Source organism: Prochlorococcus sp. MIT 1341 (assembly GCF_034092415.1).
Taxonomy (GTDB): domain Bacteria; phylum Cyanobacteriota; class Cyanobacteriia; order PCC-6307; family Cyanobiaceae; genus AG-363-P08.
This window is the reverse complement of the sequence record NZ_CP139304.1, coordinates 687,134-785,000: the sequence shown is the minus strand read 5'-3', so window position 1 is coordinate 785,000 and position 97,867 is coordinate 687,134. Positions and strand designations below refer to the sequence as shown.

Genomic DNA, 97,867 nt, shown 5'->3' with positions numbered 1-97,867 from the left:
CAAAGAAGTTACTAATACCGCTAAATGGATAACCAAGGCAACTGAAGCTAGTTCTGCAGTGAGGGCATTTCAGCAAGTAGAACTTAACCTTGAGAAGGCTATGCAGGAGGCGCAGCGCTTAGATTCACTAGGCCTTCTTGCAGATGCATTAGGCCAAGCTCAATCTTTAGAGTCTTCCGTATTGAAATTCCATACAGCATGGCGAAAATTAGGAGGTATTTCTGAAAGACTTTGGGTAGAGAGTGGAAGTAGTACTCCATACTTAAGAGATGTTCTTGGGGCTTTGCAATCTCTTAGCGGTGCAACTATGAGGGTTTCATTAGGAGAGATTTCTGGAGGGAAAAGATTACGTATTCAGTTAATTGAAGAGGCTCCAGATCAGCTGGAACCTCCATATATCGAATGACTAGCTGCATCTAGCAATTAAATAAGAGCTAGTTATCTTGATAACGCTATCAGTAGCGCGTAGTGGACTCACTTATAGAAAGCTTGCGCCACTACTATGGCTGGTCTGACTTTAAGCTAGGGCAGAGATCAGTTATAGAGGCAGTTCTTGAGGGGAAAGATGCTCTTGCAGTCCTTCCCACTGGAGGAGGTAAATCACTTTGTTATCAGTTCCCAGCCTTAGTACGCCAGGGATTGGTAGTAGTCGTATCCCCTTTGGTTGCGCTTATGGAGGATCAGGTTTTTCAACTTAGACGTAGAAATGTTGAAGCGGTTTGCCTTCATGGAGGGCTGGATTCATCTGAACTTGCAAAAGCTAGAAATGATGTTCGAAAGGGGAATATTCGGCTTCTTTATTTAGCTCCTGAAAGGTTGAATGGGGTTTTAATTAAGAATTTATTGATAGACATTTATAATTCCGGAAAATTAGTTGCAATAGCAATTGATGAGGCTCACTGTATAAGTGCCTGGGGGCATGATTTTCGACCTGAATATAGAAGGCTTGGGCAGATTCGTTATTTATTACCAGGTGTTCCAGTTGTTGCTTTGAGTGCAACAGCTTCTCCAAAGGTTCGTGCTGATATTATTCGACTTTTGAATCTGTCTAGACCATTAGTTGAGGTTTGCTCAGCAAAGAGAAATAACCTTAAATATATAATGAAGAGAAGACCAAAGGACCCAATCCCTAATGTTATTGCCGAGATTCATAATTCTCGTGGAGCTAAATTAATTTACGTTCGTACCAGGAGATCAGTAGAAACTTTGACAAGGAAGTTGCAGGCTGATGGAGTTAATGCAATTCCATACCATGCGGGATTGACGATGTCTTTAAGAAAGGAAGCTTTATCAAGCTTTCTAGAACAACAAAAACCTATTTTAGTCGCGACAGTTGCTTTTGGGATGGGAGTTGACCGTAGAGATGTTGGGTTGGTAATGCATTTGAATCTTCCTTCTTCGGCCGAGTCGTATTTGCAGGAGTCGGGAAGGGCTGGCCGAGATGGCAAACCAGCAAGTTGCCATCTTTTGTTTTCTCCGGGAGATCGTAAGAGGCTTTCCTGGGTTATCAATTCTTTAGGACCTTTTGAATCAGATTCTCTTGGTGGAGGTTTAGAGAATATGAGGGTTCAAATAGCTCAGCAGCAGTTGAGGCGAATGGAGGCCTTGGCTGAAGGAGGAACTTGTCGACAGCAAGCACTTTTGCAACTTATTGGCGAAGTTTCAGGGCCTTGCGGAAATTGTGACCGATGCTTATCCCCTCCACCGCGTCATGATTGTTCGGAACAGGCCATACAGATGCTTTCTGAATTAAAAGACTCTGAATGGATGCAATTCAGTAAGTTACTGAACAATCTTTCTTCAAAAGTGGGAACCGGAGAAAATTGGGGGTGGCTTGCAAGAAGACTTGTTGAAGAGAACTTGGTTAGCGAAAGTAATGATGGGTCACAGATGGTTCATATAAGTAATGTGGGTCTATGTTTTCTTCAAAGCCCATGGACTTTAGATTATGCACATGATGGATTAATGGTTAGCTAAGCTCTTCTTTTGTGCAGGCATAAATCTCTGACTAAATCTTTTTCAAATTTGTCTAATGGAGAAAACCAGTTTTTCCAATTACCATCTTTTCCAGTTGAGTTTAATTTTTTAAATTCACAATTTACTGCAATATAAAGAGATTTTCCTTGAGAATTCATCGTTGGGGTTACATAGCTTCCTTTCATAGACTTCCATTCCTTCCAGTTAACCTTAAGTGGTCCATACTTACGCCATGTTCTATTCATTGATGACCTTTTCACTGCTCTAGAATACTTATTTGGGGATTTATGTTTGTTCTTTAAGGCAAGATTGTCAACTTTTTGCTTGTTTTTGTAATTTAATCGAAGTTTAGTCCCAGGAATGATTGTATTTGGGTCACTGATGTTATTAATTGCAATAAGAGTTTCAATTGGGATATTATAGGTTCCTGAGATGCTAGATAATGTTTCACCATTAGTGACTCTATGAACCCCCCTAAAAGTAGCTTCCTCAATTTTTAGGGACTCTTTTTGAGGATGTATGATGCTTGCATTGTATGGCAGCTTTAATTCTTGGCCAGGGTATAAGAAGTTTTCATCTTTTAAATTATTTACTCTTAGTATGGTATCTGGGGTTAATTGATAAGACCTGGCTATTCCAATTAAGCTTTCCCCTTCTTTAACTTTATGAGTTGATTTGGTTGATGTATTTGATGAATTGTAAGAAATAGCTAGCTTTTGCCCAATATATAAATAGTCTGAATTTTCTAGATTATTGTTTTTAATCAATCGCTCTGGACTGACTTTATATTTGCTTGCAATCATCCCTATAGTTTCTCCTTCCTTAACAAAATGATTTGTTTGATAGGAAGTATTTGTTTGGTTTTGGATTCGATTTGCCTGTTTTGGCAGGGTTAATTGTTGACCTGACCAAATTTGATTAGCATTCCTCAAATTATTTTCTTGCATAAGTCTTTTTAGGGGAACTCTGTGCCTTTCAGCAATCTCAGAAAGAGTCTCTCCAGAGCGAACAGTGATTGTTTCTCCAAACGCAGGGGCTAGGGGAAACGCCAATACGGCTAAGGCAATAAAAGTAGATCCACGCATACATAGGTGCCATCTCTTGGCAAACCATAAGACCCTTCTAGGTTTTTGCCAGTCCTTCTTGAAATCTTTTAGGGGTTCTCATCTCAAAATTAGCGAGTTAGCCAAGAAGGTTTTTTAAAACTTTAGGATCAAGATTATATGGAGGGTATCTCAATTTGATATCAAACCAGAATGGTCTTTTTAAAATTGATTTTTCATTGGAAAAGGTTTTGAACCCCGCGTAGCCATGGTACCTACCCATGCCACTAGCTCCAACGCCTCCAAAGGGGAGATCCGGTATCCCCGCTTGCATTACAACGTCGTTAAAGCAAATACTACCCGAGCTTGTCTTTTCAATTAAATGTTGTTGGTCTGATTTTGATCCGCCAAATAAGTAAATAGCTAAAGGACGAGGTTGTTTTTGAATTAAGCCAATAGCAGAATTTAGGTTTTGAGTGCTGAGCACAGGCAGTAATGGCCCAAACAATTCTTCTTCTAGAAGGGGATCGCTTTGTTCGTCCACTTCTATGATTGTTGGCTCGATTTGTCTCTGGGCTTGGCTGAATCTTCCACCATGATGAATTTGTCCTTTTGAACGAGCATCTTCTAACAGTTTTGTGAGTCTTTCGAAGTGGTGGCCGTTGATTATTTTTGCTAGGTGAGGGGACTGTATGGGATTTTCCCCGTAAAGAGATATTTGGGCATTTTTAAGTTCATTTAGAAGGGAAAACCTGAGTTTTTCTTCCACAAGAATATGATTAGGCGCAATGCAAGTTTGCCCTGCATTTAGTCCTTTACCCCATATTAAACGTCTTGCAGTTGCAGCAAGGTCGGCACCTTTTAGAACTATTGCAGGACTTTTACCCCCTAGTTCTAAAGTAATTGGGGTAAGGTTTTTCGATGCAGCTTCCATTACTTTTTTCCCAATAACACTTCCACCTGTAAAGAAGATATGGTCGAAGTCTCTTTGAACTAATTCAGAAGCAATTTCTCCATCCCCAGTAACTACTTCAACGACATCCTTAGGAAAGAGGTGATTGATTAACCTCTGAATTAATAATGAGGTTTGAGGTGCATTCTCTGAAGGCTTTAATACAGCTGTATTCCCAGCGGCTAAGGCACTTACAAGAGGTTGGATGATTAATGAGAATGGATAGTTCCAAGGCCCAATTATCAACACACAACCTAATGGTTCAGGTTCTGTCCAGGCCTCTCCAGGCTTAAGGGAGAACGGCACTCCAATAGGTTGAGGTCGCATCCACTGTCGTAGTTGTTCTTGTGCGAGTTTGAGCTCTTGATTGACCGCGATTATTTCAAAAAGCGCTTCTGTCGGCGGTTTTTTTAAATCTGCTGAAAGAGCCTGAATTATTTCATTTTCATGTTCGTTGATGAGTTTTGATATTCGTTTTAGCTGTACACGCCTCCATTTTTCAGGTCTTGTTATGCCCTTGATTACAGGCTCTCGAAGTTCTTTGATTTGTAAGTACTTTTGGTTCAAGGGATGACGATAGGGTCAGGTTTGTGTAGCAGTGGATCAAGAACTTCAATTCTAGGCAGAGGAATGCTTAAGAAAGATCCTTGGTGGCAAGGTACGGTTATTTATCAGTTGATACCTAGGAGTTTTTCGGATGGAAATGGTGATGGTATTGGTGATTTAAAAGGGCTAACAAGCAGACTGAGCTATTTGCGTTGGTTGGGAATTGAGGCCATTTGGTTGACGCCTTTTTATCCTTCACCCTTAGAAGACGGTGGATATGACATTACTGATTTTAAGAGTGTTCATCCTGAGCTGGGTGACTTGGCGTCATTTCATAGGTTTTTAACTGTTGCTCATGACTATGGGATCAAGGTGATTATTGATCTTGTCCTTAATCACACAAGTCATCTTCACCCTTGGTTTCAGCGTGCCCGATGGGCACCTAAAGGTAGTCAAGAGAGAGATGCATATGTTTGGAGCGATGATCAGAACCGTTATTCTGATGCCCCAGTCTTATTTAGGAAATTCGAGGCATCTAATTGGGAATGGGATGAGGTAGCAAAGCAGTATTACTTTCATCGTTTTCTGCGAAATCAACCAGATCTCAATTACGAGAACCTTTGGGTTCAACAGCAAATGCTAGATGTGATCGATTTTTGGGTAGAACGTGGTGTTGATGGATTTCGATTAGATGCTGTTCCCTTTTTGTTTGAGGAAGAGGGTAGTAGATGTGAGGGATTGCCTAAAACACATGCGTTTTTAAGGTTGGTTCGCGAAAGAGTTGATTCTTATAACCGCGACATTTTGCTCCTAGCAGAGGCAATTCAACCAGTGAATGAGGCCTCTAAATACTTGGAAGAGAAAGAGCTACATGGAGCTTTTAATTTTGTGCTTACTGCACATCTTTTCGCAGCAGTTGCCAGCGGAAATTGTGACCAGTTGCGTCTTTGCCTAAAAGCCTCTCAGGAGGCTGTCCCTGGGTTTCGATGGGCCTTGCCTCTACGTAACCATGATGAGCTATGGCTAGGTGATGGCCACTTGATACCTAAAGAACTTATAAAAACAATTCGAACTGGGCTTCATCAAGGTCACGGACATTGGCTTAATTGGGGGATAAATCGTCGACTCGCCCCTCTTTTGAATGGTGATTTAAGAGCTAATCGATTGTTGCATGCACTTTTGTATAGCCTGCCAGGAATGCCATGTATTTACTATGGAGACGAGTTGGGAATGGGTGATTGGCCGGGACTTCGTGATCGGGACCCTAATCGAACTCCAATGGCATGGAGCTCATCAAGGAATGGAGGCTTCTCTTCAGCACCAGATCCATTATTAGTTCTTCCTCCAATTACTTCTCCTGGCTATGACTATAGGGTTGTTAATGTTGAGGTTCAGAAACAACTTCCTGGATCCTTGTTGAATTGGCATCGGCGAATGCTTACTTGTCGTCGGTTATTGCCAGCGCTTAGGTTTGGAGACTTTAATCTTCTTGAGAGTAGTCATCCAAGTGTAATTGTCTACACCAGAACTAATCATGCAATGACAGTACTCGTTGCCGCTAATCTTTCCGCTGCTGGAGCTTCCTTGCGATTAGATCTCTCTAGATGGAAAGGTGCGAGGACCAGAGAAGTTCTATGGGGGTGTGAATATCCAACTGCAGCCCAAGATTGGTTCGTTTATCTGCCTTCTTATGGTTTTAGTTGGTGGCTTATTGGCGAAGTAGAGTCTTCCCGGCAAACACCTAATAATGGGAGTGGTTCAGATTTGTAGCCTGATTGGATTATCTTCAAGTGTGAGTTTTTCGGTTGGTAGACCTCTAGACCTGAGAGCCTTTACCGCATGCGAAGAAAGGTTTTTAGCTTCTTTTATGTCTATCATTGCCACCCTGCATCGACGGGCAAGCATGTCAGTAGGTGTTTGAGCATATTCATTTTCGATCCAATGCTTGAACTCGGCTTTGCAGATAGGAATTAAGTTGCTAAGAGGTTGTCTGTCCTTTTCAGGAGTATTTTCAATCATCGGTAGTGCTTCTAGTCCGTAATTTGAGAGAAGATGTGTTGTTTGTTTGTCTTGTAATTTGTTGTTAGGCAGTAATAGCTTGAGCTTTTCTTTATGTTCATATAATAGCTTTATAGTCAGAGAAGGATTATTGGTTGAACCAATTATTGGGATTTGTTTGCGCTTAGGCAATTCATGGGACATCACCTCTTCGACTGCTTTTAAAGTGTCCAGAGCAATAGGGCGACAGGTTGTCCATTTGCCTCCCATAGCGCTGATTAGTCCGCATGGAAGAATTTCAATTTCGTGTTCACGGACAACACGACTTGTTTGTACTCTTTCCTTAAGAGGCTTTAGCAGAGGCCTCCCTCCTGACCATTCACTTGTTATATGATGTTTTTTTGTTTTTGGGAACCAGGAGCGAATGTAATTAATCAAGTAGTTTTTTTCTTGCTCTGAGGGTTGACATACTTCATTAAAATGGCAAGGCTTATCTGTTGTGCCGACTAAAGTCCTTCCGTGAAATGGCAGGGCGAAAACTACTCTTCCATCATTGGTTTTGGGGATAATTAGTCCAATATTTTGTGGACATAAGTTTTCTGCAGTTACTAGATGAACTCCTCGGCTAGTAAGCATGCGCTGTTCAACACTGCTATTGGCTATTTGGCGTAGTCTGTCTGAATAAATTCCAGTGGCATTCACTATTGCCTTAGCATTCCACCGATTCTGTTGACCATTGGAATCTTCACTGATAGCAGCACAAAGTTTTCCATTCGCATTTTTTTCAAACTCTATAACTTGGCAGCGAGTCTTGATAAATGCACCTGCTCTTTTTGCTGTGAGGGCAAGTAAAAGGTTTAAGCGAGCATCGTCAAATTGCCCATCACTATAGGCAACCCCACCGTTTAAATCTTCTCTCAAGAATGGTAAGGCTATCTTTAATTGTTTTTTAGAGAGTATTCGACTATGTGCTATAGATCTTTCGCCTGCGAGAGCATCATAAATTCCCAGACCTATTTGGTAATAACCTTTTTGGAATAGGCTTTCAGTGGGGAGAACAAGGTCTATTCGTCGTGTTAGGAAAGGCACTTGCTTTAGCCAATATTCACGTTCAAGTAGTGCTTCGCGAACAAGCTTGAGTTGTGCAAGATCAAAAGTTTTGAAGGCTAATTCGAGATACCGAACCCCTCCATGAAGAAGTTTAGTGCTACGACAACTTGTACCTCCACCTATATCACCACTATCTAACAGGGCAACTTTTAAACCACGGCAACTTGCTTCGTAAGCTAGACAAGAACCAGTTGCACCAGCACCGATGACAAGTAAATCAAAATTTTGGGTGTTATGCGTCATGCCATTTGAGACTCCTTAGGACTGCTTCATCCCATTTTGATCGCCATAAATCGCGTGCCGAAGCCTCAATTGTTGGGGTGAAAAGTTTTGACCCTTCAATTCTTTGTGATTCAAGATCTTTTAGATCTTGAATCAGACCTGCCTGTACTCCAGCTAATAGGGCAGCTCCTTTAGCAGTGCTTTCGAGATTTTTAGGGCGCCTGATACTGAGACCAGTGCTATTGGCTTGAGCTTGAAGAAGAAGATTGGACTTTGCAGCACCTCCGTCTACGGCTAATTCTCCTAGCGATTTTCCCAAGGCTTTTTGAGAAAGCTCTACCAATGTTGCAACAGACAAGGCAATCCCTTCTAGTGCAGCTCGAGCTATATGTCCTTTTTGACTGTCACGGGTCAGTCCTATGAGAAGCCCACGTGCATTTGGATCCCAATGAGGTGTTCCCCATCCTGTGAATGCAGGTACAAGCATTACTCCGGCAGCATCAGTGACTTTTTCTGCGAGTTGATTGATCTCATCTGCGGTCTCAATAATTTCTAGTCCATCTCTTAACCATTGCACAACTGTTCCAGCATTGAAGAGGCTTCCCTCTAGGCAATAAGTTGCGATACCTTTTTCGTCTGTCCAGCCAAGAGTACTTAATAGTCCCAAATTCGAACGTTTGATTTCATTCCCAGTATTTACCACTAAAAAGGCCCCTGTTCCATAAGTGCATTTAGCTGTTCCAACATCTAGGCATAGTTGACCAAGTGTGGCGGCTTGTTGATCTCCAAGGAGTGCATTTATGGGAACGCCTCCAAAGGGATGTTCTTTAGCGATGACTCCGAATTCTCCTCGACATGGCACTAGCTCTGGCAAGGCATTCATCTTTATTCCAATGGTGTCGCAAAAAGGTTCAACCCAAGTTCTATGCTCCAAATCCATTAAGAGCGTGCGACTGGCGTTACTCATGTCAGAGCAGTGCTTCTCTCCTAAAGTCAGGTTCCAAACAAGCCAACTCTCTACTGTCCCAAAGCAAAGATCTTCTTGAGCATTGGCTTTACTAGCTTCATCGTGATTGGTTAACAACCAGTTGATTTTGCTCGCACTGAAATATGGGTCGAGTAAAAGCCCAGTACGTCTCTTCCATTCGGCTTCTAACCCTTCTTGTTTCCAGAATGCGCAGGTATTGGTTGTGCGTCCGTCCTGCCATACCAGTGCAGGGCCGCAGGGCTCGCTATTACTTCTCCTCCAAATAATTGTTGTCTCTCTTTGATTCGTAATGCCACAACTTACAACTGCATTGACTTGCTTAGTGCTGAGTTGTTTTGCCAAGCTCTTCATAGCTTCTAATTGACTTTCCCAGATACCCAGAGGGTCTTGTTCTACCCAGCCATCTTGTGGATAATGGATCGATAGAGGAGCGCTGGCGCTTGCAATGAGTTCACCTGTGCAAGTGAAAACAGCTGCTCTGGAACTACTGGTTCCTTGATCTAGTGCGAGCAGAAGAGGTTGATTTGCCATGTATTTTCTCTTTCTTAATTCCTAGCGGTTAATAGGATTTGTGCAAACGTAAAACGAGAAGAAGTATTTACTTAGTCACTTATTTCTTGTCTTCAGGCTTGTTCCTTTTAAAATTGGAGTGTTTTGTTAATGAGATGCTAAGTGTGAATTGTAATAGCTTTAAGGCTAAATCTTTCCACTTCAAGACGAAAAGTCCTTATAATCCTAACCCCATCGTTTAATCTAGTGAATAGTATTTTTACGGGCTCTTCGTGCATAATCTGATGAACTTATTATAAGATGAACATTTAAGACCTCCTTCCCTAGCTTCTTGAATTACCGTCTCAATTACTTTCTCAGTCTCTGAACCTTTTATTGGTACTAATTTTCCACCTTTGCTTTCAAGATTAGTGCTCTGAGGTAATAGAATATAATCGAATCTTTCAACAGGAGAATAATCGCCTGTTTCAATTATTTTTAATATTTCTCTATTTGCAAGATGTGCCGCGTAGGTCTTATTTGTTAGAACACTGTTTTTACTCGATATCCCCTGTTTGGCTTCTTGGAATGCAATCGCTTCGCTGTAAAGAGGAAAATACCTAGTGCTAAAATAACCTATCCTTGAATAGCCGATGAAGGCTAATAGTGAAGTTATAATTGTAATATAATAGATTCTATTTGAGACAGATCTTGAAATATCTTTCCAGCTATTAATTGTCTCTATGCACCCTGCTATTAGAAAAGGAACTATTATTATTGAATAATGATGGTTCAGTTCTCTCTGAATACCCTCTGAGGAAATTATATTAGTAAAATAGACCGGAAAAGTCGCTAAAATTGCAGGTATAGACCTTTTACTGATTAAAGCTAAAAATGGTAGTATTAATCCTAGTGTATATAATAAGATCGATTCGGGAGAGGCTTCAGTGAAGATTTGCCAAGGCCTAGTGACTAGTGTGAATACTATTTCTTGTATGTTGTTACCAAGATACCCAAGCCTAAGTTTTATATAATCTCCACCAATGGCAGAGTAGTTTGATGAAACTATCCACCAAATAGAAGATATAGTTAGGGTTGTGATAGCCCTTTTACTTTGGCCTTTTGCGAGACTATATATAGCCAGTCCAACACCAAACAAGACTTGAGCTTTTTTGGCTGAAAGTGAGATCAGTAAGGATGTGTAATATAACCAATTTCTTCGTTTACTGGTCTCTGAAATTGCTAACAGCATTAAAGGGGCTGTTAGTATTTCTGGATGGAAGTCGCCTAGGTTGACTAGAAAGATATATGGAGAAAGCGTAATGGCGATTATTAGAGCGAGTAATAGTTTTCGGTTGTTGTTTGATTTTGCTGTTTCATTTGCTGCTATAGCGGGTAATATTCCGAGAGAGAAAGATTGAAGGGCTAATAATGTATATGTACTCGGTAAGGCCTTGTATATAAGACCAATTGGAATTAATAACAAAGAGAAATGATCTTGTAGAGGAGTTATACCTCGAAAACTACTGGAAACATTGAATTTACCATTTGCGATTAGCCAGCTGAATTGCTCAAATGTGCCAATGTCAGAAACTTGTGTGCCTAAAAGAAAGTGCTGTAAACTTGCTAAAAATAAGAGGATTGCGCTGAATATTAAGGAGAATGCAAATAAAGGAGAAGTCATGGATTTTGTACTAATAGGAGTAAAGGTCGCTGATAGTCAGGTGGAAATGCCCTTTTCGATATTTGGGGCTTCATATACTTCATGGTATTTGGGGTATGCTCCATTTTTATTTGAGGTGACTTTAAACCCTTTGTTCCATAGCGATTAGGTTATGCCTTAGTAGTGTTCTCCCTGTTATAAAAGCTTTACTTTCAGTCAGTGTTTGTAAGTGAAAATTTCGTTCAAGGATCAAAGTTCTAGAGATGCCTGAACATGAGCTCAAAGAAAAGTCGCTTGAATTTGTACCCATCTATTGCAACAAAGCTAAGGTGTAAATTACTGTAAGAAGTATCTATCTTAAAGAAGCAGGCATTATTGGTGTCAGCTTTGATTGTTGCTTTCACTCTGCCCTGTTATAAAAGCCCAGTTATTGTGAAAGCAATAATCAAGGGTTTTTATATCGCTCTTTAACCAAATAAAGTTCCTGCATAGTTGTGGATCAAGTCAAGTCAAATCATGATGAAGGACCAGGGATCAATACTCGATCGATTCATCATGGAGAAAGTTTTGCTTCTGAGACAGGCACAGTAATGCCACCTATTTTCCCTAGTGCAACATTTGCCCATGGGAACCTTCATGGATTTGATTACACCCGTTCTGGTAACCCAAACTTTCGAATTTTGGAATCTGTTTTGTCTTCGGTAGAAAGCTGCAAATACGTAACAGTACTTGCCTCTGGAGTAAGTGCAATTACAGCAATTGTCTCAACTTTAGAAAAGGGTGATTTGGTGCTTTGTGAAGAGAACCTTTATGGATGTACTGTACGTTTATTCGAGGAAGTTTTTAGACGTTTTGATATTAAGACCGTGTGGGTAGATTTTACAGACGAAAAAAATTTTTCTAAGATTATTGATTTAAAGCCAAAAATGATATGGTTGGAAAGTCCTACTAATCCAATGCTCAAAGTAATCGATATTGCTGCAATATGTGATTATGCCATTAAAGTAAAAGCCCCAGTAGTTGTAGACAATACATTTGCAACACCTCTTTTCCAGCGCCCTCTAGAGCTTGGTGCAACACTTTCATTGTGTAGTACAACTAAATACATTAATGGTCATTCTGATGCTCTAGGTGGGGCTATTTGTAGTGAGGATGCTACATGGAAGAAGAAGTTGGATTTTGCGCAAAAGGCACTTGGACTTCAACCTTCCCCGTTTGATTGTTGGTTGATTACGCGAGGGATTAAAACAATGCCTCTTCGCGTTGAACGTCAAAGTAAAAATGCCTTTGCGATTGCCCAGCAGTTGTTAAATCATCCAGGTATTGAATGGGTTCGATATCCGTTTCTTTCTAGTCACCCTCAATATGAAATTGCTCTCAAACAAATGAAGGCTGGAGGGTCAATTATTACTCTTAAAATAAATGCAACCCAAAATCAGACTTATGAAATTTGCAAAAGTTTGAATTATTTCACTATGGCAGAGAGTCTTGGTGGGATCGAAAGCCTTGTATGTCATCCAGCCTCAATGACGCATGCATATATTGATAGGGACACCAAGCTTAAGCTTGGTATTGATGATGGGCTAATACGTCTATCTATTGGATGTGAAGACCTCAAGGACCTTACTGATGACTTGATGCAAGCTCTTGAGACTTTGAAAAAGTGACTCCTCGCGATCTTCTTAAAGAGCCATGCTGGGAAGGTACTGATTTAGGTGAAGCGCTACCTGATAGCCCCCATGCAGTTTCTGTGGCACTACCAAGATGGCAAGATGTAATTGATTATGAAGAAAAGAATAGTGATTGCCTTAACTCCTTAAAGGCGATATACCCACGATTTGGCTTTAATCCATTAGTAGCGGAATTAGCAACTAATGCCTTGCGTTTGCAAGACCCTGTTTATATCAATGCTTGGCCTTATCCCACAAAAGAGATAGCTACTCTTGCAAAATTCCATTGCAAAAATAGTCAACCATTTGGTAAATGCGAAGTAAGAGAAGTCCTTGGTCTGCAATGTCTACTTACCGATTCTGATTCGGCAATCCCTGCAAAGGCTTTTTGGCAACACTCCGGTTTAGGAGCATCTTCTCGTGAAGCCGCCATTGCTCTTGGTAAGGAGCCTGAACCTGTGATCAAGATTGTGGCTGATGCAAGATTTACTTTGAAATCTCGATTAGCAGAGATTTATCAATGTGAAAGAGACCTGATTTATCTCCATCCATCAGGGATGGCGGCCTTCTATGCAGCTCTTTTTGCAGTTAATGAATTATTCCCTGATAAACCAACTCTTCAACTTGGCTTCCCCTATGTAGATGTTTTGAAACTTCCTTCAGTAGTTTTCAAAGGAAGCACACTTTTACTTAGAACAGATCGAGAAGCTTTAATTGCAGAACTGGAAAAGAAAAAGCCTTCGGCGCTTGTTGTAGAACTACCAAGTAACCCCATGCTGCAATGCATAGATCTACCTCTAGTAGCCGATATAGCTCATGAAAGAGGTGTTCTAATTATTGCGGATGACACAATTGGCTCTGCATTAAATATTGATGCACTTCCCTATGCAGATTTGATTTTTAGTTCATTAACTAAGAGTTTTGCGGGAAGAGGGGACATACTTGCTGGTTCATTGGTAGTTAGTCCTAAATCTCGATGGAGGAGGGTGCTATCTGAAAAACTTTCTAAACCTTTATCAGTCCTTGGTGCATCTGATTCTATTGAGCTTGAAATAGCAAGTAGAGATGTTGCTGTCCGTTTGCCAAAGCTTAATAAGGCTTGTGCTCAGCTGGCGGATCGCTTATCTAGTCATCCTGCGGTGGCGAGAGTTCTTCATCCTGGGACATGTCTTAACTTCAAAAAGCTAATGCGAGAAGGTTCTGGATATGGTTGCCTGCTTTCATTTGAACTAATTGGGGGCCTTCCAAAAGCAAGGAAATTTTATGATTCTATTAGAGTTTGCAAAGGACCAAGTCTTGGGACGAATTTCACATTGGTCTGTCCATATGTTTTGCTTGCTCATTACGGCGAATTGAGTTGGGCTGAAGAATGTGGAGTCCCCTCGCATTTGATTCGGGTATCAGTTGGCTTGGAAGATTCAGACATACTTTGGGAAAAATTTAAAGTTGCGCTTGAGAATTAAGACATCCATTACATCAAGATCATGCAGAAGCTATAAATTCAAGCTAACTATTAAATCAATTCTTTATTGAAACATGTCACGCATTTACGAAGACAACAGCCTGGCGATTGGGAACACGCCATTAGTCAAGCTCCATTCGGTTACTGAGAACTGCAAGGCAACAGTTCTTGCCAAGATAGAAGGTCGAAATCCTGCCTATAGCGTTAAGTGCAGAATTGGTGCAAACATGATTTGGGATGCAGAAAAACGAGGTGTTCTGACAAAAGAAAAAACTATCGTTGAACCTACTTCAGGTAACACAGGTATTGCACTTGCTTTTACCGCTGCAGCTCGTGGCTACAAGTTGATTCTTACTATGCCGGAATCAATGTCCATAGAGCGGCGCAGAGTTATGGCTGTTCTTGGCGCGGAGATTATCCTCACTGAGGCCGCTAAGGGAATGCCTGGAGCAATTGCTCGAGCAAAGGAAATCGCTGAGAGTGATTCCGATAAGTATTTCATGCCTGGACAGTTCGAGAATCCTGCTAATCCAGACATTCACTTCAAAACAACCGGACCAGAGATCTGGAATGACTGTGACGGACAAATTGATGTTCTAGTTGCTGGTGTAGGCACAGGGGGGACGATTACTGGCGTCTCACGCTATATCAAGCAACAGCAAGGTAAATCGATTCTTTCAGTTGCAGTAGAGCCTTCTCATAGTCCTGTGATCACACAAACTCTAAATGGAGAAGAGATCAAACCTGGACCTCATAAAATCCAAGGTATAGGAGCAGGGTTTATTCCCAAGAATTTGGATCTTTCTGTTGTAGACAAGGTTGAGCAGGTGTCCAATGAAGAGTCGGTAGCTATGGCACTACGCTTGGCACAGGAAGAAGGCCTTTTGGTTGGTATCTCTTGTGGAGCAGCTGCTGTTGCTGCAATTAGATTGGCAGAAAAGGCGGAGTATGAAGGGAAAACAATTGTTGTTATTCTCCCGGACATGGCAGAACGTTATCTTTCATCAATCTTATTTGAGACTGTTCCTACTGGGATTATTCAGGAGCCTACTGCGGCTTAGTTTCTAGGCTTCGCTTCTAGAAGCACGGCTTCAGGAGGGATCCACATTGCATCCCCATAAGAGAAAAATCGGTATTGGTGCTCAATGGCTTCTTCATAGAGTGCTAATAGACGTTCACGGCCGATTAACGCACTTACGAGAAAAAGAAGTGAACTTTTAGGTAAATGAAAATTGGTTAACAGCCCATCTACTACTGAGAACCTGTAACCAGGTTTAATTACTAAATTCACAGGCCCTCTAAATTCTCGCAGCCTGCCGTCACCTGCGGACGCTGCTCCTTCGAGCGCTCTTACGCTTGTAGTGCCAACGGCAATAACTCTTCCATTAGTAATACGGCATTCTGCGACAGCTTCTACTGCATCCTTTTTGACTTCAATCCATTCACTATGTAATTGAAGGTTAGAGAGGTCTTCTGCGTCGACCGGTCTAAACGTGCCTAACCCAACGTGCAAGGTGATTGTCGTCTTTTTGATCCCTTTTTTAGCAAGAGCCTTTAGCAGCTCATCACTTAAGTGAAGACCTGCTGTTGGTGCTGCTACTGCTCCAGGGTGAGCTGCGTATCTTGTTTGGTATCGAGCTTCATCGTTCTTATCATGGCTTGCGATATACGGTGGCAAAGGTACTTCTCCATATCGCTCCAACAAAACTTCTATGCTCTTTGCATCTGAATAGCAAATGGGAAATTCAATAATTTTGCCCCCAGAGCTGGAGTCGTTACTTATAACTTTCAGGGGAAGAGGCTCCTGTTCAAGAGCTTCTAACCAGATGGTTTCGTTTGGGCGTAGTTTTTTAGCAGGTCTTGCTAGGCACAACCATTGTCCTTGCCCCTTAGGCTCAAGGACTAGTAGTTCTGCTAATCCACCATTTAGGCGTCGAACCTTTAACCTAGCCTTTAATACACGAGTGTCATTCAAGACAATTAAATCATTAGGTTTTAATTCATTTAGCCAATCCCAAACTTTTGCATGTTTAGTACCCGTAGTGCCAAAGTTTTTATCTCCCACTATCAAAAGCCCAGCTGCATGTCGTGGCTCAACAGGTCTTTGTGCTATGCGTTCAGAAGGAAGCACATAGTTATAGGAACTAAGCAAGAAATCTTTTCTATCTGCCACGCGTAAATTTAAAAACTATACGGATCGCTAAACAAAAAGTGTAAAGCTCCAATTAAGCGAGTATTGATTCTGTTCGATTTTCAATTAAATCGGCAAGATCTTTAAGGAAAGCTGCTCCATCCGCTCCATAAATCACCCGGTGATCAGCAGTCAAATTTACTTGCATCTGACGTTTTACTGAAATTGATCCATTTTTATTTGCCACAACAACTGCTCTAGAGGCTGCAACTGCAAGAATCGCTCCTGTACCAGGAGGCAAAATTGCATCAAAACGATCCACTCCAAACATTCCTAGGTTGGATAAAGTAAAGGTTCCGCTTGAATATTCCTCAGGCTGAAGCTGTTTAGCTCTAGATCTTTTTACTAAATCCGACCATTGTTTGGACAACTCGATCAAGTTTGTTTTATCAACATTTTGTAGAACAGGTGTAATCAATCCGCCGTCTTCCATCGCTACTGCCACTGCGACATTTATTTGATCTGGGTATGACATCCCTTCTTCATTCTTTGCAGCATTTACTTGAGGATGTCTTGCAAGGGTTAATCCAATTGCTTTAGCCAATAGGGCAGTCATTGTAACCCCATTGGGTTTGACTTCCTTATAAAGGGTATCTAAGGAATCAGTAGAAATTGTATAACCAACGTGAAAACATGGGGTGGCTAAACTTGCTTCCATATTGCGATTTACTGCCTGCTGCAGCGTGTTAAAAGCAACTACTTGCCCTGGTGTTCCAAAGCTTTTCCCTTTTAAAGAGTTAGAGGAAGGACTGCTTTCTTTAGGAGAATTGCTTTTAGTTATTCGATCTTCTGGAAGTGTTGCAGGGGCATTGCTTTCTGCCACCCATGGGACGCTAATTGGCTGTCCAGTCGCTCTTTGAACATCTTCTACTTGAATACGACCATGAGGTCCGCTCCCATGGATGGTTGAAAGGTCAACGCCTTTTTGGGAGGCCAGCTTTTTAGCCCGAGGTGAAGCTACTATCCTTCCAGTGTTTTTTACTTGAGGTACTTGTCTAGGAAGAGTTTTGGATTGATCTTCAAGTTTTTCATTTTCGTCAATAGCAGTTTGCGAATCTGAAGTTGATTCAGATTTAGGAGTAGAGACTGGAGTTGCTTTTGGTTGTGGAGAGTCTGAGATGGATGGTTGAGGTGCTTTCCCTTGGACAGAAGCAATCTCATCCTCGCTTTCGACAATTAATCCGATGGTTTCACCCACAGGGGCAGTACTGCCTGCGGGCATCAAAACTGCGGCAAGATAGCCTTCTTGAAAGGATTCAACATCCATATCGGCTTTGTCTGATTCAACTACCAAGACAGATTCACCTCGTCCAACTTTTTCTCCAGGTTTCTTAAGCCATTCAACGATTTTGCCTTCCGTCATAGTTGAGCTAAGAGCAGGCATGAAGATGTCGTGAGTTGCCATAGTTCGTTGATTTGATGCCCGTTCTTTAGAGAAAGGATTTCACCTTTGCCTCAGTCCATGTAAGCAGATGAGCAGAAGAGTAAAGCCCTATTAACACAATTTTAGTTCTATCGGCAGCACAAACAAATTTCTTTTTGAAGTATGCGTTGATTACGGTATAGGGATTGTTCAGTTTTCATCAATAGATTCCACTACACCATCACGAACGGTTATGGAGACTTGCATTTTTTTTACTAGGTTTTCTCCAACTGTTAGTTCGCACAGACTCTCTATCTGACCTTGTTCAACAATTTGCTCCATCTCCAATTCACGAATTTGAACCTGTTGTTGCAGCAAATTTCTTTTTTGTTCTTCAATTTCTGACCTCTTTGCAGCAACTTGTTGCTGAATTTGTCCAACTTGTTCTTGAACCCGTGGGTCTAAAGGGTTTGCACTTTGATTACGGACTTCATTGATAAATTGCTGACCTTCTTGCTCTAATTGCGCCAGCTGTTGATCAGAGGCTGAAATGGCATTGCTCAGTTCTTTTTCGGCTTCTTCTTTCCAGGATGGTGTCACTACCGCTTTGACGGTAATTGACCGTTTAATAGTCAGGACGTGCCCCTCAGTCATGAAAAAATTGAATAAAAGTTTAACTTCTTAGTAAGAAGAGTAACTTGCGCAAAATAGCTCATCGGCTATAAATCGCCTTTATTTCCAGTTGATCCCTTTCAGAAATCCTTTCACGACGTTGTTTAAGAGTCTGTGTTAGGAGGCCATTCTCGATAGTAAAAGGTTCAACAAAAGCCAACCCGACAAGTCTTTCTTCTACCCTTGCTCCCCTTCGATTAGCTAAAAGAAGATTTAGATCCCCTCGAAGGGATTTGAGAAGAGCTTTCTCTGATGCAGTGCCAGGAAAATCATTAGGTAATGCAATGCCTTTTTGAGTTGCCCATAGTTTAATTTCTTCAAGATTAGGAACAATTAAAGCCCCAAGAAGACGTTCGTCTTGTCCAACAAGCATTACTTGCTCAACAAGGGGACTGCTCAATAGGGTCTCTTCAAGTGGCCCAGGTTCAATATTTTCTCCATTACTAAGGACGATTGTGTCCTTAGCTCGACCCGTTATAACTATTGATCCATCAGGTAAAAGCATCCCAAGATCGCCTGTGTTAAACCACCCGTCCTTATCAAGTACCTTCTTTGTTGCGTCTGGCTTCCCGAGATAACCATTCATTACTTGTGGTCCTTTTACCAATACAAGGCCTCGTTCTCGAAACTTCAAAGGGGTTTTATTTTCGGGGTTAACGATTTTGAATTGAGTACCTGGAAGTGGCAGCCCAGAACTACCTCGAATATTTCGCCAAGGCCTACGGCAACTCACAACAGGACTTGTTTCTGTAAGCCCATACCCAACAAGCATTTCGACTCCCAATGATTCAAAAAAAGAATCAACATGTGGAGCTATTGCACCGCCTCCATTGATAGGGAACCGTAATCTTCCTCCACACAACTGTGCTAAAACTTTGGGCCAAATCATTCCTGATGCAAATCTATGGAAGGGCCAACGAAAGGAGCATTCGCAAAAAGCAAACAGTCTTTTTAGGGGATTGACTGGCTGTAAAAGCAAATTACGCGTTGTTCTCCATGATTTTGTGTGCGCTTTGCTGTTGGTTAAGGCTGTTTTGAGAACCAATTGTCTTAGCTTAGGCATTTTTTTTACTGCATCATCAAACCCCATTTGCACGGCTTCCCAGAGACGGGGAACCGTAACCATCACTATTGGTTTAATTTTTACCAAGTCATTCTTAAGGTGTTTAATAGTTGTATAAGTCTGTGTACAACCACAGGAAAAAAAATAATATTCTGCACTCCTTTCATATGCGTGCCAGATAGGCAACACACTGAGTACAGGAGCACCTGGTAAAGGATGGGCTATGCAAGCTAGAGATTTGATTTGATGAATAAGGTTTGAGTGCTTGAGAGGTACCCCTTTAGGTTGACCTGTCGTCCCAGAGGTATAGAGGATTGTTGCCATAGTCGAATTTGACGAATCCATGCCTCTCTGATTGGTTATTTCTATAGCTTTCTTCCCTTTTCCGCTTTCTAAAAAATCACCCCACCCCATTATTCCAAGTTCCGCTTCGCCTTCTAATTGAAGGACAAATTTAAGTTTACTTTTTTGTTCTTTAGTTAGTGCAAGCTGCTTCCATAATTCTGCGCTTTGTACTATCAGACCACTTGACCCTGAGTCTTCGAGGATATAGCGAAGCTCTTCCAATGGAGCGGAAGCTCCTCGTACCGCATTTGCTGCATCTAGTCGCATTAATGCTTGATCAGCAATTAACCATCGAGGACTGTTTTCTGCAAAAAGGGCTATGACGTCCCCTTTTTTGGTCCCTAACCCATAAAAAGCTGAGGCTGCAAATCCTATTGTTTCGGCGAGCTCAAAGTAGGAAAAATTTTCTGGATGAGCAGCATGTGGTGCATCTACTGCAACTAAGTCGCAATAGCGAGCTGCTAACCAAGGCCAAATTTGGTCTACTCGGCCAATGCTCTCAAAATGAGTACGACTAGAGAGAGCTTTTTTCTCTTTCCAATGCCTCTTCCAACTCGATTTTGCCAATTTAGATTCCTTTGCTTGCATTAAGACCCTATGCAGACCTCTTAATAATTTCATCTTTAAAAACGTTTCTTTCCATATGGTCTAAAAATAAGAAGAAAATTCTTCTGAGCTTTCTAAAGACTCCATTTTCTTCCAGTCCAAGTGAAAGTGCTTTTTAAAGGATTGCATCAAAAGAGGTTTAACTTCTTCAACGGTTATCCCAGGAATCCAATCATTTATTTTGCCCATGGGATGGTTTACCAGGCCACATGGCACAACCGCTCTAAATGCCTCCATGTCGCAATTGACATTAAGTGCTAGTCCATGTTGAGTTACCCAACGACGGCAACTAACTCCTATCGATGCGACCTTTCGATCTTCTATCCATACCCCTGTCAAGCCTTTGCGCCTCTTCCCCACCAAGCCCATATTTGTAAGCACGTTAATTAAGACTGCCTCGAGTTTACGCAAGTACCAATGCAAATCAGTTTGATATTTTCTTAGGTCTAAAACGGGATATGCAACTAATTGTCCAGGCATATGACAAGTTACTTCGCCACCACGATTTATTTTGTAGAGAGGCCATTGTGAAGTTAGTGGGTCGAAAAGCAAATTTTTTTCAGTGGACCCTTTACCCATTGTGTAACAAAGTGGATGCTCCAATAGCCAAATTGCCTGGGCTGTTTTTTTAGCTTCAAATAAGTGTTTTTGCCAGTTCTGCTGCCATTTTAGAGCTGTTTCGTAATCGACAAATTTCTTCGGCTTAAAAAGAAAAGTCGGAATAAGGTTTGCTGATTCTGTTCTTGTTCCTAACTTGCTTTTATCTATAGGCACCGGAGGGATGCCATGAAGCTGCTGATCCATGGTCGAAATCTCGAAATAACTCCTGCCATTCGTGAGTACACCCAGGCAAAACTAGAAAAAGCCTGTCACCATTTTGGAGGAATGGTACAAGAAGCAGACATTCATTTGTCAGTGGCCCGTAATCCAAGGGTGCCACAACAAACAGCAGAAGTAACTGTTTTTGCTAATGGCATTGTGATTAGAGCCCAAGAACGAAGTGAAAGCCTTTATGCAAGCATTGATCTTGTGGCTAGCAAGTTGTGTCGCCAATTGAGAAGATATAAAGATCGAAATACTGATCACCACCACAGCCCTGGGCACAATGCCTCAGAAACCCCTACAACAGAGGCTGTATTAAGTGAAACTATGGTAGAAGGTTCTCTTTTAGAAGGTAAGAAAGTCAATCTCCCCCAACCAGGTATTCGTAGAAAATACTTTGCTATGTTGCCAATGACTGTTGAAGAGGCTAGACATCAGCTTGACCTGATTGACCATGACTTTTATCTTTTTCGTGAAGAGGGTAGTGGTGAATTGCAGGTGATTTATAAACGTAATCATGGTGGATATGGTCTTATAGAGGCTCGCGAATAAGTTGAACATCTATGCAAGAAAAGATCACTGAACTTGCTAGATCGGATTTGGCGCCCCTACTGAATCAGGCGGTGTTAAATCCACACCTTGAGGAAGATATTTTTAATCAAATTTGTGATGCTTCAAAACACCTTGGCTTTGGAGGATTGTGCACGAGTCTCAATAGGCTGCCTCTCGCCCGAGAAAGACTTGGGAAGACTTGTGAGACGAAGCTCATTACTGTGATTTCATTTCCTTTTGGCGATATTCCTAAGTTATTAAAGCTAGCTCAAGCTGAATGGGCGATAGAACATGGGGCTGAAGAATTAGAAGTGGTTCCAAATTTTGACTTCCTTAATAAGGGAGATACTAATAGTTTTGGGGAAGAGCTTTTTGAAATTTGCTCTTTAGGTTTGCCAGTACGAACAATTTTGGATATGCAAAACTTATCGCCTCCCAATCTCAAAATTGCTGTTCAAGCTTCCCTTGAAGCAGGGGTGATTGGTTTTCAAACTGGTAATGGATTTGGACGTATTGTGACATTAGAAGATATTAAAAATTTGGTAAATATTACAGGTCAGTGTTCTCAAATAAAGGCAGTAGGAGGTATGCATACGCTCGAGAAAACCCTTGAGGTTCTTCATGCAGGTGCAACTCTTGTAGGGACAAGTAAAGGTCCTGAGATTATGCAGTTTCTGCGTAATAAATAGTGTGACCCTAGATAAAAAGATTCAAGGCCTTGTCTTAAAGATTGGACCACTTGGCGAACATGATCGCCTCGCGACAATTTTGAGTGATCAAGAAGGTTTGACAAGACTTGCTGTCCCAGGGGCAAGGCGACCAAAAAGCAGACTTGCGGCAGCTACACCATTAACCTATTTAGATCTTTTCGTTAATGCACCTAAAGGACTTGCAAGAGTTAAGCACCTAAAAGTTCTACATAGTTTTAATGGGGTTGGTCAAAAGTTAGAGACACTCGCTGCGGCACAGGCTTTAGCTGAACTCTGCCTAAGTCTCGTCACGGTAAATGACCCTATTCCTGGTTTGTTAAGTACCGTTTTAATGCATCTTGAACGTTTAGAAGCTTTTGGGAAGGGAAAAGAATCTGATCAATGCTTAATTATTGCAAGTGTTACCCAGGGGTGTATACACCTTTTTTCCCTTGGTGGCTACGCTATGCCATTGCAAAAGTGCTGCCGCAGTGGCGATTTTTTGAATCCACCATTGGGTGACTGGACATGGGAATGTAGTCTCATCCCTAATGAAGGTTTTGCTATTGGAGCTCATGAAAACTCAGCTTTTAGGCTTAATCCATCTGAGTTGGCTCTTTTGCAAAGGCTAGTCAGAGCTGAACTCCCTATGGGTAAAAATGGACGTCTTATGGGACCGAAGCATGTCTGGCTGAGATTGTTGGGAGTTGTCGAATGTTGGATCAAAAGTCATTTGTCAACGGAAATTCGTTCTCTTGCGATGTTGCGAGAGGCAATTATCAACTAATTAAATATTCGTTATGGGCGATCATGGTTGGGGGTAAAAAATCTTGAGTGGTCTAAACCTCAATAATCCTGAACCCGCACTCCCTACAGGTAAGAACCCTGAGGGAAATAGAGGCTTGCAGGCTGTTCTTAAATTAGATGGGTTTCGAAGGCTTTGGATTGGCCAAATTTTTTCTCAGCTTGCAGATAAGTTCTACATAGTTTTGATGGTTTATTTGATCGCCCAATACTGGGTGACTACTTCTCCTCAGACAAATGATGCACTTGCAGAAGTCGCAGCTGTTATACGCATGGATTTGCAAACCCGTGCCCAAATGATCACATTGTTGGCAACTGGGATTTATGTCGCAAATACTCTCCCGGCAATGATTTTAGGCACAGTTGCTGGTGTTTGGGCTGATCGTTGGCCAAAAAGAAGAGTAATGGTTGCCTCAAATGGAATGCGAGCACTGTTAGTCATTTTTGCACCATTTTGTCTCCTTCCTGGCCCACATTTTTTAGGCCTTAGTTGGGGTTATTGGACTCTGTTAGTAATGACTTTTTTTGAATCGGTACTTACACAGTTTTTTGCTCCTGCTGAGCAGGCAACTATTCCTTTATTGGTTCCTCAGAAACATTTATTAGCTGCAAACTCCCTTTATCAGGCAACGAGTATGGGAGCAACCATTGTCGGCTTTGCTTTAGGGGACCCAATTTTGCGTCTACTAAATCAGGTCTTCTTGAAAATTGGGATTTCTGGAGGCGAATTTATACTTCTACCGTTTTGCTATGGAATTGCTGCAATTAGTATCAGTACTATCAAATTAAAAGAGTCTGCTCGTTCAGCAGGCAAAGAAAAATTGTGGGATGAAGTTGGAGAAGGCCTTCAAATCCTTAGGAAAAAAACCACAATCAGAAATGCGATGCTGCACCTTGTATTGCTTTATAGCTTATTAGCTGCTTTATATGTATTAGCCATAAGCTTGGCTTCTTTTATCCCAGAACTTGGCCCAACACGTTTTGGAACTTTATTAGCCATTAGTGCGATTGGGATGGCGGCTGGAGCATTGGTAATTGCCCAAGTAGGTCATTCTTTTGATCGTCGAAAACTTTCTGCAACCGGGTTAGGAACAATTACATTTAGTCTTATTCTTCTTGGCCAGCTTAAAGGATTACTTTCCTCAACCTTGCTTTTATGTGGTGTTCTGGGTGTGGGTGCAGCACTGGTTGCTATCCCTGCACAAACTACCCTGCAGGAAGATACTCCAGAAGCTCAGCGCGGTAAGGTTTTTGGCTTGCAAAATAATTTAATCAATATTTCATTGAGTCTTCCTTTAGTACTTGCTGGGGCCATGGTTAGTCGATATGGATTAACTCCTGTTCTTTGGTTGTTGGCAATGCTTGCACTTGTCTCAGCATTCCTTGAACTTCCATGGAGGCAACGTTGTTAATTTAAATTGGGACTTAGTTGAAGGACAGCAGGTGGCGCATATCGCCTGGCTGGGAAAAAAAACTCCATTTTGTGGAAATGTTACCTATGGGCTCAGCACGATTGAAGCCCTTAGGCAGCGTGGGCATCAAACCAGCTTTATTCATTTTGACAATCCCAAAAGCCCTGGCATTAGTGAAACATCATTGCTTGCAAATGATCCAGATGTAAGCCTTCCATATTTAGTTAAGTCTCAGGTTTATACAATTCCTTCACCAGGTGCTCAAAGAGAATTAAGAGAATCCCTTGAACGCCTACAGCCGGACCTTGTACACGCGAGCCTGACTCTTTCTCCTCTTGACTTCAGACTTCCGGAACTATGTCAGCAGCTTGGAGTCCCTTTGGTAGCAACTTTTCATCCACCTTTTGATGCAGGTATACGAAACCTTACCGCGGGTACTCAACAACTCACATACCAGCTTTATGCACCAGCACTAGCTCGGTATGACAGAGTCATTGTCTTTTCGGAACTACAAGCAGATCTGCTTGCAAGACTTGGTGTTAGAGAACACAGGCTTTCTGTTATCCCAAATGGTGTAGATCCAGAATTGTGGACACCAGCAGGGCCTCAGCGAACTAGTCCAATGAGAAGAGAAGTTAGGGAGAAGTTAGGGAGGGAAAGGGTTTTTCTGTATATGGGACGAATTGCTACTGAAAAGAATGTTGAAGCACTTTTGCGGGCATGGCGATTGGTTGAGCCTAAAGGTTGCCGACTCGTAGTTGTAGGTGATGGACCTCTTCGTCCAACTCTTGAGAGCAATTCAGCTTTAACAAGCTTTTGTGATGTTCTTTGGTGGGGTTATGAATCTGATTTAGATACCAAAGTGGCCCTATTGCAATGTGCAGAAGTTTTCATTTTGCCGAGTTTAGTTGAAGGTCTTTCTCTTGCTTTGCTTGAGGCTATGGCAACAGGTACGGCTTGTGTGGCAACTAATGCAGGGGCTGATGGTGAAGTCCTTGATGGTGGTGCTGGGATAGTGTTGAGCACTCAAGGGGTAACGACTCAATTAAGAACATTGCTCCCGGTACTAAGGGATCAACCTGTTTTGACTTCTGAATTAGGTCGAAGAGCTAGAGGGAGAGTTCTTGAGAGGTATACCCTAACCAGAAATATTGATGCATTAGAAGGCCTCTATGGTGAATTGCTTGGTGCTACACCTCTAGTTGCTTAGAGCAGACAACTCTTTGCTTCTTTCAGTTGCAGCTATCACTGCCTCGATAAGAGCAGATCTAAGGCCAGCTTTTTCTAATTCTCTCAATGCCGCGATTGTTGTTCCAGCAGGCGATGTAACCATATCTTTCAATTGACCTGGATGAAGATCTTTTTGGTTAAGGAGTTCAGCGGTACCACCAATGGTTCTATGTGCTAAGTAGCTTGCTAAATCTCTTGGTAATCCTGCTGCCACGGCTCCATCAGCAAGGGCCTCGGAAATTAAAGCTATATAAGCAGGACCTGATGAAGTGAGAGCAAGGAAGGCATCAAGTTGAGATTCAGGGAGCTCTAAAACTTCACTTACGGGGCTAAAAAGCTCTTTGGTTAAAAGACGTTCTTTAGTAGTGACGCCTTTACCCCAAGATATTCCAGTCAAACCAGCCCCTACAAATGCTGGTGTATTGGGAACAGCGCGTACACATAATTGATTGGGAAATGACTTTTGAAGCTTTTTAAGAGAGACACCAGCAAGTACAGAAATTAATAAGGTATTTGGGTTTAGCAATTGGTTCAGTGAAGTAGAAGTAATAACTTCATTTAATTGTTGAGGTTTAACTGCTAATAGAACAATTGATGATTTCCAAACTTCTTTCGCATTTTGATCTTCAGAAGTAAATACTTTAAAACCTTTAGGAAATTGATCATTTATACGTTTAATACTTGCAGCACTTTTAACAACAGCACAAATATTTCCAATTGGAATACTTTCACTCTTAATCAGTGGCAAAAGAAGAGCCTGAGCCATTCGACCCAGGCCTACTACACCTAATGAGGAATCCACGAGACTCTTTGATTAAATACTCGCAACTTTTGCTTCTCCCCATGCAGGTGGTGGAGCTGCGGAGGATTCGGTGGGTACAGTCTCAGACTCTCTTGTAACTGTCGTGGGAGATGAGACGTCATCATGAGTTGAATTGGTGACATTTACACAGCTTGGGGCAAATAGAAAGATGCTTTCTCCAACGCGCTCTTGATGCCCATCAATAGCAAATGTTCCGCCTGCTACAAAATCTACTGCTCTTTGTGCCTGATCTGGCTCCATCATTGTGAGGTTAAGAATTACGGTTTTACGTTCTCTCAGTGCTTGGATTGCTCGAGGCATTTCATCAAAGCTCCTCGGCTCCATCAAATTCACTTCCGAGGTTGCTGAGGAAATTCCTGGCATCCCTACAACTTTTGAGCCTGAAAAGCCAAAAGGAGATGGGTCTGTTAATGGAGCAAGCTCCCCACCGAATGAAGGGGGTCGACCTTGATCTTCGTCATAGTGATCGCTTCCTTCGTAATCCAAATCATCAAAGTCGTTATCTAAATAGTCGTCACCAGCGACGACGGAACGAAGACGAGAAATAAACGACACCTTAAAGATCCTCTGAGGCTGACAGTGAAAGTGTGGCTAATTGCCGCAATTAGGAGAGCTTCTAAAAAAGAAACTGCTATACCTAACCCCTAATAGCGTTCCAAAGAGACTCGGGCAAGACTTAAAGAGCTCATTAATGACAGATTGGAATTTTTAATAATTATTTTGGACGGTAACCAAACACACTAGAACCAAGTCGTAGCCATGTAGCTCCTGCTTTTAGAGCCTCTTCCCAATCTGAACTCATACCCATCGAACATTCTTTTAAATCAAGTTGATTTGCTAAGGATCGACATTGGCCGAATAGATTTCTTCTCTCTTCCTTACCAAAATTGATAGGTGCCATGGTCATAAGACCAGTTGTTTTTATGTTTGAGAGACTGTGAATCATTGGAATCACCCTTTGGAGGTTTTCCGGATTGAAACCTCCTTTAGTGGGATCTTTGGCAAGTTTAACCTGAAGCATAATCTGAATAGTTCTGTTTTCTTCAACCGCTATTCTTGAGATTCTTTCGGCGAGTAATTGGCTATCTACAGAGTGAATAAAATCGAAATTTTGCACTACTCCTCTTACCTTATTTGATTGTAAGCGCCCAATAAAATGCCATTTAATCTGTTTTAGATCTCCTAGAGCATTGAACTTGAGGAGAGCCTCTTGTAAACGACTTTCCCCAAAATCAATCTGCCCCAATTCTGCAAGGTAGCGGATTTTTTCTGAGGGATGCCCTTTGCTTACTGCAAGCAAATTAACTCCGTCTGGGAGTTGTTTGCGTAATTGTTCCCAATTCTCCAGGAGCATATCAACTTAATTATATAAAGGTCTGATGGAAGAGTTCTTGCCAAGTATCAAATTCGGAGGGTTTATCACGTTTACACCTAGATAAATTCATCTCTGCATAATGCCTGGCATCCTGATAAGGGATGACTTCAAAATCAGACCCTCTTGGCTGAAGCGTTACCAAGAAGAACATCTTCTGGGCATACAAAGTTGCATAAACATCCCTTCCTTCCCCAGCAGGTGAAACGAGATAAAGCATCCCAAAGTTGGGATGGTTTAAATATCGCTCAGCTGTCACTATTAAAAAGACTGAATTCAAAAAGCACCGTACTTCCTCCTTAAGAACAAAACCAGAAAAAGCAATATCCCTGAACTAATATTTAGCCACCGGTAAGATTTTCTCAGCAGTTGTTCTGGTCTGAATTGCTCTGGAGAAAGCCAATAACCGCCTCGCACTAAAAGCGCATCGGCACCTTGCTCCGCTCTTAAAAGGATATTAGCAATAAGTCTTTCTCCTACTGAAAGAAGAAGTCCTACGGAAGCCTTGAACCCAAGCTCTTTGAGATTAACTGCTCGAATTGCTAAAGATCGCAGGAGGTTTTGTAATTCTTCCTGAACCAAAGGGAGAAACCGAAGTGCTAAAAGTAACTGGAAACTTATGCGATCAACCGGTGCCCTTATATATGCGAGGGGGGACATGAACCAGCTCAAAGCCCATACGAGTTCTTCTGGAGGAGTGGTTAGCAACATTAGGTTTACGCTGTGAACGACAGTGAAAATCAAAGTTGCAGTGTTCACTCCCAACTCTGCGGATCTGCGGACAACAATTAAAGGTCCTATAACAATTGCACCAACTCTCAAAGGCCCTATGTTTAAAAGCTCCCAAGAAGGACCGATTAATTTCAAGCCATCTAACTCTTCGGGATAACGTGCATTTAGTAAAGGTGATTGATCGCCGGTTGGTAAAAACATTGATAACCCTCCAAAGATTAGTGCTAGTAGAATTAGTAAAGACAGAGATCTGCTCCAAACTCTTCTAGGGATAGAACTGATGAAAGTTAGAACAAAAAGAGCTATAACTAGCGAAACTCGCCAAGAGGGTCCTGCAAGGACTGGAGTTAATAGAAACATTAATACCCAAGCAAATTTCAATCGTGGGTCTAATAATCTCAACCACCCTGAACTGCCTGCTGCATACTGCCCAATTGGAACTTGTCTTAACCAGTCCATAGATCTAGTCTGATTGGTTCTTTTGGCGGGCTAAATCTTTTTCGATCTGTCTTTGTTGCTTTCCCCGCCAGAATAATTTCAAAGGGGTACCTTCAAACCCAAGGCCTTCACGTATTTGGCGCTCGACATATCTTCGGTAGGTTTCACCAAATAATTTTGGGTCATTAACAAATAATGAGAAGGTTGGCGGTTGAGTTGCAACCTGAGTCCCATAATAAAGTTTTCCTTGCCTACCTCCTCGAGTTGTCGGTGGATTACGCCAACTTAAAGCTTCTTTCAGAACTTCATTGACAACAGAAGTACTAACACGTCTTCGGTGTTGTTCTACGGCTAGGGTTGCCAGTGAAAAAATGCTACCTACTCTTTGACCAGTGAGGGCAGAGGTAAAAAGCATTGTTGCCCAATCGAGAAAATATAGTTTTGCACGTAGTTCTTTCTCAAATGATGTCATGGTATGACTATCTTTTTCAACTGCATCCCATTTGTTGACAACGACAACGCAAGAACGTCCATATTCTTCTATTCTGCCTGCTAGGCGTTGATCTTGTTCCGTTACACCATCTAAGGCATCAATAACAAGAATACAAATATCACTTCGTTCAATTGCTTTGAATGTTCTATTGATTCCAAAGAATTCAGGGCCATAGCTAACACTTTTGCGCCGTCTTATCCCCGCAGTATCAATCAGTCGCCATAATTGTCCTTCTTTTTCTAAACTTGTATCTATTGTGTCCCTCGTGGTGCCTCTTGTTGGGCTGACTATGGCTCTAGGTGCACCACATATTGCATTTAATAAGCTTGATTTTCCTACATTGGGTCTGCCAATAATTGCAATTTGAATAGGTTCTTTCTCACTGACTTCTAGTTCTTTGGGGGGAAAGAGAGTTAAAACTTGATCCAGCAAATCTCCTGTTCCAGCCCCGTGAATTGCTGAAATCGGGAAGGGTTCTCCTAGCCCAAGGCGCCAAAATTCTGCAGCCATAGCAAGACCTTGTTCAGGAGACTCACACTTGTTTACCCCTAAAAGTATTTTGCATGGCTGAATTCGCAACCACTCAGCAATGGCCTCATCTGAGGCTGTAATTCCTTGTTGCCCATCGACGATTAGTAGTGCGACAGAAGCTTCGGCAAGTGCCAAATTTGCTTGCTCGCGAATTTCTGGAAGAAACTCACTGTCATCATTGAAGACCAGTCCTCCAGTATCAATCACCTTGAATTCACGATCTTTCCAAAACCCATCTTGGTATGTACGGTCCCTGGTAACACCTGGCTCATCATGAACTATGGCTTCACGACTACGGCAAAGGCGATTAACGAGAGTCGACTTTCCTACGTTAGGCCGACCGATTATGGCTAAAACTGGCCTCCCCACTTAATTATTCCCCTTAAACATTTTCACCCTACATAGACAATTAAGATTAACCAATTTCGTGATGTTTTTTTATCTTAATTGCAATTAAGCAATAGATGGATCACCAGGATGGCCTTCAAGAGGATTTTCAGGAACAGGTAAAAGAGCTGGTATTGGACCGACATCGGCTAGCTCTTTCCCTAAAGAAACCGTCCAAGCAATTAACCAATTGACAGCTGTTGCTCTTCTGGTTCGCCTTGGGTAGAGCTCTCCAATTTGATAACCATTAAACTTCAACTTTTCTTTTAAGAGTTGCTTGTATGGGCTGGGAATAGATCTTGTTAATTGAATAGATGCTTTTCTTTGCGAAATTAATTCAGGTGCTTCAGGAAAAGCTAATGACCAATCCTGAGGAGTAAAAGAACTGGGTTTCCAGATGCCCGATGATATATCTACAGGAACATAACCAAGCCTTTCCCAAACGAGTTCTACAACGAAGCGATCAGTGATTTGATCATCAAGAATGTTTTTCAAAAGACTATAGCTTAAGGGCCAGAAAGGCCTTTTATTCTGCTGGAGTGCTTTTGGAAAGGTTAGATTTGCCATCCCAAGAGGTTATGTATCTAGCACAAGAATTTTATGGAAAAAGATTTACATTATATAACCCTCAAAGGTCAAGGGTCTTCAAGAATTATTAGATCTAGGGTTTTGCAATCTCCTCTTTCAGGAGTAAGTGATTGTGTTTTTAGAGCCTTAGTAAGGCAGTGGGCTCCAGATGCTTTGTTGTTTACTGAAATGGTAAATGCAAAGGGTCTGGAATTAGGTCATGGTCTTTGCAAGGTAGAACTACTCGAGGAGGAAGAAGGACCTGTAGGCGTACAACTTTTTGATTACAGGCCATCAGCCATGGTCGAAGCGGCTAGGAAGGCGGAAGAATTAGGTGCATTTTTGGTTGATATAAATATGGGTTGCCCAGTCAAGAAGGTTGCTAGAAAAGGTGGAGGCAGTGGACTTTTAAAGGATCCTGACCTTGCTGCAAGAATCGTTAAAGAAGTTTCTGATGCAATAAGCATTCCTGTAACGGTGAAAACACGACTGGGCTGGAATCATTATTTATATGACCCAATTGGTTTTTCTATTCGAATGCAAGAAGCTGGTGCAAAACTGTTGACAATGCATGGAAGGACAAGGGCGCAGGGTTTTTCGGGCAAGGCAGATTGGGGCGCAATCGCAGAGGTTAAGCAAGTATTAGATATACCAGTGATTGCAAATGGGGATATCAATACGCCAGAAGACGCTAAGGAATGCCTTGCTTTGACTGGAGCAGATGGTGTGATGATTGGGCGGGCAAGCTTGGGTTCCCCATGGTTAGTAGGCCAAATTGATGCTTTTTTAAAAGGAAGACCTTGTATACAAACACCACAAAAACAAGAAAGGCTTAGCCTTCTTAGACAACATCTATTAGGGCTCTTAAGGATTAAAGGAGAGCATGGTTTGCTTGTTGCCCGTAAGCATATTAATTGGACATGTGTTGATTTCCCTGGGGCCAATAATCTCCGCAGAGCATTAATTAGTACCAAAACATCTATAGAAGCTTTGAATCTGTTAGATAAACATCTTGAGTTGCATGAAAATTCAAGTTTTAAAAGGTCTAGGGCATGATTTCAGGCCATGATTGACGAATTATAAGCAAAGAAAAGTAGGGCCTTGGAGATTCTTCTACATGAATTGCTGAGGTGACTTTTTCATCAGTGAATCCAATTCTTTCTGCAAATAATGTTTTGTTTAACAAACCTTTCTTGTTAAGTAACGGTCTGACCCAGGCCCAACGATGTCCTAATTTGATGATAACCAAAACTCTTCTTTTGGAGGCAGCTTCGTCCAAAAGGGCCTCAAGAGTTTCTGAATCTTCAGGTGCAGGAACAACCAAGAGCTGATCATTTTGCAGGGCTAGTGGGTAAGCACCAAGTGCTGCTGCGGCCGATATAGATGTCACTCCAGGAATTAATCTTATTGGACAGCCCGAGTGAGAGGATTGTAGGCATTTCAGGAGATAGGAACTACTAGCAAAAAGAGATACATCACCTTCACAAAGAAAAACTACTTGCTCCCCTCTCTCTACCAAACTTGCGAGCTTTTCAGCTGCTATTCCCCAAGCCTTTAGAAGGGGTTCTGGCTCAGATACCATAGGAAACTTAAGAGGAAGTTTCACTTGGGTGTCCGAAAACCAATCGGAGGCTATGTTTGCTGCAATACCATCAACATTCCCTTCAGATACGGGATAAGCGATTATTGTTGAAGCTTTGATTGCTTGAATTGAAGCAATAGTTAAAAGGGATGGATCACCTGGTCCAACCCCAACAAAAGTAAGGCCAATAAATGACAAAACTCAAAAAGCAGTCAATTAAAATTTTAGTTCCGAATCTTTCTTGTAGATAATTTATTCACCAGAATCTAACCTTTTCGTTGGTTTTAGATTTGGATGAGGAGAGTTGATTTAGTCTTAGAATTACGGATTTTGCGCATAGCTTTTAAATCAATTATGAAAAGGATATAGGATATTCAAAGCAGCTAAACTCAACTATGCATTCGGGGTTGATGATGCAATTTGGACAGGATTGAAGCTTCAATTAATGCAAGTTCATTTATACGACACTCAACCTTTTTCTGTTCAAAGCGCTCATTGGCTAGTACCCAATAAAGAGAAAAATGACGAGCTTCGCTAACCATTAACTCAGCATATAAATTGCGTAGTTCCATGTCTGGGCTATTAGTTGCTAACAATTGCATCCTCTCATGGCTGCGAGCTTCGATTAGTCCTGCTACTAGGAAGCTATCAAGCATCCTTTGAGGCTCAACTTTCGTAATCTCTTTGGAGAGAAGTGTTCCATACGGAGGCGCTGGAAGAGGCTCTAGATAACGCCCTTTCATTTTGATCAAAGCAAGAACTTTCTCAAAATGATCCAGCTCTTCTTTGACTAAAGGAGTTAGAGCCTCGGCAAGGCCAGGCTCGCATAAGTACCTGAACATAAGCTGAAGTGCTGCTCCTGCAGCTTTCCTTTCGCAATGGGCATGATCGATAAGGACTTCAAGAGGGTTATTTATAGCCTGTGAAAGCCAATCATTACTACTTGGAGCAGCTAACCATTTAATTGCAGGGAGATCACGCTCAAAAGTAATTGTTGATGGCATGACTATTCAATGTTTTTTTTTAAATGGGAAACAAGGCCATCCATGGCCAAGTGGTAACTCATTAGGCCAAAACCACTGACAATTCCTAATGCTCGATCTGCAAGAAAAGACTTTTCTCTAAAGATTTCTCTTGAATAGGTATTGCTTAAATGCAACTCAACGTAAGGAATATTCACCGCCAATAGAGCATCTCTTATCGCAATAGAGGTGTGTGTATAAGCCCCTGCGTTAATAAGTATCCCATCGACTTGCTCAATGGCCTGATGTATTCGATCAACTAAAGCGCCCTCACAGTTACTTTGAAAGCAATCAAGCTGAATATTTTCTTGTTTTGCCTTCATACAAAGCTTTTCTTCAATCTCTTCAAGGCTGAAAGAACCATACATCTCGGGCTCGCGTGTTCCAAGAAGATTGAGATTCGGGCCGTTAATTAGCAATAAGCGCATGCCCAAGAAATTATGATAACTACCTGGATCCTATCGATCCCGACAAGTGCCCTTCAAGAGTAATCTTTGAATAGGGGCATTAAACTGATAAGGTCTGCATGTGGTTCGGGTCGGTGCCCGAGTGGTTAATGGGGGCGGACTGTAAATCCGCTGGCTCTGCCTACGTTGGTTCAAATCCAACCCGGCCCACCTTCCACAAGCCCTTGTAGCTCAGCGGTAGAGCACTCCCTTGGTAAGGGAGAGGTCCCGGGTTCAAGTCCCGGCGAGGGCATGAGCCCAGACCTCAACCAAAGGAAAGAATCTCAGGCACCAAAGGTTCTAAAAGGCTGAAAGTGGACGTCCACTTTTTAGTCCATTTTGATCTCCTGATCACTCTTGCTTGATGCATCTAACCTGATGCAATTCAAGAGAAATGGCAACGATTAGAAGGAGCGGCAAAGGCTGGCAAGCACTCATTCGAAGGAAGCAATATCAAGGTCCAAAAGCCAAAACATTTGTCTCAAAAAGCCAAGCTTTGTTATGGGCAAATGCTTTTGAAGGTTCTCTACAAAAACCAGCGGAGTTAGATCAACTACCGCCAGAAACTCTCAAAGAAGCGATTGATCTGTTCATTGATGGGCCGCTGCAAGAACATCGCAGTGGTCATAATGAGTAATATCCCATAAGAGCCATGGTCAATAGCTGGATCGGAGGACAAGTTGAAGAGATGGTTGCTCTGATTAATTAACAGGAAATACCAGAAACTAATCAATGTTGTAAGTACTGTGCTTATTCAGAGCAGTATGCAAGGGTTGTGCATCTAGATAGAAATAGTGGAAGTCAACCAGTTCAAAGAAGATTATTTTTCTAATGGTTCTTCTTTAAGCACCTTCTCTTGAACACTCAGTGACTCACTAAAACCTGAAGCAAGTATTCCTGTAGGGATTGCTATTGCACCAATACCCATAAGAGAAGTTGCCGATGCAATTGTTTTCCCAAGTGCCGTAATAGGAATTGAGTCGCCATATCCCACAGCACATACGGTTGTAATTGACCACCATAGACATCTGGGAATTGACCCTAATAACTCTGGTTGAATAGATGATTCGGCAAGATACATAAAGGTGCTACTAATTAGTAAGAGCAAAATCGTATAAAAGGTTGAAATTTGTAGTTCCTGACTCTTTGATCGAAGGGCATAGTTGAAGTGAAATATACTTTGTTTAAATTTCTCACTTCTTCCAATCTTCAATATTCGAAGGAGGCGGATGACTCTTAAAATCTTTAATTCAGCGCGAACACCAATAAAGGAAGGAACGATTGCAATGATATCTATAATTGCCATTGGCGAAACCATGTAACGCAAAATACCTTTCAATCCTTTGCCATATTTATCTTCAAGAGGTGCTACCCATAAGCGAAAGATATATTCAATACAAAATAAACCACCAATTATCCAATCCAATAGGTCTATTTGATCACCAAATCTATAATCTATTGAATTCTCAGTAACTATGACTGCAAAAAAGATCGAAATAAAAATAGTAACTCCACATATTTTATTGAACAAAGAAGTTCTACCATCTGGAGTCTTGTTAATTATCTGTTCATAGATTCTCAGACGGAGGTCATTCATCACTTACTAAAGACTGAACAAGGATTCCTTTAAGTTAGGTAGATATTGCTGGGTTTTCTTTTGATTGCTTGGTGACCAGCACTAAGGCAATTCTCTTGAGTGTCATGCTCAGTACTTTTGAGTAGACACAAAAAAACCTGCTCAAAGGCAGGTCCTCTTGGAGATCTAGAGCAAGTGTTTCCTTGTTTCCACTGCTGGAGGATCTCATCTCCTCACTTTTTAATATTATTAGAAGATCTGGAAAGAGACAGAAGAGCAGTGAAGTTAGTCAACTGGCACATGTGGCAATTGACCTCATCAGGGCATCAAGCAAGGCACATAAAAAAGGTGCCCTCATCGAGTAGCACCCATGTCGACAAACTTGTGTGAGGAGTGTCGTACTTCTGTTCTACTCCTCCAGTAAACCCTTAGTCAAAAACAATCGTAATTTTGCTTGTTAGGGCATAAGGACTTTTTGTTTTCATTCAGTTCCATGATGTGTAAAAAGATATAAGCGATTTGTCCCCAAACAGTCGTTAGAAGAAAGAGTGATGCCGGTTGGGTCACTCTTTTTTTGTGCCAAAACAGGTTTTTATAACAGTTGAATTCTGAATACAGAGGATTAGAATTAGATGAGGAGTTAAAATACGATTTTTCTAAAAAATAAGTGCTTGACTCAAATGGCGGGATCGAAATACCCCGCCATTTTTAATGTCTTACTGAAATCCAAGAAATCCTCTAAAAAGGAAGGAATCAAAGTTCTATCCCATGTCTCTGATCCCTCGGTGGGAATACATGACTGACGACACAAAAGCAATGACTAAGCGGATTGTGCTTTCTGTATTAGTTCTTCTGCTTTCCCTTTGGGTCATAAGGGCACTAATCCTTTGGGTAATCGTTGCTTTATTGGGTTACTGGGTATTTAAGTGGTTGTCGAAAAGCAATTGACATCATTAGAGCGACTAGCTCGTATGGGAACCGAAGACAATTAATTCCACAATTGTTTTGCCTACCAGACCCACAAATATTCCTTCTGCAAATAGCAACCATGCAATCGTGGAGTTATTCAGACCCAACTTCCTATAACGATCCAGGGTTGAGTTATGCATTTGTCGGATGGTGGCAAGCATTATTTACTGCGCTTGCTTTGGTTCTTCCATACGATCCATCCCACAACACCAGAGATCAACACTGCATCTACTACCAAGTGCCAGGCAAAGAAATCCATAGTTATAACACTGGGTTCTGAGCAACTACCTTTGCCGTTGGATTACACATAAGAGCAGGCTTTTTTGCAGCGTCAAATATGGAGGCAACCACAACCTCCTTAAAAGTCTGACTGCCTTGATAGAGAGTGCCTTCGACCTTCATTGGTTTTGATTCTTGGTGAAGATCCTTGTAATCACAATATTCATCACCACAAAGAAAATCACCAATCGATCTTGACCTTTTAAGTGCTGACTTTATATAGGAAGAAAACTTAGAGGTACCCTGTCAATATATCGCCGTTCAACAGTGGACGAAATCCAACTAAAAGCGGAAGTCCACTCATGTCATTTGGGGTACAGGAGAACCTATTACCAGCAAGACAAGAAGCAAAACGTCTTGAGCTTCACTTCACTTCAATAATGTGGAGGTTGTGACTCTTCAGGCGGAAAGTAAGCACGATCTTCTTCATGGGGATCTTGTCCCCTGAGGTGTTCCTCCGCTTCGTCATAGGAGTCGTCATCAACGTTTCTATTTGAATCAGTCATTCATCTTCCTCTTTTTGCTTAAACCAACCCTGTTCTTTACTTCCTCTGATTAGAGAGGTGATCAAGGCACCTGCGAAGAATGCTCCAATGCACCCCATGATCAACAGCAGAGGGGAAGGAGAATTACCTCCAGCGACTTGGCTTAGCGGGTCAAGTGCATCCATCTGACTTATTAGAAGAAAGAAAATAAATAATTACTTGTAAAGAAAATATTCTGTTGGCAGCTTATTGGTTGAAGATTTTATAGCAGGGGCGCCTAAAGAGTTTTGCATTGTATACCCGCCATAAATAAAATGACGACCTATTTTTGAACGACTCATTTTGCTAACGGCGTGGTAAGAATTCGACTGATTGAAGAAAATCACTAGGCGTCCAGGCCTTGGGTGAATTTCAAGAATTTTTTTCGCCTTGGATTGAGGAATTTGAGGAGGGTATTTGCTGAGTGACTGTAGAGGTTCATAAACATCTAAAGTACCTCCTTCAGTAGAGTCCTCCAAGTAATTTAGATAAAGAAGTAAAACAAAGACTCTGGAATCACTATCTCTATGAATCTCTCTAGTATATCCACTATTGGCATTACTATAATCGAAAAGAGGGGTAAGGTTTATAGTTCCTTTAAAAAAATCAATTGTGCCAAAAATATTCCTGTAAAGCGAATCTAAAATTCCAATTAAGCCATAAATTAATAATCTATTATTTGGAAGACTCTTGCAGTCTAATTCTAGACTTTTTTTATAACTTTTTATTCGATGTGAAGGAATTAAACCCGAAGAAATGTTATAAAGGTCATTGTGAATATTAATACTTTTGCCTTTTAACCATTTCTTATATTTTGTTGCTTGATTCAATTCCATGCCGACTATGCTGCTGAAAATTTCTAAAGCATTTTTAGGCATTAACTCCTCAAAGTTTCTCCATGTAGCGCTTTTTGTTGTTAAAGCATTAAAAAGAGCAGATTTCCAAGGAAGCATTAACCTTCCACCATGGACATTCTTAATTGTTTCTTTTATGATTTCGTTTGCTTCCTGAATCAGTTGATCACAATAATCTTTATGAATGAAATCATCATAGACAACCAAAGGGAAAGGATTAGTGCGGGTGAAAGGTTCTATTAAATGATTCTCCTTTGTTATTATCTCATGCATTTCGTCAGGAGTTCGATGGTATGGTTTTATTCTAGCGTGCTAAAATTAATACATGCGATTTGCTTAAAGTTTCATCTTTTGAAATTCTTTTGATCTTATTTCTCCCAGAAGAAGTTGTTTCTAATTGAGATTGGTTGTTATCCCTCGTTTTTACTGGGATCGAGAGTTATAAAAACTTCATAGAAGTTGCTTAATGGTGAGTTAATTTATATTATTTCTTTAACGAAGTTGAAGTAGATGCTTTCAGATAGATTTAATATAGTTGATAACCTGAAAAGGTAAAGCATAATTTAAAATGCCATAAGAACTCATTCTCAAATAGACATGTTCATGATATTAAAAAAAATATAAAATGTTGGCTTTTTGGGTCATTAAGCTTGAAAAAGACATGCGTTATATCGCTGTATTTAATTAAAAAAAACTCAAGCAACCTGATGAACCAACTAATTTTTTCTCAGCAAAAACTCATAGATTTAGGAACCGATTAAATTTTTTGAAATAAAAATAAATGCTTATCAAATAGCCTTGAAGCAGTGAGATTTATTGAATATTGATTTAGAACAAAAAACAGGGTTTGATTTAAAGAGCCTGCAACATAGCATTGGAATATTGTTGAGTTATTGGTTCACAGGAAGAATATCTAAATATTATGGAGTACCTCACAGTATCGATAATTTTACATGTTTACTCAGAACCAGATCTATTGAAATTGAAGTATATATTTGTAAACATTAAAAAAAGAGAGAGCAGTTGTATTTTATTGAAATAATATATATATTACTTAATTCTTTATCATGAAACAAGCAATGGCGATAAAAGTATCTCAAAAAGAATAAAATTGAAGGAGGCTGGCTTGGGCTAATGCTATCCAATTGCATTGAGTAAAGGAATGGGACCTGGAAAGACAAAAGAACAGGCATGAGAAATGCTTATAAATATTTGGGGGCTTGTGATAGAATAAGGTTATTACAAGTGGATTATAGGTAATGCGCTACTATTTAAAAATTAAAGAAAAAGTATGAATTAGCACAATGTTAGAAACCGTTACCCCTATATTTTTAAGCTTAGTAATAGTCGTTAAAGATAGTGAAAAGAATTTTAGAAGTTTAATTGAGAATATAATAGAAACCATAGATCCACTGGTAAGCGACTATGAGATAGTGATCGTAGATAATGGGTCTACGGATGGCACAAAAAGTTTGATAAAGGAATTAACTGCTCCAAGTGGATTGCCTAACCTTCAAATGTATTCGCTAGCAGAAACGATAGAAGAAATGAGTGCAAGATGGATTGGAGTGGAAAATAGTCTTGGAGATTTTGTCATCTGTACAGATATAAATAGATGGGATCAAGATGCTATAACCAAAATGATACATAAAATTGTAGATGGATATGATTTGATTTTAACTAAGAAAAGGCTAAGAAGATACCGAATACCTTTCTGCAAGAGTTTCATTTATAGTATTTTTGGTCAAATCGCCAAAAGTTTGACAGGGATTGATCTTGACGCATATTCAAGCAGATTCTTATGTGTTAGTCGGAGAGTAGTTAATTATATCCTGCAATTCACTGATCCGGATTTACGGTTTAGGACTATTGGTTCAGTTAGAGGGTTTAAGAAAACATTTTTGAAGTTGAATTCTGAATCAGCAAACCACTATAATGAAGTTAGAAGCCTTAGAGCAAGTATAAATAGAGGTATTAAGCTAGTTACATTTAATAGTGATTCTCCAATAAGGGTAGCCACTCTTTTATGCTCAATTGGTGCAATTGGAAGTTGTATTTACTCAACCAGCGTATTAATACTCTGGATATTAAATAAAAGCATACCCCACGGTTGGGTGATCATATCTATACAGCAATCAGTTATGTTTGTCCTAATTTTATTGGTCTTATTAGCGATCTCAGAGTATCTATTAGGAATTTCTAGAAAGACTAACATAAACTCATCTTATTACATAATAGATGAAGCAACTTCGGCTAAACTAACACGCAAAGAAAGGCTTAATATACAACTGGAAAAAACTCGAGAAGAGAATATAAAACAGAAAGATTTAAAAGTCGAGGGTTTACCAAAGAATGACTTATAAAGTATGCATAATTGGTGGGGGATTCTATGGTTGTTCTATAGCATTGTACTTAAGAAAATTCTTAGGTCTAAAAGACGTATCTATTTATGAAAAGGAATCCGACCTTTTATTAAGAGCCTCATATGTAAATCAGGCGCGAGTTCACAATGGATATCATTACCCAAGAAGCTTTACAACCGCATATAGATCACATATCAACTTTCAAAGGTTTACCAATGACTGGCCTTCTGGCATCAAAAGTGATTTCTCTAAATATTACGCGATAGCAAGAAGAAACTCTAAAGTAAATTCTAAACAATATGAACGTTTTTACCAAAAGATAGGTGCCCCAATTGAACAAGCTAAAGACAATATCCTTGGATTATTTAATAGGAAGTTGATCCAAAATATCTATAAAGTACAAGAATATGCTTTTGACGTAAATGAGATCCGTAAATCTATCTATAAGCAAATTAATGATCTTAATGTCAAATTATATTTGAACCATAGAATTCTAAAAGTATTTAATAGTGAATCAGAAGGTATAAGGCTACATGCTATAACCTCTAAAGGTCAGAGTGTAGTAAACCATACAAACATTGTTATCAATTGTACTTATAGTGGGATTAATAAAGTAATGGAAAACAATTGTAATTCTAATACAGAGTTAAAGCATGAGATCGTAGAGATGGCACTTCTTGATGTTCCTTTAGAGATTTCTGATCTTGGCATAACAATTATGGATGGGCCGTTCTTTTCAGTTATGCCTTTTCCAGCTCATAATTGCCATAGTATTTATCATGTAAGATATTCACCACATCTTCATTGGGACGAAAGATCAGAAATTTGCCCATATAAAGTACTTTCTTCATATTCAAAAGAAACCAGAATAGATAGAATCTTACGAGATGCCTCTAGATATATTCCTTGCCTAAGTAAATGTAACTATGTAAGTTCAATTTTTGATGTACGAACTGTTTTAAAGCAAAATGAGATGGACGATGGAAGGCCTATACTCGTCAGAGAAGAAGCTCAAATTCCTGGTATGTATTCAATAATAGGAGGCAAGCTAGATAATATATATGATGCACTTGAGAAAATAAGCAGTATCCTAAAACTCAAGCATAATATATGTTGATATAGAGGTAATCAATGGATTAATTTTTGGCGACCCTGAGTTCTAAGTCTCAATTGTTTCATTCATTAATCCACGAAAATGTAGATATCTTAGTTGCCACAAGGTAAAGGTATAATGCCGTAGTTGCTAATATCATAGATACATAAAAGCTTAATTGAGGTACTCTTTGAGTTAAGTATACGAACTTACTATCTGAATTATAAAAGAGAATTCCAACGATGCTAACTGAGAGTAGTAATAACACAGAAATTAATTGAAAAGCTTTATCCAAGAAAGAACGTGATCGAACAAATTTGAATAGTAATTCTGAAAAGAATGAATGACGATGCTGAATTTTTGTCGCCAATAAAAGTCTGGAGCTTATGTATTCTGATGATGTCCAAAGTCCGCATGCATATAAGACTACACTTAGAGATAAAGTATTACTTCCAGAAAATGGATCACTTTCTAGAAGGTTTACTACAAGTAATATTAATGAAGAGAAACAAAAAACTAATGACAAAGGGAAGTAGGAATATTTTGGACTAAATGAAAACATAAATTTAACTGTTCTCCAACCATCTCTCCAAGTTCGCAGATGCGGACTTCTATCAGGGTGATCTCTTCGTAACTTCGCTGGCACCTCGAAAATAGAGTACCCTGCTAGGCAAGACCTTATGATCATTTCGAAGCAATACTCCATTCCGTCAGATTTCAAATTCAACTTTAAGATGTCTTCTCTTTTAAATGCTCTTAGTCCACAATAAAAGTCATTGACATTTGCTTCAAAAAGAACGTTTCCAATTGCAGTAAGGACTGGGTTTCCTAAATATCTATGAAGAAATGGCATGGCATTTTTCTCTATTCGCCCAAATCTATTACCCATTACCAAATTATATTTATTCGTACGTAAACTTTCTATCATTCTAATTGAGTCATTAAAGTCATATGTTGAATCAGCATCACCCACTACTACATATTTACCTTTCGAATTAGTGACCCCAGCCTTTACAGCCGCACCATAACCTTTTGTCTTAACATGAATGACTTTTGCGTTATTTTCTTGAGCGATTTCTATGGATCCATCATCACTGCCATTGTCTGCAACAATGATTTCATATGATAATGAATATTTACCTGCATTATGACAGGTTAGCAAAACACTCTTAAGAGTTCTTGCCTCATTCAAGCATGGAATTACAAATGAGATCTCAACTGAATCAGCTTGAGACATTACATCCCTCTTTATCAATGACTTTGAATCTAACTGTTAAATGAAGGGATTTACCAGCCGGTTTGGAATAAGAAAAGTAAAAAAATTATCAATATAACATTGCTGCTTTAATTACCTTTGATTTATCCAGGAAATGCTGCCATGCATGCTTCACCTAGCTCGGATACGCAAAAGAAATAGGCAGTTCTAACCCCCTAAAGAAAGCAAAGTCTTTGCAATGCCTAACGAACAGCATCTCGTTTGCTTTGATCACCAGTATTCATGACTGGCAGCATGAATCCTTTGCTATCTCGGATTATCGGTTTACACCTACTACGAGGCTATGTCTGTATTGAGCCCTTTAAGTGAAAGCCATTTAGCTACGTATAACGTCCAGCTCGACCCAGAAGAAATCCTTTTGGATTGAATTTCCTCCTCAATAAACCTCCTGATCACGATCTCATCTTAAAACCCCTGTTTGGAATTAAGTGCGTTCCAATTTGGCCTATACCCAGCTAAAAGAGGACTCAAAACAGAACCCAGCACTCTCTAAAGAAAGATTTGGTCTCACTTGAAATTGGCCTAAGTTGGCTAATCACTAGGCACACAACTGTGTCGCAAGGCTTGTAGGTGTGGGGCAACCCGGCACACCTTCAAAAAGCCTTGTAGTTCAGCGGTAGCCACATTCCTTGATAAGGGAGTAGTTCCACCACCCCCGGCGAGGCTAGGCGCTCTGGCTTTGAAGAGCTCAAAGAATTGCAGGCACCGGATGTTCTTGATAGGCTTGAAATACTGGTAAATTAAAGTCTCTTTCGAAAAAGCTTGTGCCAAAGAAAATATTTGAAGCTTTATCTTTTTATCTTTGTTCACTAATGCTTGCTGTAATGTTATTTGCAGGGGTGAGTGGAGCTCAGAACCTTCCTTTAAGTCAAGATGGCAAGAGTCTTCTTGGAAACCCTATGGAGCAATTCAAGGACGGGGAAAATTTAAAAAATGAAGATGTTTCTGGAGATGAAATGAGCATGAAGGAGGTCTTTGGGGACGATCAAGTTTTCCCTTTCGTAGCAGGTTTGGATTCATATTGAAAATTCTTTTCAGACTGTAGAAATTCCTAAGAATCTTTTTGGTTTTCTAAATAAAGCTTTGATAAGTTAATTTTCCAGACTCTGTGAATTCAACCAAACGCTAATCTAGTCCTTCTGCGTCTAAAAAAAAAACTTATAAATCATGAGAAATTTTACTACTTTGAATTAGCATCAATCATCCGAATGATCTGCCATTCCATCCCCAAAGATTTGGGGGCACATCTTCAAACCCTATGTATATCCTATCGCTTGGAATATTTGTTTTTGATTCAATTAATCTGCAAAATGAAGATGACATTCTGCTTGGATCAATGGCTCCAATTGATTTAATTTCAACATAGCAGCAGGGATCATTTGTGCCGGCGAATGTCATTGGGACACCTGTCTCTAGAGAAGTCATCACATATCTTTCAGGCTTGCCTGTTAGGAGCGATAATTCTTGAGACAAGGCTTGGAGTATTTCTTCGGGCTGTTCTAGATTACTAACTGATGTTCGAAGGTTAATTAAAGGCATTGACAAGAGTAAAACTAGGCTCATAAGGATATCTTTTCTTGTGCTTAATACCTTTTGGATTCGGCAGGCTGAAATTAAATTCAATAATTAGAGATCATTTTATTATGCATTTTTGCCCATAAACCATTTCCCAGCAATAATCCTTTCCGAATCCGAGACTTTTTATAGAAGCTTTATTTCTTGAGGCTAATGGATTTAACCATTCTGCAATCTTTGTCCTAGGTTCTGAAATTACTTTTGACGTAATTGTTTTTTTAGGCATGATTATTTTTTTAGGTAGGATTATTTTTTTAGAGGTGATTCCCTTATCTAGTGTTGGTTTTGACACTTCTATTTTGCTTTTTTGGGAGACATCCTGACTTTTGTTTTCGCGATTTGATTCGCAGCCAATAATGACAAGGCTTGCGCCAATTAGCAATCTGGTAATAGCAGGTTTGGAACGATTGGGAATCCTAAACAAAATAAATTTGAATGAACATTAAATTTAATTTGATAGGAACCACCCTTATTGGCAACAATTTCCATACAAGTATTGATTTTTGAGATCTTCTTTGGAGTAGGTATTTACCCTATGCTTGACCCTGGATTTGTTTTAAACCCCTTGAATGCTTTTGGCCGAGGCTTTGCTAAAAAGATTGCTAGAATTTGAGAAGCCTTTCTTGGATATACTTTCTTAGGTTTTGCACTTTCTCTGAGCACTAGTGCAAAATTAGTTTTGCTTTTCAGTTTTATGATGAGACAACTACTTATTGCCGTACTTATCTTCCCTTCAGTGCTAGGGCTGGTTGCTGGTTGTGCGACCTCTGACACTGTTTCAATTAGAAGTAAAACCAAAAAGATTAAAGGTGAATATTATTCTTCTAAAGGAGAGGCTTATTCTGCATGCAGTTCCTGGAGAAGCAAGGGTGGTACTTGGGAGTTAAAAGTTGATCAGTTTGGACTTTCAAACCGTGACCAAAAAGCAGCTCCCTCAGTGCCAATTGAATTGACGGGCACTAGTAATATTCCGAAGGATGATCCAAGTTATCGCAAGGGTGATGATGAGATGGCTTTTAAGTTGCCTTTGCTGTCTTCAGGAGGTTCTGAAAGCAAGATATCCCCAAACCAGGAAGTTAGCTCTATTGGCTATAAATGGCTCGTTTATGAGCGAAGGCTTTGTAAGAACGACGCCTCTGACATAAATGTTGTTTTAGGAAAGGAATATTTGATTGATGAAGCCGCAAGAGTTGTTACTTCTGAAATGCCTAAGTTAATTGTGAAGCAAAGATTCCTCTATTAAAATTAAATTTCTCTAAAGCTTGGCTTAGGAAAATTGATATACTTGGCTAAAAATTTATCTTTTTATTTCACGTTATATGCTTTTCATCGCTCATTACCTCGATCTTTTGCTATTTGCGTCATTTATATATTTTAAAGGCGTGGTTGCATGAGCCTTTTCTCATAATAAAGTCCTTCATAGACATAGTCCTTTTCTTGTAAACCCCCTTGATCGAGTTAATAATGAGCAGTTACATTAATAAGAAGTACAGACATTTTTAGTAAAGTTATTCCTATATATCCTGAATAGCTATATAGGAAAAAAATAGCTTTTATATTATTGAGATTTCTAGGGCAAATTATGCTTGCCAAGAAAAGACAATATCATGTATTAAATGCCACATTGTAGTTTCATTTGATTCAAAACTGCTTAAATAGACTGCTTTTTGATCCATGATTTGAGGGTTAATTAATCTTTAATTCAATGCTGTTTTTATCATTGTCCTCTGGAGCTCCAGCAGCTATTACCAGTTTATCTGCTCCAATTCTTGGGGTTCTAGGTTTGATCGGTTTTGCTGTATTTGCTATAGGTGGTAAGCAGGATAATGATGGGCAAGGTACCAACTCTTCTCCTTACCTTAAATAAGATGTTTTTAAGTAAATTGTTTTAGGCCCCCAAGTTTCTGATTATTGATTTCAGATTTACTTTGATCTATGCAATAAAAAACCCCACAATCTGTGGGGTTTTTTATTGCATAGATCCTTGGGAAATCGGGGTTTAAACGTTAATCTCCTGCTGTAATCTTTGCAGTGTCAAAATTATCAAGAGCTTTGCTTATTCTTTTAAAATCAAAACCCATGCCTCGTAAAGCATGCCATAGATGGCCTTGTATAAAGAAGAACCCAAGAAAGAAATGCGCATTTGCTAGCCATGCACGAGCAGTATGAGCCTCCCCAGTGAGGCCCTGAGCAGTATCGGTGAAATATGGAAAGAATTCAAAATTCAACTTTAGAACTTCTCCATAGAACTCTGTTGGGTAAACAGTTGTATTGGTTGAGCACCAAAATGCCGCAATTAGTGCCATATAGCCTGCTCCTGCTAGGGAGTAGGACAGTACTGATTCTGCCGAGAGGAGACCTTTTCCTTTGAAAGAGGTGTATTCACCAAATTGCTTGGTAGCAATATGGAAGGCTCCTCCAGCGATTGTGATCAAGGCAATAATTGCATGCCCACCCATTACATCTTCCAAGCTGCTTATTGATAAAAAATCAGCTTGATGATTCCAAACAGCTGCAAAACTTAGATTTGGCTCAATTGTTCTGACAACACCTTTAGCGCTATCCCAAATCCCATGATATTTTGCAAACTCAACAAATTGAGTAGCGCCAAGGCCTAAGAAAATTAAATGATGGCCAAGTATAAAGGTTAACTTGTCGGGATCATCCCATTTAAAGTCAAACTTTTTAGGACGACCATTTGCCTCTGAAAGGTTCCCTTCAAACTTCAAGGAGTGGAGCAGTCCTCCAGCACCCAAGACGCCTGAGAAAATAAGATGCAATACACCGATTACTGTGCATTCATAAAAGTCAGTGATCACACCATTTTCTATTCCGCCAATACCAAGGGTTGCAAGATGGGGTAAACAAATTAGGCCCTGATTACCCATTGGTATAGCTGCGTCATAGCGAGCTAATTCAAATAGAGTAAATGCACCAGCCCAGAACATCATTAAGCCAGCATGGGCCGCATGGGCGGCGATGAATTTCCCTGAGCGGTTAGTGACTCCTGAGTTTCCGGCGTACCAGTCGTAGGTAATGTTTGGATTTCCGTAGGTCTGCACGAGGTAGACACATGTATAGGACTTGATCAACTTATTAATTAATGGTCAGTATTTTTTGCTCTCTTAATATCGCGTATTGAGCATGTTCCTTATGAAAATAGTTTTAAGATCATCAGTTACATGAACATGTGTTTTCTATCCTTAGCGACTTGGAGGAATTGATAATAGGAAGATATGAAGCATGATAATGTGATTTTTTTAACACCTTCTTTTCAAACTATTTATCTGTTGAGGAAATCTTTTTCTCGCCTCTTAGGATCTTGCTCAGTAATGAGATTGATTTCATGGGTCAGGATAAGATTGAGCTATATTTAATAGCTATTTTTCATTTTCTTATTGGCATACCCTTGGTCGTAACTATTATGCGTGCACGAAGTATGGCTAAAAGGGGGGTGGCTCTGCCTCCATCCTGATTAAGAAGTTGGTAGAAATAGACTTCTGTTTTGGATCGGTATATTTGCTAACTGTTCAAGCTAAGACGACATATTTACGGAACCTTTAATAACAATTAACCTTACAATGTATCAAATATAACCAGACCAAGTGATGTCAGAGCTTTACAAGTAATGGTATCTTCGCTTAGAAATAATTAGTGATTTTTAAATCAATGACTATAGGAATTTACTTTGCTACAACGACTGGTAAAACTGAGGATATAGCAGAAAGGCTTCATGGACTCCTGAGTAATTGTAACTCTCCAAAGGATCTGGCGGATCTTTCAGATCTTAATGAATTTAACAATTTAGATGCCATCATTTGTGGAATACCAACTTGGAATACAGGAGCCGACTATGAAAGGTCTGGAACTGCTTGGGATGCAATGCTTGAAGAGATTGGTGGGTTAAATCTGCATGGAAAGAGGGTAGCAATATTTGGATTAGGAGATTCATCTACTTATACAGAGAACTTTTGTGATGCTATGGAAGAATTGCATTCTTTTTTTAAGAAGGCTGGAGCGACTATGGTTGGCTATGTGAGAACAAGTGATTATACTTTTGATGATTCCAAAAGTGCTATAGGTGAACTTTTCTGTGGTCTTCCATTAGATGAAGATGGAGAGTCAGATCTAACCGATGATCGCTTAATTAGGTGGGCAGAGGCCTTGAAAAAAGAGATACCAGGACTGACTTGAAAAAGTATTAGTTTGTTTAGCCTCTAGTGGGTCTTGAGGAGCCCTTGTTTCTAATGGTCCAGCGAACTCATTTTAAATTATGCCTAGAGCTAAGTAGGGTTAAAAATTAGTGATTACAAAATGAAAGTTGCCATAGGAAGCTATTCTAGGTTGGTTTTGATGAAAACTTTTCAATAAATGCCATTCTCTGATGATCAGTATTTTCAGGCCATTTCTTCTAATGAGTTGGTTCAAGAGTCTTTTGACAAGATAAAAGGAGCTTGCCAAGCTCTGCAAGAAGGCTCAGGCTGTCCTGATGAAGATGTAGATGATTTCCTGAAATTCATTGTTGGGAAATGGAAATAACATTTCTTTGGCTAAGCTTTCCAAAGGACGAGCGATGTTCTGTGTCCCAATTTATTCTCTGAATGTTGTAAATAGTACGCTTGATTGAGTAGTCCCCTCTCCCATATAAAGAGGCTCAGAGAAATATTACGTACAAAAAATTTTTACTGATTTGTGGCATGTTGTTTTTTATCTCAACCCCGGGGGATCATCTTTTTAATCTTTTTTATGCCTCGTGGAGAGAACCAACCCTCCATGCATCCAACATAGTTTTTACCCCTTTGTTAAGGAGCTTTAAATCTTTTACAGAAATTGTTCCTTTAAGTTGTTTGAATTCTTCCCTCCATTCAACGCCATCCAATTCCTGCCAATCAATAGCTATTAGTCTTTAAGGTCTTTCTTCTTTGTGAATTTAAACCATCCTTCTTCTTTCACTCCTCTTTTAACTGCAGTAAAAAGAGCTCCAAAGAAGAAAGACCCAACTGCAGTAAAAATAACCAGTGTTAGCAAAGGCTTCCAGCCAGCTACTGCTATGTTTTGAATCGCTGGGTCAAATGGGTCCATTTGCTTATTAAAGCCCTAAGCATTGATAATTGCCACTGGCTTAAGCAAAGACCCTCTATAGGAAGCTATGCACACCAGAATATTGATTGTTTTGGCTGTTAAAATATTCTTAATTAGTATGTTTCTGGTTCATGAAAGTTTGCGCTCGTAAGCATCCCTTCAAATTGAGGGTAATGTCCTTTCTTTCTGAATCAGTGCTTGGTTATATACAAAATAATTCTACTAGAAATGCACCTGTTCCATTGGCATGTATATCAAACACATATCTGTCCATAGTAATAATGAGTTCAGGTGTCTATGAGGTCAAAGAACTTGGTTTAGTCGAAAGTATGCTCAAACAATTCGATGATTTAGATCTAATGATAGATATAGGAGCAAATATTGGTAATCATAGTATTTTCTTAAGCAAGTATTTTAATACTATAATTGCCTTTGAGCCTCAGCCAATCTTGGTCTCATTGCTAGAGCACAACCTAAAATTTTGTCAAGAAAAAGATTATCAGATTTTTCCTATTGCCCTAGGAGCAAAGCAATCTGAGGCTTTTATCTCTTTTAATAGGTTTAACCCAGGTGGAGCTAGTTTATCTGAAGATTCAGGAACGACAAAAGTCCAGGTCGAGAAGTTAGATGATGTTCTTGATTCAGCTGATTTGCCTGCTGAATCAAAGGTATCTCTGATAAAAATTGATGTTGAGGGTATGGAGGCTGATGTGATTCGGGGAGCAACTAAAACAATCGAGAAATATCGACCTATTGTTCTCTTTGAAACTGACAGGAGGCCAACTTCTACAGTTAATGATGATTATTTATATGAGTACCTTGAATCAAACGATTACTCCTTTTATGTCGAGACGACAACTGAGCAACAAACAATGCCTGTACTTAAAAGATTTTTTTTAAGGGCTATTCGTGTTTTTAGTAAATATTATGAATTAAAGGAATTAAAGGGTCTGGATTCTTTTTATTATTCGATGGTTGTAGCAATCCCTGAAGAACGTAATTTCTGAAAATATATATTAACGAGTGTTTGGTTAGTTTTGATAGGAATACAACCTTTATTTAGATTAAAGCGATAAATCTTTTTGGACCTAAACTAAAAAAGCCTCCTTAAAGAAAGGAGGCTTGAGCCTTTTAAAAAGTAGCTAAGCCCTTCTAAAAGAAGGGTCTTGGCTATGTTAAACCTTACGTGAGTAGTACTCAACCCTGAGTGATAGCAAGAGTTTTCGACTGATTTCCGGGTTGGAGGAAAGTTGGAGTAGGAGGACGATTTCGCAGCTGTATTCGATTTATGAAAATCCTTTAGGAGATGTTTTTATGCGATTTTTAAAATCCCAAACATTAATTCCTCCGTTTGCATTAACGGCTGCTAGAGCACAGTCATCAGGTCGCCAGGCAATTGCTTCGACACGGCCTCCTACGAATGCACCGCCAAGTGGCTCACCATGACCATTCTTCTGGAGAAGCCAAACAAAAACCGAACCATCCCTTGATCCAGAGGCTAATAGTGACCCACGATTGGAGAAAGCGAGGCTGGAAATCGCTCCAATGTGAAGGTCTAACTCTCCTGGTACCGTTCCTTCAGGACCATTGCCTTGAAAACTCCAAACTGTTATTCGTTCACCTCCTCCAGTGGCAAGAACCATGCCGGTTTGATCAAATGCTAGTTGACTTGGCTTGCCTGGATACCCAGTCATCTCAGCATCTTGCGCAGTTGAACGTCTCCAGAAATGAACAGAATTGTCTTGACTACCGCAAGCCACAATGTCGCCATCAGGGCTAAGCACCATCGACACGAGTGAGCCTTGCCATTCCAGCTTCTGATTGACCTGGGCACGAATTACATCATAAAAAGTGACTCGGCCGTAGCATGCAGTTGCTAATTCATTCGACTTTGACCAAGCAACCGCGCTGACAGTACTAGGATGTTTATCTGAGCGCCAATGTTCTTCTCCATCAGCACCAAAAACATAGACGTACTGCGAGAAGACTACGGCTAAGAATTGTCCATCTGGTGACCATTGGAGATGTTCGACCCATCCTTTACCGAGTTCCAATGCCTTATTTGACTCACCTTCTTTACTCTTCCAAATCAGAACACGTCCATCCTGACCTGCAGTAGCAAAAATATCTCCATCTGGATGAATGGACATCGCAAGTAAGCTACCTTCATGGACTTCCTTTCGATGCCAAAGGGTGGTTCCAGACTTGCCTTCAAAGGCATAAAGGCCTCCTGCAGCATCACCCACTAAAAAAGCATTACCTTCTAGTGCCCATCCACAAACAATGACATAATCGGCGACTTCAGTACTCCACCCCTCGTGAAGCATACCCCGACCCTGAGGGCCGAGTTCTCTTATGTCAGGCATTTGTCGAACCCACTTTGCAAGGCTTCTTCATCAAGGTTCCGACCGATGAACACGAGTTGATTTCGGCGAGGTTCACTACCCCACTCCCTATCAGGCTGTGAGGTAAAGAGCATATGTACACCTTGAAAAACTATTCGCCGCGGCTCGTCGGCAAAGCTGATGAAACCCTTCATGCGAAAGATGTCCACACCTTTCTCTGCGAGAAGTCGGCTCAGCCAAGCGTTGAGCTTTTCAGGATCGACATTGCCATTCCGCTCAATAGCAATTGAACCCACTTCATCATCGTGTTCGTGTTGAGCTACCCAAGTTCGCTCTGCTATAGGAGGAATTAAAAGGTCATTCTGTTGATTACTTCCTAACTCAGAACCTGAAGTATCCATTCTCCTCACTTTGATATCGAATTCCTCGGCCGTGTGCTGAGTGAATAAACCAAGATGCCCAGATTTCTCAACTTCAAGCGAGAACGATTTACTCCCCTCTGACTGCAGCTGAAGGTTCACATGCTTGTTCAGTGGGATTTTGTCACCTGGATGTAGGAGTTCAGCAGGTTCAGCGTAAAGTCGCACACATGATTCTGCACCTTCATTGAGAGATTCTTCGTCTGTGCCTTGGTCAGCTACAACGACCAGAGACATCATCGGGTCAGGCCCCTCTTCGAGACTAACTTCGTAACGACCAGGCTCAAGTTGAAAAACACCCGTCCACTCAAATGGATACTCTGGTTCTAAGAAGCTTGGGCGGCGCTCCAAAACTTGGTCAAGGTCAAAAGCACCGAGGTTTAGAACAGTTTCAACAGAGACATCCGCTTGCTTACTACGTACGACACGCGCCATACGGTTCATATCACGTAATCGTGCTTCAAGAGTATCGAGTGACTCATCAGAAACGAGATCAGTTTTGTTCAGAACCAGTACGTCGGCAAATGCAACCTGCTCGGAACTCTCATCACTGCGTCCCAGTTGCTGATCAATATGAGCTGCATCAACAAGCGTAACGATCCCATCGAGTGAAAATTCTGAACGAATTTCATCGTCCATGAAGAATGTTTGAGCAACAGGACCGGGGTCGGCAAGCCCCGTGGTCTCAACCAATACATAGTCGAACTTATCGCGTCTCTTCATAAGGTTGCCAAGTACGCGAATTAGATCACCTCGAACGGTGCAGCAGATGCATCCGTTGGACATCTCAAAAACCTCTTCATCAGCATTGATAACCAGTCCCTGATCAATTCCAACTTCCCCATATTCATTTTCAATGACAGCGATTCGTTTACCGTGTTCTTCGCTCAGAATTTTGTTAAGAAGAGTCGTCTTCCCAGAACCAAGGAATCCTGTAAGGATAGTTACGGGTACTTTTTGTTTGTTAGTCATTTTACTTTGTTGATTGATGAGTACAATTAGAGTTTTCTAACTTCATATCTATTAACCAATTTTTATCGATACCAAGGAGTTCAATAGCCTTTAATTCAAAACCATCAAGCTCAAAGTAGTTGTAAGGAACATTTAGCAGTAAAGTTAATTGCCCCTCTTCTCTTGAAATAGAGTGATTTGAAAATTCAAGTTCTTCAATATTTTTATTAAAATTATTTGAGATAGTTAGTTTTAAGATCTTCTCCATATTCCATGGAGATTTATCCATGAAACTTGCTTGATCTTCCCAGTATTTTTTATAGGCATGGAACCCTTTCTTGATGTTCATTGATCACTCCATTTAACGTTGATTAAAGGTTAGAGTTTAGTATTAAAGGTCAACGCTTGGTTAACAAATCCCATCTATTTTCAAGTTGGTTTCCTGCCCTCTTATTGCATGAACCACCCAAAGAATTGACGATTGTACAAGTGTTATGAACAGCGACAGAAATAGCATTCCCATTAGGCATTAAACCATCAACATAAATTTGCTGTTTTGCTATAGGGGTGGAAGTCTGTCGACTCAAGTTTTTTAATAATTTTGAAGGAGGTTTTTGCTCCGCAAATAAGACTTTCACACGTTGTTCTTTTAGCTCCCCTAATACTCTGGTAATGGTCTGAGGCCTAAGGCTCGATGAATGACCAAGAAAATCCAATAAGCTAATAGTTTTCAAACCAAAAGCATCTCCGTAGTATTCCATAGCTTTGTGCTTAGAAACTATCGTCCTTTGATTAGAAGGTATTGTAGCTACTTGTCTTTGAGTCCATTGATCTAAATCTTCTAAAATAGAATTAACAGATTTAGATCTTTCACTTGTAATTTTTCTATTTTCTCTATCAAAAAATGAAATGTTCTTCTTGATGCTTCTAGAAATAATATTTCCCATCTTGATAATGTTATGAGGATCATGCCAGATATGAGGATCTGCTCCTCCATGGTCATGGTGATGATGATCACCGCCTTCGTCTGGGACTTGGGCTATCGGTTCAACATCATCACCTGAAATATCTTTAAAGAAATGTTCATTGGCTTCAAACTCAAAGGGCATATGCTCAGTAAAGAATACATATTTACCAGCTTTTTTAATTTCTACATTGAATGTTGTGCTTTCTTTCCTCTCATTAAATGTGAGAATATATGCTTTTTCCTGTGCAACAAGTTGATCATTATTACGTTTAAATTCTGAATTTTTAGATTCTAATAATTCTTCAGCAAGTTCTTCTGATGCTTCAATGTCACCAGACTTGAGAATGACCATTTTCATAGCAGGATCGGCATAGTCTCCATCGACTTTTGCAAAAGACCATGTGTAGGTTCCTGGTGAAAGTTCAAAGACACCAGCCCATTCAAAAGCTTCTTCTCCATGACCTTTGCCGTGGTCATCATGATCGTCATGCTTCGCAGATGAGTGATCATCATGATCGTCATGGTCATCAATCTTTATTGCACTTACACCGACAACAGTCGTTATGGGATTATTTCGCCATTTTTTCATTGCAGGAGTCATTTCTTGACCAAGAGTAAAAACTTGACTTGCATTCTTTAAGGCTTGAGCCTGTCTAGGAGAAAATTTGACATCATGGACGTCTACTTTTCTGCTAATCAAACACTTAACTTGCTTTGAAGGTGGAGCAATTGCTTTGACCAAGTCACATACCAGCGGCTCTATTGCAACTATTGATTTCTCCTTCGCTTGTACTCCTTGAGCCGTTCCAGATAAAAAAACCGCTCCTGCTAAAAGAGAAGTTTTTAAAATTGATCTATTGATTGAAAGCCTTCTGTGGCTTGATTGCTCTAAGCGATCCGACATGCGAAGCGAATAAGTGAGGATTCTCACGATAATGGTTATCATTTCGACTTGGCAAGCATATTGTTATTTCGTGTGGAAACGGTCTTAATCCATGGCCAGTTTGATTGCTGAAAATTTGACATATTCCTATTCAAGGCAAAGTCAACTTGTTTTGGATGATGTCTCAGTTGAGCTCAAACCTGGAACTTTGACTGCACTTGTTGGTCCAAATGGTGCTGGTAAGTCAACATTGCTAGGCCTACTTCAAGGCCGCAATAAGCCTGACAAAGGTGAAATCACCATTGATAGGCATCCGTTGCTTGATAGTCGAGCTCAAGTTTCTCTAATGCCTCAAAGAGGAAAGTTGAACTGGAATTTTCCAATCACTGTTGAAGGATTGGTTGCTTTAGGACGGGTGAATCATTCAAGATCAAAATGTTGTGAATTAGAAGCTGCACTACAAAGAGTTGGAATATCTGATTTGGCAAATAGGAGACTCGACTCCTTATCTGGCGGGCAACAACAAAGAGCATTACTTGCAAAAACTTTAATGACACCAGCAAAAATCTTGCTTCTTGATGAACCTTGTTCTGCTTTAGATCCACCTGCAAGAGAAGACTTTCTATTAATCATTCGCCAGTTGGCTGATGCTGGGTTATCACTTTTTATTAGTAGTCACGATTGGGGAACATCTCTAAACGCGTATGACAAGGTCGTTGCTTTGGATAAGCATATCTTGGCTTTTGGTACTCCTGAAGTTGTGAAAGAAAAACTTGATTCATTTAGCAGTATGCATGGTAGCTATTGCCGTGCTTGATTTTTACTCAACCCTAGAAACTTGGTGGTTAATTCCTTTTTGCGTAATTCTATTGACAGGAATATTGTGCCCGGCCATGGGTACTGTATTAATTACCCATAAGCGACTTCTGCAAGTTAATTTAATCTCTCATTGTGTCCTGCCAGGGTTGGTTTTAGCAGTAGCACTTGGCATTAGTCCTTCTGTAGGAGGTGTTTTCAGTGGATTGTTTGGATCTCTTGCAGCAGAAGCATTAACAAACAAAAAAAATGAAAATTATGAAGCAATAATGAATACAATTCTTGCTGGTTCTCTTGGATTTGGTGTTCTCCTTATACCTCTTGTTGGAATTAGGATCGATTTAGAATCTGTTCTATTTGGGGATTTATTAACTGCAAATTTAGGCGACTTATCAAGAACTATTATTTCTTTCTTAGTATTTATTTCTTTGATGCTTTTTGGTTACAAAAAGCTTGTACATATTGGATTAGACCCGGAAGGGGCTTCTGACAGTGGCATAAAAGTATCTTATTTAAATTTACTGCTTGGCCTTACGACTGCGCTTGTTATTGTTAGTTCAATGTCTGCAATTGGAGTCATTCTTGTAATTGCTTTGCTTTCCACTCCTGCCTTATTAGGTCTGCAACAAGCCCCATCTTTATGGGTTGCTATGGTTAGATCTGCAATCTTTGGGTCTTTAATCTCAGTTTTAGGTTTTTTGTTTGCGATTGTTTTCAATTTGTCCCCAGGTCCCCTTGTCGCTGTTTTATGCATTCTTTTAATAGGATTGTTACCTAGAAAAAGAAATAATTGATCTCTTTTGTGTAATTAGACCTACGGAGTTATTGGCTTGTTTTTGAACTAAAAGGCAGAACTTTGTACATGAAAAACCCCTGACTAAGCAGGGGTTGGAGAAAAGTTGGAGTAATAGTATTGAGATTCGCCGAGAACCCAGTCTGTAACTCAGGTGTCAGACCTTGCGTGAGTAGTACTCAACTACAAGTAGTTCATTGATTTCGAGCGCGACCCATTCACGTTCACACCGCCCAGTGACTTTTGCTGACATTTTTGATTTATCAAACTCCAAATGAGGAGGGACATTTGCGAGGCCAGGGAATTCGAGATTTCCTTCGGCTAGCTTTTTGCTTCCCTTTCTTTCTCGAATTGCAATCACATCACCTACCTTGCATTGATAGCTGGAGATGTCTAGAACCTTCCCATTGACCGTAACGTGCCCATGGTTTACTAGCTGCCTGGATCCAGGGATCGTTGGGCCAAATCCAAGCCTAAAACAGGTGTTGTCCAGTCGATTCTCAAGTAATTTTAATAGGTTGGTCCCTGTTGAACCATCTTGAGCCCGAGCTTTTTTGACATACCTGACAAGTTGTCTTTCAGAAATTCCGTAGTTGAATCTTAGTTTTTGTTTTTCTTCGAGACGAATAGCGTATTCAGAGCGCTTGCGACGGGCTTGGCCGTGCTGACCTGGCGGATGTGACCGTTTTGCGGCCTTCCGGGTGAGACCTGGTAGGTCTCCCAAGCGCCGCGTAATCCTCAAACGAGGGCCGCGGTAACGAGACATAATTATCAGAAGGAGGGATAATCGTTTTTAGACAAGCTTGCTAGGGGTTTTGTTGCCCCCAAGCAATCTTTAGCTATGAACGAATCTCACATTCTATCTCGTGACAGATTTATGTTTGTAAATCGAGTTCTAAGTGCAATGCTTCTGTTCTTAATAGGGCTCTACCAGAGGTGGATTTCACCAATTCTTGGACCTAGATGTAGGTTCATACCAACTTGCAGTGCTTACGGAGTTGAGGCTATCTCTCGACATGGGCCATGGAGAGGAGGCTGGCTTACATTAAAACGCTTAGCTAAATGTCATCCATTTACGCCTTGCGCGTGTGACCCTGTCCCAGATTAATGGAGTCTTCTATATTGTTTTTATTCAGCCGAAAAGGCTGTTGTTTATGCAAAGGCTTAGAAGAGAAATTGCATGATCTGAATCTCGAAGAACTTACGCCACCGCTAAGATTAGTCATTGTTGATATCGACAGTATTCAGACGCCAGAAACTCTTCGACGTAGATATGATCTGTTGGTACCAGTAATGGCTTTAGGAGAACATTTAGATCTTGATCTTAGAGTCTTACCAAGAGTCTCACCTCGCCTTAATGGAGAGAGGTTGTTTTATTGGTTGCAAAAGACCTGTACTGATTTGTTTAATTCTGGTAAGACCTCCTAAACCCTTTCTGATTTATCAATGACCTACCAGCTTCATTCTTTGCTGAGGGGGGTGGATTTGCCTATACCTTGCAACCTAGCAAATCCATTAGTGCTTGGTCTCACATGTGATTCGCGTTATGTAAAAGAAGGAAATTTGTTTTTAGGAATTCCTGGCCAAAGAATCGATGGAGGAGTGTTTTGGAGAGACGCTATTGAGAAAGGTTGTGTGGCTGCATTAATCAGCGCTTCTGCAGCTAAAACCGATAATCCATGCTCCGAAGACCCTGTAGCAATTCTCCCTGACCCAGTAACAAGATGGATCGGTGAAATTGCTTCGTTTTATTGGAACAAGCCCTCTTCGAGGATTTCTCTTCTTGGGGTTACTGGAACAAATGGCAAAACAACAACTACTTATTTAATTGAACATCTGTGTGCTGCTCTTGGAAAGCCTACGATCCTATTAGGAACACTTGTAAATCGATGGCCTGGTTTTAGTCAAACCGCAATTCATACAACAAACTTTGCGGATCAGCTACAGGAAAATTTGTCTCGTTCTTTACAGGCTGGTGTTGAATTTGGAGTAATGGAAGTCAGCTCTCATGCGCTCGATCAAAACAGGGTATCTGGTTGTAATTTCTCTGGAGCAGTGTTTACTAATCTCACACAGGATCACTTGGATTACCATGTATCAATGGAAGAATATTTTGCTGTAAAATCAAAATTATTCTTCCCTCCATATCTTCTGCCAGGAGATAGTAGAGCCATTATTAATGTTGATGATAAATGGGGAGAATTGCTCGCAGAACGTCTTGGCAAATGTTGCTGGAGAGCGTCCCTTAATCAGGAAAACTTTCAGTCCGGGAAAGCTGAATTATTTATCAAGGAAATTAACATGCAGGAGAGTGGTGTAAGTGGTCTTTTGGTAAGTCCACACGGAGAGGGATATTTTCACTCCCCTCTTGTTGGTAGTTTCAATTTGATGAATATATTACAGGCGACAGGAGTATTACTTCAACAGGGATTACCTCTGAAATTGTTATTGGAGAAAGTCTCTGAATTTTCTGGTGTTCCTGGAAGAATGGAAAAGATAGTCCCTGATTCATTGAATGTGTCTAAGATACCAAAGGTTTTTGTTGACTATGCACATACTCCTGATGGATTGAAGAATGCTCTTTTGTCATTACGTCCAATTGCAAAAAGGGATATTATTTGTGTTTTTGGATGTGGCGGCGATAGAGATCGACTTAAGAGACCGTTGATGGGCTCTATAGCGGCAGATTTTGCTGACACTGTTTTTGTAACTTCGGACAACCCTCGAACAGAAGACCCCAGGCACATTCTTGACGATGTTCTTCGAGGAATACCAAGCGGGAAAAAGATAGAAGTTGAAGAAGATCGAGAGGTCGCGATAACTAAAGCAATCGAATTAGCTAAGCCAACTGACTTGGTGCTTATAGCTGGAAAAGGTCATGAAGATTACCAAATTATTGGTAAGAAAAAGATGGATTTTGATGATCGTAAAATAGCTATGAAGGCTCTAAAGAATAAGGTTAAATCTTGATTGCTTTAATTGCTTCGATAAGGCTTCTCATTTCCCCTTCATCAGTAGTTACATGAACACAAGCTCGAAGACTTTTTGGTTCTACCAAGTCTCTTATCCAAATAGCAGATGTTCCTAGTTTCTGTACTATTTTTCTAGGTGAGGCTCTTCCTTTGTGAGTGAAACTTACCAATCCTGCAGGAGGATTCCCTTCAAGGAGTGGCTCAACCAAATCTATCTTTGATAGTTCAAGCCATAAAGCAGCACTTTTTTGTTGAATAATGTTTGATCTTTCTATTAAAGCTCCTTCTTTTTCGAGGAGTCCTAAGGAGCATCTCAAGCCTGCAAGCAATGGTACGCAGCTTGTTGCAATTTCAAACCTTCTACCGTCATTATGGAATAAGTTATCCGTGGAATTAAGTATTGTATTTTCGTTTTTAAGGGCTCGCCAACCAATTAATGTTGGTTGCGACTCAGTAAGTACCCTTCCTGAAAGAGCTACCCCACCCAAACCTTCTGGACCGCATGCCCATTTATGACCAGTAAATGCATATATGTCAGCAATTTTCGCTTCTTCATTAATGGCAATTTGCCCAAAACTTTGCGCACCATCAACTAGTAGGTAGGGTTTACTTACTTGAGATTTTAAATAGTCACCTAAGGCTTTGATTGGTATAACCTGGCCAGTATTCCAAAGTATGTGCGACACAACAACAAGACGAGTACTAGGAGTGATATACTTATCAATTAAGTCCAGGAAAACTCTTTCCAAATCATCGATTTGTGCTAAACTATACCTAAGATTTTGGATAGGAAGTACATCAATAAAGATCCCTTTTCTTTTCGCTAATTCTTTACAAGCTGCTACGACACCCGGATGTTCACAATCACTTATTAGAAACCTATCACCTGTCTTAAATGGCAACCCCCATAGGGGTAAGATACATCCCGAGGTTACATTTTCTGTGAGAGCTATTTGGTTTGGGGTAACCATACACATGCTAGCTAAAAGTTCTTTGGTTTTAGTAATTTCACGGGATATATATGCAAATACATCATTTGAGAATGGACCCATTTCTTGTATTTCTTCCCAGCTTTCATTTATGGCTTCTAGTGAAGGTTTTGGTAGTGGACCTTGGCCACCATAATTGAAGTATTTCTTGTTCTTTAGAGCCGGCATCAATTCTCTTAAATGCCCTTTTCCAGCAGAGTTTGCTTGGTTCAATGTAGAGTGCATGATTATCCTTTTGAAGGCTTTTAAAGGGGAAAGGGGTTAGTATCTTGTTGGAAAATATAAGGCCATACTAATTATTTGGACGTAGGCATTCGGAAAATTCAAAACTTTTTTTCGTTTCTGGCACATTCTCTAAAGATCTGCTCGTCTTTATATCTTACCCTTTTTTTGTCTTTTAAGTTTCTGGTGAATTCAATTTTTTATTTGTGTTATAACCATTAATCCAACCTAACCTAATCGATTGATCAGGTTAGGTTGGATTAATAAATTACATTTAGTGAGATTTAGTTTGCTTTATTTTGAAAAATACAGTTACTTTTAAGGCAATCGCTTTTTGATTAAAATGATTTAAATTACCATCGGTAAGGCTTTTATGCTAATTTCTTCAGGTAAAATTCTTTCTCCTAAAGCTAAATCGAAGTTGTAAGGAGTCATTTTATGCTTCTTTTTTAGCTAAACATTGTGATGAATTTAATTGCTAGTGATTTATCCTTCTCATACGGAAAGGATGCAATTGTTCAAAACATTTCGTTGAATCTTGAGCCAGGCACACTAACTGCTTTAGTGGGCCGAAATGGTTCTGGGAAGTCAACCCTTCTACGTTTATTACAAGGTCAGTATCCCCCTGATTCAGGTGAAATATTTGTTGGTGGAGTCCCACTGGGGAAGTGCCGGGAGAGAGTTGCATTGATGCCTCAGAGAAATTCAATTCAGTGGCATTTCCCGATCACTGTTTCGGAGTTAGTCTCTTTAGGAAGGATAGGTGGATCGCAATCTGGATGTTGTGATTTGGCAGCGGCTTTGCAACGCGTAGGTTTGTCTGAACTTGCATCTAAAAGACTTGATGCTTTATCAGGGGGGCAACAACAAAGAACCTTGTTAGCGAGGACACTGATGCAGTCTGCTCAAGTTTTTCTTTTGGATGAACCTTGTTCTGCATTAGACCCACCATCAAGAGAGGCTTTTTTAGTGCTTGTGAGACAATTGGCTGATGCTGGATATACTTTTTTTGTAAGTAGTCATGACTGGGGTGAATCTTTGAATGTGTATGACAGAGTTATTGTTTTGGACAATATAGTTTTGGCAGATGGTAGTCCCGAAGATGTTAGGAAGGAGCTTGGTGCAATTCCAAGTATGGGTAATCATTGTTGTGGATAAGGTTTCTTTGAGATTTGGAAAGAGGAGTTGGTTTGGGAAACTTTTTATTAATGAAGTATTTGCCCTGGAACTTCTGTTCGAGAGAATTCTCTTTCGCTGTGTCTTATGCCTTTAGAACTTTCTAATTGGTGGTTGACGCCCCTCCTTATGACCATTCTCGTAGGTATTTTGTGCCCTGCGACAGGAACTTTGTTGATTACTAATGGTCGCCTTTTGCAGGCGAATTTGATTTCGCATGCTGTCCTTCCTGGCCTGGCTTTAGCGCTTTCTCTTGGCCTTGACCCTGCTTTCGGTGGAGTTTTGAGTGGTCTTCTTGGTGCTTTAGTGGCAGAGAGATTGTCGCGTCAAAGAGTTGAGGAGAATGAAGCCGTAATTAATGCTGTACTTGCTGGTTTCTTAGGTCTAGGGGTTCTATTGATTCCCCTGTTGGGGTTAAGGATTGATCTAGAAGCCATTTTATTTGGAGATTTACTTACAGTTGGGTGGGGTGATTTTGGAAGAACTTTATTTGCATCATTTACGTTTCTGATTTTGATTGGTTTTTTTTACAGAGAATTTGTTTTTTTGGGTGTTGATTCTGAAGGTGCTTCGGCGAATGGATTGCCTATTTCTTCAATGCGATTGGCTCTTGGCTTTGTGACTGCCTTAGTAGTAGTTAGCTCTATGGCTGCAGTCGGGATTGTTTTGGTTATTGGTCTACTTTGTGCCCCTTCTTTATTAGGTCTCGCAAATGCTAAAAGCCTAAAGGTCGCGATGATTCGATCTGCAGCCTTTGGAGTCATTTTATCTACAGGAGGTTTCCTTTTAGCTATTATTTTCAATTTGCCTCCAGGTCCACTTATTGGTGCGATTAGTCTCTTTTTCTTGCCTAGGTGGGGCCGGGGTAATGGATGATTTTTTGATAGGTAATCATAAGACTTATCTTTTTTAGTTTTTCTTTTCTCTAAGTGTCCCAACCCTTTGATAGCGTCATTGAGATCTTTTACTTAACTTCAGGATTAAGCCTCCTAAGAAAGCAATGCATAGCAGAGGGAAGATAGCTCGTAGAATTCCTATTGCAAGTAAGGCAGTCAAGCCAATGCCGCCATATAGAGCCCATTTGGGTAGATAGGAAATTGCTTGATTACCTGAATTACTTGTTGGGGGAATTACTTCAGGGTCAATAGCATTTTGATCCTCGTTAAAGGGTTTTCTCATGATTAGCCTTTCACCATTTGATAGATGAGTTTTCAATTAGCTCTTGCTTATTTGCATCTTAGAGGGATCCTGTAAGAAAAAGATGCTTTTTATGCCTTTAGAATTTAACTCTTTCTCTGATGAGTTGACCAATCCATGGTTCTCTACTTCAGAACTTATAGAGTATTTAGGGATTACCATGAAGGAGTTGGATGAGAAGAAAAAATTATTTCATGAGGGTTTTCATTATGTAAGAGAATCTCCAGAGGATCCTCATAGTCGTCTTTTGTGGAGAATCGATAGGGTGGATGATTTGCTATGCATTCCAATACCTCCCTTAGAGAGGGAAGCAATGTTAAATGCACTTTCAAATAAAATTACTTGTAATGAGTAAGATGTAATGAAAAAAAGTTTAGCTTTGTAGTGCTAATAAAATTATTTGACTTTTAGCTTATGTTTGCATTTTGAATAGTAGTTAATTCCTGTGAGGATTCATCCCATAAAATATATTTAAAGCAATTTGAGATTTCACTCAAACTAAGTTTTTTCGAGTCTGCAAGTAGATCTTTGTTGTACATGTTGCATTCTCTAAGATTATAGTTCGGGATTCTTTCGCAGATGTGATGAATACTATGGAAAGATATATCGGCAAAAAACCAATTCAACCAGCGAGGTACCTCTAGGTTGCTACTTCCTTCAGTGGCACCTTTTATATAACTCCAGTCGTCAGTGCTATGTGCATAGGAATTTTCAAAATTATGTTGCACAAAGAAAACACATATAAAAATTGCTGCAGAGATAGTCATTACAATTGAATAGTATGTCCAGAAAAAACCAGCTCCAAGCCAATTAGACATTAACAACCAGGTCGCAATTACGAGGAAATTATTTCCTATTAGGTCAGCTAACTCTCCACTTGTGTACCAAAAACTTGATTTGTGAGATGCAATTCTATTAGGAATTAAATATATGCCTTTGATGCCATTGATTTTGATGTCGGAAACTAATTGGAGAGTATTCTCTTTAATGAATTCGAGAATGCCTAAAAATAGTGTACCCCTTGGTTTTATTATAAGATAGAAGAAGCCTCCGGGAAACAACATTAATGGATGCCTACTGATCGCATATATATTCTTGTTTAATTTTGAAAGTGATTGATACTCTTTGAGAGTAATTACTGCTGATGGCCCGCGGTATAGTTGCCAGTTGCCGTTGTGTTTGTGATGAAAAGCATGTCCTCTTGACCATGGATGTTGAGGTATTGCATTTAATACTCCTAGCAGAAAACCGGTGATGCGATTAAGCCATCTGGATTTGAAAAGGGAGTCGTGACCACAATCATGCATTAAGGAGAAACTTCTACTAGATAGCAGCACAAGCAGCCCAAGAATTGGAAATAAAGCAGTGACTTTGACGGGTAAAGGTAATGAAGCTTCCGTAATCCATCCAATCATTACCCATAGCAAAATAATTGGTCCCAAGGTGGATAAGACTTGCCATAGAGCTCTCGAATTACTTCTTACAAGGAAAGGAGAGATAGCAAAGTCCGACCTTCTTAGAGGCCGCCCTAAGGCTTTTGTTTTGGTTTGTTTTGCTGGAGAAGAAATAAGTTTTCTCTTAGTGATGTTTTGTCTAGTTGCCACTAACGATACCTTTATGGACTTTTAATGGCAGAGACTAGTAAAACATAAGTGAATCTAGAGAACCTGGATAACTTCGCTTACTTCTGGGATTGCTTCACGAAGCTTACGCTCTATTCCCATTTTCAGTGTCATTGTGCTGCTTGGGCAGCTTCCACAAGCTCCCTGGAGGCGAACCTTTACTACAGGGCCATCAATTTCAACGATTTCTACATTGCCCCCGTCGGCAATTAAGAAAGGCCTGAGCTCATTTAGAACAGTTTCAACATTCTCCATTGTCAGGGCCATTGTTTCATTACTCATTGAAGAATTTAATTTTGAATTGTTCAAAGCCTAGTTAGTTAGCTCATAATTTGACCAGAGGGGTTGTAGAAAACTTTGGCTTTTTCTCAATTGGACAATACCGACAGTCGTTATGACGCAGTTATGGTTGGCGCTGGGATTATGAGTGCCACGTTAGCTTCCTTATTGCATAAGCTTGATCCAACGCTTCGTTTATTGATTGTCGAACGTCTTGGAGGCCCAGGGCTTGAAAGTAGTTCGGCCTTAAATAATGCCGGTACAGGACATGCGGCAAATTGTGAGTTGAATTACACCCCACTTAGAGCGGATGGAAGTGTTGAAGTCGCTAAGGCAATATCAATTAACTTTGCTTATGAAAGAAGCTTGGAATTCTGGGCGTCTTTAAGTAAAGAGAATAATTTGGACCCTTCAAAGTTCTTGCATCGTGTTCCGCACATTAGCTTTGTTTCGGGGGAAAAGGATGTTGCTTTTTTGAGGAAACGTTTCGATCAACTTATTTCACTTGAAGCATTTTCAAAAATGCAATGGAGCCATGATTGGGATGAGATTCGTGAATGGATCCCTTTGGTGGTAGATGGACGAAGGAAGACTCAACCTATCGCTGCAACTCGTGTTGAACGGGGAACTGATGTTGATTTCGGAGCATTGACATCTTCTTTTTTGGAAATACTTCAAGCCAACGGATCCGTGGATTTGAGTTTTGGGACACAAGTAAGCAATTTATATAGACGTGAAAATTCCCTTTGGGAGCTTGAATTGAGATGTGACGAAGGAGGTCGTTATGTTCAGTCACCTTTTGTTTTTCTTGGTGCAGGTGGGGGAGCATTGCCTCTTCTACAAAAATCTGGAATCTCAGAGGCTGAAGACTATGCAGGTTTTCCAGTAAGTGGTAAGTGGCTGGTTTGTTCCGACCAGGATTTGTGCAGGAAGCATTTTGCCAAAGTTTATGGGAGGGCTAGGTTGGGAGCACCACCGATGTCCATGCCTCATTTAGATAGCCGATGGATTAGGGGTGGCCGCTTGCTTTTGTTTGGTCCTTATGCTGGCTATACAAACAAATTTCTAAAGCAAGGTTCAAACTTAGATCTCATTAGATCTCTTCGGATTAACAATATTGGCCCGACTTTGAAAGCAGGGTTTCAAAATCTTGATCTTGTTTCTTACTTGGTTAGTCAAGTTCTTCAGACAGATGAAGATCGATTAGGCCTACTTAGGGAGTTTTTCCCAAATGCTATTAGTAAAGATTGGAGGCTTGAGGTGGCTGGGCAAAGAGTTCAAATCATCAAACGCACTAGCAAAGGAGGAGTTCTTCAAATGGGGACAGAAGTTGTCTCAGCTAATGATGGTTCATTAGCTGCATTGTTAGGTGCATCTCCTGGGGCAAGTACTGCAGTAACAATCATGTTGGAAGTTTTGAGACGTTGCTGGCCAGAACAAATGGAATCAGTTTCGTGGCAAAAAAAACTTGTTGAGCTTTTGCCTAGTTATGGCCAAGACCCTTTATTGGATTCGGGTTGTATTAAAAGTATGAGAAGCCGAAGTGACCACTTATTAGGCATTTTTGATTAATGCATCATGTCTTTATGACTAGTGCTTATTAGGATTGTATGTTCAATTGAATATGCTTAGTCGGTAATTGTTTATCGAATGACCGACGTCCCTGTTGCAAGCCTCAGAAATTTCTGCATAATTGCCCACATTGATCATGGCAAATCAACTCTTGCCGACAGATTGCTTCAGGAAACCGGTACCGTCGCAGGTCGTGATATGCAGGAGCAGTTTCTTGACAATATGGATCTTGAAAGAGAAAGGGGAATAACTATCAAGCTGCAGGCTGCGAGGATGAATTACACCTCGAAAGATGGTGAGGCATATGTTTTAAATCTGATAGACACGCCTGGTCATGTTGATTTCTCCTATGAGGTGAGCCGTTCTCTACAGGCTTGTGAAGGGGCGTTATTGGTAGTGGATGCAAGTCAAGGCGTTGAGGCACAGACTTTGGCCAATGTTTATTTAGCATTAGAAAATGATCTGGAAATCATTCCGGTTCTCAACAAGATTGATCTACCAGGCTCTGATCCTGAAAAGATTAAAAAGGAAATTGAATCAATAATTGGACTTGACACTTCTAATGCAATTAGTTGTTCTGCGAAGACAGGGTTAGGTGTAGATGAGATTCTTCAGGCCGTTGTTGATCGGATACCTCCACCTCAAGATACTATTGATGATCCGACACGGGCACTCATTTTTGATTCTTATTATGATCCATACCGTGGGGTAATTGTTTATTTCCGAGTTATTAGTGGTCGTATTAATACTAAAGAAAAGGTTCTTTTAATGGCCAGCAATAAGAGTTATGAGCTTGATGAGATTGGTATTATGTCTCCTGAAAAATGTAAAGTTGAAGACCTACATGCAGGAGAAGTAGGTTATTTAGCTGCATCAATTAAGGCGGTTTCAGATGCACGAGTTGGAGATACCATTACTCTTTTAAACTCACCTGCAAAGGAACCATTGCCCGGCTATAATGAGGCTAAGCCAATGGTTTTTTGTGGTTTATTTCCGACTGATGCAGATCAATACCCTGATTTACGAGAAGCTCTGGATAAGTTGCAACTTTCAGATGCTGCCTTGAAGTTTGAACCTGAAACAAGTAGTGCAATGGGCTTTGGCTTTAGATGTGGTTTTTTAGGCCTTCTTCATATGGAAATCGTTCAAGAACGTTTAGAGAGAGAATATGATTTAGACCTTATAGTTACGGCTCCATCAGTTATTTATAAAGTGAAAATGATTGATGAAAGTGTAATTATGGTAGACAACCCTGCTACATTGCCAGACCCGCAGAAGAGAGAGTTAATAGAAGAACCATATGTGAGGTTAGAGATATATGCACCTAATGATTACAACGGAACATTAATGGCTCTTTGTCAGGAACGGAGAGGAGACTTTATAGACATGAAATATATTACTACTGATCGAGTTACATTGGTTTATGAATTGCCTTTAGCTGAAGTTGTTACTGACTTCTTTGATCAAATGAAAAGCAGAACGAAAGGATATGCTTCCATGGAATATCATTTAATTGGTTATAGGGCTAATGATTTAGTGCGTCTAGATGTTCTGATAAATTCGGAGAAGGCTGATCCATTAACAACAATTGTTCATAGGGAGAAAGCCTATTCAGTTGGCAAAGGGTTGGTGGAGAAACTCAAAGATTTAATTCCTAGGCAGCAATTTAAGATTCCTCTTCAGGCCTCAATTGGTAGTCGGATCATCGCTAGTGAAAGTATTAGTGCCATGAGAAAAGATGTTCTAGCTAAATGTTATGGAGGAGACATATCAAGGAAGAAAAAACTATTGAAGAAGCAAGCAAAAGGGAAAAAGCGTATGAAGGCAATGGGTAAAGTTGAAGTACCTCAAGAAGCATTTATGGCAGTTTTAAAACTAAATCAGACAAGTTAGAAAAACTATAAGTAACCTTGCTTATAGTTGAAAATAATATTGTTTTTTCTGTTGGGCTGAAGCTTTGATCATTTTCCTTTGAACTGTTAAAAGTGTTCCATAAGATAAATATTAAGAATATACTTCCAATTATGATAACCAAATGCCCCACTGTGAGGCCTAAATCTTTTTTATTTATGTTTTGATTTCTCGAGATTGGCATTTAGGACCTCTTGTATCTGTATAAAAGCATATATGCTAGGGGGGTGTTTTGCTGGACCTTTTGAAGATATCCTCTTTTCGTAGGCAACATAGGTCTAATCTTTTGTCATATCGGATGGCAAGATTTGGGGTTTTAATAGTCCTTTTACACTTGATTGCTGCATTAATAGTGCCTTTATTGATTTCGAGTGGGTTTTTGCCTGATGCAAATACAGGGTTAGAAAACCCAATATATTCGCCACCTTCTTTAGAGCATTGGTGTGGAACAGATCGCCTGGGTCGTGATGTATGCGTTAGGACTTTAGAAGGAAGCGGAGTGGCTTTGCAAGTTGTTTTCTTAGCAGTGTCTCTGGCCGTTTTGATTGGTATTCCTTTTGGAATTCTTAGTGGTTATTTAGGGGGGGCATTTGACAGAGTCTTAGTACTTTTAATGGATACTATCTATACTTTACCAATCCTTCTTCTTTCTGTTGTACTTGCCTTTCTATTTGGCAGAGGAATTCCGAATGCCGCCTCTGCATTGTGCGTGGTCTATATTCCACAATATTTTCGTGTTGTTCGCAATCAGACCGCGCAGGTAAAATCTGAAATGTATATCGATGCTGCACGCACTCTTGGCGCTGGCCCAATATGGATAATGAGAAAATACTTATTTAGAAATGTGATCGCTTCAGTTCCTGTGCTTTTATCTTTAAATGCAGCTGATGCAGTTTTGGTTTTAGGTGGACTTGGCTTTTTAGGACTAGGACTCCCAGAGTCAGTGCCTGAATGGGGGAATGATTTGCATATGGCACTTTCTGCTGTTCCTACAGGCATATGGTGGACTGCTCTCTACCCAGGGTTTGCCATGTTTATACTTGTTCTTGGGCTTTCTTTTATTGGCGAGGGTTTAGAAGCCTGGATTAGTGATAATCACAAAGAATTGGTAAAGTAGTAAAGAAAAGAGTTCTCCTTTAAAATTATCACTTTAGTTATTTATTTAATAACGCATCTTAAAGGTTCTTGGAAGATCCTCAACTATTTCACCATTTTCCTTTAGGGATGGATAAGGCTTTTTATTAGTAATACACCAACTTGCAACTTCTGGATATGCCCATTCAAAAAGACGTTTATTGTAAATCTGCTCAGAAATACCTTCTCCATTTTGTGGAATTATTCCTGCCAGGCTTCTTTGCCTCACTGCTTCAAAAAGTAATATTGCTGTTGCAACTGATACGTTTAGTGATTGAACCATACCACTCATTGGAATATGTATTGATTCATCAACTAATGAGCAAGCTTGATCGCTTAACCCCCATTTTTCTGCTCCAAGTACAAAGGCAGTAGGGCCACAGAAATTACATTCTCTATAGTCTCGTGATTCTCGCGATAAATTTGTTCCATATAATCTAAATCCTCTACTTTTCAGAGTTGAAATGGCAATTTCAATGCTCTTGTGATTGTTTAGCTTGACCCATTTTTGACTTCCTTGTGCAGTGCTGTTGAATGTGGGTGTTTTGCTCTCTTTGCTTATAAGGTGAGCCTCCAGAGCTCCTACTGCATCGCAACTGCGTAGAATTGCAGAAAGATTGTGAGGTTTTTCTACTTCCTCAAGCAAAACTGTCAGGTTTTCTATTCGACAATCTAAAACTGCTTTCAGTCGTTTAAATCGTCTTGGCAACAGAGGCATAACCAGATGAATTCTTTTGACTTAAGAGTAAGGAATGCTTTGAGGAGAATTCCTTATGGGAAAGTAGCTACATCTTCCCAAATAGCAGAGTTAATTGGTGCATATGGTTCGGTCAGGCAAGTCGGTAGCTCGTCTATCACTTCCCTGTAAGCTCCCTTGGCATAGAGTGGTCAATGCTAGGGGAAGCATTTCTATGAGGGTTGGTAGGCAGGGCTCGGATTGGATGCAGCATCAGCTTTTAATTGAAGAGGGTATTCCAGTTGATGCTTCAGGACATTTGCCGCTAAGAGAATTTCTCTGTGATAAGACGGATTTTAAGGATTCATTTCAAATAACTAGTTGATTTTGCTTTCTCTAATGCAGCTCGAAGGCCCTGACTTTTCTAACTCTTTGGATTTGAAAAAGGCAGGTCTTATGCCTCGGAAGCTCGCATGGGATGTTCTTATGTCAGTAGCTGCAGGGGCATTTGCGGAAATAGCCCTTGAGCGTGTTTTGGGGGAGAAAAAGTTAAAGGATGTAGACCGTAGTTTGGTTAAGGAGATCTCTTTTGGAGCAATAAGATATAGATATTTCCTTGATTGTTGGCTTGATCAACTTGGAAAAGTTCCTGCATTAAAGCAGCCCCCTCCTCTTCGTTGGCTTCTGCATTTAGGCCTTTATCAGATATTTAAAATGCAAAAGATACCTGTCTCTGCAGCTGTAAATACTTCTGTTGAGCTAGCAAAGGCGTCTAATTTTGCAAAGTTAGCACCTGTAGTTAATGGTGTTTTGAGATCAGCGCAGAGGAAAGTTTCGTGTGGGGGAAGCTTGCCTATTCCAGATTCTCCTTCGAAGTTGCTAGCTCAAGAGCAATCCTTGCCACTCTGGATGGCAGAAAAATTATTAATTTGGCACGATGTGACATTGGCTGAGAAGGTCGCTGGGTCTTTTAATCAGGTTTCTCCGATTGATTTAAGGCTTAATCGCTTATTAGTCGAAAACTCTAAGGAATTAATGGTTGCGTTCAAAAGAAATGGATTGAAAATTACACCTATAGATGGATATCCTGATGCGATGGAAGTGGCATCAGGTTCGGGGAACATTCGTTTATGGCCGGGCTACTGTGAGGGGTTTTGGACAGTACAAGATAGGGCTGCTCAATGGGTTGCACCTCTCTTGGAGCCCAAGCCTTTTGAGAGGGTTTTAGATGCATGCGCTGCGCCTGGTGGCAAGGCAACTCATCTTGCCGAATTAATGGGTAATCGAGGAGAAATATGGGCTATAGATCGTTCCCGAAATCGTTTAGATCGATTAGTGGACAATGCTGAACGCCTAGGAATTACTTGTCTAAATGTTTTGAGTGCAGATGCAAGAATCCTCACTAAATTGAAGCCTTCTTGGATAAAAAACTTTGAAAAGATTCTTGTTGATGCACCCTGTTCAGGATTAGGCACTCTTTCTAGAAACCCTGATGCTCGATGGAGGATGTCGCTTAAGAAGATAGAAGAACTTGTGTTACTTCAATATCAGATACTCGAAGGATTGTTACCTCTTTTGGCTCCAGGAGGAAGACTTGTTTATGCAACCTGCACAATAAATCCAGATGAGAACACTAATCAGATAGAAAGGTTTATTAAGTTGCATCCAGATATAAACCTTGTTTATCAAGAGCAGAAAGTTCCTCAATTAAACCAGAATGGTGATGGCTTTTATGCCGCAGTAATCGAGAGGAGCTTATAAAGGCATTTTTGACTTTAAAAACTTACTGGTAAAAAGTATAAAGAGCCTTTCCAGTAAATCGTTCTTTTATGCTAATTTCTATTACCAAGACTTGGTTTTGGGCCTTTGCTTGGTGTGATTAATATTCCACTTTTTGGGGCTCTATTAATATACTTTGATGGTTTTCTGGGAAAGTTAATTATTTGCAAGTTGGATTCGATTTCTGACATGAATTTTTTCCATACCCATGCAGCCTCTCCGCTGCCACTTTTTGTTTCTCGATTGTCATCATGTCCAAACCAAACTCCAGTTGTAAGTTGGGGAATTGAACCTATAAACCATAAATCTCTGCCTCCTTCCGATGTTCCGGTTTTTCCAGCAACAGGCCTATTTTTTAGAGTTGCTGCGATACCAGTTCCGCTACGTACTACTTCTTGCAACATCCAATTCATCGTATCAGCAATGTCTTGAGATACAGCACGATTTCCTTTATTTCCGTGTTTTTTAAGACTCCATAAAATATTGTTATTTGGCCCTCTTATTTCCTGAAATGCCATTGGCTTTATGAATATACCTCTATTTGTTATGGCCGCATATGCTGAGGTCATTTCAAGTAGGGTTTGCTCATATGCCCCAATCGCTAGAGGGTAATATCTTCCTAACTTTCTCTTATTTCCTATTCCTAATTTGTTGGCAATATCAATTACATTTTTAAAACCAACCTTGGCTAATAGCTGTACAGAAACAGTGTTAAGTGAGTGTTTTAATGATTCGGAAAGAGTAACTTCTCCCATGTATTTGTTGTTAAAATTTTTGGGGCAATATCCATACCAGCAAATAGGTGTGTCAATTATTTTGTCTTCTGGTATTAGGCCATACCTCAAAGCAGCTAGATATGGAAAAAGCTTGAATGTTGACCCTGGTGAGCGCAGCGCTTGTGTTGCTCTATTGAATTGTGTATCTCTAAAATTTTTACCACCAACCATTACTTTAATTAATCCAGTATTCGGTTCAATAGACACAAGAGAACCTTCAGTTTCTCCAGGACTATAATTTCGTATTGCTTTTTCTGCTTCCTTTTGCCAATCTAAGTTTAAACTAGTTACTATCTTTAACCCTCCTAGTTCTATTTGCTCCTTGGTTAAGACTTTTGGGATTTCTTTCTCAACCCAACTGGTGAAAAATGGCGCAGCACTGTTGTAATATTTTGGTACTGCTGGTTTTAAATTAAGGGGCTCTTGGTTTGCAGTTTTTGCCTCTAATGGATCAATAAACCCTGCCATTTGCATTCTATTTAGAACAATAGACCGTCGTTTTAGTGCTTTTCTTGGGTTGACTAGTGGTGAATATAGTGATGGGGCGGGTGGTAGCCCTGCTATTAGAGCTGCTTCGGATAGTGACAGTACTTCAGGTTTTTTTGAAAAATAAATCCAAGCTGCGTCAGCAACGCCATATGCACCTGATCCAAGATAGACATTATCTAGATACTGTTCAAGGATCTTATCCTTGCTAAGTTGACGTTCTATTTTATAAGCAAGAGCTGCTTCTTTTACCTTTCTTGCAAGCGTTCTGTCTTGACTAAGAAAAATAGTTCTGGCAAGTTGTTGAGTTATTGTACTTCCCCCTTCTTGGACAGATCCTTTGATTAGATTTTTAATTAAGGCTCTTGATATACCCCAGACATCTACTCCATTATGCTTATAAAATCTTCTGTCTTCTGAAGCTATAAAGGCTTTTTTTAATATAATCGGAATTGTCTGATCCCCTATCCTTTCGCGAGTTACGGGACCTTGTTTTTGTATTATTTTTCCATTGCTAGAAAGTAGTGTAATTGTTCCTGGTCTTCTTATCTCACCTAAGCCTTTTACCTCCGGCAATATCGAATCCATTGCACCACTTGCAAGATTTTCTAGAACAGAAAAAATACAACCTATAGATAGTGATGTCCCTATTAAAACAAGCAAATTTCGCCTGTTTTTCTTTATCACAAGGCCTGTATAAGAGGACTATGCCCAATTGCAATTGCAGTAACCAACATTCCAAGTATTAGAAAAGGTTGTGCACTAGCTTGATACTTGACATCGTATTTTAAAGGATCTCTAAGAAGCCAAATATCTTGAAAAGTCATTTGTGGAATAATCAGTAAAATTAGTAATACTGATGCAAACTTTTGTCCTATTAGTATAAGTACGGCAACCATGACCAGTTGAAAAATATCTATCATGCCGGCACTAATCCAACTAGCCTTCTTTATGCCAAAAACAACTGGCAAAGATTGAAGACCTAACTCTTTGTCCCCTTCAACACTTTTAAAGTCATTGATTACTGCTATACCAAGGCCGGCGAGGCTATAGGCAAGAGTTAGAAGAGCTGTTGTCCATGTAAGGTTGCCAAATAATGCTTGCCCTGCCCACCACGGCAGGGCAATATAGCTAGCCCCTAGGGCGTAGTTGCCTATCCAACCATTTTGCTTGAGCTTTAGAGGGGGGGCTGAATATATAAAGCTCACTAAAGAGCCACCTAAAGCAAGAAGTAAGACTGATGGGGTGGTATGGCCAGCCCAAGCATCAAGACCATAAGCAACACCTAGTCCAGCGAGAAGCAGTACCCAAATTTGAATCTTTACTTGAATAAGAGATATTGCACCTGATGGGATTGGTCTATAAGGTTCATTAATTGCATCGATTTCTCTGTCGTAATAGTCATTGATCGTCTGGGTATAACCAGCCAGGAAGGGCCCACTCATCAGCATGCATGCTAAAGAGGCAATTACATTACTTATTTGCCAATGGTAATTACCGCTGGCAGCAGCCCCACAGATAACCCCCCAAAGGAGTGGTATCCAGGTAACTGGTTTCATCAACTGCAGGCGCAACTTCCATATGTTGGTTGTTCCTGAGGCGCCCTTGATACCGAGAAGCTGTCTGGCGTCACTCACTTTTTAACCTCGTTAGTTAGTGATTTCGTTTTCAAAGAACCAGCTGATAGAGCCATCACTGAATTCAAGAACAACGCCGATCCCCATCCCATCAGTCATTTTGAAGTCGACAAGAGTGCCGCGGGGGTCTTTTTTGAGAAGCTCTACCAGATTTCCTGGGATGCGTTCCTTGACGCTATCAAGATTTACTCGGACCTTAGATCCGACTCGCAAATTAGTGGCAGCCTGGGACATGGTCTGCAAGGCTTATATATAACTGGCGCAACCTTAACAGCTGCTCTTTAAATCCATGGTCGCTCTTCGTTTGATTCCTTGCCTAGATGTTGCCAATGGGCGTGTGGTCAAGGGAGTGAATTTTGTAGGGCTACGTGATGCAGGGGACCCTGTTGAATTGGCTTGTCGATATAGCTCTGCAGGAGCTGATGAATTAGTTTTTCTTGATATTGCAGCCAGTCATGAAGGTAGATCAACACTTGTAGAACTGGTGCGACGAACTGCAGAGGCAGTAACTATTCCTTTTACTGTTGGTGGAGGGATTAGTTCTTTGGAAGGAATAACACAATTGCTTAGAGCTGGAGCAGATAAAATTAGCCTTAACTCTTCAGCTGTTAAAAACCCAGAATTGATTTCAGAAGGTGCCGAACGGTTTGGTTCGCAATGCATAGTTGTAGCTATTGACGCTAGGCGGAGGGAGCCTGATTCTTTAAGTTGGGAAGTATATGTAAAGGGAGGGCGAGAGAGCACAGGTTTAGATGTTGTCAACTGGGCTAAGAAAGTTGCAGCTTTGGGTGCTGGAGAAATTCTTTTGACTTCTATGGATGGAGATGGTACCCAAAGTGGATATGACCTTGAGCTCAATAGAATTATTTCTGAGCAAGTTCCCATACCAGTAATAGCCTCAGGGGGTGCAGGCTCTATAGGGGATATCTTTGATGTTTTAACTCAAGGTTCAGCATCAGCAGCGCTATTAGCTTCTTTACTACATGATGGTGTACTTTCTATAGAACAAATCAAGGCAGAATTAATAATGAGATCCCTAAATATAAGGCCTCTCGAAAGTAAATGATTTCTTCAGTAACTAACGGCTTGTTTTATGATTGAATTTCTTAAAATACTTCATTACTTTGATGCTAAAATAAGAATTATTTCTCCTCTTAAGAATGATCTTACTTTTAAGCAATGATTTAATCTTATTTAGTTAATATAATTAGTTTTGGACTTTTGTTAGGTGAAACCTGGAAATCCACAAGCTGTAGAGCAACTTTTTAATGATGTTGCTGCAAACTATGACTTCCTAAATGACCTACTTAGTTTGGGCCTTCATAGACTTTGGAAAAGAAAGCTTCTGTCTTGGGTGGAGCCCTTGAAGGGGCAGAGATGGGTGGACCTTTGTTGTGGAACAGGTGATATGACTTTCTCCTTAGCTCGGAAAGTCTTTCCTGGAGGGGAGGTTCTAGGCCTCGATTCGGCTTTAAAGACTCTCGAGATCGCAAGGCTGCGCTCTAAAAAGGAGAATGAGCTTTCTATTTCTTGGAAACTTGCAGACGCACTGAATACAGGATTACCTTCCTCTTTTTTTGATGGAGGAGTAATGGCATATGGATTGCGCAACCTTTCTGATCCGGCAAGAGGCTTGGCAGAGTTAAGACGTCTTTTGAGGCCAGGTGCAAGGGCTGGGGTTCTTGATTTCAATCCATTAATATCTGGGTCATTTGGTGAGTCTTTTCAAAGGTTATATTTAAGAAAATTAGTGGTTCCAGTAAGCGGGGCTTTTGGGCTGAAAGAGCAATACGCGTATTTGGAGGAAAGTTTGAAAGATTTTCCTGATGGCAAGACTCAAGAACACTTAGCTCTTAAAGCAGGGTTTGCTAAGGCTTCTCATACGGCTATAGCATTTGGTCAGATGGGCTTACTTCGATTGACTGCCTAGGAATTAACCAGCATGCGTCAACGAATCACAGCGGCAAGGTAAAATATGAACAAAATCTTAAGGAGGGTCTTCTGTGGCTTTCCCGGTACCAGCTCTTCTGCCTTTGATAGAGGACCTCCTATTTGAAGTGCAGTGGTTAGAAGGTTTGATTTTGGTGACTGATTCACAGTCGCCTGCGTTTGTTTCTAAGTCGCAAGTGGAGAATCTTCTTCTTCGACTATGTAAATACCCCAATGGGAAGATTGTTTCTCAATGTCTGAAAAAATCAATTAATAAAAGATTTACCAGTAAATGTTCTTATAAGCCAGTGTTGCTTCTTCATTCAAATGGTAGATTTTGGCTTGGAATTATGGGGCTAGGACATGGTAAAAGCAAACTCACAAAAGAGGTTAGTCATTTAAATAGATGCCTTAAACTCACGTAATTCTTGGCGCTTCTATGAAGATAATTTAGAATGTGCTTTGTCAGCTTTTTTAATCAACTTCTGGGCGTCTTCTCTTGAAAGGCATTGCTCAGCTTTGGCTTGAAGTTTCAAAAGCTTTGCGTGTTGTTTTTTCTCGTTCATTAACTTATTATAACATAAAGGTCTATTTCTTCATACCTTTTCGAGCTAAAAACAACCGTTAGTTGTTCCAATTAAGATATTGGCTAAGCTGTTGTGAGAGTCTAAGCAGGGTTTTTTTAGCTTGCTTTCTAGCGTTAATGAAAACCATCAAGGGCGAAGAGTTCCTTAACGCTATGGAGCACTTATAGGGCAGAAGTTATTTGGTTCTTATTCAGACCAGGAGCTTTTTCATTTATGTCGAAGTAGTAAACAAGGAGGGTTGGAATTGATCAAGTAATATTCCTGATGAGGTGTAGTGCATTTGAGAGGCGGGGCTATGTAAGCTCTCAAAATTGAATTAGAGGGATAATAGGAAAGAAAACATGTCTTTTTGGTAATAGGCTTGGTTGGAATAATGCTATTCTTGTGATAGTCAAATTGGATTGATGTCTGCTAGGGAGCTAGAGCGCTTCATTTTTAAAGTTAATCAACTTAATCTAGTTGTTGAATTAATTGAACGTGAGCCTGAAAAAAGAGATTTGTTGGAAAGATGTGATACTCATGATCAAGTTGTTTCCCTAGCTAGGGATTGGGGTTTTGAGATTGGTCGGCGCTGGGGAGAGGAGTAGCTAAGAGCTGATTTATTTAGAGAAAAATATTCTAGTTTTCATGTAGCAGAAATTTATTGTATTTACTGGCAAATAGTAGCGTCGCTTAAGTAATCTCTTGTTAGATCGAATTATTCGAATAAAGAGTTTGAGAAAAAGTAGTCAAGTAGGTTGAATGGTATAAAAATTTTGCCAATATTAGGGGAAGATGTAGATATTCACCTTCAGGAAATTAATCTAATATCCTTCTTATGAAAGCTTTCTAGGGATTACCGGTAACTCTTACTCTTATATATGTATAATCTATACAATAAATTTTGCCGAGTTCTCCTTGATGATTTCAGTAAAAGGATTAACAGCCCTTGCTAGGGGGTTCATACAACTACCATCTGCTAGCGTAAGACCACTCCTAGCATTAAGTCTTATAATTAAAATCTATTAAATCATCGTATGATGATACTACTGATTAAAATGATTTAATTTAAAGAAATTAATTTCAAATCTATTTATGAAGATTGTAGTAAAGGGTCAATTAGGGAAAAAGTTGACTAAGAGGAAAAAATATATTTTTTCCTTTGCGTTAGTTAGTTATACTTTCCTAATTGCTTTTGCAGCAAATTATATTTTGAAAGGAAGTAGGGACTTGTCTTTAAGAACATATCTTACTAAGGAGTTACAACGTGTAAGTAGAGCTCCAGGTAATTATGTTAAAGCAATTTTAACCCCTTCAAATGATTTAGTTTTAGATATCAAGCATAAGGATATTTTAAAAATAAATAATGACAGGCAGGAAGCTTTGAAATATGGAGAACTCTTTTCATCAAATTCTGATTGGGTAAATGCCACAGGCACATATAAAAATGAGAAATATAGGTTCAAATTAAGATTAAAGGGAGCTATGCCAAGGCATTGGGCGGATGATGAATTTTGGTCTTTCAAGCTAAAAGTTAGAGATGGTAAAACGTTATTTGGTATGAAAAGGTTTTCTCTTCAACACCCTTCTCGTCGAGTTTGGATGAATGAATGGTTTTTTCATCAAATTCTTAGGTATGTTGGGATCATATCGTCTAGGTATTCCTTTACTCCATTAGTTATTAATGGTAAAAGATATCCTGTTTATGCAGTTGAGGAAAGTTTTGATAAATATTTAATAGAAAATAATAACAGAAGAGAAGGCCCTATATTTAAACTTTCCAATAGAAAGGGACCTGATGAGAGAAGAGTTGAGGAATTAATCTTCTACCAATATGATAAATATATTGCTGATGAAAAGATGAGTAAACTTTTAAAAAGAGCTGAATGGTTAATAAATGGTTACTTAAGTGGAGAACTTAAGGCTTCAGAAGTATTTGATATAGATTTAATGGCTAAATCTGTAGCCATTATGGATTTGTTAGGCCACAAGCATGCGTTGTATTTTACCAACATTAGATATTATCTAAACCCAATTACAGGACTCATTGAGCCCATACCGTTTGATAATCAATATGTAGGGCAAATAAGTAAAATTGGCCTAATAGGAGAAAATATTAACCAGGTTCTTTATCTTGAGAACTCAATGCCTTATGATTATTTAGAGAACTCTATTAATAAAACAGGATTTCGCACTTCAAAAATCATATCTTTGATGTTTTCTGATTATGATTTTATACAATCATATGGATCAGCTTTACAGTTAGTATCTGATTCTTCTTGGCTGACCAATTTTTTTGCTAATACAGATAAAAGTGCTTTAGAAGAAATTTCCCTCTTACGACGAAGTAACCCTTTTTATCAGTATGAACATAAAAATCTCCTTTTTGATAATCAAAATTATATTAGATCTATTATAAGACCTAGAAGAGGTTTACGTTCCTCTTATTCACAGAACAATCATGCAGAGGGACTTTATCCTATAAGTGTTTCAAATTTTCATACACTACCACTTGAAATAACTTCCTTGGTGGGTAGAGATGGAGACATCATTCCAATAGACAATGAGCCTATTTACATTGGTAATAGACCTAAGAAATGTATTGACCTTAATTGTACAACCATGGTAAGAAGTGGAAACATTTATCAGGAACTATCCCTAAAATTAAAAAAAGATGGCTACAAGATTAATAATCTAGGTGATTTTAGTCTTCTTTTAAGAGTTCCTGGTAGTGACTTTACCTTTAAATCCCAACTTTTCCCAACTAATATGTCCATCCATGATAATAATGCGTTGTCAAATCTACTTAAATTACAGTTCATTGATGTCAATGAAAACACTAAAATAATTAAAGTTAAGAAGGGTTCATGGACAATAAATAATAAACTAATCATCCCCAAAGGTTATGTTTTTTACATTGAGCCTGATACCATTTTAAATTTAATTAATTCTGCTTCAATTATAAGTTACTCCCCTGTCCATTTTGTTGGAGAGGAAAAATCACCTATAATCTTCAAATCAGAAGATAGAACTGGTCAGGGAATATCAGTTATTAGAGCTCCTTCAATATCTAATTTAAGCAATTTAATTATTCAAGATCTTGGCTCTCTTTTTGTTGGGGGTATATCACTTACTGGTAGTGTTACTTTTTATGAGTCTGATGTTAATATTGATTCAGTAGTTTTTGATAGCAATACATCTGAGGATGCTCTTAATATTATTCGGTCTAACTTTAATATAAAAAATTCAAGCTTTTATAATACCTTTTCCGATGCAATTGATTTTGACTTTAGTTCCGGTAATGTTGATAATCTAGAATTCCAGAATATTGGTAATGATGGTATAGATTTATCTGGTACAAAAGCAAACATCTCAAATATTAGGATGTTAACCGTGGGAGATAAAGGTTTAAGTGTGGGAGAGAAATCACAAGCACTAATAAAAAATATCACTATTGGTAATTCACTAATTGGCATCGCAAGTAAGGATAAATCGAAGCTTGAAGGAGAAGGTATACTTATTCAATCAGCCAAAATAGGAGTAGCCGTTTACCAAAAGAAGCCCGAGTATGGGCCAAGTTCGGCTAGATTAACTGATTTAAAGTTCAAAAATACAAATGCAAGAATACTTGCAGAAGTGTTTTCAAATGTCTATATTAATAACCAAAAGATTGAATCCAATAGTAAAAATACCTTCGACTATCTTTATCCCGAATAATAAACAAATTAACAATAATGGTTGTTAACTTGAAAGAATAATCCTTTAGAGGGAGTAATGCATTGACAATCCTCTGCAGTATTTAGATGATCTACTCAGAATTAAACCAAATTCACTAGTAATGGAGCTAATGAATTTTATGCTAGGTGTATATGTTGCATCATATTTAAGCTCTAAGATACTTTGACTTAGCACTCTCTTCTTTTTTATTTCTATTTCTTTATTAGTATTTTTAGCATGAAAGAAACTTATACGACTATCAATTGTAATTCTTAGACCTTTGTCTGGTGACAAGAAATATCTTCTACAATAACTTACAAAAACTTTTGGAGAATATATTATGTTTATGGTTGAAGGAATTATTAGATTTGGGATTTCTAAATTTATATAAGTTGAGGTTATTGGTTTTAAAGAGGCAAAATGGCTATCTTCTGAGGTCAAAACTTTCTTGTAGTTCAAATCTTCCTCCTTTACTTTCTTTTCGACTATATAGCCACTTTCCCCAAGATTGTAATACCTTAATCTGATCTTGTATCTTGAGCTGATTCCGTTTTGAGAGTTAGCATAAAGATTTAGTTGCTCATCGTCATAGTACAAGCTGTTTACAATTCTTTCAGGGTATATCTCTGTAAAGCTTTTACATTTTAGAAAAGTTGGAATTGACTTATGGTACCCACTTCTTAATTCATATTTATTCTCGTATCTCATTTGGCTTTTATAATAATTTTTATTTTCCAGCAAATCAATCGATTTCATATAGGTTAATTAGGTAGAAAAAATAGTTTAACGAATTGAGCGGATGGCACTTATGTAGAGTCTCAATTATACACTATATCTCTGGAGTATTGTAAAAACTAAAACGAGAGTCTGGATATTTTTTAAAGAAATTATCTTTTAGACTAGATAATGATTCTATACCCTCAAATTTTATATTAATAACCAGATCAATTGGTTTACCATTTTCTTGGTCAAGTGAAATAATAGAGTAATAGCTACTGCTCTGAGAAAGCAATAAATGAAGTTCATCTAATGTTCCTTCTGCGGGTAGTGTTATAGCAATAGTATCAATATCATCAATATTAGACTGCTTATTTTTTCGTTGCCTTTGACTTGATAAATAGGCATATCCAATTGCAATTGATCCCACTATTGCAACCATTACCCCGAAGAGGTATTGCGATGCTCCTATTGAGATACCTAGGCAGATAGATAAAAGTATAAAACCTAAATTATACGGTTCCTTGATGGCTGTTCTAAAGCGAATCACTGATAAGGCACCCACTAACCCAAGAGACAAAGCTAGAGATGACTTAACAACTGCAACCATTGATGCAACGCCAATAGTTACTACACAAAGTGTATTACCAAAATTTACTTTAGATGAGAATGTGAGTGCAAATCTTTTATACAATAGACGTAGGTATAGTCCTCCAGCCAATGAGAAGATTAAGATATAAAGGCCTTCAAGAAATGTAAGATTTACCGAAGATTTGATTAAAGAATCTACTGGAAGACTCGTTATAAAGAAAATCAACACCTTAACCTTCTTTGTCAGTTTTATTCATTATACAGATTATTGTGTCAAGTCAAGCTACCACCATTTATTGCTAACAATCAAACTTTAACAGCCTTTTTGAAGGATACTCCGTGATCTTACGTATACCCTCATTAAAACCAAAGCCTTTTTAACAATATTGATTTTCTAGATAGCAAAACCAGAGTTACTTTTAATTTTATTCGCCTTTATCTGTTATCAAAGGATATTTATAAGGTTTCAGTCTAACTGTGTATTTACTCTTTTTAAAACCTAGACCACTAAACACAGCTTGTCAAATCAATAGCTTTGTTTGCATAATTACCCGTTCACTTTATAAATGTATATGCTCATGTCATTATTTTACTTTGTATAGACAATTGAATTTCTAACATGCTAATTTATAAGACAACTACACTATCGCATGAAAGCCTATAAAACTCTAAAAATCCTTGTTGTGACACCGACATATGGCCTTTCGGGAGTTCCCCTAGCTCAATCAAGATTGTCAAAGGCTTTGGCCGAGGAAGGTCATAATGTAACTTTAATGATAGGGAATAACAATCAATCTTTTACGTTACAAAAAATCCCATCTATTAGGCGTATTATTTTAAATAAGTCACGTGTTATAGCGATGTTTTTTCCAATATTAAAATATTTTTTAAGTTACCAGACCGATGTTGTATTTACCGCAGAAGATCATCTTAATACTGTTGTTTTAGCAGCGGCAATTTTATCTAATACGAAAGCTAAGATTGTTTGCTCAAGTCGTGTTACGCCATACGATACTTTTTCAGATGATTTTTTCACTAAACGCTGGGTATTGAAAATTCTTGTACAGCTGGTTTCGTTTAGAGCAGACCTTTTTACTTGTGTCTCTGAAGATATGGTAAGTCAATATAAACAGATATTTCCTTCATCCAGACACGTCTGTGTTTATAATATTATCGCCACTCATGATTCTCTTAAGTCAGCATCAGAACCTGTAGACCACCCATGGCTATCCAATAAAAGTAAACCTGTATTTATAGCAGCAGGCATGCTTGAACCTTGGAAAGGTTTTGATACTTTAGTTCAATCTTTTTCAGCTGTCGTGAAAGTTACGCCTTCTAGACTAATTATATTAGGAAATGGCTCACAAAAAGCTCGTCTTTTGGATCTTGCCAGTGAACTAGGTATAAGCGAATATGTTGATTTCCCTGGTTATACATATAACCCATATTCCTACTTTTCTAAGTCTGATATTTTTGTTCTTTCTTCAAGAGTAGAGGGCATGCCAAACGTTCTTATTGAAGCAATGCTCTGTGGGTGTACTCCAGTTGCAACAAATTGCCCAACAGGACCATCAGAGGTTTTGAAAAATGAGAAATATGGTTACCTTTGCCCTGTGGATAATGTGTCCGCTATGACTGATAAACTTTTATTTGCTTTAAGTACTCCCTTGCCTCAGAAGCTTTTAAGAGAAGGCATAACAGCTTTTACCAAGCGGAATGTTCTTGACGTATATGGTAAATTATTAAAATATGAGTTTATAAATCCTAATTCCGGAATCTCTAATGAAATCATCTGATTACCCGCTTAAATCCAATTGTTTTATGCTTTTTAAGTAACAAAATGGTCGCTACAAATAATAAGTTAATAAATATATTCTATGGTGGATTTCTACACATGGGGGGAGGTGCATATACCCATGCTCAATTGTTAGCCAATGCGTTGAAAGAACTTGATTATCATGTTGCTTTGTATAAACTCGATGATTTGCCAATCTTAATCAAGTACTTACCACACTGCTTGCTTCGACTTTTTAATTTTATAAGCCCTGGTTACGGATTTATAGTAAAGGGAAATGCCATAAGATTACTTTATAATATTTTTTTACGAAAACCCTCTTTTATTGATATTTATGAGGATATATACATAGCACCAAAAAATCAGTTGAATGCAATAACTGTTTTACATGCTCTCTGGACTGATAATTTGCAAAGCCACGACTTGAATCGGGATTCCGTCAATAAATTATTAAATGCTGAATACGAAAAAATCAATACTTTACGCCATCCATTAGTAACTGTTTCAAGTCAATATAGTTACTATTTAAGGAATTCACACTTTAGTCCAAGATTAATAAAAGCCTTAAATGTAGTTGAACTAGGAATTGATTTGAAGGAAGTACAATCTTATAAAACATTGAAAAGTATACCCAATGACTTTCACTCTCTTTGTTTTTGTGGATCTCTTGAACCAAGAAAAAATTTACCCTTTCTTCTTGAAATACTGAAATTATTGGTAATAAAAGATCCTTTATTTCAACTAGTTATTGTCGGTGACGGACCTTTAAGAGATTATTTGGTAACTTTTTCTAGGGCCCATCATTTACCCGTCACCTTTACTGGAAAACTAAATAGAACAAAAATGTTGGAAACAATTTCACGTCAGGACATAATGGTACATACCTCTACTAAAGAGTCATTTTCTTTGGCTTTGCTAGAAGCAAAAGCCTTGGGTTTGTATACAATTGCCCATTCAAGCTTAGAAGTACCCAGTAAATTTGTTGATATAAGAATGGATGACTATAACCCTTCATCATGGGCTCGAAGAATCACTTCTTTTACACCAAAGCAATATCCAGAAAGTGATCTTTCGCACTACTCTTCAATACGTATGGCTCAAGAAACACTCCAATTACTCAATGGAGCACTTGAACTATAGTGGCTTCGCTGAATTGTGCTTATTTTCTTTTCCCTATAGCTATCTCTTACACTTAGTGACTTCTTAGCCTCGCACTATTAAGCTAAAAATGGTGTTTTATTGAGGTATTCTTTTGACTATTATTTATTCAGTATACTGGTGTTTTGCTTTCCTATTAAGTAAACCAATTACTTAAATTAAACCTTCTCCTAATCATATTAGATTTTATTTATTGGAGGATCGGAATGTATTTTGTTTTATAATCTTATTCTCTAGCCCACATACATCTTTTTTTGTATGATTAATTGGTTGAAACCTCACCTTTACCCTTTATATTTGGTAAAGTTTAACTTGCGAATGGAGATTTTATGAAGAGCTAAATACCTTGATGTTTTTTAGTAAGTCTTCCCGTCTAGGATCTTTAAAGAAGGAAAAATGTATGCCTAACTTACCTATTGTCTCAATAGTTCTGGGTACACGTCCGGAAGCCATTAAACTTGCCCCTGTAATAAAGGCTTTCAGAAGCTGTAGTTCCATTAATACCCGTGTCGTTTTAACTGGTCAACACAAAGAGATGGTTTATCCGGTAATGGATTTGTTTGAGATAGAAGCGGATCAAGATCTTGGCCTGATGCTTCCTACTCAATCTCTTACTCATGTCACATGTTCCGTTTTGCAAGGGTTAAGAACTGAGTTCCAATCTCATCCCTCAAAATTAGTTTTGGTTCAAGGCGACACTACTACTGCGTTGGCTTCTGCTCTTGCTGCTTTTTATGAAAAGATCCCTGTTGGGCATATTGAAGCAGGCCTCCGTACTGAAAATCTGCTGGAACCTTTTCCTGAGGAAGCTAATAGAAGGCTTATTTCCCAGATTGCAACTTTGAATTTCGCGCCTACTAAACTTGCTGCAGCTAACTTGAAAGTTTCTGGTGTGATTGGGGAGATTTTAGTCACTGGAAATACGGTCGTTGATGCTATTCATTCAATAGAAGATAAAGCTGTCCTTCCGCATCTACCTTTGATTGATTGGGATGCAAAGCGTGTGATTTTGGTAACAGTTCATAGGAGAGAAAATTGGGGACAACCTTTAATGGAAATTGCAAAAGGTTTAAACCTTCTTCTTGATTCATATCCTGAAGCCGTAATAATCCTCCCAATGCATAGAAACCCTGTTGTGAGAAAGGCTTTAAAGAAATATTTGGGGGGCAATCCACGAATTGTTCTTACTAATCCTTTGGATTACGGAGAATTAGTTGCAGTCATGAAAAGGAGTTGTTTGTTGCTGACTGATTCTGGTGGGCTGCAGGAAGAGGCTCCTGCGTTTGGAAAGCCAGTTCTTGTTTTGCGAAACACTACTGAGCGTAGGGAGGCTCTTGAAGCAGGAACGGCAATTCTTGTTGGAACAGATCCACAGAAGATTTCATCAGAAGCAATTCGATTGTTAGAGGATAAAGAAGCTTACAAAACTATGGCAAGTGTCCATAATCCATTTGGGGATGGTAAAGCAAGTGGACGAATTCTTCGAAGAACTCTTGAGCTCTTGGCTTTATGAGGCGGCTATCAGTAAATGTAGATATGATATGGCTTCATGAATATGCTTAATAAAGAATAGTGACCTAATTTTTGTTAGCCTGAACCCAACTAAAGCATCTTGTTTGTATAGATAACTCTGATTCTCTATTGATGATCAAATTACAGATGAAGCTGGGTATGGTTCTCTTTTTAGTGGTGTATTTATTTGCGCTCAGGTATTAAACAATACTAATGTTATGGTGGAATTAGTATGCAGTAAATCGTGCTCTAAAAGGACCACTTCAGAATTGTGCCACTGAAGAAGTATTTTGCCGCCCAAAAGCCCTTCCTAGAGCGACATGATTGGTGGTTTATACCTATTCCGGCCTTTTGTTTGTTGGATCTTGCTTGAATATCTGCATCTAACCAAGAAAAATATCTCTATTTGAATATTTAAAGTAGTTTAATCTTGCATACTTATGTTTCGCGTAGTGTCTTGGAACATGCTGACTAGCAGTAAAGGTTTGAAAAATCTAGTTAACCACAAGCGTCAATTGCCAAGAATTCTTGTGAGGGGTGAATAGTGTATTTTCAGGACATTATTTCAGCTCTAAATCATTTTTGGGCAGAGCAAGGGTGCTTGATTTTGCAGCCCTATGACACAGAAAAGGGAGCGGGAACCATGAGTCCGCACACGTTTCTTCGTGCGTTAGGGCCGGAACCATGGTCGGTTGCATACCCTGAGCCATGTCGGAGACCTGCTGATGGTCGCTTTGGAGATAATCCAAATAGATCCCAGCATTACTTTCAATATCAAGTACTTATAAAACCTTCTTTGGATTTAATTCAGGAAATTTATCTGGAATCTCTACAATCACTTGGTATCTGCCTTGCAGATCATGATATTAGATTCGTAGAAGACAATTGGGAGTCTCCAACTTTAGGAGCCTGGGGTGTTGGTTGGGAGGTTTGGCTTGATGGTATGGAAGTTACTCAATTCACTTATTTTCAACAATGTGGTGGATTGGACTGCCGCCCTGTATCCATAGAAATCACATATGGACTGGAAAGATTGGCCATGTATTTGCAGGAAGTTGAGAGTATTTGGTCTTTAAAGTGGAATAAAATTAAGACTTATGGAGATATTTGGCTTCCTTTCGAGAAGGGGCAATGTGAGTTTAACTTTAATGGACTTAACCCTGAAAGACATTTTCAATTATTTGAATTATATGAGAAAGAGGCCTCCGAGTTAATAGAAAAAGGGTTACCATCACCAGCATTAGATTTTGTCCTTAAGTGTTCACATACGTTTAATCTTTTGGATTCAAGAGGTGTGATATCTGTTACTGAAAGAACCGCAACGATTGCTAAAATACGGGCACTTGCTAGAAGGGTTGCAGACTCTTGGTTGAAAGAAAGAGAAGCATTAGGTTTCCCTCTTAAATAAAATTAATCTCTGTCACTTACACCCTATTATTCGCTGAAGACTAAAAACAAGTCATGCAATAAGTAATGAATTTTTATCCACTTAGTATCTTCTGTTACACGCAAAAGATCCTTATTTATCTTGCCACTCCAGAAATTTAGATAAATTTCGTTTACCCATTTTATGGGTATTTCCGTGTGAGGAACTAAATGAAACTCTTCCAGCAATTGCTGGTGGCTCCTGCTGCATTGGGCCTTATGGCACCAATGGCTGCACAAGCCGCAGACCTCAACATTGACGGTGTGTCTGATTATTCAGCAGCCGGCGAGCAGGTCACCAGCGTCTCTCAATTTTCTGACGTTTATCCAACCGATTGGGCATACCAAGCTCTTTCAAGTTTGACCGAGCGTTACGGCTGTGTAGCCGGATACCCCGGTGGAACTTTCGGTGGTAACCGTTCAATCACTCGTTACGAGGCAGCTGCATTATTGAATGCATGTCTTGATCGCGTCACTGAAGTTAGTGATGACGTCAAGCGTCTTCTTTCAGAATTCGGTCCTGAGCTTGCTGTTCTTAAGGGCAGAGTTGATGGCATCGAAGCTCGCGTTGGCGACATGGCTGCAGGTCAGTTTTCAACCACTACCAAGCTTAAAGGCAAGGCCATAATGTCTCTTGGTAGTACTGCATACCAAATAGACGGTCAGAAAGGCGATCTTGCTTCACGCGATGATGGCACTAGCTTCAACTACATCTTTCAGATGGATTTGAACACAAGCTTTACAGGCGAAGACCTTCTTTATACAAGGTTGAAGACAGGTAATTACTCAACATCAGCTTTTGGCGGAAAAACCACAGCTTATGTTCCTCAGGCTTACCTTGAGTGGGCTAATTCAAATGAGGACACCCTTAAGGTCGACAAGATTTGGTATCAGTTCCCTTATGCGGAACAGTTTACTTTCTATGTAGGACCAAAGATCGAGAACTATTACATGCTTGATAGTGCACCTTCGGTGTACAAGCCAATTCTTAAGGCGTTCAAGCTTGGCGGTAACTATGGAACCTATGGCGCCAGCACAGGAGCAGGTTTTGGTGTTTCTTGGAACCAGCAGGTTGACGATCCTATGCAGGCCCGTTTCTCTGCAAGCACCGGTTACACAGCTGAATCTGGTAAGGGGAGTGATCCATCCTCTGGCGGCATGTTCACAAAGGAATCTGACTCAATTTGGCTAAGTAAGGTCAGCTATGGAAACCCTCAGTGGCAAGTTTCTGTTGCATATGCACTTAAAGGTCAAGAAGCTACGACTGGTTTCGGAACTCATGATGGCGATGCAGGCGTTTACGATTGCGATCAAAGCGCTGCAGGAGCTTCAAACTGTGAGTCAACTGCTGACAGTTATGCCTTCCGGGCCTTTTGGCAGCCTTCAGAATCAGGACTGATCCCTTCATTTAGTGTTGGCTATGACATCACTAAATACAACCTTCCAAGTTCAGCAGCAGCTGGTACAAGAGAAGAATCTCAAGGATGGTTTGTCGGCATGAACTGGAAAGATGCGTTTGTTGATGGAAACAAACTTGGCTTTGCATTTGGTGCTCTTAATCACATCACCGAATACAAAGGAACTCTTACAGATGATGGAGGTAACACCTATCGCTCTGATGATGACTCCAACCTTGCAATGGAGCTCTATTACGACATCAAGGTATCTGACAACATCACTGTTACGCCAGCTGTGTTCTATCTAGATAACCCATTTGGTGGGGCAACAGGTAAGAACACTTATGGCACCAGAGGTGATGTAGTTGGTGGTGATGATACTGACAACTTTGATCTCGTTGGCGCAATCGTCAAGACTCAATTCAAGTTCTAAGTACGTCGCCTTCATCAAGGCTCTAAAAAAAAGGCGCTCGTTTGAGCGCCTTTTTTTTAGAGGTAATTTATTACTACCAACAGTTTTCTCCTTCCCCAATTGGTATACAGATATTTGATTTCTTTGCTTTTTTAGCATTTTTTTTAGCATCCTCGTCAGGAGTACTCTCTGCCTCAATTTCCTGGTCGGTGGTCCATTCTTTTAGCCCTCCCATATCATTCTGCCCTGACTTAACTAAATTAGGGTTCATGGCATTAGCAGTTAAAAGGGCACATGAAGCCATAAAGATTGCAACGGGTGTTTTTTTATTCATTTGTGAAAGCACTGTACTTTTGTTATTAATATATATTGTTGCTTTGCAGGAATGATAGGAAAGGTAAAGAATAATTCATTATCTAGTATCAAATGAAACCTGACTATCCTCCAAATCTCCTTAGCAAATTTGTGTAGGCTTGAAAAACAAGATCTAGCTCTGCAGATCTTCCATGTGTTGAAAGTAATCCCCTTGCTCCTGCATCTAGTCCAAACAAAAGATTTCTATCCTCATTACAGCTGACATAGCTTTCTATCCATCCCACACATGCAAACCTTTCTCCAGATGTAACTTGCTCAACAGAATGCAATTGTGTACTGGGATATATAACAATGTGTCCTGGCTCAAGCTTTATTTTTTCTGAATTTTGAATAGTTTGAATGCAAAGCTCTCCCCCTTCATAATCATTAGGACTATTTAAGAAGATTGTGAAGGAAAGATCGCTTCTTCCAGAACTCATAAAGGCATTGTCCAGATGAGTTCCATACCCTTGATTAAGCGTGGCTCTTGTAAACATTAGGCCATGGATATGTTTGGGAATTGAAAAACTTTTAATTAACATATCTGAGTACATCTTTTTAAGAACTATCTCACTTTGCTCTTGTGATGTTCTTGATTCTCTTAATAGTTGCCTATTGTTTTTGCTTATTGCAGCATGGCTACCGGCAGTGCTTTTGCCATCAACCCAGGAACTCTCCTCTTCAGCTATATTAATTAACATCTTGTTAATCTCGTCAGCATTGAATAAGTGATGAGTAAGCACTTCCATAGTTTGATTGGGTTTAAAAGTTCAGATGAGGAGCTAAAATAATGGCATAGTAAAAATGTTACACTTAATGGTAATATTTTTACTGATTGGCTGCAATCTTGGTAAATAAACTAGTAATGTCCTTATAAATATATATTTAGCAAGACATTTATGAAAGCTCTAATCAACGCTTCTCTATGTGCCGGGGTTTTCTTGGCACCTACCTTGTTCTCACCTGTTCACGCAGGGAAGCAGGAGGTTAGGGTTTATTCAGGACGTCATTACAATACTGACCGACAAATTTATAAGAAGTTTTCAGAGGAGACTGGAATTAGGGTCAGACTAATTGAAGCAACAGGAATTTCCTTGATTGAGAGGCTCAAAAGAGAAGGAGAAAACTCAAAAGCAGATCTTATACTTTTAGTTGATGCTGCGAGAATTAGTAATGCTGCTAAGCAAGGACTTTTGCAGAGGTATAGATCAGCAAAGCTGGATAGAGATGTCCCTAAACAGTATCGCGACCCTAAAGGAAGATGGTATGCATTAACTCGTCGGGTAAGAGTAATAATTTCGAACCCAAATATTATTGATAGCAATAGGATAAGTACATATTCAGACCTAGGGAATCCTGAATTTAAGGGCAAAATCTGTCTAAGGAAGCGTAATAATGTTTACAATCAATCGTTAGTTGCAGATCAAATTGTATTAAATGGTGAGCGTAATACAAAAAGATGGCTCAGAGGATTAGTTGCTAATGTAGATCAACCATATTTTGCAGGCGATATTTCTTTGGCTAGAGCTGTTGCTCAAGGCAAGTGTGGAATAGGAATAGTAAATCATTATTATGTTGCTAGAATGCTGGCAGGAGTTAATGGAACAAAAGATAAGTTATTGGCTAGAAAGCTAGATGTAATTATTCCTAACCCTGCTCATGTCAACGTGAGTGCAGGTGGTTTAGCCAAGTATTCCAAAAATACAAAGGAGGCAATTCAATTATTAGAATATCTTGCTTCTCCAGATGGAAGTAAAGGAATGGCAGGACCTACTTATGAGCATCCACTAAAAGGATTTAATACATCTGCTGAACTTAGAAAATTTGGAAAGTTTACACCAGACTCAGTCACTATTAACCAGTTAGGAGAAGCTAATTCCAAAGCAATTCGCTTAATGAGTGTTGCTGGGTGGAAATAACTAATTCTCAGTTGATATTTACAAGTATTCTCAATGTCAATTTAAAACTCTGATTAACAAATAATACCTTAAGGAGCTATTTAATCTATTTAGATAAGTCAATAAATATCTATAATCATAACTTATTAAAAGAAATAGTAGAAATCCTCCATCTACCTATATGGGAAAATAGGATCTTGCTATCTTGGAGAGGTGGCTGAGTGGTCGAAAGCGAACGACTCGAAATCGTTTGACGCTAATCCCGTCCGTGGGTTCGAATCCCACCCTCTCCGTTCTTACGAGGTTCCATTAAGAGCGATAAGATGACACGTAGTAGTGGTCTCAAGAATATTTTAACTAATTAGCACAAGATAGTGATACTAAGTGCCTTTCAAAAATATTTATATGAGGAATAGATCCAAAATTTCTATTTTCGAAATCTCAAATAATATTGGGACTGCTAAAAAATAGCAAATTCTGATGTGCGAATTAGATTGCTTCTATATAGTTGCTCATTATGGAGCAAGAATCTTGCAAATCTAAAGGAAGAATAGAAAGATTTTGATCCGTATTTATCATAGGCAAACGCGGATAAATAAATTTAGTGTTACTAACAGTATTTAGCTTCTTACATATATTCTCCCCAAAATTCTTGGCTTTAATATACTCCTTGTAATTTAAAGGCTTTTGATCAATGAAAATACTTGATGGGTAAAAAAAAGTTTTTATTCTTTGTTGAATTGCCATATTTGCTAATTTCTCAAATCTTTGAATGTAATAGTCACTATATTTAGAATATAGTGACTCATTAAAGGTAGTTGCCCTGTTGTCTCGAATCTTTGGAGAAGCAAAATAATAAACTTGATTGAAAGGTGAGAGATCTAGACTGTTAATACTATTCTTCAATACATCTAATTGCATTATCTTGCATGTCGCCCCGTATGTATTTATATCTGCCTGAATTTGTTTTGCATCCTTTTTACCAGAGTTGAAGGTGATTAAACTTGATCCGCCCCCTAATGCAATTAGTTTAGCTACAGCCGCTCCTAATCCCCTAGACCCTCCAACAATAAAAGCTCTTATTTCACGATAGTCTTTATGACTATATTTACGAGCAAGTTCATTGCATGAACTTATGAAAACAGGCAATGGTCGGAAATACGCCTCAATGGTTGCATCAATTGATGGATAATTGACTGATAGTCTTATTAATCTAAGTCTTTGGTCAGAATGCACAACATTGATTGAGTAAATAGAATTTAACTTCCCAAATTGAATCTTTAAACTCTTATATAAGGAGTGCTTCCCTGGAACCTGCATTCCTACAATTTCAGATAATGAGGCTAATTGGCAAACTAGACCAATTCCTAGTGATTTTGTTAAATGTGGATATAGTTGAAAGGCATATTTCTGATCCCCACAATAATAAGGGTCCACTTTATGTAAGAGCGATAATTCAGATTGAATTATTTCATTTGGCTGGTGACTAGTTTGGATTTGTGGAAGACTATGGCTGTGAATTAAAAGATCTTTTGACTTGCTCTGTATCAATGATATGTTCACGCACTTTATTCCATCAACTGTTAATTGTATAGAACTTAATTCTGAATTGAAAGAATAAACCACTTCCTGATTAATAAAGATTGGCTTTAAAAATGTTACTTTAATAGATTCAATCGTTACTAAAATATCTCTAAAAAGGTTCTCTAAACTCCAAAGCATACTATTTATACCGTGGACAATACATTCTCCTGAAATTGTTCTCCTAGCATCTAATTGTGATAGGTGTATTGGATTGTAATCGCCAGAAAACTTAGCAAAGAGTTCTTGATCATGAGTAGTAAAATACTTCGTCCTTGGATTTTGAGTATTTTTTCCCAAAATATATATTAAAAGTAGAGTGAGATTGATTTGATCGTATTTTTCATAAGGGTTTAATATCTAGTCCTTTCTTCTCTAGTAGTTCAAAAATTGACTTGACATTGTTAAAAAGAGGCATTTCCATTAAGTCAAACTTACAATTATACTTATCTTCAATGTGAGCAATGAGGCTTATGGTTCCCATAGAATCCCATTCTTCGTAGTCAACTGAAGTTGAATCAATACTAAGTTTTGCTTGGTCAATATTTAGTGCATATGAAACATCCATGAGAAGACTTTTTATATCTAATGAATGTTTTCCATTCGTATCCATTTTGGAGCCTCTTCCTTATATTCTTTTATATTAGCATTAAACTCAATCCTTTGTAATGAATTGCCAATCAGATTCATACCTGCTTCAGAATAAAAGTTTGACGCTGGTTCTGAATTCTTATTGACCTCATAATATGAGTTTAAATTTTCATAGGAAAGCTCCTTGCCTAATCTTATTATGTAATTAAACATAGAATTCTCTATACCTCGACCCAACACTCTACAACTTAGAAGGAAATGATCTATATGAATTCTGTACTTGTCTAGGTGAAGACCTATCAACCCTACTTCCCCATGATTTGTGTAACGGTCAATCAATGTAAATAATATATATGTGTAGTCATTAGAGTGCATCCTTTGTTCTAATTCATTTAACGAGAGAATAAGCCTGGTTAAATTGAATTGATTTGTTCTATTTATTAGTTGATATGCCCGTTGAATATTATTAGATGTTAGGAGTCTTGGTAGAAGTCGAAGCTGTAATGATGCTAGAAAATCCTCTTTAGAAGAGAAATTTTTACGTGTCGTATTTGCCTCCTTTAAGCTTAAATAACTATCTGAACGGATAATATCTTCATTAGTAATTGAATGGTGAAGATTAGATTCTAGATTCTGTAGAGACTGTAATAAATTAACTGGGGAAGATTCTTGATTAAGTATTGTGATATTAATCTTAGAAAGAGCCATTTCTTCTCTTTCTATTTCTGAATCATCTAAAAAGTATAATCCATTCTGGGAGAGATTATTATCTGTTAATATCGAGGTAAGGGATTCATGTTTAGCTTCCCATGAAGCAGAAAGTGCTAGCAAATCTTTCTCTTTTATAATTCCTAGTGGATGGCGAAGTCCGAGTTTTGCATCTTCGATTGTATTTTTACTGATGGCAACCAATAACACTCCGTAGTTATTGAGCCTTTTAAGAGTAGTTTGAATATCTCTAAATATATTTCCAGGAAAAGTATCCCCGACTTGAATACCCTCTATACCATCCTCACCAATAACTCCTCCCCAAATCGTGTTGTCTAGATCAAAGACAATAACTTTAGCCTTAGGTTTAATGTGGTTTATTATTATATTATATATGCATTTAGATATCAGTTGGCTTGTTTTTGGACCAAAAGGCATCGAACCATAATAATAAAACCTTGGATCTCTTGCAACTAATAATTCATTTGATACTGGCGCAAATTTTAAATTAGTATATTCATCCTGAAGGCCAATAAGGTAGGAATTTAAATGAGCCTGAATTTCAAATGAACGACTAACACTCGAAAAATCTTTCCTTTCAAAAACACTAACGGGCTCTAAAATAAATAAATCTCTTGAGTTTTGAGAAATTATAGGAACGATATTTTCTATGTAAGAAAGTATCTTTTCTAAGGATTCTTTGAAATTCAGCTCAGAGGTTCCTGTTATTCTCGCTATATCCTCTAACGTAAAGAGCAGAAATGTTACTGGTAACTGGTCCAATGTATTTTTATAAAGAATTGCACTCTCGGCAAAAGAATCGTATTCTCCGAGGTGTATTTGAATATTTTCTAAACCATTTTGACTCAATTCTCTAGATAAGATTTTAGGTAATCCATCAACGTTGTAACTATGTTGTACAGATATATGGTTAAACATTATAAGAAGCTATCTCCATGCAGTGATGACAGCTTGTCCTGATCTGAAATCTTAACAAAATATCCTTTGCCATTTAGTATAAGAGTTGATGAGACCTGTTTTTTTACATGGATAAAACTACCATTCTTAAGTGGCGGCGTTGATGTAGAAGAACGCACATATAACCTTAGGGCGGCATTTCTTAGACAACTAAAAATTAAATAGTTTTTTGCTTTCTCAAGGGCTTTCAGGAACTCAATGCTATTACATGTCGTATCTGCTATCGAGCATGAACGCCATATATGATTAAACCGAGTGGTAATAAGAATACTAAAAATCTTCCCGGAATCATTACTAAATCTGTATAAATCTAATCTAAAAACTCTAATTAGTGAGTCTAAATATTTTAACAAAGTTGTGCAATTCCAGTCGATTTTAGTATCGTAATCTTCTGACAAATTGCAGATACTTCTTAAGTGAATGTGATTTTGGAGATTTTTTCTTATCCTATCACTATAATTCTTTTTGTATAGCTTTGGGATCCAAGTTTTAGTAATTTGAAGTAATATTCTATGTATTTTTGTCCACGATGAAAATACCAGTAAAATAGGTAAATAAATTGGATTCAGTATATATGTATGAAGGTAAACATTAGGTTCCCCTTCAATAAAGCCAATCATCTTGTATATAGAAGTTCCCTCTTTGTTTGCTGTTGTTGCTATAAAGGTATCCTTTTTATTGCAGCAAATTGAAGCAAGAACCTTAAACAAGAGATTTTGTGAGTCTTTATATGCTATCATTCTATGCATAGCATAAATGATTACTTTTCTACCTTTATGTAGATATGACCTTTTAATTAAACTAATTGCGGAAACAGGTATTTTGTTTATTGTCTCAACAATAGATAGGTCAACAATTCCTAGATAATCTTCTTTGCTTAATGAGCACCACAAGGATCTTTTGCTGCCACCTTTTTTCCACAGCGCCAAAGCCATATGTTTATCTTGACTAGCTTTAATCTGATGCTCCATGAAAATCGTTTTATATTTTTACTAGAATTATAGACATTAGTAATGAAGTAGTTGTGAATCTTCAATTGATAATCTATGGTAGCTAACTATAGCTAGATCTAGAACAAGCCCT

Annotated in this window: 96 protein-coding genes, 3 tRNA genes and 2 pseudogenes (1 of these 101 only partly in view); 49 read left to right on the top strand and 52 right to left on the bottom strand. The window is 39.3% G+C overall.

The features are described 5' to 3' along the window. Both SOI84_RS04020 and SOI84_RS04015 read left to right on the top strand, forming a co-directional pair. Window positions 1-406: the 3' end of a hypothetical protein gene (locus SOI84_RS04020; protein WP_320675352.1), read on the top strand. It extends 635 nt beyond the left edge of the window; only the last 406 of its 1,041 coding nucleotides appear in the window; its start codon lies beyond the left edge, outside the window; it ends in the stop codon at window positions 404-406. Between the two features lie 62 nt (window positions 407-468). Then, window positions 469-1,977 (top strand): ATP-dependent DNA helicase RecQ, encoded by a 1,509-nt coding sequence (locus SOI84_RS04015; protein WP_320675124.1) that lies wholly within the window; start codon window positions 469-471, stop codon window positions 1,975-1,977. On the opposite strand, the gene SOI84_RS04010 is transcribed toward SOI84_RS04015, so the two are convergent. Together SOI84_RS04010 and SOI84_RS04005 are read right to left on the bottom strand one after the other, a co-directional pair. Beyond that, window positions 1,974-2,924, bottom strand: coding sequence for a LysM peptidoglycan-binding domain-containing protein (locus SOI84_RS04010; protein WP_414153611.1), 951 nt, complete (start codon window positions 2,922-2,924; stop codon window positions 1,974-1,976). The two genes, SOI84_RS04015 and SOI84_RS04010, sit on opposite strands and share 4 nt — an antisense overlap. 235 nt (window positions 2,925-3,159) lie before the next feature. After that, a complete protein-coding gene (locus SOI84_RS04005) occupies window positions 3,160-4,539 on the bottom strand; it encodes an aldehyde dehydrogenase family protein (RefSeq protein ID WP_320675122.1) in 1,380 nt (459 codons plus the stop codon). 63 nt (window positions 4,540-4,602) lie between these two features. On the opposite strand from SOI84_RS04005, the gene SOI84_RS04000 reads away from it, so the two are divergent. After that, the gene (locus SOI84_RS04000) at window positions 4,603-6,288 is read left to right on the top strand and encodes an alpha-amylase family protein (protein ID WP_320675351.1); all 1,686 of its coding nucleotides are present in this window, start codon (window positions 4,603-4,605) and stop codon (window positions 6,286-6,288) included. Here the strand turns inward: SOI84_RS04000 and SOI84_RS03995 are convergent. The 3 genes from SOI84_RS03995 to SOI84_RS03985 all read right to left on the bottom strand — a co-directional run bounded on the left by SOI84_RS03995 (window position 6,277) and on the right by SOI84_RS03985 (window position 11,009). Then, entirely contained in the window at window positions 6,277-7,869 is a 1,593-nt protein-coding gene (locus tag SOI84_RS03995) for a glycerol-3-phosphate dehydrogenase/oxidase (RefSeq protein WP_320675121.1), read from the bottom strand. The two genes, SOI84_RS04000 and SOI84_RS03995, sit on opposite strands and share 12 nt — an antisense overlap. Further along, the gene (gene glpK, locus SOI84_RS03990; protein ID WP_320675120.1) at window positions 7,859-9,367 is read right to left on the bottom strand and encodes a glycerol kinase GlpK; all 1,509 of its coding nucleotides are present in this window, start codon (window positions 9,365-9,367) and stop codon (window positions 7,859-7,861) included. Before glpK ends, SOI84_RS03995 begins: the two co-directional genes overlap by 11 nt. Window positions 9,368-9,605: 238 nt before the next feature. After that, window positions 9,606-11,009: a DUF2079 domain-containing protein gene (locus SOI84_RS03985; RefSeq protein ID WP_320675119.1), complete on the bottom strand. Its 1,404-nt coding sequence runs from the start codon at window positions 11,007-11,009 to the stop codon at window positions 9,606-9,608. Between the two features lie 473 nt (window positions 11,010-11,482). On the opposite strand from SOI84_RS03985, the gene SOI84_RS03980 reads away from it, so the two are divergent. The 3 genes from SOI84_RS03980 (at window position 11,483) to cysK (ending at window position 15,181) form a co-directional block, all read left to right on the top strand. Continuing rightward, a complete protein-coding gene (locus SOI84_RS03980; RefSeq protein ID WP_320675118.1) occupies window positions 11,483-12,655 on the top strand; it encodes a PLP-dependent aspartate aminotransferase family protein in 1,173 nt (390 codons plus the stop codon). Continuing rightward, on the top strand, window positions 12,652-14,121 hold the full coding sequence (locus tag SOI84_RS03975) for a PLP-dependent transferase (RefSeq protein ID WP_320675117.1): 1,470 nt from the start codon (window positions 12,652-12,654) through the stop codon (window positions 14,119-14,121). Before SOI84_RS03980 ends, SOI84_RS03975 begins: the two co-directional genes overlap by 4 nt. 73 nt (window positions 14,122-14,194) lie before the next feature. After that, window positions 14,195-15,181 carry a cysteine synthase A gene (cysK, locus tag SOI84_RS03970; RefSeq protein ID WP_320675116.1) on the top strand — a complete coding sequence of 329 codons (987 nt, stop codon included), beginning with the start codon at window positions 14,195-14,197 and terminating at the stop codon, window positions 15,179-15,181. Here cysK and queA read toward each other — a convergent pair. The 5 genes from queA to lipB all read right to left on the bottom strand — a co-directional run bounded on the left by queA (window position 15,178) and on the right by lipB (window position 21,134). Next, window positions 15,178-16,293 (bottom strand): tRNA preQ1(34) S-adenosylmethionine ribosyltransferase-isomerase QueA, encoded by a 1,116-nt coding sequence (gene queA / locus SOI84_RS03965; RefSeq protein WP_320675115.1) that lies wholly within the window; start codon window positions 16,291-16,293, stop codon window positions 15,178-15,180. The genes cysK and queA overlap by 4 nt on opposite strands. A 52-nt stretch (window positions 16,294-16,345) precedes the next feature. Continuing rightward, window positions 16,346-17,716 carry a dihydrolipoamide acetyltransferase family protein gene (locus SOI84_RS03960; protein ID WP_320675114.1) on the bottom strand — a complete coding sequence of 457 codons (1,371 nt, stop codon included), beginning with the start codon at window positions 17,714-17,716 and terminating at the stop codon, window positions 16,346-16,348. A 168-nt stretch (window positions 17,717-17,884) separates the two neighbouring features. Then, window positions 17,885-18,328 carry a YlqD family protein gene (locus SOI84_RS03955; RefSeq protein WP_320675113.1) on the bottom strand — a complete coding sequence of 148 codons (444 nt, stop codon included), beginning with the start codon at window positions 18,326-18,328 and terminating at the stop codon, window positions 17,885-17,887. 58 nt (window positions 18,329-18,386) lie between these two features. Next, window positions 18,387-20,342 (bottom strand): AMP-binding protein, encoded by a 1,956-nt coding sequence (locus tag SOI84_RS03950; protein WP_320675112.1) that lies wholly within the window; start codon window positions 20,340-20,342, stop codon window positions 18,387-18,389. Between the two features lie 60 nt (window positions 20,343-20,402). Then, window positions 20,403-21,134: a lipoyl(octanoyl) transferase LipB gene (gene lipB / locus SOI84_RS03945; RefSeq protein WP_320675350.1), complete on the bottom strand. Its 732-nt coding sequence runs from the start codon at window positions 21,132-21,134 to the stop codon at window positions 20,403-20,405. Window positions 21,135-21,146: 12 nt separating this feature from the next. On the opposite strand from lipB, the gene hpf reads away from it, so the two are divergent. From hpf to SOI84_RS03920, 5 genes are read left to right on the top strand one after another with little or no spacing between them, the layout of a single operon-like run. Continuing rightward, entirely contained in the window at window positions 21,147-21,734 is a 588-nt protein-coding gene (gene hpf, locus SOI84_RS03940) for a ribosome hibernation-promoting factor, HPF/YfiA family (RefSeq protein ID WP_320675111.1), read from the top strand. Window positions 21,735-21,745: 11 nt separating this feature from the next. Then, entirely contained in the window at window positions 21,746-22,423 is a 678-nt protein-coding gene (locus SOI84_RS03935) for a 2-deoxyribose-5-phosphate aldolase (protein ID WP_320675110.1), read from the top strand. A gap of 1 nt (window position 22,424) precedes the next feature. Beyond that, window positions 22,425-23,210 carry a DNA repair protein RecO gene (recO, locus tag SOI84_RS03930; protein ID WP_320675109.1) on the top strand — a complete coding sequence of 262 codons (786 nt, stop codon included), beginning with the start codon at window positions 22,425-22,427 and terminating at the stop codon, window positions 23,208-23,210. A gap of 43 nt (window positions 23,211-23,253) precedes the next feature. Beyond that, window positions 23,254-24,639, top strand: a complete 1,386-nt coding sequence (locus SOI84_RS03925; RefSeq protein WP_320675108.1) for an MFS transporter — start codon at window positions 23,254-23,256, stop codon at window positions 24,637-24,639. A 31-nt stretch (window positions 24,640-24,670) separates the two neighbouring features. Further along, window positions 24,671-25,849 carry a glycosyltransferase family 4 protein gene (locus SOI84_RS03920; protein ID WP_320675349.1) on the top strand — a complete coding sequence of 393 codons (1,179 nt, stop codon included), beginning with the start codon at window positions 24,671-24,673 and terminating at the stop codon, window positions 25,847-25,849. Here SOI84_RS03920 and proC read toward each other — a convergent pair. The 7 genes from proC to SOI84_RS03885 form a co-directional block, all read right to left on the bottom strand. Beyond that, window positions 25,838-26,671, bottom strand: coding sequence for a pyrroline-5-carboxylate reductase (proC, locus tag SOI84_RS03915; protein ID WP_320675107.1), 834 nt, complete (start codon window positions 26,669-26,671; stop codon window positions 25,838-25,840). The genes SOI84_RS03920 and proC overlap by 12 nt on opposite strands. A 12-nt stretch (window positions 26,672-26,683) precedes the next feature. Further along, on the bottom strand, window positions 26,684-27,247 hold the full coding sequence (locus tag SOI84_RS03910) for a cell division protein SepF (protein WP_320675106.1): 564 nt from the start codon (window positions 27,245-27,247) through the stop codon (window positions 26,684-26,686). A gap of 160 nt (window positions 27,248-27,407) precedes the next feature. Further along, window positions 27,408-28,046: a YggS family pyridoxal phosphate-dependent enzyme gene (locus tag SOI84_RS03905; protein WP_320675105.1), complete on the bottom strand. Its 639-nt coding sequence runs from the start codon at window positions 28,044-28,046 to the stop codon at window positions 27,408-27,410. A 10-nt stretch (window positions 28,047-28,056) separates the two neighbouring features. After that, window positions 28,057-28,323 carry a PipX family protein gene (locus SOI84_RS03900; RefSeq protein WP_320675348.1) on the bottom strand — a complete coding sequence of 89 codons (267 nt, stop codon included), beginning with the start codon at window positions 28,321-28,323 and terminating at the stop codon, window positions 28,057-28,059. A gap of 17 nt (window positions 28,324-28,340) precedes the next feature. After that, window positions 28,341-29,255 (bottom strand): CbiQ family ECF transporter T component, encoded by a 915-nt coding sequence (locus tag SOI84_RS03895; RefSeq protein ID WP_320675104.1) that lies wholly within the window; start codon window positions 29,253-29,255, stop codon window positions 28,341-28,343. A gap of 4 nt (window positions 29,256-29,259) precedes the next feature. Continuing rightward, window positions 29,260-30,627, bottom strand: coding sequence for a ribosome biogenesis GTPase Der (gene der, locus SOI84_RS03890; protein WP_320675103.1), 1,368 nt, complete (start codon window positions 30,625-30,627; stop codon window positions 29,260-29,262). A gap of 84 nt (window positions 30,628-30,711) precedes the next feature. Further along, complete coding sequence (locus SOI84_RS03885) at window positions 30,712-31,212, bottom strand: DUF1823 family protein (protein ID WP_320675102.1); 501 nt, start codon at window positions 31,210-31,212, stop codon at window positions 30,712-30,714. A gap of 33 nt (window positions 31,213-31,245) precedes the next feature. On the opposite strand from SOI84_RS03885, the gene dusB reads away from it, so the two are divergent. After that, entirely contained in the window at window positions 31,246-32,268 is a 1,023-nt protein-coding gene (gene dusB, locus SOI84_RS03880; protein WP_320675101.1) for a tRNA dihydrouridine synthase DusB, read from the top strand. Here dusB and cobI read toward each other — a convergent pair. The 3 genes from cobI to aroQ form a co-directional block, all read right to left on the bottom strand. Next, window positions 32,258-32,992 (bottom strand): precorrin-2 C(20)-methyltransferase, encoded by a 735-nt coding sequence (cobI, locus tag SOI84_RS03875; protein ID WP_320675100.1) that lies wholly within the window; start codon window positions 32,990-32,992, stop codon window positions 32,258-32,260. The two genes, dusB and cobI, sit on opposite strands and share 11 nt — an antisense overlap. A 191-nt stretch (window positions 32,993-33,183) precedes the next feature. Further along, window positions 33,184-33,798 (bottom strand): tRNA-(ms[2]io[6]A)-hydroxylase, encoded by a 615-nt coding sequence (locus SOI84_RS03870; protein ID WP_320675099.1) that lies wholly within the window; start codon window positions 33,796-33,798, stop codon window positions 33,184-33,186. 2 nt (window positions 33,799-33,800) lie between these two features. After that, window positions 33,801-34,244, bottom strand: a complete 444-nt coding sequence (gene aroQ / locus SOI84_RS03865; protein ID WP_320675098.1) for a type II 3-dehydroquinate dehydratase — start codon at window positions 34,242-34,244, stop codon at window positions 33,801-33,803. A 107-nt stretch (window positions 34,245-34,351) separates the two neighbouring features. Here aroQ and SOI84_RS03860 point away from each other — a divergent pair. The 3 genes from SOI84_RS03860 to SOI84_RS03850 all read left to right on the top strand — a co-directional run bounded on the left by SOI84_RS03860 (window position 34,352) and on the right by SOI84_RS03850 (window position 34,899). Next, window positions 34,352-34,433: transfer RNA gene (locus tag SOI84_RS03860), tRNA-Tyr, on the top strand. A gap of 10 nt (window positions 34,434-34,443) precedes the next feature. After that, a tRNA-Thr gene (locus tag SOI84_RS03855) sits at window positions 34,444-34,515 on the top strand. A gap of 141 nt (window positions 34,516-34,656) precedes the next feature. Further along, the gene (locus SOI84_RS03850; RefSeq protein WP_320675097.1) at window positions 34,657-34,899 is read left to right on the top strand and encodes a hypothetical protein; all 243 of its coding nucleotides are present in this window, start codon (window positions 34,657-34,659) and stop codon (window positions 34,897-34,899) included. Between the two features lie 183 nt (window positions 34,900-35,082). On the opposite strand, the gene SOI84_RS03845 is transcribed toward SOI84_RS03850, so the two are convergent. Next, window positions 35,083-35,859 carry an ion transporter gene (locus tag SOI84_RS03845; RefSeq protein WP_320675096.1) on the bottom strand — a complete coding sequence of 259 codons (777 nt, stop codon included), beginning with the start codon at window positions 35,857-35,859 and terminating at the stop codon, window positions 35,083-35,085. Window positions 35,860-36,736: 877 nt separating this feature from the next. On the opposite strand from SOI84_RS03845, the gene SOI84_RS03840 reads away from it, so the two are divergent. Then, entirely contained in the window at window positions 36,737-37,087 is a 351-nt protein-coding gene (locus tag SOI84_RS03840; RefSeq protein ID WP_320675095.1) for a hypothetical protein, read from the top strand. Here the strand turns inward: SOI84_RS03840 and SOI84_RS03835 are convergent. From SOI84_RS03835 to SOI84_RS03820, 4 genes are all read right to left on the bottom strand, one after another. Further along, complete coding sequence (locus tag SOI84_RS03835) at window positions 37,069-37,209, bottom strand: hypothetical protein (RefSeq protein WP_320675094.1); 141 nt, start codon at window positions 37,207-37,209, stop codon at window positions 37,069-37,071. The genes SOI84_RS03840 and SOI84_RS03835 overlap by 19 nt on opposite strands. Before the next feature lie 251 nt (window positions 37,210-37,460). Further along, window positions 37,461-37,592 carry a hypothetical protein gene (locus SOI84_RS03830; RefSeq protein ID WP_320675093.1) on the bottom strand — a complete coding sequence of 44 codons (132 nt, stop codon included), beginning with the start codon at window positions 37,590-37,592 and terminating at the stop codon, window positions 37,461-37,463. Then, entirely contained in the window at window positions 37,589-37,756 is a 168-nt protein-coding gene (locus SOI84_RS03825; protein ID WP_320675092.1) for a hypothetical protein, read from the bottom strand. Before SOI84_RS03825 ends, SOI84_RS03830 begins: the two co-directional genes overlap by 4 nt. Window positions 37,757-37,786: 30 nt before the next feature. Beyond that, the gene (locus SOI84_RS03820) at window positions 37,787-38,737 is read right to left on the bottom strand and encodes a 2OG-Fe(II) oxygenase (RefSeq protein WP_320675091.1); all 951 of its coding nucleotides are present in this window, start codon (window positions 38,735-38,737) and stop codon (window positions 37,787-37,789) included. A gap of 1,031 nt (window positions 38,738-39,768) precedes the next feature. On the opposite strand from SOI84_RS03820, the gene SOI84_RS03815 reads away from it, so the two are divergent. Next, on the top strand, window positions 39,769-40,827 hold the full coding sequence (locus tag SOI84_RS03815; RefSeq protein WP_320675090.1) for a glycosyltransferase: 1,059 nt from the start codon (window positions 39,769-39,771) through the stop codon (window positions 40,825-40,827). Continuing rightward, window positions 40,817-41,944, top strand: a complete 1,128-nt coding sequence (locus SOI84_RS03810) for an FAD-dependent oxidoreductase (protein ID WP_320675089.1) — start codon at window positions 40,817-40,819, stop codon at window positions 41,942-41,944. Before SOI84_RS03815 ends, SOI84_RS03810 begins: the two co-directional genes overlap by 11 nt. A gap of 58 nt (window positions 41,945-42,002) precedes the next feature. Here the strand turns inward: SOI84_RS03810 and SOI84_RS03805 are convergent, their stop codons facing one another. After that, window positions 42,003-43,157 carry a glycosyltransferase family 2 protein gene (locus tag SOI84_RS03805; protein ID WP_320675088.1) on the bottom strand — a complete coding sequence of 385 codons (1,155 nt, stop codon included), beginning with the start codon at window positions 43,155-43,157 and terminating at the stop codon, window positions 42,003-42,005. Between the two features lie 803 nt (window positions 43,158-43,960). Between SOI84_RS03805 and SOI84_RS03800 the strand changes: the two genes are divergently transcribed. Next, window positions 43,961-44,221, top strand: a complete 261-nt coding sequence (locus SOI84_RS03800; protein WP_320675087.1) for a hypothetical protein — start codon at window positions 43,961-43,963, stop codon at window positions 44,219-44,221. A gap of 175 nt (window positions 44,222-44,396) precedes the next feature. On the opposite strand, the gene SOI84_RS03795 is transcribed toward SOI84_RS03800, so the two are convergent. After that, on the bottom strand, window positions 44,397-44,735 hold the full coding sequence (locus SOI84_RS03795) for a phenylpyruvate tautomerase MIF-related protein (protein WP_320675347.1): 339 nt from the start codon (window positions 44,733-44,735) through the stop codon (window positions 44,397-44,399). Window positions 44,736-44,829: 94 nt separating this feature from the next. Then, entirely contained in the window at window positions 44,830-45,063 is a 234-nt protein-coding gene (locus tag SOI84_RS03790) for a hypothetical protein (RefSeq protein ID WP_320675086.1), read from the bottom strand. A 405-nt stretch (window positions 45,064-45,468) separates the two neighbouring features. Here SOI84_RS03790 and SOI84_RS03785 point away from each other — a divergent pair, with 405 nt between their 5' ends. Both SOI84_RS03785 and SOI84_RS03780 read left to right on the top strand, forming a co-directional pair. After that, on the top strand, window positions 45,469-46,014 hold the full coding sequence (locus tag SOI84_RS03785) for a hypothetical protein (protein WP_320675085.1): 546 nt from the start codon (window positions 45,469-45,471) through the stop codon (window positions 46,012-46,014). A gap of 462 nt (window positions 46,015-46,476) precedes the next feature. Then, window positions 46,477-46,638 carry a hypothetical protein gene (locus SOI84_RS03780; protein ID WP_320675084.1) on the top strand — a complete coding sequence of 54 codons (162 nt, stop codon included), beginning with the start codon at window positions 46,477-46,479 and terminating at the stop codon, window positions 46,636-46,638. A gap of 139 nt (window positions 46,639-46,777) precedes the next feature. Here the strand turns inward: SOI84_RS03780 and SOI84_RS03775 are convergent, their stop codons facing one another. Continuing rightward, entirely contained in the window at window positions 46,778-47,833 is a 1,056-nt protein-coding gene (locus SOI84_RS03775) for a chlorophyll a/b binding light-harvesting protein (protein ID WP_320675083.1), read from the bottom strand. Between the two features lie 607 nt (window positions 47,834-48,440). On the opposite strand from SOI84_RS03775, the gene fldA reads away from it, so the two are divergent. Together fldA and SOI84_RS03765 are read left to right on the top strand one after the other, a co-directional pair. After that, entirely contained in the window at window positions 48,441-48,965 is a 525-nt protein-coding gene (fldA, locus tag SOI84_RS03770) for a flavodoxin FldA (RefSeq protein ID WP_320675082.1), read from the top strand. Between the two features lie 177 nt (window positions 48,966-49,142). Continuing rightward, complete coding sequence (locus SOI84_RS03765; protein ID WP_320675081.1) at window positions 49,143-49,310, top strand: hypothetical protein; 168 nt, start codon at window positions 49,143-49,145, stop codon at window positions 49,308-49,310. Window positions 49,311-49,670: 360 nt separating this feature from the next. Here SOI84_RS03765 and SOI84_RS03760 read toward each other — a convergent pair whose 3' ends face one another. Then, entirely contained in the window at window positions 49,671-49,853 is a 183-nt protein-coding gene (locus tag SOI84_RS03760; protein WP_320675080.1) for a hypothetical protein, read from the bottom strand. Between the two features lie 173 nt (window positions 49,854-50,026). Between SOI84_RS03760 and SOI84_RS03755 the strand changes: the two genes are divergently transcribed. Continuing rightward, the gene (locus SOI84_RS03755; RefSeq protein ID WP_320675079.1) at window positions 50,027-50,860 is read left to right on the top strand and encodes an FkbM family methyltransferase; all 834 of its coding nucleotides are present in this window, start codon (window positions 50,027-50,029) and stop codon (window positions 50,858-50,860) included. Window positions 50,861-51,139: 279 nt separating this feature from the next. On the opposite strand, the gene SOI84_RS03750 is transcribed toward SOI84_RS03755, so the two are convergent. From SOI84_RS03750 to SOI84_RS03735, 4 genes are all read right to left on the bottom strand, one after another. After that, window positions 51,140-52,219, bottom strand: a complete 1,080-nt coding sequence (locus tag SOI84_RS03750; protein WP_320675078.1) for a hypothetical protein — start codon at window positions 52,217-52,219, stop codon at window positions 51,140-51,142. Beyond that, complete coding sequence (locus SOI84_RS03745; protein WP_320675077.1) at window positions 52,207-53,589, bottom strand: GTP-binding protein; 1,383 nt, start codon at window positions 53,587-53,589, stop codon at window positions 52,207-52,209. Before SOI84_RS03745 ends, SOI84_RS03750 begins: the two co-directional genes overlap by 13 nt. A gap of 1 nt (window position 53,590) precedes the next feature. Further along, window positions 53,591-53,857, bottom strand: coding sequence for a hypothetical protein (locus SOI84_RS03740; protein WP_320675076.1), 267 nt, complete (start codon window positions 53,855-53,857; stop codon window positions 53,591-53,593). Between the two features lie 109 nt (window positions 53,858-53,966). Continuing rightward, window positions 53,967-55,439, bottom strand: a complete 1,473-nt coding sequence (locus SOI84_RS03735) for a metal ABC transporter solute-binding protein, Zn/Mn family (protein WP_320675346.1) — start codon at window positions 55,437-55,439, stop codon at window positions 53,967-53,969. A gap of 91 nt (window positions 55,440-55,530) precedes the next feature. Here SOI84_RS03735 and SOI84_RS03730 point away from each other — a divergent pair, with 91 nt between their 5' ends. Together SOI84_RS03730 and SOI84_RS03725 are read left to right on the top strand one after the other, a co-directional pair. Next, window positions 55,531-56,235, top strand: coding sequence for an ABC transporter ATP-binding protein (locus tag SOI84_RS03730; RefSeq protein ID WP_320675075.1), 705 nt, complete (start codon window positions 55,531-55,533; stop codon window positions 56,233-56,235). Beyond that, complete coding sequence (locus SOI84_RS03725; protein WP_320675074.1) at window positions 56,228-57,028, top strand: metal ABC transporter permease; 801 nt, start codon at window positions 56,228-56,230, stop codon at window positions 57,026-57,028. The genes SOI84_RS03730 and SOI84_RS03725 overlap by 8 nt, the downstream gene beginning before the upstream one ends. A 156-nt stretch (window positions 57,029-57,184) precedes the next feature. Here SOI84_RS03725 and rpsD read toward each other — a convergent pair whose 3' ends face one another. After that, window positions 57,185-57,793 carry a 30S ribosomal protein S4 gene (gene rpsD / locus SOI84_RS03720; protein ID WP_320675073.1) on the bottom strand — a complete coding sequence of 203 codons (609 nt, stop codon included), beginning with the start codon at window positions 57,791-57,793 and terminating at the stop codon, window positions 57,185-57,187. A 75-nt stretch (window positions 57,794-57,868) separates the two neighbouring features. On the opposite strand from rpsD, the gene yidD reads away from it, so the two are divergent. The 3 genes from yidD to SOI84_RS03705 are packed head-to-tail and all read left to right on the top strand — an operon-like array spanning window position 57,869 to window position 59,997. Beyond that, window positions 57,869-58,135, top strand: a complete 267-nt coding sequence (yidD, locus tag SOI84_RS03715) for a membrane protein insertion efficiency factor YidD (RefSeq protein WP_320675071.1) — start codon at window positions 57,869-57,871, stop codon at window positions 58,133-58,135. Beyond that, window positions 58,135-58,455, top strand: a complete 321-nt coding sequence (locus SOI84_RS03710; RefSeq protein ID WP_320675070.1) for a glutaredoxin family protein — start codon at window positions 58,135-58,137, stop codon at window positions 58,453-58,455. Before yidD ends, SOI84_RS03710 begins: the two co-directional genes overlap by 1 nt. Window positions 58,456-58,473: 18 nt before the next feature. Further along, window positions 58,474-59,997: a UDP-N-acetylmuramoyl-L-alanyl-D-glutamate--2,6-diaminopimelate ligase gene (locus SOI84_RS03705; RefSeq protein ID WP_320675069.1), complete on the top strand. Its 1,524-nt coding sequence runs from the start codon at window positions 58,474-58,476 to the stop codon at window positions 59,995-59,997. Here the strand turns inward: SOI84_RS03705 and SOI84_RS03700 are convergent. Continuing rightward, a complete protein-coding gene (locus SOI84_RS03700) occupies window positions 59,987-61,213 on the bottom strand; it encodes an aminotransferase class V-fold PLP-dependent enzyme (protein WP_320675068.1) in 1,227 nt (408 codons plus the stop codon). The genes SOI84_RS03705 and SOI84_RS03700 overlap by 11 nt on opposite strands. Window positions 61,214-61,672: 459 nt before the next feature. Here SOI84_RS03700 and SOI84_RS03695 point away from each other — a divergent pair, with 459 nt between their 5' ends. Both SOI84_RS03695 and SOI84_RS03690 read left to right on the top strand, forming a co-directional pair. Continuing rightward, on the top strand, window positions 61,673-62,368 hold the full coding sequence (locus tag SOI84_RS03695; protein WP_320675067.1) for an ABC transporter ATP-binding protein: 696 nt from the start codon (window positions 61,673-61,675) through the stop codon (window positions 62,366-62,368). A 147-nt stretch (window positions 62,369-62,515) separates the two neighbouring features. Then, window positions 62,516-63,262 carry a metal ABC transporter permease gene (locus tag SOI84_RS03690; protein ID WP_320675066.1) on the top strand — a complete coding sequence of 249 codons (747 nt, stop codon included), beginning with the start codon at window positions 62,516-62,518 and terminating at the stop codon, window positions 63,260-63,262. Window positions 63,263-63,337: 75 nt separating this feature from the next. On the opposite strand, the gene SOI84_RS03685 is transcribed toward SOI84_RS03690, so the two are convergent. Next, window positions 63,338-63,565, bottom strand: a complete 228-nt coding sequence (locus SOI84_RS03685) for a hypothetical protein (protein WP_320675065.1) — start codon at window positions 63,563-63,565, stop codon at window positions 63,338-63,340. A gap of 91 nt (window positions 63,566-63,656) precedes the next feature. Between SOI84_RS03685 and SOI84_RS03680 the strand changes: the two genes are divergently transcribed. Beyond that, complete coding sequence (locus SOI84_RS03680) at window positions 63,657-63,938, top strand: hypothetical protein (RefSeq protein ID WP_320675064.1); 282 nt, start codon at window positions 63,657-63,659, stop codon at window positions 63,936-63,938. Window positions 63,939-63,990: 52 nt separating this feature from the next. Here the strand turns inward: SOI84_RS03680 and SOI84_RS03675 are convergent, their stop codons facing one another. Together SOI84_RS03675 and SOI84_RS03670 are read right to left on the bottom strand one after the other, a co-directional pair. Further along, entirely contained in the window at window positions 63,991-65,187 is a 1,197-nt protein-coding gene (locus tag SOI84_RS03675; RefSeq protein ID WP_320675063.1) for a fatty acid desaturase, read from the bottom strand. Between the two features lie 54 nt (window positions 65,188-65,241). Further along, on the bottom strand, window positions 65,242-65,487 hold the full coding sequence (locus SOI84_RS03670) for a NifU family protein (protein ID WP_320675062.1): 246 nt from the start codon (window positions 65,485-65,487) through the stop codon (window positions 65,242-65,244). A gap of 75 nt (window positions 65,488-65,562) precedes the next feature. Between SOI84_RS03670 and SOI84_RS03665 the strand changes: the two genes are divergently transcribed. The 3 genes from SOI84_RS03665 to SOI84_RS03655 all read left to right on the top strand — a co-directional run bounded on the left by SOI84_RS03665 (window position 65,563) and on the right by SOI84_RS03655 (window position 70,084). After that, window positions 65,563-67,056: a malate:quinone oxidoreductase gene (locus SOI84_RS03665; RefSeq protein WP_320675061.1), complete on the top strand. Its 1,494-nt coding sequence runs from the start codon at window positions 65,563-65,565 to the stop codon at window positions 67,054-67,056. A gap of 78 nt (window positions 67,057-67,134) precedes the next feature. Then, on the top strand, window positions 67,135-68,949 hold the full coding sequence (gene lepA, locus SOI84_RS03660; protein WP_320675059.1) for a translation elongation factor 4: 1,815 nt from the start codon (window positions 67,135-67,137) through the stop codon (window positions 68,947-68,949). A gap of 316 nt (window positions 68,950-69,265) precedes the next feature. After that, entirely contained in the window at window positions 69,266-70,084 is an 819-nt protein-coding gene (locus tag SOI84_RS03655; protein WP_320675054.1) for an ABC transporter permease, read from the top strand. A 45-nt stretch (window positions 70,085-70,129) separates the two neighbouring features. Here the strand turns inward: SOI84_RS03655 and trmH are convergent, their stop codons facing one another. Further along, window positions 70,130-70,819 (bottom strand): tRNA (guanosine(18)-2'-O)-methyltransferase TrmH, encoded by a 690-nt coding sequence (gene trmH, locus SOI84_RS03650; RefSeq protein ID WP_320675053.1) that lies wholly within the window; start codon window positions 70,817-70,819, stop codon window positions 70,130-70,132. 6 nt (window positions 70,820-70,825) lie between these two features. Between trmH and SOI84_RS03645 the strand changes: the two are divergent. Then, a pseudogene (locus SOI84_RS03645) lies at window positions 70,826-71,162 on the top strand (MGMT family protein). Window positions 71,163-71,233: 71 nt separating this feature from the next. After that, entirely contained in the window at window positions 71,234-72,538 is a 1,305-nt protein-coding gene (locus SOI84_RS03640; protein ID WP_320675052.1) for a 16S rRNA (cytosine(967)-C(5))-methyltransferase, read from the top strand. A 71-nt stretch (window positions 72,539-72,609) separates the two neighbouring features. On the opposite strand, the gene SOI84_RS03635 is transcribed toward SOI84_RS03640, so the two are convergent. Genes SOI84_RS03635 through SOI84_RS03625 form a run of 3 tightly spaced genes read right to left on the bottom strand, consistent with a single transcriptional unit; the run spans window position 72,610 to window position 75,689 of the window. Then, complete coding sequence (locus tag SOI84_RS03635; protein WP_320675345.1) at window positions 72,610-74,502, bottom strand: PBP1A family penicillin-binding protein; 1,893 nt, start codon at window positions 74,500-74,502, stop codon at window positions 72,610-72,612. After that, complete coding sequence (chlG, locus tag SOI84_RS03630) at window positions 74,502-75,455, bottom strand: chlorophyll synthase ChlG (protein ID WP_320675051.1); 954 nt, start codon at window positions 75,453-75,455, stop codon at window positions 74,502-74,504. The genes SOI84_RS03635 and chlG overlap by 1 nt, the downstream gene beginning before the upstream one ends. Before the next feature lie 12 nt (window positions 75,456-75,467). After that, on the bottom strand, window positions 75,468-75,689 hold the full coding sequence (locus tag SOI84_RS03625) for a DUF2862 domain-containing protein (protein ID WP_320675344.1): 222 nt from the start codon (window positions 75,687-75,689) through the stop codon (window positions 75,468-75,470). Between the two features lie 55 nt (window positions 75,690-75,744). Between SOI84_RS03625 and hisF the strand changes: the two genes are divergently transcribed. From hisF to SOI84_RS03600, 5 genes are all read left to right on the top strand, one after another. Continuing rightward, window positions 75,745-76,521 (top strand): imidazole glycerol phosphate synthase subunit HisF, encoded by a 777-nt coding sequence (gene hisF / locus SOI84_RS03620; RefSeq protein ID WP_320675050.1) that lies wholly within the window; start codon window positions 75,745-75,747, stop codon window positions 76,519-76,521. Between the two features lie 162 nt (window positions 76,522-76,683). Next, complete coding sequence (ubiE, locus tag SOI84_RS03615; protein ID WP_320675049.1) at window positions 76,684-77,385, top strand: bifunctional demethylmenaquinone methyltransferase/2-methoxy-6-polyprenyl-1,4-benzoquinol methylase UbiE; 702 nt, start codon at window positions 76,684-76,686, stop codon at window positions 77,383-77,385. Between the two features lie 73 nt (window positions 77,386-77,458). After that, window positions 77,459-77,809 carry a hypothetical protein gene (locus SOI84_RS03610; protein ID WP_320675048.1) on the top strand — a complete coding sequence of 117 codons (351 nt, stop codon included), beginning with the start codon at window positions 77,459-77,461 and terminating at the stop codon, window positions 77,807-77,809. Between the two features lie 566 nt (window positions 77,810-78,375). Then, window positions 78,376-78,558: a Nif11 family protein gene (locus tag SOI84_RS03605; protein ID WP_320675047.1), complete on the top strand. Its 183-nt coding sequence runs from the start codon at window positions 78,376-78,378 to the stop codon at window positions 78,556-78,558. A gap of 487 nt (window positions 78,559-79,045) precedes the next feature. Continuing rightward, window positions 79,046-81,667 carry a CotH kinase family protein gene (locus SOI84_RS03600; protein ID WP_320675046.1) on the top strand — a complete coding sequence of 874 codons (2,622 nt, stop codon included), beginning with the start codon at window positions 79,046-79,048 and terminating at the stop codon, window positions 81,665-81,667. Between the two features lie 45 nt (window positions 81,668-81,712). On the opposite strand, the gene SOI84_RS03595 is transcribed toward SOI84_RS03600, so the two are convergent. Both SOI84_RS03595 and SOI84_RS03590 read right to left on the bottom strand, forming a co-directional pair. After that, window positions 81,713-82,375 carry a VTC domain-containing protein gene (locus SOI84_RS03595; protein ID WP_320675045.1) on the bottom strand — a complete coding sequence of 221 codons (663 nt, stop codon included), beginning with the start codon at window positions 82,373-82,375 and terminating at the stop codon, window positions 81,713-81,715. A gap of 121 nt (window positions 82,376-82,496) precedes the next feature. Then, a complete protein-coding gene (locus SOI84_RS03590; protein ID WP_320675044.1) occupies window positions 82,497-83,204 on the bottom strand; it encodes a DUF4956 domain-containing protein in 708 nt (235 codons plus the stop codon). Between the two features lie 421 nt (window positions 83,205-83,625). Between SOI84_RS03590 and SOI84_RS03585 the strand changes: the two genes are divergently transcribed. The 5 genes from SOI84_RS03585 (at window position 83,626) to SOI84_RS03565 (ending at window position 90,695) form a co-directional block, all read left to right on the top strand. Continuing rightward, a complete protein-coding gene (locus tag SOI84_RS03585) occupies window positions 83,626-84,771 on the top strand; it encodes a glycosyltransferase (protein WP_320675042.1) in 1,146 nt (381 codons plus the stop codon). Window positions 84,772-84,815: 44 nt separating this feature from the next. Continuing rightward, a complete protein-coding gene (locus SOI84_RS03580; protein ID WP_320675041.1) occupies window positions 84,816-85,910 on the top strand; it encodes a glycosyltransferase family 4 protein in 1,095 nt (364 codons plus the stop codon). Window positions 85,911-86,328: 418 nt separating this feature from the next. Then, on the top strand, window positions 86,329-87,441 hold the full coding sequence (gene wecB, locus SOI84_RS03575; protein WP_320675040.1) for a non-hydrolyzing UDP-N-acetylglucosamine 2-epimerase: 1,113 nt from the start codon (window positions 86,329-86,331) through the stop codon (window positions 87,439-87,441). Between the two features lie 543 nt (window positions 87,442-87,984). Then, window positions 87,985-88,848, top strand: coding sequence for a glycine--tRNA ligase subunit alpha (gene glyQ / locus SOI84_RS03570; protein ID WP_320675039.1), 864 nt, complete (start codon window positions 87,985-87,987; stop codon window positions 88,846-88,848). A 188-nt stretch (window positions 88,849-89,036) separates the two neighbouring features. After that, window positions 89,037-90,695: an iron uptake porin gene (locus SOI84_RS03565; protein ID WP_320675038.1), complete on the top strand. Its 1,659-nt coding sequence runs from the start codon at window positions 89,037-89,039 to the stop codon at window positions 90,693-90,695. A 73-nt stretch (window positions 90,696-90,768) separates the two neighbouring features. Here SOI84_RS03565 and SOI84_RS03560 read toward each other — a convergent pair whose 3' ends face one another. Beyond that, window positions 90,769-91,008 carry a hypothetical protein gene (locus SOI84_RS03560; RefSeq protein WP_320675037.1) on the bottom strand — a complete coding sequence of 80 codons (240 nt, stop codon included), beginning with the start codon at window positions 91,006-91,008 and terminating at the stop codon, window positions 90,769-90,771. 103 nt (window positions 91,009-91,111) lie between these two features. Continuing rightward, window positions 91,112-91,777 carry a Fe2+-dependent dioxygenase gene (locus SOI84_RS03555; protein ID WP_320675036.1) on the bottom strand — a complete coding sequence of 222 codons (666 nt, stop codon included), beginning with the start codon at window positions 91,775-91,777 and terminating at the stop codon, window positions 91,112-91,114. Window positions 91,778-91,927: 150 nt separating this feature from the next. On the opposite strand from SOI84_RS03555, the gene SOI84_RS03550 reads away from it, so the two are divergent. Next, the gene (locus tag SOI84_RS03550) at window positions 91,928-92,947 is read left to right on the top strand and encodes an extracellular solute-binding protein (RefSeq protein WP_320675035.1); all 1,020 of its coding nucleotides are present in this window, start codon (window positions 91,928-91,930) and stop codon (window positions 92,945-92,947) included. Window positions 92,948-93,133: 186 nt separating this feature from the next. Beyond that, window positions 93,134-93,219: transfer RNA gene (locus tag SOI84_RS03545), tRNA-Ser, on the top strand. Window positions 93,220-93,415: 196 nt separating this feature from the next. Here the strand turns inward: SOI84_RS03545 and SOI84_RS03540 are convergent. From SOI84_RS03540 to SOI84_RS03525, 5 genes and pseudogenes are all read right to left on the bottom strand, one after another. Further along, window positions 93,416-94,489, bottom strand: a complete 1,074-nt coding sequence (locus SOI84_RS03540) for a hypothetical protein (protein WP_320675034.1) — start codon at window positions 94,487-94,489, stop codon at window positions 93,416-93,418. 60 nt (window positions 94,490-94,549) lie between these two features. Beyond that, window positions 94,550-94,807, bottom strand: a pseudogene (locus SOI84_RS10000) (MaoC/PaaZ C-terminal domain-containing protein); the annotation flags it as partial. Between the two features lie 43 nt (window positions 94,808-94,850). Further along, complete coding sequence (locus SOI84_RS03535; RefSeq protein ID WP_320675032.1) at window positions 94,851-95,120, bottom strand: acyl carrier protein; 270 nt, start codon at window positions 95,118-95,120, stop codon at window positions 94,851-94,853. Beyond that, entirely contained in the window at window positions 95,093-96,676 is a 1,584-nt protein-coding gene (locus SOI84_RS03530) for an HAD-IIIC family phosphatase (RefSeq protein WP_320675031.1), read from the bottom strand. Before SOI84_RS03530 ends, SOI84_RS03535 begins: the two co-directional genes overlap by 28 nt. Window positions 96,677-96,744: 68 nt before the next feature. Beyond that, complete coding sequence (locus tag SOI84_RS03525) at window positions 96,745-97,755, bottom strand: hypothetical protein (protein WP_320675030.1); 1,011 nt, start codon at window positions 97,753-97,755, stop codon at window positions 96,745-96,747. Window positions 97,756-97,867: the final 112 nt, after the last annotated feature.

Excerpts from the sequence above, each read along its gene's own strand:
- SOI84_RS03560 (WP_320675037.1), bottom strand. The coding sequence starts at position 91,008 with ATGAATAAAAAAACACCCGTTGCAATCTTTATGGCTTCATGTGCCCTT.
- SOI84_RS03870 (WP_320675099.1), bottom strand. The coding sequence starts at position 33,798 with ATGCCATCAACAATTACTTTTGAGCGTGATCTCCCTGCAATTAAATGG.
- SOI84_RS03525 (WP_320675030.1), bottom strand. The coding sequence starts at position 97,755 with ATGGAGCATCAGATTAAAGCTAGTCAAGATAAACATATGGCTTTGGCG.
- SOI84_RS03780 (WP_320675084.1), top strand. The coding sequence starts at position 46,477 with ATGCTGTTTTTATCATTGTCCTCTGGAGCTCCAGCAGCTATTACCAGT.
- SOI84_RS03760 (WP_320675080.1), bottom strand. The coding sequence starts at position 49,853 with ATGGACCCATTTGACCCAGCGATTCAAAACATAGCAGTAGCTGGCTGG.
- SOI84_RS03795 (WP_320675347.1), bottom strand. The coding sequence starts at position 44,735 with ATGCCTTTAATTAACCTTCGAACATCAGTTAGTAATCTAGAACAGCCC.
- SOI84_RS03835 (WP_320675094.1), bottom strand. The coding sequence starts at position 37,209 with ATGAAGGTCGAAGGCACTCTCTATCAAGGCAGTCAGACTTTTAAGGAG.
- SOI84_RS03985 (WP_320675119.1), bottom strand. The coding sequence starts at position 11,009 with ATGACTTCTCCTTTATTTGCATTCTCCTTAATATTCAGCGCAATCCTC.
- yidD (WP_320675071.1), top strand. The coding sequence starts at position 57,869 with ATGAACGAATCTCACATTCTATCTCGTGACAGATTTATGTTTGTAAAT.
- SOI84_RS03805 (WP_320675088.1), bottom strand. The coding sequence starts at position 43,157 with ATGTCTCAAGCTGATTCAGTTGAGATCTCATTTGTAATTCCATGCTTG.
- lepA (WP_320675059.1), top strand. The coding sequence starts at position 67,135 with ATGACCGACGTCCCTGTTGCAAGCCTCAGAAATTTCTGCATAATTGCC.
- SOI84_RS03960 (WP_320675114.1), bottom strand. The coding sequence starts at position 17,716 with ATGGCAACTCACGACATCTTCATGCCTGCTCTTAGCTCAACTATGACG.
- SOI84_RS03755 (WP_320675079.1), top strand. The coding sequence starts at position 50,027 with ATGTCCTTTCTTTCTGAATCAGTGCTTGGTTATATACAAAATAATTCT.
- rpsD (WP_320675073.1), bottom strand. The coding sequence starts at position 57,793 with ATGTCTCGTTACCGCGGCCCTCGTTTGAGGATTACGCGGCGCTTGGGA.
- SOI84_RS03580 (WP_320675041.1), top strand. The coding sequence starts at position 84,816 with ATGGTCGCTACAAATAATAAGTTAATAAATATATTCTATGGTGGATTT.
- SOI84_RS03895 (WP_320675104.1), bottom strand. The coding sequence starts at position 29,255 with ATGGACTGGTTAAGACAAGTTCCAATTGGGCAGTATGCAGCAGGCAGT.
- SOI84_RS03690 (WP_320675066.1), top strand. The coding sequence starts at position 62,516 with ATGACCATTCTCGTAGGTATTTTGTGCCCTGCGACAGGAACTTTGTTG.
- SOI84_RS03815 (WP_320675090.1), top strand. The coding sequence starts at position 39,769 with ATGTTAGAAACCGTTACCCCTATATTTTTAAGCTTAGTAATAGTCGTT.
- SOI84_RS03885 (WP_320675102.1), bottom strand. The coding sequence starts at position 31,212 with ATGGCAAATCTAACCTTTCCAAAAGCACTCCAGCAGAATAAAAGGCCT.
- SOI84_RS03535 (WP_320675032.1), bottom strand. The coding sequence starts at position 95,120 with ATGGATACGAATGGAAAACATTCATTAGATATAAAAAGTCTTCTCATG.
- SOI84_RS03785 (WP_320675085.1), top strand. The coding sequence starts at position 45,469 with ATGAGACAACTACTTATTGCCGTACTTATCTTCCCTTCAGTGCTAGGG.
- aroQ (WP_320675098.1), bottom strand. The coding sequence starts at position 34,244 with ATGCGCTTATTGCTAATTAACGGCCCGAATCTCAATCTTCTTGGAACA.
- SOI84_RS03705 (WP_320675069.1), top strand. The coding sequence starts at position 58,474 with ATGACCTACCAGCTTCATTCTTTGCTGAGGGGGGTGGATTTGCCTATA.
- SOI84_RS03995 (WP_320675121.1), bottom strand. The coding sequence starts at position 7,869 with ATGACGCATAACACCCAAAATTTTGATTTACTTGTCATCGGTGCTGGT.
- SOI84_RS03600 (WP_320675046.1), top strand. The coding sequence starts at position 79,046 with ATGAAGATTGTAGTAAAGGGTCAATTAGGGAAAAAGTTGACTAAGAGG.
- SOI84_RS03825 (WP_320675092.1), bottom strand. The coding sequence starts at position 37,756 with ATGGATGCACTTGACCCGCTAAGCCAAGTCGCTGGAGGTAATTCTCCT.
- SOI84_RS03550 (WP_320675035.1), top strand. The coding sequence starts at position 91,928 with ATGAAAGCTCTAATCAACGCTTCTCTATGTGCCGGGGTTTTCTTGGCA.
- fldA (WP_320675082.1), top strand. The coding sequence starts at position 48,441 with ATGACTATAGGAATTTACTTTGCTACAACGACTGGTAAAACTGAGGAT.
- SOI84_RS03950 (WP_320675112.1), bottom strand. The coding sequence starts at position 20,342 with ATGCAAGCAAAGGAATCTAAATTGGCAAAATCGAGTTGGAAGAGGCAT.
- SOI84_RS03595 (WP_320675045.1), bottom strand. The coding sequence starts at position 82,375 with ATGAGATACGAGAATAAATATGAATTAAGAAGTGGGTACCATAAGTCA.
- SOI84_RS03745 (WP_320675077.1), bottom strand. The coding sequence starts at position 53,589 with ATGACTAACAAACAAAAAGTACCCGTAACTATCCTTACAGGATTCCTT.
- SOI84_RS03605 (WP_320675047.1), top strand. The coding sequence starts at position 78,376 with ATGTCTGCTAGGGAGCTAGAGCGCTTCATTTTTAAAGTTAATCAACTT.
- SOI84_RS03810 (WP_320675089.1), top strand. The coding sequence starts at position 40,817 with ATGACTTATAAAGTATGCATAATTGGTGGGGGATTCTATGGTTGTTCT.
- SOI84_RS03735 (WP_320675346.1), bottom strand. The coding sequence starts at position 55,439 with ATGTCGGATCGCTTAGAGCAATCAAGCCACAGAAGGCTTTCAATCAAT.
- SOI84_RS03670 (WP_320675062.1), bottom strand. The coding sequence starts at position 65,487 with ATGAGTAATGAAACAATGGCCCTGACAATGGAGAATGTTGAAACTGTT.
- SOI84_RS03640 (WP_320675052.1), top strand. The coding sequence starts at position 71,234 with ATGCCTCGGAAGCTCGCATGGGATGTTCTTATGTCAGTAGCTGCAGGG.
- glpK (WP_320675120.1), bottom strand. The coding sequence starts at position 9,367 with ATGGCAAATCAACCTCTTCTGCTCGCACTAGATCAAGGAACCAGTAGT.
- SOI84_RS03850 (WP_320675097.1), top strand. The coding sequence starts at position 34,657 with ATGGCAACGATTAGAAGGAGCGGCAAAGGCTGGCAAGCACTCATTCGA.
- SOI84_RS03710 (WP_320675070.1), top strand. The coding sequence starts at position 58,135 with ATGGAGTCTTCTATATTGTTTTTATTCAGCCGAAAAGGCTGTTGTTTA.
- SOI84_RS04000 (WP_320675351.1), top strand. The coding sequence starts at position 4,603 with ATGCTTAAGAAAGATCCTTGGTGGCAAGGTACGGTTATTTATCAGTTG.
- SOI84_RS03845 (WP_320675096.1), bottom strand. The coding sequence starts at position 35,859 with ATGAATGACCTCCGTCTGAGAATCTATGAACAGATAATTAACAAGACT.
- SOI84_RS03905 (WP_320675105.1), bottom strand. The coding sequence starts at position 28,046 with ATGCTCCTGGAGAATTGGGAACAATTACGCAAACAACTCCCAGACGGA.
- SOI84_RS03750 (WP_320675078.1), bottom strand. The coding sequence starts at position 52,219 with ATGCCTGACATAAGAGAACTCGGCCCTCAGGGTCGGGGTATGCTTCAC.
- SOI84_RS03655 (WP_320675054.1), top strand. The coding sequence starts at position 69,266 with ATGGCAAGATTTGGGGTTTTAATAGTCCTTTTACACTTGATTGCTGCA.
- SOI84_RS03625 (WP_320675344.1), bottom strand. The coding sequence starts at position 75,689 with ATGTCCCAGGCTGCCACTAATTTGCGAGTCGGATCTAAGGTCCGAGTA.
- SOI84_RS03565 (WP_320675038.1), top strand. The coding sequence starts at position 89,037 with ATGAAACTCTTCCAGCAATTGCTGGTGGCTCCTGCTGCATTGGGCCTT.
- trmH (WP_320675053.1), bottom strand. The coding sequence starts at position 70,819 with ATGCCTCTGTTGCCAAGACGATTTAAACGACTGAAAGCAGTTTTAGAT.
- SOI84_RS03700 (WP_320675068.1), bottom strand. The coding sequence starts at position 61,213 with ATGCACTCTACATTGAACCAAGCAAACTCTGCTGGAAAAGGGCATTTA.
- SOI84_RS03730 (WP_320675075.1), top strand. The coding sequence starts at position 55,531 with ATGGCCAGTTTGATTGCTGAAAATTTGACATATTCCTATTCAAGGCAA.
- SOI84_RS03685 (WP_320675065.1), bottom strand. The coding sequence starts at position 63,565 with ATGAGAAAACCCTTTAACGAGGATCAAAATGCTATTGACCCTGAAGTA.
- SOI84_RS03555 (WP_320675036.1), bottom strand. The coding sequence starts at position 91,777 with ATGGAAGTGCTTACTCATCACTTATTCAATGCTGACGAGATTAACAAG.
- SOI84_RS03765 (WP_320675081.1), top strand. The coding sequence starts at position 49,143 with ATGCCATTCTCTGATGATCAGTATTTTCAGGCCATTTCTTCTAATGAG.
- dusB (WP_320675101.1), top strand. The coding sequence starts at position 31,246 with ATGGAAAAAGATTTACATTATATAACCCTCAAAGGTCAAGGGTCTTCA.
- cysK (WP_320675116.1), top strand. The coding sequence starts at position 14,195 with ATGTCACGCATTTACGAAGACAACAGCCTGGCGATTGGGAACACGCCA.
- SOI84_RS03935 (WP_320675110.1), top strand. The coding sequence starts at position 21,746 with ATGCAAGAAAAGATCACTGAACTTGCTAGATCGGATTTGGCGCCCCTA.
- SOI84_RS03955 (WP_320675113.1), bottom strand. The coding sequence starts at position 18,328 with ATGACTGAGGGGCACGTCCTGACTATTAAACGGTCAATTACCGTCAAA.
- SOI84_RS03680 (WP_320675064.1), top strand. The coding sequence starts at position 63,657 with ATGCCTTTAGAATTTAACTCTTTCTCTGATGAGTTGACCAATCCATGG.
- wecB (WP_320675040.1), top strand. The coding sequence starts at position 86,329 with ATGCCTAACTTACCTATTGTCTCAATAGTTCTGGGTACACGTCCGGAA.
- SOI84_RS03830 (WP_320675093.1), bottom strand. The coding sequence starts at position 37,592 with ATGACTGATTCAAATAGAAACGTTGATGACGACTCCTATGACGAAGCG.
- SOI84_RS03740 (WP_320675076.1), bottom strand. The coding sequence starts at position 53,857 with ATGGATAAATCTCCATGGAATATGGAGAAGATCTTAAAACTAACTATC.
- SOI84_RS04010 (WP_414153611.1), bottom strand. The coding sequence starts at position 2,924 with ATGCAAGAAAATAATTTGAGGAATGCTAATCAAATTTGGTCAGGTCAA.
- hpf (WP_320675111.1), top strand. The coding sequence starts at position 21,147 with ATGAAGCTGCTGATCCATGGTCGAAATCTCGAAATAACTCCTGCCATT.
- SOI84_RS03820 (WP_320675091.1), bottom strand. The coding sequence starts at position 38,737 with ATGCATGAGATAATAACAAAGGAGAATCATTTAATAGAACCTTTCACC.
- SOI84_RS03585 (WP_320675042.1), top strand. The coding sequence starts at position 83,626 with ATGAAAGCCTATAAAACTCTAAAAATCCTTGTTGTGACACCGACATAT.
- hisF (WP_320675050.1), top strand. The coding sequence starts at position 75,745 with ATGGTCGCTCTTCGTTTGATTCCTTGCCTAGATGTTGCCAATGGGCGT.